The following is a 115,343-nucleotide window of genomic DNA, read 5'->3' on the forward strand; positions in this document are numbered from 1 at the left end:
TTATAGTCTGTGGTGATGGGCTCCACCCACATGGGCTGGTAATTTCTGAAGTCATCCTCACAGAAATACCCCCCAGTTTCCCGGCTGAAGGCCACAATCTTCTCCATCAGAGGACCACGGTAATAGCTGTCACAGTCAGTGGCGGCCAGCTCCTCCATCGTCTGGGCATACTCCTCCCAGCGGAACAGTTCACCGGCCCGGTAGTGGGTGCCGTCCTCCTTCATAAAGGTATTCCACCAATAGGAGTGAGGCGCAGGTTCCTTGGACCGGGCAGCGGCAATACGCTGGGAGTCCTTCTCCCACTGGGGCTCCAGATTGACCGGGACAGGATATCCCTCCCGGGCATAGGAGATGGCTGGAGCAAACAGTTCGGACAGGGGCTTGGCGCCAAATTTTTTATTGATCGCCGCCCAGCCCGCGGGGGCCCCCGGCACCATGGTCGGCAGCCAGCCCGTCTTGGGCATCTCACTGTGCCCCATGGCTCTCACCATCTTCGCATCCAGCGCCATGGGAGCCACGCCACTGGCGTTGAGTCCGTACAGCTTCTTCTCCTTCTCTACCCAGATCAGGGCAAAGCAGTCTGAGCCCAGGCCGTTTCCGGTGGGCTCCAGGATGGGCATGGCTGCGGCCATGGCGACAGCCGCGTCCATAGCGTTTCCTCCGGCCTTCATCACATCCAGGCCGATCTGGGCCCCCAGAGGCACAGAGGTGCAGGCCATTGCGCGGCGGGCATAGACTACATTCCGGCGGGAAGGATAGGAATATTTTTGTGGGTCGAATTGGGGCATAGGTTCTCTCTCCTTTTCTTTCCTTTGCAGCCCCCATTATACAGGAATCTGGCCCTTTTGAACAGAAGAAAGCAAAAGAAATTTTTATTTGCCTCTTCCTTATGCTTCGGGCATATTTCTCTCCCCTTCGGACAAGCTATGGTCATCTTCATTCTCTATTGGGAGGCGTTTCCCTTGACGACAAAAAAAACAGGCAGCCAGACAGTCACCCTGGCCTGTCCCCCTTCCTTCGCCGGTCACGCCAACGTGGTAGGAAAGAAGGAGGGTGAGGGCCCTCTGGCCAGCTCCTTCGACTATATCGGGACTGACGACACCTTCGGCGAGTCCACCTGGGAGAAATCGGAGAGCGCCATGCAGAAGCAGGCCCTGGCTCTGGCCTTAAATAAGGCGGGCCAACCTGCCTCTAATATAGACTGGCTCTTTGCCGGCGACCTGCTGAATCAGTGTATCGGTTCTTCCTTCGCCGCACGCGGCCAGGAGATTCCCTTTTTCGGCCTCTATGGGGCCTGCTCCACCATGGGGGAGGGGCTGGCTCTGGCCTCTATGACCTTGGATGGCGGCTTCGGGGAGTGGGCCGGAGTGGTAGTCTCCTCCCACTTCTGCACTGCCGAGCGCCAGTACCGCACCCCTCTGGAGTACGGCGGCCAGCGAACTCCCACCGCCCAGTGGACCACTACCGCCGCCGGAGCTGCTATTCTGGCACGGGAGGGCCCCGGCCCCTATATCACCCATGTGACGGTAGGCAAGATTGTGGACAAGGGCATCACCGACACCAACAACATGGGGGCAGCCATGGCCCCGGCCGCCTATGACACCATCTCCACCCACCTGAAGGACACCGGCCGGGCGCCGAGCTACTATGACCTGATCGTCACAGGCGACCTGGGTAATCTGGGCAGCGAGCTGCTGTTGGAGTTGCTCCGGCAGGACGGGCTGGAACTGTCCAACCACACCGACTGCGGGATGCTTATTTTCGACCCGCAGAGTCAGGATGTCCACTGCGGAGGTTCCGGCTGCGGCTGCGCAGCCTCGGTGCTGACGGGCTACCTGCTCAATGGAATGCGGGAGGGCAAATGGAACAACATTCTTTTCTGCCCCACCGGCGCTCTCCACTCTCCTACCTCCGCGTTCCAGGGGGAGAGCGTACCCGGCATCTGCCACGCCATCGCCATTTCTACTCAGCGATCCCCCCAGGCGTGACCGCCGGCTGTCTTCGGGCATCACGCCCATACCTGGGACCTCTATCTTGTTTGAAAGGTGCGTAATCATGGAATATCTTAACGCCTTCCTCTGCGGCGGCATCCTATGTATTATCGGCCAGCTTTTGATTGATAAGACTCCCCTTACCCCCGCCAAGATCCTGGTGTCCTATGTGACCGCCGGGGTGATCCTCAGCGGCCTGGGGTTCTACCAGCATCTAGTGGACTGGGGAGGAGCCGGCGCCACAGTACCCCTCACGGGCTTTGGCCACCTGCTGGCCAAGGGGGTCAAAAAGGCGGTGGCGGAGGACGGATTTCTGGGCGCCCTCACTGGCGGGTCCACCGCCGCGGCCGGCGGTATCACCGCCGCTATCTTCTTCGGCTTTGTAGTGGCCCTTCTCTTTAAGCCGAAGCCCAAAAGTTAGATCAAAACACAAGCGGGCCCCATCCAATGGATGGGGCCCGCTTGTTACCCGCCTTCTTTCGGACTGTTCTCCAGCAGCTTGAGATTTCCCTGGAGCCGCTCGTTGTCTGGCTCCAGCTCCACAGCCTTCCTCGCCTCTTCACGGGCCTCTTTCAGCCTCCCAGTGTGGAAGAGGGCAATGGAGCGCAAGTCGTGGGGCAGAGAGCCCCAGGAGGCAGCCTCACAGATATAAGACCTGGGCCGGTAGGTGATGGCCAGGGCGCAGCCAGTAAAGTAGAGCACCCCGTCCCACTCTCCCTGCTCATACAGGGCAAGCGCCAGGTCCATATAGGGCTCCCGCAGATGGGGTGCCTCAGCGATGGCCCTCAGGTACCAGTCCCGGGCCTGTGCCCGCTCCCCCTTGTTCAGATAGGACTTGGCGATGTACCGCATGGAGGCCGCCCTCTCATCCCGCCAGGTGGCGCTCGACATGGTAAGATGCCTTTTCAGGGTACGGATGCAGTCGTCCCAGCGCCCCCTGTACATATATTCCCGGCCTAAATAGTGGACATTCCGGTCATCCTCAGGGTCCTCCTGTACCGACAGCTCCAGCAGCGGAAGATACTGCCCTCTAGACTTTGAAGGGTCGGGGTGGTGGTCCAGCTGGACTCCCTCCGCCACCACTGTGGGGCCTGGCCTTCCAGTCCCCATCCACTTCAGCACCTCATGCACCGGATGAACCCACTGATAGCCGTGGCGTGCATGGGCCTTTTCATACCAGAAGGTAACCCCCTCGCTGCCGTCCGGGTTAAAGGACCAGGTATAGCGGTATGTAGCCTGGCCCGCCTCTGGCAGCCACGCCTCCTCCAACCGGGCCCGCCAGCCAGGATGAAATACCTCATCCAGATCTGTACATACGCAGATATCCGCGTCTTCCGGCACCAGCTCCATGGACCGGTTGCGGGCCACATCGAACCTCCAGGGGGAGATGACCTCTACCTCAGCCAGAGCCCCCCTGGCTCGCAGCCGCTCCACAGTGTCGTCCTCGGAGCCGGTGTCCAGCACCACTACCTGGTCCGCCTCTCCCATAGAGTCCATCCAGCGGTCTACGAATTGAGCCTCATTTTTACAGATGGCATATACCACCACTTTCACGGCGCTCGCCCTCCTCTTTCAGATAAGGAACAGGGCGGGCGGCACGGTGTGCCGCCCGCCCTGTTTAGGCCCCATTGGGGTCTTTCGGTCAGTTCAGCTTCTGGATTACGATCCCGGCCTCGGTCAGAGTCACGTTGTTCTCTGTGGAGGTCAGGGTAATGGTAGCCGTCCCGGTGACGTTCACCAGGACACTGGCCGCCAGAGTGGCCAGATCATTGGTAGTGGAAATGGTGGCCTGGCTCTCGCTCCCAGGGACAGGGGTAGAGTTGTTCTCCAGCTCCACGCCCACAGTACCAGTAGAGCTTGTATTGGTCGCCACCACCGAGTAAGAGACCCGGTAGATACCGGTTTCTCCCAGGGTGAAGGTGGCCGTGCTCGTGGTATGGGTGATGGCGGTTCCCTCCTCCACCTGATTGGTGTCGAAGCTGGCGTCATCGCCGGTGGTTGCCAGGGTCTGGGACCCCACATTGGTGGCGTAGAGCGCGTTCAGCGCGGGGGCTGCTCCAGCCGGTCCAGTGGGCCCGGTAGGACCTTCCGCGCCTGTGGCTCCGGCGGCACCAGTTGCGCCGGCAGGGCCGGCAGGACCAGTCGGGCCAGTCGGCCCGGTGGGGCCTTCCGCTCCGGTAGCTCCGGTAGCGCCAGCAGCACCAGCAGCGCCAGTTGGACCAGTCGGGCCGGTCGGGCCCGCAGGACCAGCGGCACCCGCAGGGCCGGCAGGGCCAGTTGGGCCAGTAGCGCCGGCCGCTCCGGCAGCGCCAGTGGCCCCGGTGGCTCCAGTCGCCCCTACAGGACCCGTGGGGCCGGTAGGGCCTTGGACAGACACCAACTCAAAGTCAGCGGATGTGCCGGGAGTACCGCTGGGATTGGCGATCCGGGCCCGGTACAGGCTGCCGTTATAGGTCACAAAGTCCCCCTGGGCATAGGGTGTGCCTAGCGCGAATGTGGTCACAGTTTCCAGCCCCTCGCCAGCGGGGCCGGTGGGACCGATGGGGCCGGCGGGACCCTGAGCGCCAGTAGCACCAGTGGCACCGGTTGCGCCGGCAGGGCCAGCAGGACCAGTGGGACCGGTCGGGCCGGTCGGGCCGGCGGGGCCCTGGGCGCCGGTAGCTCCGGTGGCACCAGTTGCACCCGTAGCGCCAGTCGCGCCAGCAGGGCCAGCAGGACCAGCGGGGCCAGTAACGCCGGCTGGGCCGGGGATTCCCTGAGGTCCGGTGGGGCCAGTGGGACCAACGGGACCAGGATAGCCCTGGGGTCCGGTCGGCCCGGTGGGGCCTACCATGGACGGGAAGGGAGGAGGACAGGGGCAGGGAGGCGGGCAAGGGGGAGGACAAGGAGTGGGGCAGCAGGAAGTAGAGCCGGACTGACCGCAGCCACAGCCGCAGCTGGAGCTGGTGCCGCCGTTCAGATAGGCGACCACGCCGTCCCGGCGATTCTGCTCCCACTCAGAAGCACAGTATCTTCTCATAAGACGCTCCTTTGCACGGTAAAAAATGGGTGTGGCGATGCCACATTCCATCCTATGCTGAATCAACGCACCTGTGCGCGGCCTGTCAAATGGGCAGGCCCTCCTCTTCCGCTCCGGTCTTTACAGCCCTCTGTTTTTCTGTCATAATAAGAGCATATTCAAGGGGAGGGACGCCCATGAAACGATATGTCATCGCCCTGGACCAGGGCACCACCAGCAGCCGCTGCATTCTCTTCGATCAGGATCAGAATATCGCGGGGGTGGCGCAGCGGGAATTTTCACAGATATACCCCCAGCCCGGCTGGGTGGAGCATGACCCCATGGAGATCTGGTCCAGTCAATACTCCGTCCTCACCGAAGTGCTGGCCCAGGCCGGCGTTTCTCCTGATGAGGTGGCTGCTATCGGCATCACAAACCAGCGGGAAACGGCCATCGTGTGGGATAGACATACCGGGCGACCGGTTTACAACGCCATCGTGTGGCAGTGCCGCCGCACCGCCCCTCTGTGTGAGAAGCTGAAAAAGGACAAGGAACTCACCCAGTATATTCAGGACCGCACGGGACTGCTCATTGACGCCTACTTCTCCGCCACCAAGGTCAAATGGATACTGGAGCATGTAGAGGGAGCCTGGGAACGGGCCCAGGCGGGCGATCTGCTCTTCGGTACGGTGGACAGTTGGCTGGTGTGGAAGCTGACGGGTGGAAAGGTCCATGTCACCGACCGGACCAACGCAAGCCGTACCATGCTCTATGACATCCAAAACCTCTGCTGGGACACCCGTATCTGCCGCACCCTGGACATCCCCATCTCCATGCTGCCCCAGGTCCGAGACTCCAGTGAAGTGTACGGCACTGTCAATCTCCAGGGGGTGGAGGTACCCATCTCTGGCATCGCCGGCGACCAACAGGCCGCCCTCTTCGGTCAGACCTGCTTCTCCTCCGGTCAGGCGAAAAACACCTACGGCACCGGCTGTTTTCTTCTGATGAACACCGGTGACCAGTTGTGCCGAAGCCGGAACGGGCTGTTGTCTACCATCGCCATCGGCTTGGGCGGAAAGGTCCAGTACGCTCTGGAGGGCTCCGTATTCGTAGGCGGCGCCGTCATCCAGTGGATCCGGGACGAGCTGCGCTTCATCTCGGAGGCCCGAGACGCGGAGTATTACGCCTCCAAGGTTCCGGATACCGGCGGGGTCTATCTCGTCCCGGCCTTCACCGGCCTAGGTGCTCCCCACTGGGATATGTACGCACGGGGTGCCCTGGTGGGACTGACCCGGGGCACCACCCGTGACCATATCATCCGGGCGGCACAGGAGTCTATCGCCTATCAGGTGGCGGACTTGGTGGATGCCATGGAAAAGGACACTGGGATTGCCCTTCGGGAGCTGAATGCTGATGGCGGGGCCAGCAGGGACCGTTTTCTAATGCAGTTCCAGGCTGATATTCTGAACAAATCCGTCTGCCGGCCGGCCATCCGGGAGACCACCGCTCTTGGCGCGGCCTATCTGGCCGGCCTGGCTGTGGGGGTATGGCGGGATCTAGACCAAATCCGTGCCCTGCGCACCCTGGATCAGCGGTACGACCCGCATATGGAGGCAGATACCAGGCAGCGGCTGCTGCGCGGCTGGCACAAGGCCGTAGGACGCAGCTTGGACTGGGAGGAACACGATTGACATGGGCTTAAATACGCCACGGCTGGAGACAGAGCGCCTAATCCTGAGGAAATTTACACAAAACGACCTGGATGCCCTTTTCTCTATTTTCCGTGATGAAGAAGCAAGCCGGTTTTTGCCCTGGTACCCGCTGCATACCATGGAGGAGGCCAGATCTTTTTTCCTGGAGCGGTATGCGGCCTCCTATGGACAGGAGCGGGGCTACCGGTATGCCGTTTGTTTCCGCTCCGACGACATACCTGTGGGATACGTCAACGTGGCTATGGACGACAGCCACGACCTAGGGTACGGCCTTCGTAATGAGTTTTGGCATCAGGGCATCATTACCGAAGCCTGCAAGGCCGTTATACAGCGGTTGAGAGCGGATGGCATTCCCTATATCACCGCCACCCACGACCGGAACAATCCCCGGAGCGGCGGCGTGATGCAAAATCTCGGCATGAAATATCAATACACCTATGAGGAGTTGTGGCAGCCTAAGAATATGCCGGTTGTCTTTCGAATGTATCAGTTGAACTTGGATGGGCAGACAGACCGGCAGTACAAAAAATATTGGGAAGCCCACGACCATCATTTCATTGAATCCGCCCTGTAAGAAGGGGCGGATACCACAGGCAGGAGTGATACCTATGTTACCCCCTATTGAAATCCCTACCCTGCTATTCTGGGAGAATGGCAATACCTGGTATGGCAGTAAAGGACAGGCCCGCTTTTTTATTCAGCCCGTGACCCACGAAGCTGCCCCAGATACCCCTGACGCACCCTCTCATACCACCCTGGACATAGAGTTCTGGAGGGGTCCGCTGACCAAAGCGTTGAGCCATATCTGTTCCACCGCCTCTTTCCCCCTTAGCGGGGAGGGGCTGGAGCAGACCGTCCAGTGGCTGGAGGAGCAGGCCGCGATAGTAAACGAAGAATAAGGAGAGCAACAATGGAAGCCTTTCAATTTTATTCCCCTACACAGATCATTTTCGGGCGTGGTACTGAGGAGCAGGTTGGAGAGCAGATCGCCCGCCGAGGGGGCTCCCGGGTGCTGGTGGTCTATGGCGGCCAGAGCGCTGTCAAAAGCGAGCTGCTGAGTCGGGTCCTGGCCTCTCTGGAGCAGAGCGGGCTGTCCTGCGACACGCTGGGTGGTGTAAAGCCAAATCCCAGACTCAGTCTGGTATTATCCGGCATCCAGCGGGCGGAGGCTTTTCAGGCCAACTTTCTGCTGGCCATTGGAGGTGGCAGCGTCATCGACACGGCTAAGGCCATCGCCGATGGAGTCGCCAACCCGGAGCTGGACCTGTGGGATGACCTGTGGATGAAAAAGGTCCCTCTGGAGCGGTCCCTGCCTGTGGGGGTGGTATTGACCATTCCCGCGGCCGGCAGCGAGAGCAGCGACTCCGCCGTTCTGACCAAGGATGACACCCTGGAAAAGCGAGGGCTTGGTTCCGATCTGCACCGTCCCCGGTTTGCCATCCTAAACCCCGATCTCACCGCCACCCTGCCCCGCTACCAGGTGGCCTGTGGCGTGGTGGACATCATGTCGCACACCATGGACCGCTACTTCAATCCCATCACCACCAACCAACTCACCGACGAGCTGGCGGAGGGGCTGCTTCGAGTGGTCATTTCCAGCGGCCGGCGAGCCATGGACCATCCCGGCGACTACCAGGCCATGAGTGAACTGATGTGGGCCGGTTCCCTGTCCCACAACGGCCTGACTGGTCTGGGCGGGAAGAAGGACTTTGCCCCCCATCAACTGGGCCATGAGCTTAGTGCCCGGTTCGATTCTGCCCACGGTGCCACCCTGTCTGCCGTTTGGGGCAGTTGGGCCCGCTACTGTCTGGATGCCGATGTGTCCCGCTTCGCCCGGTTCGGTGTCAAGGTCTGGGGATTGGACCCCACCGGCCGCACAGAGCGAGAGCTGGCTTTATCCGCCATCGATGCGACTGTGGATTTCTTTCACTCTTTGGATATGCCCACCTGCTTCTCTGAGTTGGGCTGCGGCCTCCAGTCTGAGAAGGAGCTGGAGGAGCTGACCCGCCGCTGTACCTTCTTCGGGACCCGGACCATCGGCACCTTCCGGGTGCTGGACCACGACGACATCCTGGCCATCTATCGAATGGCGAATCACTGAGCGGAAGCTGGGCCGGCCATCTCCTTGTGCCGCTGCCCCATTCTCCTTCGCTTCACAACAAGGCGGGACGCCTGGCTATCGCCAGGCGTCCCGCTTCTTCAACACATTTTCTTGGTCATATCCTCATAGCTGTCCACCACTTCGTCCGCCAGGGCCCGGAGTTTCTCCGGATGCTCCTTGCCTACCAGTACGACCTGGAAGCCAGCCTCCCTCACACAGCGGAGGACCTTCTCCCGAGCGGTAAACACCAGAGTAGCTGGGCGGGCGGTCCCCAGGCGCCGCACACATTTCTCATAGAGCTCCGGGTCCTCTATCCCTCTCCCCTGTTCCCCAGTATACAATACACCCCGGAAGTAGGCGGCCAGTCCCGCGGCTTCCAGCTTAGGCTGGAGCGTGCGCCGCTCCTCCTCAGAAACCAGATAGAGCAGCACCCCCTCCATCCGAAGCAGGGACAAAAAGGGCATTAGCCCGGTCAGCGGTCTCCCCTCTCGGTCCAGCAGAGTGTCTGGAACATCAAAAACAGCGCCTTGCAGACGCATGACCGATCCCTCCTCAGTTTGATTTGTCCGGTCCTATTTTAACCTCTTCCCCCTAAAATTACAATTCCCATTTCCTTTTTACTGAAACTGTTTTATACTGTCCCAAGGAGGGATATTATGAAGCTGATCATCTCCCCGGCAAAGAAAATGAACGTGGACACGGATACCATGGAGATCCGGGGCCTCCCCCGGTTCTTGAATCGGACCCGGCTGCTCTGTGACTGGCTGAAAACCATGTCCTACGACCAGCTAAAGGCCCTGTGGCGCTGTAATGACGCCATCGCCTCACTCAATTATGAGCGGCTCCAGCATATGGAGCTGGAGGAAAGACTCACTCCAGCAGTCCTGGCCTATGAGGGCATCCAGTACCGCTATATGGCCCCCCACCTGTTCTCCTGGGAGCAGTTCGACTATTTAGACCGGCATCTGCGCATCCTGTCCGGCTTTTATGGGGTGCTGCGCCCCTTCGACGGAGTCACCCCCTACCGGCTGGAGATGCAGGCCAGACTGGCCGGGTCGGGCTGTCAGTCTCTGTACCAGTTTTGGGGTCCCTCTTTAGCCCAGGCGCTGGCGGAGGAGGACGACCTTCTGGTCGATCTGGCCTCACGGGAATACAGCCGAGCGGTGACCGACCATCTGCCACAGGGAATGACCGTCATCTCCTGTACCTTCGGGGAACTGAGGGAGGGCCGGGTACTGGAAAAGGGCACCCAGTGCAAAATGGCTCGTGGTGAAATGGTCCGCTATCTCACCGAACACCTGTCAGAGAGCCCGGAGGCCATGCAAGCCTTTGACCGTCTGGGGTACTCCTTCTCCCAGGAGCGGTCCACCCCCACTCACTATGTATTTATCAAGAAGGCCAGGGCCAAAGAGGACTGAGCTTTCTGGAAAGCGGAGGACCTATGGAACATCTTTTGCTCATTGAGGACGACCAGGCACTTGGCCGGGGGATCACCCTGGCCCTGGCCGCTGGGGACCGGGAGCCCCATCTGGCCCGGACTCTGGCCGAGGGCCGCCGGCTGTTCGCCCAGCTACCCATCTCCCTGGTCATTCTGGATCTCAATCTGCCCGACGGGAACGGCCTGGAACTGCTGACTGAGATACGCTCTGTGAGTCAGGTACCCGTTCTCATCCTCACTGCCAACGACCTGGAGAGCGACCAGGTGACCGGGTTGGAGCTGGGGGCGGACGACTATGTGACAAAGCCCTTTTCCCTCGCTGTCCTCCGGGCCAGGGTAAACAATCTGCTCCGCCGGGGGGCCGTCCCCAGAGGCGAAGTGGTGGAGCTGCCCCCCTTCTCCTTTGACTTTGCGGGCATGGCCTTTTCCCGGAACGGAGAGGCGATCGAGCTGTCCAAGACGGAACAGCGGCTGCTCCGTCTGCTGGTGGAACACCGGGGCCAGACCTTGACCCGGGAGCAGCTCCTGGATCGAGTATGGGATGGGGGCGAGTTTGTGGACGAAAACGCTCTGTCGGTGGCGGTGCGCCGCCTGCGGGCCAAACTGGGGGACGCCCCCATTAAGACGGTATATGGCCTTGGCTACACTTGGGAGATCCAGTGATGGGAGCGGGCGGCTATGTCTGTTTAGCACTGGCCCTTCTGGGCCTGGGCTTCGGCCTGTACCACTGGTACAGAGGCCGCCGGACCCTCCGGCGGCTGGATGAAATCCTGTCCGCCGCTGTGGACGGAAGCTTTCGGGAAAACGCCTTTGACGAATCTGTTCCCTCCGCTCTGGAGGCCAAGCTGGCCCGGTTTCTCAATGGCTCCGCCGCCTCCACCCGAAATCTGGAGCGGGAGCGGGAGGTCGTCCAGACGCTGATCTCCGACATCTCCCACCAGACCAGGACTCCCATTGCCAATATCCTGCTCTACGCCTCCCTGCTGGCCGAGGGGGACCTGCCTCCGGAGCAGGCGGAGCAGGCCGCCGTACTGGCCCAGCAGGGGGAAAAGCTGTCCTTCCTCATTCAGACCTTAGTGAAGGCGTCCCGTCTGGAAACGGGCATCTTCGCCATGGACCCACAGGTCCATGGCGTCCAGCGGCTGCTGGACGCGGTTCTGATCCAGGGGCGGCATAAGGCCAGGGAAAGGGGGCTCTCCCTCACGGCGGAGCCCACCTCTGCCCAGGCCAGGTTTGATGAGAAGTGGACCGCGGAAGCCCTTTACAACCTCGTAGACAACGCCCTGAAATACACCCCGCAGGGAGGCAAGGTCGCCCTCTCCGTCCGGGAGTTCGAGCTGTTCTGCGCCATTCAGGTAGAGGACAATGGCCCCGGCATCCCGGAGAGAGAACAGGGGGCCATCTTTGGCCGCTTCTACCGGGGCGAAGCCGTCCGGGACCAGGAGGGCCTCGGGATCGGCCTCTATCTGGCTAGAGAGGTGGTAACTCGTGAGGGCGGATATATCCGCCTCAATTCCAGCCCCGGCCAGGGGAGTCGGTTTTCCTTGTATCTGCCCAAGGAATAAAATCTTCAAATCTTACAACAGTGAAAGATTTGAGAAAGATTGTGGAAAGATTGTCTTGGTATAGTGGGGAGCGTAGGCATACGCCCCCACTTTTCCATAAAGGAGATATCACAATGACAATTTTACAGACCAAGGATTTAAGAAAATACTACGGCTCTGGCGACACTCTGGTAAAAGCCTTGGACGGAGTGGACCTGAACGTGGAGGACGGGGAATTTGTAGCTATCGTGGGCACCTCAGGAAGCGGGAAATCCACCCTGCTCCATATGCTGGGCGGTCTGGACCGGCCCACCTCCGGTTCTGTGACCGTAGACGGGCAGAAAATTTTTGACCTGAAGGACGAAGCCCTGACCATCTTCCGGCGGCGGAAAATCGGCTTCGTCTTTCAGTCCTTCAATTTGGTGCCGGTACTCAGCGTGTACGAAAATATCGTCCTGCCCATCCAGTTGGACGGGGGCCGGGTTGACGAGTCGTATGTGGGGCAGGTCATCTCCGCTCTGGGCCTGGAGAGCAAGCTCCAAAATCTCCCTGGCCAGCTCTCCGGAGGCCAGCAGCAGCGGGTGGCCATCGCCCGGGCCCTGGCGACCAAACCGGCCATTGTCCTGGCAGACGAGCCTACGGGTAATCTGGACACCAGGACCAGTCAGGATGTGCTTTCCCTGATGAAGGTCACCGGTCAAAAATTTGCCCAGACCATCGTTATGATCACTCACAACGAGGAGATCGCCCAACTAGCCGACCGCATCGTTCGCATTGAGGACGGCAGGATCGTGACACGGTGAGGAGGTGGGCTCTATGAAGGTATCCAATGGCAAATGTATCCGGACCCTCTCTCACAGGAGTCTTCGGGCCAACCGCACCCGCAACATTGTGGCGGTGCTGGCCATCGCTTTGACCACGGTGCTATTCACCTCCCTGTTCACCATTGCCATGTCCATTAACGACGGCATCCAGCAGAACAACTTTCGCCAGGTGGGTGGCTTCTCCCATGGCGGCTTCAAGTACCTGACGGAGGAACAGTTTGACCAGTTGAAGGACGACCCTCTCATCGGTCAGTGGGGCCTGCGGCGCTTTCTGGGTATGCCCAGCGAGATGCCCTTCAACAAGTCACATGTGGAGATTGGCTGGTCCGATGCAAACGAGGCCCACTGGCAGTTCTGCGACCCAGTGGAGGGCCGTCTGCCCCAGGAGGGCACGAATGAGGCCGCCACTGATACCCATGTGTTGGAGCTGCTGGGAGTAGAACCTAAACTGGGGGAACAATTTACTGTCACCTTTGATGTGGACGGCCGCACGACCACCCAGACCTTTACCCTGTGCGGCTGGTGGGAGTACGACGAGGCCATCGTGGCCAACCACATTCTCATCCCGGAGAGCCGGGTGGACGCCGTCCTGGCAGAGACCGGCGTGGTGCCGGGCCAGACCACAGACGGCATGACCGGCTCCTGGAATCTGGACGTGATGCTGAAAAATGGGGGCCGGAACATCGCCGGCGACCTAGAGGAGATCCTGACCAACCACGGCTATCAGGGTCAGAGCTCTACCCAGCCGGGCTATATCCACACTGGTGTCAACTGGGGCTACACCGGCGCCCAGCTTTCCGGCAGCATGGACCCCACCCTCCTGCTGGCCATCGGCGCGATCCTGCTCCTCATTATCTTCACCGGCTATCTCATTATTTACAATGTGTTCCAGATCTCAGTGGCCAACGATATCCGCTTCTACGGCCTGCTCAAGACCATCGGCACCACCCCTCGGCAGCTCCGCCGGATCATCCGGCACCAGGCCCTGGCCCTGTCTCTGGTGGGCATCCCTCTGGGATTGCTGCTGGGCTGGCTGGTGGGGGGACAGCTCACTCCGGTGATCATCCGCCAACTAAACGCGGTGTCCAACGTGGTATCAGTAAACCCGGCTATCTTTGTGGCCTCCGCCCTGTTCGCTCTGGTCACGGTTCTGATCTCCTGCCGCAAGCCTGGGCGGATGGCCGCACGGGTGTCCCCCATCGAGGCGGTACGATACGCCGAGGGCGGAGCGGTGCGGCATGGAGGAAAGAGGAACGCCAAAGGCGTCTCCTTGCTCTCTATGGCCCAGGCCAACCTGGGCCGGAACCGGGTCAAGACCGCGGTCACCGTCCTCTCCCTATCCCTGGCCGTGGTGCTGCTCACTGTGACGGTCACCTTTACCAACGGCTTTGACATGGACAAATATGTATCCAACTTCACCGCCAGCGACTTTATCGTGGCCGACGCGGGCCAGTTCCAGACTGGCGGTGACGCTTACAACAGCGAGATGGATGTTACCGAGGACGTCATTTCCGCCATCGATGCCCAGGGCGGCATCACTGACGGCGGCCTGGTCTACGGCAAGACCTCTTCCGCTCTGGAATTCGTCACCGAGGAGTATTACCGCTCCGTCTGGAGCAAATGGAACACCCCGGAACAACTGGACAGCAAGGTCCACTTCATGGACCGGAACGAGGAGGGCCTGCTGGCCGACCGGGTGCAGCTCTACGGCATGGAGCAGTTCCCTCTGGACCACCTGACAGTGCTGGCGGGGGACCTGTCCAAGCTCAACGAGCCTGGCGGGCGGTATGTGGCCGCTGTGTATAGTGACGACGACTATGGTCAGCCCGAGATGGACTCCCACTGGGCCCGGCTGGGGGACACAGTCACCCTGCGCTATGTGGAAGAGTACGAGTATTATAACCCTGACACTGGCGAGATATATGGCCCCTGGGAGAATGTGCCCGAGGGCGCCAACTGGGTGGATCGGGCCGTAAAGTACCGAGATATCGAGTACGAGGTGGCCGCCTTGGTGACGGTGCCCATGGCCCTGAGCTACCGCTATTACGGGGCGGACGAGTTTATTATGAACGACCAGACCTTTATCCAGGACACGGGCACAGACAGCGTCATGTACTATGCCTTCGACACTACGGATGAGGCCAACCCCGCTATGGAGTCCTTCCTGGCGGACTACACGGAGAATGTGAATCCTCAGTTCGACTATGAGAGCAAGTCTACCTATGCCGCGGAGTTCGAGGGGATGCGCTCCATGTTCCTACTGCTAGGCGGGGCCCTCAGCGGCATCGTTGGACTGGTGGGGGTGCTGAACTTTTTCAATGCGATTCTCACCGGCATCATCACCCGAAAGCGGGAGTTGGCCGTCCTCCAGTCCATCGGCATGACAGGTGGACAGCTCAAGCGGATGCTGGTATGGGAGGGGCTGCTGTACGCCCTTGGTTCGGTGCTCCTGGCCTTGGTGCTGGCCCTGGTATTGGGCCCGATTGCCTTCTCCGCCTTGCAGAGCATGTTCTGGTTCTTCACCTACCGCTTCACCTTAGCCCCCATCCTGGCCACGGCCCCTGTATTCGCCCTGTTGGGCTCTCTTGTCCCTCTGGCGGTATACCGCTCAGTAGCCAAGCATACCATCGTGGAGCGTCTGCGGGATTCCGAATAGGGAATATGATTTCCTTCCCCGACCGCAGGAGCTGGAGATTGGAGTAAGCCAGCAAATATAAATACAGCCCCAGATGCGCAGCAGACATTTAGGGCTGTATTTTTTTGGAAGGGGCGTCTATTCTTCTTGCCAAGCTACCTGTATCAAAAATTCTACAGCAAAGGCCCCGCACTTCTTTGTGCGGGGCCTTTGCTTTCATGGAAAACCAAGTCGTGCCGGTCCTATTCCCATTCAAAGCTGATTGATCTCCCTAACTCGGTGGCAGGACACATAGTGTCCGGGCAGGACCTCTTCCAGCCCAGGGGACTGGGTCCGGCACAGCTCTGTGGCATAGGGGCATCGGCTGGCAAAGCGGCAGCCAGGTTTAGGGTCGATGGGAGAAGAAATTTCCCCCTTCAGCAGCTTGCGAGGCTGCTTCTCCCGCAGGGCCGGAATGGGTACCGCTGCCAGCAGGGCCTTGGTATAGGGATGGAGACGGTTCCGGAACATCTCCTGTGCGTCAGCAAGCTCTACTACAGTACCCAGATACATGACCAGGATGCGGTCGGAGATATGCTTCACCACTGACATATTGTGAGTGATAAAGAGATAGGTCAGGTTCCGTTCCTCCTGCAGGTCCTGCATCAGATTCAGGATCTGGGCTTGAATGGACACGTCCAGGGCGGAAACCGGCTCATCACAGACGATGAACTTAGGGTCCAGGGACAGGGCTCTGGCGACACCGATACGCTGGCGGCGGCCTCCGTCCAATTCATGGGGATATGTGTTGACCAGGCGGCGGGCCAGTCCCACGGTGTCCATCAGCTCCTCCACCTTTTGAATCAGCGCAGCTCTGGAGGAGCACTTTTTATAGATGATCAGCGGCTCCGCAATCAGCTGGCTGACGGACATACGGGGATCCAGAGAGGAGAAGGGGTCCTGGAATATCATCTGCATATCCTGCCTGAGCTGCTTCAGTTCTCGGCGGTTCACCTGGGTAATATCCCGTCCCTGATAGAGCACCTGACCCTCTGTGGCGTCATGTAGACGGAGAATGGTGCGGCCCAGGGTAGACTTACCACACCCCGATTCGCCTACCACACCTAGGGTCTTGCCCTCCTCGACGGAAAAAGAAACATCGTCCACCGCATGAAGGGTGCCCCTGGCGGTACGGAAATATTTTTTCAGATTTTTGACTTCCAGCAGCGCACTCATGCTCCAGCCACCCCCTGCTGTTCAAATAGGACGCACTCCACCAGGTGTCCAGGCTCCACCTCCACCACTGGAATAGGAGCCTGGCGGCACCGATCAGTGGCATGGGGGCAGCGGGGTGCGAAGGCACAGCCTTCAGGTAGCCGGGTGGGGTCCGGCATCAGTCCCGGAATAGGCTTGAGCCGACGGACATTCTCATCAAAGTTTGGGATAGATCCGAAGAGACCTACGGTGTAGGGATGTTTAGTATTGTTGTAAATATGCTCCAGATTGCCATACTCCACGATGCGTCCGGCGTACATGATCGCAGCCTTGTCGCATACCTCGGCCACAATGCCAAGATCGTGGGTAATCAGAAGCAGCGAGGTGTTAAAGTCGGCCTTCAGCTTCTCAATCAGGTCCAGCACCTGGGCCTGGATGGTTACATCCAAGGCAGTGGTGGGCTCGTCGGCCACCAGCAGCTCCGGGTTACAGGCAAGGGCGATAGCAATCACAATACGTTGTTTCATACCGCCGGAAAATTGGTGAGGATAGTCGTTGTAGCGGCTCCCTTCGATACCAACCAACTCCATCATCTGGACCGCCCTCTGAGTTGCCTCTGTCCGGGGGATATTCTGATGAAGGTGGATGACCTCGCAGATCTGCTCACCCACAGTAAGGACCGGGTTCAAAGCGGTCATGGGGTCCTGAAAGATCATGGATATCTTGGCGCCCCGGATCTTACGCATATCAGCCTGGCTGGTTTGGAGCAGGTCTTCCCCTTCAAAAAGGATCTCACCGTTGACCACCTTTCCTGGAGGATTGGGCACCAGACCCATGATGCCAGGGCGGTGGTGGTCTTACCGGCCCCGGTTTCACCCACCAGTCCCAAAGACTCTCCCTTTTCCAGACCGAAGCTAATACCGTTGACGGCCTTGACCGTATCCTTACCGGAGGCATAATGAACGGCCAGATCTTTAATATCTAACAGTTTTTCACTCATCATGCTCACCTCAAGTCTTCAGTCTGGGGTCTAAAGCGTCCCGTAGGCCATCTCCGAACAGGTTAAAGGCAAAGACAGCTAGCATAATGGCCAGGCCTGGGAATGTTTCCACAAACCAGTGGTCTCGGAAGAAGCTGCGGCCTGCGGACAGCATTGCGCCCCACTCGGGGTTGGGAGGCGCGATACCCAGTCCGATAAAGCTCATACCGGCAGCACCTAAAATAGAGGAACCCACACTGATGCTAATCTGCACAATGATAGGCGCCAGACAGTTGGGCAGGATATGGCAAAAAATAATGCGAAAGTCACTAGCTCCGATGGCGCGTGCCACCTCGATGTACTCCTGTTCCTTGACGGTAAGGATCTGTCCACGGACCACGCGGGCAAAACCGCCGGTGGCGCCAATTCCAAGAGCCAGGATCAGGTTGGTCTGGCTGCGGCCCAGGGCGGCCACGATGGAGATGGCCAACATCAAGTTGGGGATAGCCAGCAGAATATCCACGGCCCGCATAATCAGATTATCGGTCAGGTTTCCATAATAGCCTGAGATACAGCCCAAAATGGTACCCAGGACACAGGCAATAAGAACGGACAGCAGCCCGATGGCCAGGGAGGTACGGGTCCCGTAGATGACGCGGCTAAAGATATCACGGCCGAACTCGTCGGTGCCAAACAGGTGCTCCGCACTGGGGTTGGCAAAGCTCGGACCCGTACTCATGGTTTCATAGGAATAGGGTGCAATAAGTGAGGGGAAAAGGGCGCAAAAAACGAGGAGCAGAATAATGAAAAATCCAGCTACAGCCACTTTATTTTTCATGAATCGGCTGATAATCTCCCGCGTCTGGCTGTTCTTTGCCCTGCCTCTCAGCCGTGTCTCAGGCACAGCGGTAGCGGCATTGCTCATTTACTCTCCCCTCCTTCCACGGCGGCCATTTTCTTGGGCGCCTTGCGCCGGACATACTGCGAGCGGATCCGGGGATCCACATATGCGTAGAGCACATCGGTAATCAGATTAATGATAGACATGGCAAAGGCAATAAACAGAATACCACCCTGGACCAGCGGCGTGTTCTTGATGGGAATGGCATCCACGATCAGCTTGCCCACGCCAGGGACGGCGAAGACGGCCTCGCAGATAGCAATACCGCCCAGCAGACGGCCAAAGTTCAGTCCAATGACCGTCATCACGGGAATGAGGGCGTTTCTCAGGGCGTGCTTCCAGATGACCACCCGCTCGCTCTGCCCCTTAGCCCTTGCCGTCCGGACATAGTCCTGGCGAATCGCCTCCAGCATACTGGAGCGTGTCATCCGCATGATAGTCGCGCAGGGCACCGTAGAAATGGTAACAGCGGGTAAAATCCAGCATTTCCAGGAAGTAAAGCCGGAAGGAGGCAGCCACCCCAGCCCCACCGAGAACAGCAAGATGAGCATCATGCCCTCCCAGAAGCTCGGCATGGATATGCCCACGATAGACCCGACTCGGGCTAGGTTATCCCACAGGGTATACTGTTTTGTCGCTGATATAATGCCCAAAGTGACCCCCACCACCGTAGCGATGACCATACTGACAAAGCAGAGCATCAGAGTGTTGGGGAAGCGGGCCAGGATCTCGTCCAGCACCGGGCGCTTGTTGCTGTATGAAGTTCCCAGGTCTCCATGGAGCACATCCCATACATAGTCCACATACTGGACCAGGAAAGGCCGGTTCAGGCCATTCTGCTCCTCAAAGGCCAGCTTGTCCTCCTCTGTGGCCATGTCGCCCAACATATAGTCGGCGGCCCGGCCGGGAGAAAAGTACATCATGCTGAATACCACCAGCACCACGCCCAGCAGCACTGGAATCATCATCAGCAGACGCTTTCCAATATATTTGATCAAAGGTCTATACCCCCCTACATACGTTCATTCCGCTTGGCTGCGAATCAGAAAAGCCGCTCCGGTCAGCGGTCTCCCTTTCAGGTAGACCGCCGTCCCAGAGCGGCATTTCTCACATTTCGCTCTGTCCGCAACGAGCTTATCAGACGCCCACGCGGAAGGTGGCCAGGAAGGGAGCGCCAAAGATATCGAATTCAAAGCCCTCTGCCTTGTCGTTCATAGCATACACCATGGGCGCGTTGGCAATGGCCATCTGATATCGCTGGTCATAAACATACTCCTGGATCTCCTGGACCATCTCCAGCCGCTTGGCGGGGTCGGTCTGCTGGTCAGACGCCTCGACCAGATCGTTCAGATACTGGTCATTCACCTGCAGGGTGCGGCCGAAGGAGGTCTTGTAGATGACCAGAGCGCTGGTCAGGTTGGTGGCGGCGCCAGTGCGGACCGCAGCCTGGTACTTATTGCCGGCAGCCTCGAAGTTGACGTAGTCCATCTGGATGATCTCAGCCCGGACGTTCAGATACTGCAGCCACATGCTCTGAATCGCCTCACAGACCCGCTTCTCAGCCTCGCCCACCACATGGAGGGTGATATCAAAGCCATCGGGATAGCCGGCCTGCACCATCAGCTCCTTCGCCTTGTCAGGATCAAAGGGGACAGTGCCCACTTCCTCGGCACCAAAGAGCATCTTGGGATAAATAGTGTCCATGATGGTATAATAGCCGCCATAGCAGGTGTCGATCAGGAACTGCTTATCAATGGCATAGCACAAGGCGTAGCGCACGTCCTTGTTCTCAAACAGAGGCTCCTGCATACTGAAGGTCAAGGAGGTAAACAGAGAGGAGTCACCCTCTACCAGAGTCAGGCCCTCAGTCTCCTTCACGCGGTCATAATCAGAGGTAGAGATGGAGTAAGCAAAGTCCACGCCACCGGTCTCCAGCTCGATCATGCGGCTGGACGCCTCAGGGATGACACGGAACAGCAGCTTCGGGGTAGCGGCGGGGCCGTTCCAGTATTCGTCAAAACGGTCCAGTTCAATCTCACTTGCGGTGTCCCAGCGGGTCATCTTATAGGGGCCCGTACCCACAGGAGCAGTGGCAAACTTGTCCGCGCCCATACTCTCGAAGGCGGCAGAGGAGGGGATATACATACGGGTCATCAGGTAGACGCCCTCAGCATAAGGGTACTTCAGAGCCACAACCATGTTGTAGTCGTCGATAATCTCAGTATTCGCTGTGTCATAACACACAAAGCGAGAAGCCGCGGACGCGTTGCTTTCAATGTTGTCCAGGAAGAACTTGACGTCCTTTGTGGTCAGCTCGTTGCCGTCGTGGAACTTGACGCCCTTGCGCAGGGTCAGTTTGATATGGGTATCATCCACCATCTCATAGCCTTCGGCCAGCCAGGGCTCTACTTCACCGTTCTCTCCTTCCCGGAAGAGGGGATCATAGATTTGGCGGCCTACATTCAAGTCATAGGCCATACCGGTCAGCCACGGGTCCAGGTTGGGATCCGTAGAAATGGCTAGCTTCACGGCGTCCTTGTACCCGTCGCCATCCGCGTCCACCTGGCTGGCGTTCCCGCCGTCGGCAGTTCCGTTCCCGCTGGTGTCACCACCGTTTCCACAGCTCACCAGGGCCAGAGACATGGCGGCCGCCAGCAGAAGGCTGAACAGTCTTCTTTTCTTCATATTGAGTTCCTCCCTTTCAATTCACTTCTTTGATATAAAGTAATGCGCTGTTTTAGGCGTTTTGGGCCAGCCAATTTACCGCCACTGTCGCATGGATAGCCGCGCCCAGGGGCAGGACTGATTCAGAAAACTTGGTACGTGGGCTGTGCACCTTCTCTGGATAGCCTTCACTGGGGGTTCCGGCCCCCATCCAGACATACACTGTGGGAATGATCTCACTGATAGGACCAAAATCCTCACTGCCGTTGACCGGAGCAATCTGCTGGACCATCTCCTCCCCCGCCAGAGCACAGAGCGTGGGCTTCAACTGGTCGAAGAGGTCGGGGTCAGTGATACAAAAACCGGTTTCCAGAGGATATTCCACGATGGCCTGTCCCCGGAAGGTGGCAGCAGTCTGCTCTACGATCTCTTTGAAGCGGGTCTTGAGCAGGGTCCTCGCCTCCTTGGACAAGGTGCGGATGGTGCCGTCCAGCACCGCCTCTGAGGGGATAATATTGGATGCCTCGCCGGAGTGGAATTTTCCGAAGGTGATGACAGCCTCCTCCGTAGCGGGCAGTTCCATAGATACCAGCTCCTGAGTTGCAGTGACAATACGGCTTCCGATGTTAATAGGATCAATGCCCCGACAGGGATAGGCTCCGTGACACTCCTTCCCTTTCACGGTGATACGGAACATATCGCAAGCCCCAAAGGCAACCCCACGGACATATTGGATACTACCAGTGGGGAAATTCTCGTGCCCCGTAGTCACATGCATGGCAAAGGCAGCGTCCACCTTAGGGTTCTCCAGCACACCAGCCTCCATCATGGCGGTGGCTCCTTTTAAGGCCTCCTCCGCTGGCTGAAACATTAGCTTGACGGTGCCCTTCAGCTCGTCCTGGGTCTCAGACAGCATTTTAGCCGCGGCCAGGAGCATAGCCGTATGCATGTCATGTCCGCAGGCGTGGGCCGTGCCGTTTTGACAGGCGAAGGGTAAGCCAGTGTCCTCCTGGATTGGCAGGGCATCCATGTCCGCCCGCAGCAGGATGGTCTTCCCTCCTGAGCCGATGGTACACACGATACCAGTGCCGCACATCCGCTGAGGATGCAGGCCATAGCTCTGTAACTTTTCAAATACGAAATCCGAAGTCTCCTGAATATCGAACCCAATTCCACCAAACTGATGGATCTTCCGGCGGTTCTCTACGATCTCCGACTCTAACTCCTTTGCGCGCTTTAGGTACCGCTGCATGGCAATTCACCCCACTGATACTTCTTTAGGCAGTCTATTTTTATTCAAAAGTACCATAATCCTGATTTCTTGTAAAATATCGAAAATGTATGGCATCAGCCGCTAATTGCATAGAAAGTATCCCTTTCTCCCCTTCCTTGTCTATCATAGCACCACCAAGCTACTGAGCCAAGATCAAGAGAATATTGCAATCTCCCCGGTTTTACAGTATAATATTCAAATATTCTAAAACATTTCTGATCTATGCGACCCAACGAACAGGAAGGAGCGTTTTGGCTGTGGACACACAAAAACTTATCTATTTTATCGCGGCGGTCAAGCATTTAAATTTTACCAAGGCCGCCAATGAGTGCCATATTGCTCAGACGGCCATGAGCCGCTATATCTCCTCCCTAGAACGTGAACTGGGCTTCCAACTGTTTTACCGTGACAACCGAAACGTATCCCTGACCGCAGCCGGCGAATCCTTCTACCAAGAGGCTGTCCTCCTGACCGAGGGGCTAGAGCGGGCCGCCGCGCAAGCCCGTCTAATCGCCAATGGATATGAAGGGGTGCTACGCATCGGCTTCGGTCCCTCCGCCGAGCGTGAGCTTGTCGTCTCCTCCATGGAGCAGTTTGTTCAGCGTTACCCAAAAGTGGAGCTCATTTGCCTGGAGTATAACTACAGCCTTCTTGTGGACCATCTAGCCCATGGCTTTCTCGACGTCATCTTCTCCCTGTCCTGTTGCCCCGGCACTGTAGAGGGCACCATCTATAAGGAAATCAAGCGGTCTGATATCTATGTGATGATGAGCAAGCGCCATCCCCTGGCTAGCAAGGACAAGCTGGACCCCCAGGATCTCAATGGGATGGATTTTGTCATTCATCAGGAGTCCGGCGGTCCAAAATCTCCCAAAAACTTTATTGAAAGCTGCTCTCTCCTGGGATTCCGCCCCAACAGCACCCTTGTGGTCAACACCTACGAGGCCAAAAAACTCACGGTTCAGGTCAGCCGCAAAGTGGCGTTGATCACCGCCGGGCAGAAGAAGCTGCTCGACTCCAATTTCCGAGTGTTTCCTCTCACTGGCAGCTCTCTCCAGGCTATGTTTTATATCACCATGCTCCAGTATAACACTAACCCGGCGGCTAAAGCCTTTTATGACCTGCTTCCCGCCCTGCCTCCAAGAAAGAAGGCCTCTATTTCAGGCACATGAGTTGGTCATCGTGTTTTTATGGCATCGGCAGCCCCCAATAAGGGGCTGCCGATACGTTTTTGTTCTGATGTCACACATTTTTAGCATTTTACACCGGAGCGTTCTTGTGCTATTTTTTAGAAAAAGGTTTGAAAGGAGTCCTGAAATATGGCTATTGTGACAGCAATGATTCCCGCCGGCTTTGGTCCGGAGAAAAAGGCCCGTTTTATCAGCGAAACCAAGAACGCCCTGTGTGAAGCTTTTGACCTGATTCCCATGGCGATCTCCCTCTGGGTCCAGGAGTATGAGCCGGAAAATATGTGCCCCGATGCCGCTAAGAAACGTGTCCTCATCGTATACACCACCGAAGGCAAGCCCGACGAACAGAAAAACAAGGTGGGACAGCTCTTCGACCAGGTTTGCGGCGACGTCTTTGGCGAGCAGAAGGGGGATACCTTTGTTATCTTCAAGGAGCATCCCAATTCCAATGTGTGCGCCCGTGGTGTACTGAAGACCATGGACCCAAAGCCCCCCATCAATCCCTATCGCAGCCAACAATAATACGCCCCTCGCCCGGTCCTGATCCTTTCATCGGCACCGGGCGAGCTCCTATCCCATCTGAACGGGGCCCGTGCCCCTCTTTCTAGGAGGATATCACTATGACAGATGTGCTGAAAGAAGCTCTTGCCCTGAAGGAATACTGCACTGGCTGCCGCCAGACCGTCCATCAGAATCCTGAGCTCTCCTTCCAGGAGTTTCAGACCACCGCCTTTATTCGTCGGCAACTAGAAGAAATGGGGGTAGAGATCCTGCCTCTGGAGCTGGAGACCGGCCTAGTCGCCATCATCCGGGGCGGTCTGGGCGATGGTCCCGTCACCGGCCTTCGGGCTGATATCGATGCCCTTCCTCTCACCGAAGAGAGCGGTGTCCCCTATTCCTCCCAAAATCCTGGCGCAGCCCACTCCTGCGGACATGATGGTCATGTGGCCGTCCTGCTGGGCGTAGCCAAGCTGCTCCACCAGTGGCGGGATCGGTTTTCCGGCGTGGTAAAGCTGATTTTCCAGCCCGGGGAGGAGGGACTGTATGGCGCCCTCAAGATCGTTCAGTCCGGCGCCCTGAAAGATCCTGACGTGGAGGAGGTGGTATGCCTCCACGGGTGGCCCTATCTAAAGGTAGGTGAAGTGGGAGTATGGCCCGGAGAATATATGGCCTCCGCCGATATGTTCCAGGTCCGGGTCATTGGCCAGGGTGGACACGGTGCCCGGCCCTATAAAGCCATGAACCCCATCCCCGCCGCCGCCCTAGCGGTTAGCGCTCTACAAAACATCGTATCCAGCGAAATCGTCACCGCCAAGCAGGCGGTGGTTAGTGTGTGCTCCATCCATGCCGGCGACGCCTTCAATGTCATCCCTGGCGAAGTCAAATTCGGCGGTACGGTCCGCTGCCTGGACCCCGGCGTTCGGGATGAACTGGAGTCCAAAATCCGACGTACTGTCGAGGGGGCCGCCCAGGCACTAGGCTGTCGGGCTGAGATTGAGTATACCCGCGGCGTTCCCGCCCTATACAACGATCCCGGCGTGACTCAGAATCTAGAGAAGGCTATGGTCAAAGCCCTGGGTCAGTCCCACGTCAAGCCCTTGGATGGCCCAGTCATGGGGTCTGAGGACTTCTCCAATTTAGTAAGCGCAGTGGGTAAGGGCGCTTTCTTCCGGCTGGGGATCGGCTGGCCCGATGGCACTGAGTACACAGCTTTGCACAATGGGGCCTTTAACTTTAACGATGAGGCCATCCCCTACGGTATTGCCGTTATGGTCCAGTATATCCTGGACCGTCACAGTAAGGACGCCCGATAATATCAGGTGTATAGCGTGTCGTCACCGCGACGCCATAAACACTTAAAAACTCCTCCCCTGCAAGACATCTTTGACAAGGGAGCTTCGAGCTGCCCAGCCCCCGTCAGATACTGCAGAAGCAGTATCTGACGGGGGCTTTTTCATCTATGAAGTTCTACCCTACTCCATGTTTTCTTCAATTGTGCCAATGAACCCAATTATCCTTATCAGGATCTCCCCTGTCTGTCGAGAATACTTCCCTCACCTCATGTTCTAATTATGAACCACGACCTTCCGTATGAACATCCGCACCTCTGAAAACCACCTTCCGCTGATGTATGCCTGGATCCAGGAGACGATACACGCCTCACTTCCAAGCCGATAGGTAAGTGGTTATTAGGTGACTGCCGCAGTATTTGCTCGGTGTAGTGCCGTGGCATACCATATTCAACGTATACACCAGTTCGGAATATTGTCTTTGTAACCAACCGTCGTTTATCCGCCGTACCAACTGAAACGATCTCCCTGGTCTATGAAAAGTTCATGACTGCCCTTGCTTACGAGACATTCTTTTCCACTCTATATTGAAGAATAATAGAAAACCCAGACAGCCTTTGTCCGGGTTAAAATATTTTATAGTTAAAAGAGTTCTAAAGTTATTTCAGAAAAGTTGTAACCGGCATTATTAGTTACATTATTTAAGAAATTCTTCATCTTCATTTCCTTCAGCCGCATAAGCCTTGTCCATGAACGCCAGATACTTGGGATACGAAGGACTCTATTTAGATATTCCTCGTAGATCAGAAGGTTTCTCTTGCCAATCTTATCGCAGTTATTTTAGTAAAAATTGCCCCCCAATATTATATGGGAAACATATGACTATCTTTTATCAGTCCGGGCAATAGGACGAAACATCTGTACAACAAGGCCCTCTCAAAACGGGACAACAACACCGCATGAGAGGGCCTTTTCATAAAGTATTATATAATCTTGTAAGTAGGTTCCCTGCCGGAAAATACTTCGTCGATCCCTTTTGCAGCATCAAGCACCATACGGACCATAGCCTCATGCGTTGTGCCTGCACAATGAGGAGTCATAATTACCTCATCCATATGGAAAAGCGGATTATCAGGCACAGCTGGCTCCGGGTCACTCACATCCAAACCGGCGCCTGCAATTTCCTTATTTCGAATAGCCCTTTCCAGTGCCGTTTCATCTACGATTTTTCCACGGGCGGCATTAATTAAAACTGCCGTAGGCTTCATGATCTGGAATTCATGATTACTGATACTCTTAATATTTTCCGGCGTCGCCGGGATGTGGACACTGACATAGTCCGCCTGTGCCAGCAATTCATCCCGATTATGTACCAGCTTTACCTCACCAATGTCTCTATTTTCAGCTAAAAATGGGTCATATGCAATAACACGCATACCAAAGCCATGTATCGCCATATTGGCCACTGCCATTCCAATTCTACCAAGACCAAGTAACCCTAGGCACTTGCCATGAATCTCATCATTCGGATAAAGATCACGTACCTGAGGATTTCCATTCGCATATTCACGAGAAAAATAAGGGATTTTTTTTGCACAGGCAAGGAGAAGCGCCATGGTATGTTCAGCGACAGATAGGGAATTGGCATTTGGCGCAAAAACAACTCGAACTCCTTGCTTTTCCGCGGCTCCGACATCAATATTATCGTAGCCCGCGCCATGTTTTGCGATCACTTTCAGTTGAGGATTTTTTTCTATAATCTCCTGGTCAATGATAGCTACTCGGACAAGTACAGCATCACAATCCTGAATATCCTCTAACAATGATAAGTGATCAATTCCATGTCCACGCTTAACCTGATACCCATGTTCCTCTAGATATTCAATTCCTTCCTGAGCGACAGTTTCAGAAATTAAAACCCGATGTGTCATATGATTATTTGCCTGCCTTTCTTTTAAGGGTTGTGGTTATAGGCAAGAACGCAGAAAGTAGTATATACTACAAACTTGATTATAGGCACTACACACACAACATTCAATGGCAGACTTTTTCTAAAATTTCTCTATACTTTTTGGATAACTTGTCGTTTAGTCCGCTATACAAGGCAAAAAAAGTGACAAAAAAGAATAGATTTTGTAGTGGATGACAAGATCGTCATTACAAGAAGGGGGCAGTAAATTTTTCACGCTCCTCCATATGCATTTGATATTTCTGAGGCTCTCTCCAACAAAGCATAGCCAATAAATATTCTAAAACACTAATTGACCCAGCAGCGGAATTTAGGAAACTCATATGTTTTGTTTCTACTAATAGGACAACGTCGGCAACCTGAGCCAAGGGAGATGCGGTACTATCAGTAAGGGTAATCAAAGAAATCCCCTGACTTTTGATTAAATTAGCCAATATAAAATCACTTTTATAGTATCGGGCAAAACTGATCGCAAGCGCTACATCATTTTGACACAAGTTTTGAAGCAATGCAGCATCATCACTGGAACCAGCAGTTATAGTCCGTACATCGTCCATCAAAAAACTAAGCGCCCGTGCAAAATAGAGTGCAATCCCCTGGCACCCATGTAGTCCAAGCACCAGATGCCTTCGAGCACTAGACAAAAGATTTACCGCCCGCTCATATTGTTGAAAGTCATTTTGTCGAAGGGACTGTTCCACATTATTTAGCAAAAGATGGAGCAGTTCAGCGGGACGATTTAAATATTCATACTTTTTCACTTGCACATCCAGGCGCTTGTCTGGCGGATATTTACCTAGATTTATCTGCGAAAGCTCTTGTGTCAAATTGCTATGCAAATCATTTTTTAAATCCGCAAAACCTTTGTAGCCAATTGCTCGTGAGAAACGAATAATAGAGGCGTCGCTTACTCCTACTTCACGTGCAACCGCCAAGCTGCTCATTGTGCAAATTCGATTTTGATGTTTTAAAAAATAATCCGCAATTTTTAACTGTCCATGAGTAAGTCGGGCTTGTTGAATGCGCCGAACAAAAGAAGTGTTCACCCGAAGATCCCCCTATTACAATCAAGGTGGTTTTACAGGATTGAGCTACGGCCGTTATCCGTTCCTTTTTCACATCTGATACCAAAGCTGTTAGAATGAGAAAATCCCGGCCTGGTGTTATCCCCTAAAGGCCATTGTGCCCCTCTTAGGAACTCCGCTAACCAGTCTCTCATTCGCAGCGTTAGAGCTATGACTGATCGATTACTTCCAGACAGTTTAATCCTGACTGCCACTTGAGTGGTTGTGGTTTTGCGCTTTTTCGCCTCTTTTATCGCCTATAATTAATTTCATACTGTATTACACTCCTTAATCGATCAAGCTGGATAGCTATATAATTCTTTGATTGTATCTATAAATAATCTCATAGTACGTGTAATATGTGAGTTTTTAGGATAGACAATGGCAATTTCCCACTCAAGAGGAGGCGTTCCGAACTCAAAGAGGACGACATTTTCAGGCAAATGCTCCATCTTGGTACATAGCGCAGGGATAGATGTAAAATATTCTGTACAATTAACTAGATTCAGTGCGGTCACGATATTTTCTGTACTCCAGATCTCTCTAGGATGCACATCATGTTGATTAAAAAATCGCTGGTTTAAACGGCAGAGCAGCTGACCTGGCTTTAGATTAATAAATTGTTCGCCATTCAGTAAAGAAACGTCAAAATTGTGTATACCATCAGGGCCTGCCGGCTGCTGCAACGCATGTTGGACAAGTAAGTGCCGTCGATTTCCGGCCAGATAGATCTTCTCCATCCCAAGACTTTCATAAGTAGCAGGGAAACTAAAGTTAGATGGTACACTCATCAGGCAAAAATCCACCTGGTTGTTCAGCATAGCGCTTTCAAATGTGTAGCTTTTGCCCTCCACAACATTAATTTTTATATGTGGATACCGACTCCGAAACAGCGGCAGAAGAGTGGGGAGCATAATACTGCTCCTCCAGCTTGTAATACCAAATGTAAATTCTCCCTTCTCATCATTGCGTATTTTATCAAAATCATCCTGAAGCTGACGATTCAGGTCGGCCATTTTATTGACATAGTCAAGATATAATTTCCCGGCATAGGTCAATGAAAGCGGGGAGGAAGATCGATCAAATAGTTGAATATTGAGGCTTTCTTCAAGGCGACTTAAATATTTGCTAAGAGATGGTTGAGTAACATATAGTGCTTCAGCAGCCTTTGTTAAACTGCCAAGCTTCGCAATAGTCAGAAAATAATCGTAATTTTTATACAACATATCTCTTACCTTCAGATTCTCCCGGAGTCTATATGACATAAAAGGAATGTTGATTATATTATATATTGAATTGTACTTCTCGTCAATGATATGCTATCATTAAGCCAAATCAAATTGTGCAATATACATAAACCAAAGCATAAAGTCAAAATCATTTGGGTCAAAAGGAAGGGAGATATATGGAAAGAGCAGTAGTCGTAGATAAAGACTATGGCAGTGTATCGTCCGAAGAATTGGAGAAAGTACGAGCAGCTTATGCCCAGGCAGGTTTAAAACTGGATACACAACACTTTATTACAGAAGAAGAAATTATCAGTGGCTGTCAAGGAGCAATTGCAATTTTAGCGACCGGAAATCCCCCTATTACACGCAAAGTTATGGAAGCGTTACCACAACTAAAATATGTACAACGTTTTGGTGTAGGCGTCAATTCCATTGATTTGAACGCAGCTGCAGAACTGGGTATCGTCGTTTTAAATCTGCCTGGTTTTTGTGCTAAAGAGCTTGCAGATTTAGCCACGGCTATGATTATGGGATTAATCCGTAATACCAATTACTATGACCGCGAAATTCGCAAGGGTGGTTGGCCTAAGTGTCAATACTTACTCCCTGGGGATGTTCGAGAGATGACCTTAGGGCTTTTCGGGTTTGGTGGGGCCGCCCGCCACTTGCATGATATCTTCTACAATGGATTTGGTACAAAAATTATTACATGTGACCCCTATATTACAGACGAAGTTAAGCGCCAGTATCCACATGTGAAGTTTGTATCTTTTGATGAGCTGCTCACGGACAGTGATATCATATCGATACATGTTAATCTTACTCCTGAAACAACCCATATTTTTAGCGAAGACGCATTCCGCAAAATGAAAAATACAGCTATGATTATCAATACGTCTCGCGGCCCAGTGATTGATCAGAAAGCACTTGCATGGGCCTTACAAAACGGTGAAATCCTTTATGCCGGCTTGGATACCGTGGAAAAAGAGCCGATAGAAGCAAATGATCCGTTGCTTAAAATGGACAATGTAATTTTGAGTCCCCATAGCGGATCATATGGTGTGGGAGCAAAAAAGACGCAAATTACCATGGTATGCCAACTGTTGCCTGACGCCCTCACGGTGGGAAAGCTGCCTCGTCGCTATGTAGCCAATCGCGCAGTTTTAGACAAAGATTTAGGACTTAAGTTTATTTGAAACGAACCGAAGGCTAATTGGTACAAATAGGGTAAAGGAGAGCAAAATGAGTATAGGAAACAAAATTGTATATGAAATCAACCGGCCTGATAAAAAACTGGTAGAACTGTTCCGAGAGATGCCAGTGGCCAACATCGATGATAATATGGGACGAATTGCAGCGGTAGACGCGGCAATTCGTCCCATGAACCGGAGCCCTTTACTGGGCACAGCCTTTACAATCCGTATGCCGCAGGGAGACAACCTCATGTTCCACAAAGCTATGGATATGGCTTTGCCTGGGGATGTCATCATGATCGACGCTGGCGGTAGTGTAGACCGTGCCATTTTCGGTGAACTAATGGTCAGCTATTGCCGAGTTCGGGGGATCGCCGGTATTGTCTGTGATGGGGCGATCCGCGATCTTGATGGGATTAGCACACTGACAGATTTTGCTGTCTATGCAAAAGGTGTAACCCCCAATGGGCCTTACAAGAATGGACCTGGAGAAATCAATGTTCCTATTGTTATTGGAGGGAAAACAGTAAAACCAGGAGATATTATTGTCGGAGATGGAGATGGTATTGTTATTATCGATCCTGTAGACGCCGAAGCACTGGCCGCCGCTACCTGCAAGACGATGGAAAAGGAAGCAAAAATTATGGAAAATATTATCCATAAAGGCGAATATATTCGCCCTTGGGTAGATGAAAAGTTAAAAGAAATCGGGTGTGATTTTTAAGTTTTTTTCTATTCAATGCATCTAGAAACAAATCCAACCGAGAATTAGAACACTTAGCGCGGATATCGTTTAAATTGTTCCAACTCATGAACAACTCGAAACCTTCTCTGTAATCTATCACGAATGTGTCTTTATGAAAATCTTTTGTTTCACAGGGGTAACAGTCACTTCATTCACTACATTAAATTACCTTATAAATGAAGAAATTTTTCATTCCCCCTTTAAGAATCGGAAAAATAGATAAAAACGACCCTTCTTTTCTATAAATATTTTCCGATTGAATGAAGTAAATGTAGAGGCTATACTTCAAATTGTAGTGATAGTTTCCTGGTATTTAGTCTCCAGTGTAAGGTATTGTCGATTTGTTCGGGAACCCACCCCCGTACAAATAAAAATTAGGATGAAAAGGAGAATAGATTATGAAAAAGAAACTTGCATCCATTACCGCGTTGTCCTTGGCTCTGGTAATGACCTTAAGCGCTTGCGGAAACAACAACACCAAGACGCCCTCTACATCCGCTGACGGTGGTACGTCTACATCAGCACAGGCCCCTTCTCAAACCGGAACCTACCCAGGAAATAAAAATATTACACTGTACTGTGGCTATTCTGCCGGCGGCAGCTCCGACACCCTGTGCCGTCTGATGGCGGTTAAGGTCGGTGAGATTCTCGGTACTACCTGTACCGTCGAAAATGTTACGGGCGCCTCTGGTTGGGTGCTATGGAATCAAATGCTGGAGAGTACCGACCCCGATGGATATAGCTTTTTCCTCATCAACAGCCCCAATGTAACTGCCGGTAAATACGATGTGAATAACACGATGAAGTATGATCATAATGACTTCGAGTTAATTTGCAACCAGGTTACCGACTCAAGCTGTATGGCCATCCGAGTAGATGATGATCGTTACTCTGACTGGGAGAGCTTTGCAAACTACTGGAAACAGGAAGGTGTAATGATTACCTCCGCATCCGGTATGGGTATTACCTCTGACGATTCTACTACTGATATGCTGGTGGCGAATGACCTTGGTGTTGAAGTAGACATTATTGCTTCTGAAGGCTCTGGTGACAATATTACCTTCTTGCTGAACGGTACCACCGACTTTGTAATGGGTAATGTTTCCGAAATGGCCGCCGGTCATCTGGATGGTCAGTATAAAGTTCTGTGCGTATTTGCTGACGAGCGCGACCCCAATTTGCCCGACGTTCCTACTTACAAGGAGCTGACTGGAACCGACATTACTGGCTGCTCCAGCCGCGGATATGCTATGTTGAAGGATGTGCCCGAGGATATTAAAGTCGTTCTAGCTGACGCAGTTAAGCAGGCGGTTCAGGATCCTGATATGATTAAGCAGCTGTCTGATATTTACACCACCACTGATTTCAAGGAAGGCGAGGAGTATCTAAACTACCTGACCGAAATGCAGAACACTGCCCGAGAGATCTGGGGTGCCTAATCCGCGCTTCATAACATGACAGATATCACATAATAATAGGCGGCGTCCCCCCAGGCGCATCCGCCTGGGGGACGCTGGCTTTGTGTCTTATATCCGCAAAGGGGAGGAGATCCTTGGTGAACAGAAAGGCAAAGCAGGACATTTTTGCCTGTATTTTGATTTACGCATTCATGTTGTTTTGTTTCATGCAGACCTTTACTATGAAAAGCGGCGCCGAAACTATGCCGCGGCTGATTTTGTCAGTGGCTCTGATATGTAATACAGCTCTTTTAGTCCGCACGGTAAGGCAATTAAAAAAGAATCCTTCCAACGAGGGATATACATCTATCTCTGAAATCAAAGTCCCAATTCTGATGTTTTTGGGTGTCGTATTATATTGCGTCCTATTTAGCTTTACGAACTATTTTATTGCAACGGCGATTTTGATCCTCGTATTTATGCTAATTGAGAAAGTCAAGCCGCTTTGGTTGATTTTAACAATAGACGCCGTTTATTTAGTTTTTATTTACGTTTTGTTTGTAGTGGTACTGAAAGTACCTCTGTTGAAGTAAGGGGGCAAGCATATGTTTAACTTAATGGCGCAAGGTGCCGCTATGCTCACACAGCCCGACGTAATCGTTGCAATTATCGCCGGCACATTAGGCGGTATGTTTATTGGCGCTATGCCTGGATTGTCTGCCTCTATGGCAGTGGCGTTGTTGATTCCCGTAACCTTCGGTATGAGTGGTGAGGCAGGCATCACTTTGTTGGTTGCGGTTTATACCTCCGCAATTTATGGCGGTTCTATTACCGCATGTCTGCTCCACACCCCTGGCACTCCTGCATCAGCAGCCACCGCAGCAGATGGATTCGCGCTTACCCGCCAGGGCAAAGGACTCAAGGCAATTGGCACCTCCACCATCTGTTCGATGATTGGAGGAACAATTTCCGCAATTGCATTGCTGTTCATTGCGCCGGCTCTTTCCCAAGTCGCCTTGAAATTCAGCAGCCTGGAGTACTTTCTGATTGGGGTATTCGGTCTTACCATTATTGGGTCTTTGGCCGGCGATAACATGATGAAAGGGTTGCTCTCCGGTTGCCTCGGATTGATTATTGGCTGCGTGGGCCTGGATATCCAAACATCGGCCCCCAGATATTGCTTCGGTTTTTTAGAGCTTCAAGCAGGTATTAACTTAGTCCCCGCTATGATAGGCCTGTTTTCCATCAGCCAAGTCATGTTTTCGATAGAAGATGTAGTAAAAGGAAAATCTACCGTTCTGGATGAGAATGCCAAGAATTTGTCTGGCAGCCCGCTATTACCTTGGCGCGAATTCAAGCCGTTACTTCCCACGATTGCACAAAGCTCTATTATTGGCATTCTTGTTGGAATTTTGCCTGGTGCTGGCGGCGATATCGGCTCTTGGATTTCTTACAACACCGCAAAGAACTCCTCGAAGAATCCTGAACAGTTTGGACATGGCTCGCTTGTCGGTATTGCAGCATCTGAAACCGCCAATAACGCAGTCACCGGAGGTGCCCTGATTCCTCTCTTGACCTTGGGAATCCCCGGTTCTGGCGTGGCAGCTATCATGCTGGGCGGATTGATGATTAAGGGATTGAATCCCGGCTATAAGCTTTTTACTGATGCCACTACCGGTCCTATCGTCTATTGTATTATCTTAGCATTTGCAATCGCAAATATTTTAATGGGCGTTGCCGGATTGCTAGTATGTAAACAGGTAGTTAAAATTTCTACTGTAAAGATGACGATATTGGCGCCGCTGATTATCGCATTGTCCACTGTGGGCTCCTACGCTGTCCAACAGAGCATTTTTGATGTGTGGATTATGTTGATTTTTGGTTTTATCGGCTATTTCATGCGCAAGTACGGATTTGCTACGGCACCTGTAGTTCTGGCTATGATCCTAGGGCCAATAGCTGAAAGCAATTGGAGACAGACATTGGTCATCACGAAGCGTACAGGGCTATTCCAATACTTTTTGACAAGACCAATTTCCATGGTTTTGGTCGTGTTGATTCTTGTAGCATTGTTCAGCCCTGTATTGATGAAAATTATCAATAAGAAGGCCGCCCCTTCTGATCCAGACGTTTTAGCTGACACCGCTCATGAAGATTGATTCTCTGCGATAACCAGATACAGGATAGCAGAAGCATTCGCAACAATATTTTTCTTATAGAACATCGGCTTTTACATGTCAACCTCTGAATATATATAACTATATACCAAGAAGGTATAAGCATATAGGGCTGACGAAAGCAAAGAGTGTGCCGCCTGTGAAAACAGGCGGCACACTTCTTTTACGCATCAGGGTTTTGTTCCATCCATCTCCAATTATTAATCAGGATATGTCGCGGAGCTGTAGCGCTTCAGTCTCTACTATCGCCAAAAAACTTCCAGAGGATCCCTGGCCACAAGCCGTCTGAACTTCACATCAGGGTATCCGAAGATCATGCATCCACAGATTCGTTTTCCTTCCGGCAGTCCTATCAGCGCTCCAAACCGCTTCATATACTCCATTTGAGCGGTCAGCAGGCCCATCTGCCCACACCAGCAGGTGCCCAACCCAAGCGAGGGTGCCATGAGCGACAAAAATGTAAGAGAAAACTGGCTGTTCTCCTTCCATCGCTCGTGGTCCATATCTGCCAGAGTAAATATCAGCTGAGGTGCGCCGTAAAAAAGCGCGTCTGTCTTTTTCTCCTCCTGGACCAGTACAGGGCGCATGACACGGCTTCGCAGTGGAAAGTCCTCCGGCAAAGTTCTTGCGATCTCACAGTATAGTTGATTGATCTGTACCACTTTTTCCCGTCCGCTCACCACCAAATAGCTGATCCCCTGCGCATTCTTCGCGGTCTGAGGATAGCGTCCGGCATTGAGAAGTCTCTCTATGACATCTTTAGGGACCAGATCAGACCGATATCGGCGCACTGACCTGGGTGTCCGAAGGAAGGCCAGAGCCTCTTCCGGGGGCAGGACCAGAGGCTGTTCCGTCTGGAGGGGCGCATATGGATGTTCCATACAGCCGGTGGGACAGACCGCTGCACAATGACCGCAGCGGCTGCATCTGTCCAAATCAATCTTTACCCCATATTCTGTTTGCGTGATGGCATCCGCTTGTAGTACGCATTCTCTATAACACATTCCGCAGGAGGGGCACTGTATTTCGTATGTTCTATCAGCTGCTCTGTTTCCCATTGTTTTCCTCTTTTCAGTCATTTCTGCACAGCGGATCTCAATCCAGGCGCATCACTTGGAATACGACGCTTTCGCCGCAGTCGGGACACTGAACCGGCGTCGGCTTTACACTTCCGCCCCGGCGGGCGGCATATACAAACGGATAAACGGCGTTTAAAGCCACAGCGCACAGTTCCGCGCTCTTTTCCTTTTCAATAAATGCGCCGCTGAAATAGATCTCATCCCCCGCCTGATAGTGGGGGCAGCCGCTCTCCAATACCACAATCTTTGTTTTATGGTCTTCCATGGCGATCCTCCTTTTGTGTTCTGGCCCTGAGCCGGGAAAATGGGCATGGGCCGTCCTGAGGCTAAGTAAAGCCGATAGGTCCTTTATACGATAGACAGCACCTCTTGGATCCTCTCTATCGACGCTTGCAGGGCGCGGCGCATCTGTTCACGGCCCTTATTGGTCATGCGATGCTCCTCCCCTACGATGCCTAAAGAGTAAATGATGCGTCCGTCCCGCCCAAACAGCGGCATGGAAATAGAGGAAACTCCCTCGTCCCGCTCGGAAGTAGATACACAGTATCCGGTTTCCCTAATCTTCTCCAATGTCTTAAAGAGTGCCTCCCGGCCTTCCTCTGTGATGTCAGGGCTGTCCAACTGAATTGCCTTTTCCTGCATCTCCTTAGGGAGATAGGCCAGCAGGACTTTCCCGGTGGAACCTTTGGTCATTCCGATGGCATACCCTACGTTGGAAGATATCTGGAGCGCATTGTTGGATTTTATTTTTGTGATACAGACCGCCTGATAGCCGTCTACCAGGCCGGTCAGGACAATATCCTCGTTAAACCGCTGCCCCAGCAGCTGCATCTCACGATAGATCATGTCGTCAATAGAAAACTGCTGACGGGAAACAGCCGAGAGGACGATCAGCTTCGCGCCAATCCGATATTTCCCATTTGGCGCGTCTTGGACTAGCCACCCTGTATGTTCCAGCGTTTTGACGATACGAAACACCGAGGTCTTATGCAGTCCTAACTCCTGGCTGATGTCGGTCACACCAAGATATTTGACATCTTTGACCCGATATAGATTCAAAATTTCTGTCGCCCGGACAATGGAATTGATATACTCACTTTCCTTCAGACTTTCCTTCATTTCCGCCCCTCTTTTTCATTTCATGTGAATATCCATTGATAGGATACCGCTTTGGATTATATCCTGTTTCTCTCCGGATTTCAACATGAACCGGCAGGATGCAGAGAGCCCCCGAGCAGTAGCCGGGGGCTCTTTGAGCAGGAAAGAGAGAATAAGTTATTTCTGGGGAGTAACCAACTGACCGTATCCGGCGCAATCTGGATCCACGACGCCGTCCTCCATCAGAACGCGGCCCCGCACCACCGTATAGTTCAGCTTGCAGCCCAACTCCCAGCCGTCAAAGATGCGGGCGGTCTCACGGGCTTTGCTGTAACTCTTGTTCCGGTCCACCACGGTAGTGTCGTTCATGTCAAATACCACCAAGTCAGCATCCGCGCCGGCACTAATGGTCCCCTTCTGGGGATAGATATTAAAGCACCGAGCGGGATTGACGCACAGCAGCTCCACCACACGCTCGATGGTGGTCTTTCCACGGGCGGCGGCATCCAGCATCAGCGGCAGACGCAGGTCCACGCCGGGGGCACCGCAGAATGCCTTAAAGATGTCCTCGTTCCCCTGCTCTTTCTCCGAGAGCAGGAAGGGGCCGTGGTCACTGCCAATAAAGTCGATGGTGCCATCGTTTACATAGTCCCACAGCTTCTCCACGGTCTCCTTGGGACGCAGCGGGGGGTTGCAGCGGGCAAAGGGACCATACTTCTCCAACGCGGTCTCATCCAACAGCAGGTAGTGGGGGCAGGTCTCCACAAAGACCTTCTGTCCCTCAAAGCGAGCCTTTCTGGCCAGCTCCATGGACTCCACTGTGGACATATGGGCCAGCTCCAGCGTGCATCCTGTCTCCTTGGCAAACATGATGAGCTTTGCTACGGTGGAATACTCCGTGATGGGAGGACGGGACTTACAGTGGTCAAGAGGCTTGGTGTGCCCTTCGGCCCGCATCTTGGCGATGTTATAGGTAATCAGGTCATTATTCTCCGCATGGGAGGCCATCATGAGTCCGGTCTTTGCGATTTCACGCATACCCACCAGAATCTCAGCGTCGTTGGCCATCGTCAGGCCCACGAATTCTTTCTCACGGCCCTCAGGCGCCTGGTGGAGGAAGGATTTATAGGCCACGATGCCCTCCTTGGCGATCTCGGTGATCTCCTCGGGGAACTCTCCGCCGGCCGCGCCGTAAAAGGCGTAGTCCACCACACATTTGTCTCGGGCGATATTCTTGCGGTTATCCAGGATCTCCTTGTTGTACTGAGGAGGCGTGGAAATGGGGTGCTCCAGGATGGTGGTGCAGCCGCCCTGTGCCGCGCTCATGGTGCCGGTGTAAAAGTCTTCCCGGTCATCATGTCCTGGGCTGCGGATGTGTACATGGGTGTCGATGCCACCGGGGATCACATACTTCCCCTCCGCTTCAATGACGCGCTTCGCCTCACCCAGGATGCCGCACTCAGCCACACAGGCAATCTTACCATCCTTGACGCCTACGTCGCACTTTTTGAATACTCCATCTACATAGGTGAGGCCATTTTTGACCAAAAGATCCAGCATAGTTATCCTTCCTTTCCAATTTCTCAAAGATCTGTTTTATCCAGAGCTAACACGGTTTCATACAGGACATCCGCGCCCAGATCGATGTGCTTCGGATCCGTCCATTCGTCTCCATGGTGGCTAATCCCCTTTACACTGGGCACGAACACCATCCCAATGGGGACCCCTTCGTGCGCCATGGGATTTGCGTCATGGCCGGCGCCGCTGGGCATGATGATATGGCTGATATTCAAGCGGGTACAAACATGGTCGATCGTATCAATCAGGGCCGGGTCACAGGGAGTGGAGTACTTTGCCACAGTGTTCACAAAAGTAAACTCACAGTTGGATATCTCCTTGGCCATCGCCTGGATATCTGCATAGAACTGATCTGTGACCGCCTTGTCCATGTGCCGCATCTCAAAGGTTGCGACTACCTCGTTTGGAATAACATTCTCCTGCCCTGGGGCAACAGAGAGCTTTCCTACGGTGAACACCAGGGTATCATCCAGCTCTCTGGCGCGGGCATCGGCCCCCACAATGAGCTTGGACATCCCTACCAGCGCATCCTTGCGGCTGGGCATCATCGTCGTGCCGGCATGGTTACTGATCCCGTGGGCGGTCACCTCATAGCGGACAACGCTGACGATCCCGCTCACGACGCCAATATCCAGCCCGGCGCTGTCCAGCTTGTCGCCCTGCTCAATGTGGTACTCCAAATAACACCCATATTTATCCAAGTCCTTTTTGGCAGCTCGGACATTTTCCGGTTTCATTCCATACTTGGCCAGCCGTTCAGCATAGCCGGGAGCCTCCGCATCCACCATACCAGCCACACAGCGGCTTCCAAAAGTGCCCCCCAGAGGGCTGGATTCCTCCAGGTTAAAGCCCCAGATCTCCAGCGGATGCTTCAATGCCCGGCCCTGCTCCTTCAAGCGGTAAACCACCTCCAGCGCGCCAGTAACGCCCAGCATACCGTCAAAGACGCCGCCCTTGATCACCGTATCCAGATGAGATCCGAGTACAATGGACTTGGCCTCCGGGTCAGTGCCAGGGAGGATGCCATGCAGATTTCCAACCGGATCCTGCTCCGCTTTCATCCCCAGGGCCTCCATCCTCATTTTGACCTGCTCCAGGGCCTGGAAATACCCCTCTGACGCGCCAAGCCTCGTGATAGAACCGTCCTCATTCCGGCCGATCCCCCCAATCTCCTGGAGCATATCGTTTAACCGACTCATGATCACTGTCACCTCGTCTAACATATATCCTCCATCCCAGGTCCAGTTCCCCTAAGATGGTTTCTCTCAGCACCGGGATATCTCTGGAGATATCCCGGTGTCTGATTTCAAAAATTACTGTTTGCCAAACAGGTTCTCCATCACTTCCTTGTCGGCTGTATCATTTGCGCTGGCAGGCGTAATCCAGGAGGCGACCATGATGACCACGAAGCAGACGGCGCAAGCCGGCAGAGCGGGCATGATGCCAAAGGGCTGGTTCAGCGCGTACCAGATAACCGCGGTGACAAAGCCACAAACCGCGGCGATCATGGCGCTGATCTTGTTCGCCTTCTTATAGGCGACGCCCACCATAGTGGTGACTGCCAGGGCGGAACCCATCAGGGTAACGGCCTTCGCCTGGAAGGTCTGGATGGTATCATTGATGAAGAAGGTCAATACCACGCTGCCCACACCGAACACGATGGTGGACACACGGGACACCAGCAGCTCCTCCTTATCCGTCACGTTGCTCTTAACCTTGCAGTAGAAGTCGTGGGTAAAGGTGGTAGCTACTAGCAGCAACAGAGAGTCAGCGGTAGAAATGATGGCGGCGACCACAGCAGCCAACATCACAGCGCCCATCAGAGGAGTGACCTCGGACATAATCAGGGTGGTGAACACCGCGTCCTGCTTCTCAATGCCGGGATGGATCAGGATGCCGCACAGACCGATGATAGCCAGAGGCACATAGAACAGCAGCAGGCCGATGCCGGTGATGCCCTGGGACTTAGAGGCAACCTCAGGAGACTCAGCCGACATGAAGCGGGCCACGAACTGGGGAGCGCCAAAGTTGCAGATACCCCAGGTAATGACCCAAGACAGGGCGGTCATGGGCGGGATAGAGACACTGAAGCCCTGGACAAACTCCGGGTCAACGGCAGCAATGCCCTCGTTCATGGCGGTAAAGCCGCCCACACGGAACAGGAATTCTCCCGCGATGATCCACACGCCCACGATGATGACCAGCGCGCAGACCGTATCCGTCCAAGCCACAGCCTTCATACCGCCGATACAGGTAAAGACGATAAAGACCAGCAGCAGAATAACGCAGCAGGTAATGGTGCTCCAATCAACAAAGGACTGGAGCAGGATGACAGCGCCAGTGACCTGATTGGCCAACAGGGCAGTACAACACAGCACGACCAGCAGGGAGGCCGGAATAGAAAAGGCCCGGCTGTACCGCTTCTCAATAAACTCAGGCAGAGTATTGCATTCACTCTGACGGACCTTTCTGGCAAAGTAAATACAGGCCAGGAAGGAGGTCATCAGGGTTCCGGCGGCATTCCACCAGCCGGGCCAGCCATTCAAGTAATAATAGCCCATATAGGACATAATGGAGGTGGCCGAAACAATGGTGGCGAAATAAGTGCCGGCCATGGGGATCTTACCAAGGGACTTACCAGCTACCATCCAGTCCTCGGAGCTTTTTACGCCCCTGGAGATCATGATACCAATGATGGCCAAGCCAATCATGAACGCAACTGTGACCGCTAAGTAAATCGTGTTGTTATTCATCCCTTCTTACCCCCTTTCTTATCCTTTATGGAAACATAGACCAAGGGGAAAATCCCAAAAAAGAGATAAACAGCCCAGAGGAATATGCAGCTTCCAGAAACTCCCATGTTTCTTCATCCTTTCTGTTTGATACTGATTACAGGCTAAAATACCGGGAAATGGGCTTTTGCGTTATCTTATGTCCTCCTTTCTCAAGCAAACCGGGGTGCTCATTCCTTTGAACTCTATGCCCTCCTCTCCAAACGAGCTGCCCCACTCGGCCTATCCCAGAGTCTTTCTCTGATACTCCTTGTTATGAACCGCTCCATCCGCAAGGATCAGGGCCCATATCAGACCGTCAAAAACTGGTACATTCAGCTCTTGCTCCAGGGCGCTGTCCAGGCCGCTATAATTGGCACAGCCCAGCACGATGGCGTTAACTCCTGGGACCTGCAGAGCTTTTCTCCCTGCATCCAGCAGGTGCTCCTTCTCGTTCCCTCCGCTGACCACCACAGTCCTCAGTTCTTCTTCACAGTGGTATTTTCGGGCGAGGGCGAATTTTTTGGGAATGATCTTCTCAGACGGAGTAATCACCGCATATCCGCCATGCAGCATAGCCGCCATCCTCATCGATGCTTCGGCAATGCCAAAGACGGGCTTGCCACCGGCTACTTCCCGTACCAGGTCCAGATTTGGGTCGGCATGGCAGGCCAGGATAAAGGCATCATATCGCTCTCTCCCCGCCCGTACCGTGGCGATCAGTTCCATGGCAGAGGCCGCCTGGTCCTCATAGGTGACCACCAATTTGGGGGCTGTTCTCATGGACACCACGTCGAACTCTCCCCGGTCCTCCAAAAACGACTGTGCCGTTTTGGATAACACATCTGCCGTTTCCTGGTCGCTATTTGGATTGATGATCAACACTCTCATCGCTTTCACCTTTCCAATCCAATTTACACAATATTGAAACATATTTCTTTAAGTTGACGGCATAATCCACTCTGGGACCCATAGACGTTCCGTCATTGTTCCAAATGTATCTTGATGATAAATATGTCTTGTCCTACTGCCTCATGACAGATATCGCAGGATATTGTGCTCTATTGAAAATAGAGCACAAGTCAGGGGCCCCTGACTTGTTTTGCGGTTGTTTTACCGGTTCCTCCTAAACACAGGATCGTTTCCTCGTAGCAGTCAATTCCGGCTGTTGAAGTGATAAAATGGATCTAGCTCCACATTCTCCAGCCAGCTGTTGTACCAAGCCTGGTAATAGGGCCTAATACGCTCCAAAAAGGCCTCCCGGTCCAACTGGGCCTGAGTGCGTCCATGGCTCACCTGCTCCCGCACCTCCTGATAGAGGGCCTCCAAATCAATCTTCAGCAGCTTGCGGTGCTCCATAATCTTCTCTCCGCCTACGATCACCGTATCCGTATAGCGCCCCAGTCCGCGGCGCAGCACTACCTCTCCCATATCGAAGCCAGGCAGCATACAGGGCGCATTCAGAATCTCCTGAGTATTCACAAGAATCATATCGGCCTTCATACCTGGACGCAGGGCCCCGATCTCTCCGGCAAAGCCAGTGGGCCTAGCCCCGTTCACCGTGGCCAGCCGCAGGACCTCATAAGGGCTCAATGCCGGACACTCTGTGAGGGAAATACCAGCGTGTCGGTGGAGGAAATAGATCATCCTCATCTCCATGAAGGGGTCTTCGTCATCGTTGATCCCCTTCTCATCCATCCCCATGGCCACATTCATCCCGGCCTTCAGCATATAATAGACCGGCGCGATTCCATCCCGCATGATCAAATTACAGCTGGCGTGGTGGGTGACAAAGGCGTCTTTTTCCGCCAACAGAGCAATATCCTCTTCACTCAGGTAGACAGCGTGGCCCAGCACCAGGTTGGAGTCCACCAGTCCCAGATCATCTAGATGCCCTACCAGTGATTTTCCATATTTGCGCAGGCCAAAGGCCTTTTGGACCGGGGTCTGCAAACAGTGGAGGTGGATGGGTATCTTATGAAGCTGGTCTGCCCGCTCCTTTACACGCCTTAAGAACTCATCCGTAGACCCCTGGACCCAATTTGGCCCAAAAAAGATCCGGGTCTTTGCGCTATTATACTTCGAATATAGATCCTCAAAGGCCTCCATATACTCATCGACCGCCCGCTCCTGATCGATATATACCATGGGCTCGGCCTCTTGCCGCAGGTCGGGCGGCAGTGTCTTTAGAAATTCCCGGTCGTCGTAGGCTAGCACGTTCTTATTTCGCACACCGGGGGAAAAACCCAGTCGGATACCAGTCGTCTGATACCCTTCTATCTTTCTGGCACACGTCTCTTTCAGATGAGGGTCCAGCGCCGCCCCACTCTCGTTATGGTGCAGGGTTGTGCAGCCATTTTGGATATGACGCACCGCGTTGAGCATAGCCGTGGTTTCAGGCTGGAGCTGAAAGGCTGTGGCAAATTTCAAAAGGGCGTTCTCCAGGTAGTCCAGCGTGACGCCCCTCTGTACATAGGACAGGCCGGCGCCATGGGTATGGGCGTCAATCAGACCCGGCATGAGGATCTGGGTGCCGTCCCCAGCTACATCCTCCTGAGGATACCTCCGGTGCAGGTCTTCATAAGGGCCGATCTCCCGAATCGTATCCTGGCAAATTAGGACAGCGGCATCCTCTTGAAATACAGATTTGCCGTTTGCTCCATCCGTAAGGACATATTTTCCTCTTACCAGCATAACAGCTCCTCCTGCCTCCTAAAGAATTCACAATAACGAAATATATTTTATGTATATGTCTATAATAGCCATTTTTTATAAATCTGTCAATGAATTTTAAGTTAATTTTTCTTTTAAACACCAATAATTTCCATTTAGAGCGCTTTAAGTTCCAAAATTGTGAACAGGAGTGAAGTGCAAATTAGAGATATAGCAGCTTGGGCACCAGGATATCTAAAAATAAAAACAGGGCCCACAGCTATCTCTGCTGTGGGCCCATATCGATTCATTTGTTCAGATGGTCTTCAGGAATCTTAAGAAAGCCTCTCTGCCCTCGTTGGACCGCTTATACACTCCGGCATGCTCCAGTACCTGGGCAAAGACCAGTCCGGTCTCCCTCTGGACAATGTCCAGGGCGTTTTCCCGTGTGATAGTATATTTTGTCTGGAATCTCTCCGCCCAATCCGCGTGCTTTTCTGTCAGCACGCTGGCCCGCAGATCCGAGCCGGAGACCAGGCTGTCGGCTACGGCCGCAAGCTCCTCCTTCAGCCGGGCGGGAAGGACTGCCAGCCCCATTACCTCGATCAGGCCGATATTCTCCTTCTTGATGTGGTGGAGCTCGGCGTGGGGGTGATACAGCCCCAGGGGATGTTCCTCTGTAGTCAGATTGTTCCGCAGCACCAGATCCAGCTCATATTTCCCGTCCCGCATCCTGGCGATAGGCGTAATCGTATTGTGGGGAACACCCTCCGTCTCGGCCAAAATAGCGGCCGCCTCGTCGGTATATCCCCGCCAAGCTGTGAGTATCCTGTCCGCCAGCTCCACCAGACGTCCGCTGTCCTGACAGGCAAGACGAACCACGGACATGGGCCATTTGACGATGCCGGCCTTCACATCCTCAAAACCCGGGAAGGCGAAGGGCGTTTCCACGGGGGCCTTCTCCATAGCAAAGGTATAGCGCCCACCCTGGAAGTGGTCATGCGCCAGGATAGAGCCGCCCACAATGGGCAGGTCGGCGTTGGAGCCCACGAAGTAGTGGGGGAACTGCCGGACGAAGTCCAGCAGCTTTCCAAAGCAGGCCCTGTCGATCTTCATGGGTGTGTGGACGCTGTTCAGGCAGATGCAGTGCTCATTGTAGTACACATAGGGGGAGTACTGCAAAAACCAAGGAGAATCATTAATGGTGATGGGAATGATGCGGTGATTCTGCCGGGCCGGATGGTTCACCCGGCCAGCATAGCCCTCGTTTTCGGCGCATAGCTGACAGCGGGGATAGTTGGAAGCGGGCAGATCCCGGGCAGCCGCGATGGCCTTGGGGTCCTTCTCCGGCTTGGACAGGTTAATGGTGATGTCCAGCTGGCCGTACTCCGTGTCCGTTTTCCACTGCATATCCTTCGCGATGCGGTCCCGCCGGATATAGTTGGTGTCCTGACTCAGCTCGTAATACCAGTCAGTGGCCTTTTGGGGAGCCTCACAGTACAGCGCCTGGAACTTGCTGATGACCTGAGCAGGCCGGGGGGTGAGCCGCCCCATAAGCTCAGTGTCAAACAGGTCCCGGTAGACAACAGAGTTCTCTGTCAGTACGCCCCTGGCGTAGGCGTCGTCCAGCAGCTCCTCCAGCACGGGAGCCAGCTCGATTTCTCCCCACTCCTGTCCAGGGTCGGTGTAGCTGTCCAGCTTGAGCGTATCCAAAATCGTGTTTACCGCCCAGAGGTACTCGCTCTCTTCGATCAGCCCAGTGCGCAGGGCATAGACAGCCAGTTTGGAAACAGCGGCGTCGATCATGTTCCTCACCTCATACTCTATTTTCTGTGGTGCTCCTCAGCCCTGATAGCCGTTGGGATGATTTTTATGCCAAGTCCAGGCGGAGGACACGATGGTGTCCAGCTCCGCGTACTGGGGCTTCCAGCCCAGGACAGTCTTGGCCTTCTCCGAAGACGCCACAAGCTGGGCCGGGTCGCCCGCCCGCCGGGGGCAGATCTCGGCTGGGATGGGGTGGCCGGTCACTTTACGGGTCACATCGATGACCTCCTTGACGGTAAAGCCCACTCCGTTTCCCAGGTTGAACACGTTGTTCTCTCCACCGGCCAGCAGATAATCCAGCGCCAGGATATGTGCCTGGGCAAGATCAGTGACATGGATATAGTCCCGTACGCAGGTCCCGTCCCGGGTGGGGTAGTCATCGCCAAAGACAGAAATCTTCTCCCGCTCCCCGTTGGGCACCTGGAGGATCAGGGGGATGAGGTGTGTCTCAGGGTCGTGGGCTTCGCCGATGGCTCCGGAGGGATGGGCACCGCAGGCGTTGAAGTACCGCAGGGCCACATACCTCAGGCCGTGGGCCCGGCTGGTCCAGGACATCATGCGCTCCATGGCCAGCTTGGTCTCACCGTAGCAGTTGGTGGGTTCGGTCCGGTCGCTCTCCAGGATGGGCACCCGCTCCGGCTCACCATAGGTGGCGGCGGTGGAGGAAAAGACGATCTTATCCACCCCATGGGCCACCATGGACTGGAGCAGGACGGTGGTGCCCCAGAGGTTGTTGTCATAATACTTCAGCGGGTCCACCATGGACTCCCCAACCTGGGAGGAGGCGGCGAAGTGAATAACTCCCTCAATGGTCTCCTTCTCAAAAAGAGCGTCCACGGCCTTCCGGTCCCGGATGTCCAGCTCATAGAACCGGGCCTTGGGGTGTACGGCGGCCCGGAAGCCGGTGAGCAGGTTGTCCGCCACCACCACGTCCCGGCCAGCGTCGATCAGCTCATACACAGTGTGGGAGCCGATATAGCCAGCTCCACCCAGTACTAAAATCGCCATAATATAAAGACCTGCCTTTCTTAAATTCAACCAATCACCACAGTTCCGCCCTGGGGACGGATGTGGAGGATGTGACACTTGCCGCGGCCCAGCAGGGCCTCCATACCGGACCGGAAGGCCTCCAGCCTGTCGTTGGGGACGAAGGCCTGGATGGTGCCGGCAAAGCCTCCGCCATGGACCCGGATGGCTCCAGTGCCCTCCAGCAGTTCTTGACCGGCGGCCAGGGCCAGAGGGATGGCCTGCTGACTCGGATCTGATATAGACCAGGTATTCTGCAGATGGACTGCCGAGGAGAGGCCGGAGGCGTTGACCAGCTCCAGGAACCTGGCGAAATCTCCCCGCTCCAGGGCCTCGCCCTCCTGGACTGCCCTACGGTCATCCTCGTAGTAATGGATGGCCCGGAGGACTGCCCGGTCTCCACAGCGGACCCGCAGGGAGGGGATGGCGGCGCGGAAGTCGGCCTCAGGAACATCCCGCAGGAACCGCTTGTTGAAGTGGGCCGCCACGGCGCCCATCTCCCGCGTAATGTCAGCGTAGTCATCGGTCAGGTCGCCATGACTGGAGCCGGTGTCCACGATGCACAGGGCGTGGCCGGACCGGGTAAAGTCATATTTCACCTTCTTGACTAACGGAGCGGACGGATCGGCAAAGTCGATGGCCACGGCCCCGCCCACCGAGGAGCCCATCTGGTCCATCAGGCCGCAGGGCTTGCCAAAATACACGTTCTCCGCGTACTGGCCAATCTTGGCGATCTGAATGGGGTCCAGCGCCCCACCGCAGCAAAAGTGGTTCAGGATATTGCCCACCAGCACCTCATAGGCGGCGGAGGAGGACAGTCCAGATCCGGACAGCACATTTGAGGTCACATAGGCGTCAAAGCCGGACAGCGGGTAACCCAACTCCGCAGCCTTGGCAGCCACCCCTCGGACCAGGGCCGCGGAGGTATTCCGTTCCCGCTCCCTGGGCAGCAGGCTGCTCAACTCCACCTCCAGGGTGGGATAGCCCTGGGAGTGAATACGGATGACCTCCTTCCCGTTGGGGGCGGCACAGGCCAACATATCCAAGTCCACACTGCCGCACAGCACATGGCCGTGCTGGTGGTCGGTATGGTTGCCGCCGATCTCGGTGCGGCCGGGGCCGCTGAACAGAGCCACCGAAGCATGTTCCTCAGGGGTAAAAATCTCCGCAAAGGAACGGACCACCTGGGCGGCCCGTTCCTGGGCCCTGTCCAGACTTGCCTGTGTCCCATCCAGGGCGTAGAGGGCGGCCAGCACCTCGTCGTGGGTGCCGGCGGTCAGTTCTTGGAGCAGCTTGGCACAGCTGTTCATCGAGAGGTCACCTCATTCTCTTTTTTGATAGGTCAAGTATATTAAATTTTTACTAAAAATTCAACCACAATTTTTTCCATTAAAAAACTTTGGAACAGTATACAGAAATAAGGGCCTTTTTCTAGTGGTTTTCACAGTCGTCTGACTGGTCCGGTGCTCTCCCGCACAGTTAGAGTGGGCGGCACAACCAGCTTCAGCGGCAGGGTGCGGATGGGCTCCCGCCCTCCGATGGACGCCCTCTCCCCCAGCAGGCGCAGGGCCGCTCGTGCCATCTCCTCTACATGGGTGGACACAGAGGTGAGGGGCGGGTCCACAAGGGCAGAACGGGGCGTATCATTGAAGGACACAACCGACAGGTCGCCTGGAACAGACAGACCTGCCTCCCGCAAAGCCAGGAGGGCGCCCACAGCGCCCTCCTCGTTGGCGCACAAGAAAGCGGTAGGGAGGGCCGCTCCAGAGGATAAAAGCTCCCCCACCGCCCTGGCGGCGGCCTGGGCCTCCATGGGGCAGTCCAGCATCAGGCCCAGATCCAGCAGCCCTCTCTGTTCTGCCTGCCTCTCAAACAGCTGGCGACGGACCTCCAGCGCCCGCTGGCGGCGGTCATCCAATTTATATACCGGTCCGATAAAGCCGATCCTAGTGTGGCCCAGCTCAGTCAGGTGGTCCAGGGCCAGGGATATCCCTAGCTCATAGCCCAGCACTACCGAATCAAACCGGCTCTCAAAGGGAGATGAGTCCAAAAAAACCAGATTGGGGGACAGGGCCGCCAGAGAGTCGATCTGTGCTGGGGTAAACAGGCCGATGGCCACAACACCGTCCAGTTTCTCCTCCGGAGCCAAAAATCCCTCTCCCCTGCTCTCCAACGGAATGCAGGTATATTTCCTATCCAGGCAATTCTGGCGGAGGAAATTACTAAGATAGAGGTAATAAGGGTCGTCCAGCTGCTGGACCGGGGTGAGCATCTCCGCCACTCCAACCCGGAGCAACCCCTTCGGGCTCCTTCCCCGGCGGCTTCGGGTCGCGGTGTAGTTTAGCCGTCCCGCCTCCTCCAGCACCTTTCTCCTGGCCTCAGCTGTAACGGACAAGGAGGGGTCCCCCGACAGGATCCGGGAGATGGTAGCCGGAGAATAGCCCGTCCGGTCGGCAAGTTCTTTCAGGGTCGCCATAGCAGTCCTCCACAAAATTTTACTAAAAATAAAATAGCACATTCGGAAAATTTTATCAAGACTCACAGCCCCTTTTCTTTGCCTTTTTCCTAAAACTCTGCTACACTGGTGTCACATCTAACCTATAAAGGTCACAGTATCAAAAGGGGGCCTATCTATGACCACTGCCAGCCGTCAGCCCTTTGGCACCACCCACCACGGACAGCCGGTGGAGTTGCTCACGCTGGACAACGGCACTCTGTCCTGTCAAATCATTACCTTTGGCGCCGCCTTACGTGCCCTCTGGGTACCGGACCGGACCGGAAGGCCTGTGGACGTGGTCCTGGGGTACGAGACTCTCAAGGAGTATCAGGACCAGGACGGCTATCTGGGGGCGGTCGTGGGCCGCTTTGCCAACCGCATCGCTGGAGGCAGGTTTTCCCTGAATGGCCGGGAATATACCCTGGCAGTCAACAATGGCCCCAACCACCTGCATGGTGGTCTCCAGGGTTTCTCCTATAAGGTATGGACTGTGGAGGAGCTGACCGGAAGCCGTGCGGTTCTGTCCCTGTCCAGCCCGGACGGCGAGGAGGGCTATCCCGGTTCTCTGGAAGTCCGGGTCACCTACCAACTGGACCGCTCTACCCTATCCATCCACTATCAGGCCTGCAGTGACCAAGACACCCCCTGTAATCTGACCAACCACAGCTATTTCAACCTGGATGGCCAGGGCTCTGGCCCGGTATTGAACCAGGAGATCCGACTCTACGCCGGGTCCTATACTCCCGCTGACCAGACCAGTATCCCCTTTGGCTCTATTCAGCCGGTGGAGGGCACCCCGATGGACCTACGCTCCCCTACCCCCATTGGAGCCCACATTGAGGACCCCTTCCAGCAGTTGGAGTGGGGCAGTGGCTATGACCATAACTATGTGGTGGATGGACCTTTCGGGCTGCTCCGCCCCGCTGCCTGGGCCCGTTCGGCGGCCAGCGGCATCGCCCTCCAAGTGGATACCACCCTGCCGGGTCTCCAGTTCTACACCGCTAATTTCCTGGAAGCGGGCCGCCGTGGGAAAGAGGGGGCGGTGTACGCCCCCCGTCACGCCTTTTGTCTGGAGACCCAGTTTTTCCCCGACTCCCCCAACCAGCCCGCCTTTCCCTCCGCCATTTTGCGGGCCGGAGAGCACTATGACCATATCACCCGCTTCTGCTTCTCCACAGAAGATTGATAGGATTAGAAAGCCGCCTACGCTCACTGCATAGGCGGCTTTTTCTTCTTTTTGATTGAAATCTCAGGTTCGGAAACCGTTTTCCAAAATTCGGATCGGGTCTCCCTCTCCTTCCTAGTCAAAATAGTCCAGGAATCTGGCCAGTTCCTCCGTCACTGACTCAAAAAAGGCTTTGCCCTTCTGGGCTGTAGCCAACTGAGGCTGGCCAATATGCCCCTCTCGGTTGTCTTCATCAAAACGATGGAATCTCTGATATGCCTTGCTGCCCAAGAGGTCCTTTTGAAACCAGGGGCGCTCGGCCACAGGTCCACAGGGGACGATTTTCTCCTCCTGGACCAGGTCAGGGCGAAGATACATCATCATAGACGTCTCAAATTCGCCCGCATGGCCCATGCCCCCCAGCTCCGATTCCCGAATGGCGCTGATTCGCTCGCGCGCCACATCCCAATACTGCAGTTCCCGTAGCTGAAACTCCGTCCCGTGCTTCTCACCTATCTCATTGACAGCGGCGGACAGATAGACCTGATTTCCCCCGTGGGAGTTCACTAAGAACATCTGGGAAAAACCATTCGCTATCACGTTCTCACAGATAGAAACCGCATACTCCTTCAGCAGATGCTGAGGCATTGTCACATAGCCGGGGGCAAAGCGGTGGTGCGGGGAGTATCCAAAGCATACTTGGGGCAGGAGCAGGACCGGTCTATGGCACAGCTCCGCAGCCCGTTCGGTCACAGCTGCCCCCAGAAAGGCATCTGTCCCCACGGGCAGATGGAGCGAGTGCTGCTCTGTAGACGCGAAGTTTATCATTACTGCCGCCTGATCCCGATAAGCCCCCAGATCCGGGTAGGAGAGTTCAGTCCATCGAATCAACATAGTATCCCTCCTTTCTCTATCTGGCAAGGCCTTCCCGGCTCACCTTTCCCACAGCGACTCGGGGTAAAGCCCCTCGGCCGTCATCCTGGCGACCGCAGCTACCACAGCCGGCTTATCCGCCTGGTAGGTCACGCCATACCACCTGTCCTCAGAGCGCAGTACCTTCACCCTGGCTTTACCCTCCTCCAGCAGTTGGGTAACTACACTGGGCAAGAAATACTCCCCCTTTTGGGGCTCCTCCGCCAGTGCCCGGTCTAGAAAGGCAGGGAAGCGGGCCTCGGCCTCCCGAAGGAAGCTCTGGCTGAAGCCCCAGAGGTTCATGGACACGATGGCGTCTCCAGGCAGATGGGTCCAGGTCTGTCCTCCATCCTCGGTAAAGCGGGCGTCTGTCCCCTCTTTTTCGATATGGGTGCGCTCCGTGACGCTGATCAGATAGTTGTCCTGGTCCTCCTCACACACCCCACGGGCCACATGGCCGTGCTCCGTGACTGTGTTGCCCAAGCGGTAGCCCACCATAGCGTATTCATAGCGGCCGGGCTGGTCCGGATTGCGCTCCAGATAGTCGTAGATGGCCTGAAAGCCCTCTGGGCCGTAGTAGTCATCGGCGTTAACCACCGCGAAAGGGCCGTCAATCAGGTTGCGTGCCGCCAGAATGGCGTGGGCAGTGCCCCAGGGCTTTATCCGGCCTTCCGGAACAGAGTAGCCCTTTGGTATGTCATCCAGCTGCTGATAGGCGTATTTCACATCGATGACCCTGGACAGCCGGTTGCCGATGGCTGTTTTAAAGGTGTCCTCGATTTCGTGCTTGATCACAAAAATAACTGTCTCAAAGCCTGCCCGCCGGGCATCATAGATGGAGTAGTCGATGATGAGCTGGCCATGGCTTCCAACAGGATCCACCTGCTTCAGGCCGCCGTATCGGCTGCCCATACCGGCGGCCATGACCACCAAAACGGGTCTGTTCATTTTATATGCCTCCTGTGTCTTTCATAGATCGGATCGGGGCCCTATGTAAAGTTGCCCCACCCCTAGACTTTTACAGTCAAAAGAGGATCATCACTTACTTTACACGATAGAATTTTTAAGTCAAGCCTTTTCCCGTAAAAATCAGAGAATATAGGCAGGCACAGAGCGAACTCGGCCAGCACGAATATGGCGGTGTCCGAACAAATAAGCCTCCATCTGACCATCTGTAGTCCTCATTGGCCGCTCTTGGAAGCAGGTGTTGACTGTACGCTTTTGTAGAAATAGCGGGCAACGATCCCAGATGAAATATCGAGCCGCGTTGGTAGGCATCTGGAGCGGGTGTTCCAATGAAACAGAACTGTTTGTCAGGGAAAGTTCCCTATAAAACAAAAATCCATTTCCTTTCGGAAACGGATTTTTGAAAGCAGCTCTCCTTGAGATGGTGGAGATAAGCGGGATTGAACCGCTGACCTCTTGAATGCCATTCAAGCGCTCTCCCAGCTGAGCTATACCCCCGTATAGGAGAACTGCTTGTCTACCAATATTGAGTTGTAAGTGGTGGAGATAAGCGGGATCGAACCGCTGACCTCTTGAATGCCATTCAAGCGCTCTCCCAGCTGAGCTATACCCCCAAATAAAAGCCTTACAGGTCAGGTGTCCCTGTTCAGCGCAAGTGATATCTTACCAGAAAGGCGTTGGTTTGTCAACGCAAAATTCAAACTTTTTTCAACTTTTTTGTCTGTCCTAGTCCAGATGTCCTGTCCCACGTCAGATGGAGAGAGTCACATACCCTTCCATATTCCCACACCGCTCTGAATCATGATTCCCCCGGCACAGACGGGAGTTTTCGGGCTGCAATAAAAACCGCCACAGTAAATACTGCGGCGGTTTAACTGCTTAATAGAACTTCTTGCGATTCTTACGGGCGGCCTCAGACTTCTTGCGGCGCTTGACGCTGGGGCTCTCGTAGTGCTCGCGCTTACGAACCTCGGCCAGCACGCCAGACTTGGCGCAGCTACGCTTAAAGCGCTTCAGGGCGCTCTCCAGAGATTCATTCTCTCTCACACGGACTTCCGACATTTATATTTCCCTCCCTCCGGCGCGGCGGGGCGTCCCCTGCTCGCGTAAGGGCCATTTTTATGGCTTTAACAGTAGTATTATATTCGTTCCACGGCCAGATGTCAAGGGCCAATTATGAACGGGCTGTAAACCTTTTGACCATAGCAGGATGGTCAAGCCTGGGGCTTAAAAATCAAACTAACCAATTTGCCCTTGACCACAATACTCTTTACCAAAGTCATACCCTCGGCCAGCTTGACAATCTTAGGTTCAGCCAGGGCGGCCGCCACAATGTCCTCGTCAGAGGCGTCGGCGGACACTACGATGTTGGCCTTCACCTTTCCGCTGACCTGGACGGCCATTTGAACGGTGGCGGTGACGGTCTTGCTCTCGTCATACACGGGCCAGGGCTGGAGACATACCTGGCCCCCGTAGCCCGCCATCTCCCACAGCTCCTCGCACATATGTGGGGCGAAGGGGGACAGCATCAGCAGCAGTGCCTTCATGTCGCCCCGGCTGGCACCGTTGGCGTAAAAGTCGTTGACCAGGGACATGAGAGCCGCGATAGCGGTATTGAACTTCATGGCCTCGATGTCCTCGGACACCTTCTTGATCGCCTTGTGGACCGCCAGCTCGTTGGCCTGGGAATACGCATCTCCCACATGCTCCTGCTCGGTAGCCAGGTTCCACACCCGGTCCAGGAAACGCTTGCACCCCTTCACCGCATTGGCGGACCAAGCGGCGGCCTTCTCGAAGTCGCCGATGAACATGATATAGGTACGCATGGTGTCAGCGCCGTACATATCAATGATGTCGTTGGGATTGACCACGTTGCCCCGGGACTTGGACATTTTCTCGCCCCCCTCGCCCAAAATCATGCCGTGGGAGGTGCGCTTCTGATAGGGCTCCTTGGTGGGCACAACGCCGATGTCATAGAGGAACTTGTGCCAAAAGCGGCTGTACAGCAGGTGGAGAGTGGTGTGCTCCATACCGCCGTTGTACCAGTCCACCGGGGACCAGTAGTCCAGTGCCTCCTTGGAGGCTAATGCCTTATCGTTGTGGGGGTCCATATACCGCAGGAAGTACCAACTGGAACCCGCCCACTGGGGCATGGTGTCGGTCTCCCGCTTGGCGGGGCCGCCGCAGCAGGGACAGGTAGTGTTCACCCAGTCGGTCATCTTGCTGATGGGGCTTTCGCCGTCGTCGGTAGGCTCATAGCTCTCCACTTCGGGCAGGAGCAGAGGCAGCTGGTCTTCGGGGATGGGCTGCCAGCCGCACTTGTCACACCAAACCATGGGGATGGGCTCGCCCCAGTACCGCTGGCGGGAGAACACCCAGTCCCGCAGCTTGTAGTTCACCTGGGCATGGCCGATGCCCTTGTCCTCCAGCCACTTGGTGATAACAGGGATGGCGTCCTTCACAGTCAGGCCGTTGAGGAAGTCGGAGTTGACCAAGATGCCGGTCTCATCCTTGGCGGTAAAGGCGGCCTTCTGCACGTCCTCGCCGCCGGACACCACCTCGATGATCTCACAGCCGAACTTCTTGGCAAACTCCCAGTCCCGGTCGTCGTGGGCAGGAACGGCCATGATGGCGCCGGTGCCGTAGGTGGCCAGGACGTAGTCGGAGATGAAAATGGGGATCTCCCTGCCGTTGACCGGGTTTACGCCCCGCACGCCGTCCAGCTTGACGCCAGTCTTCTCCTTGTTCAGCTCGGTGCGCTCCAGGTCGGACTTGGAAGCGGCGGCCTTCTGATAGTCCTGGACCTCCTGGGCGTTGGCCAGCAGGGGCATCCACTTCTTCACCAGCTCGTGCTCCGGCGAGAGGACCATGTAGGTGGCTCCAAACAGGGTATCCGGGCGGGTGGTATACACTACGATGTCGTCCCCGGTGGTAGCCTTAAAGGTAACCTCGGCGCCGGTGGAGCGGCCGATCCAGTTCTTCTGCTGGATCTTCACCCGCTCGATGAAGTCCAGATCGTCCAGGTCGTCGATGAGCCGCTGGGCGTAGGCGGTGATCTTCAGCATCCACTGGCTCTTCTCCTTGCGGATGACAGGCGAACCGCACCGCTCACAGACGCCTTCCACCACCTCCTCGTTAGCCAGCACGCACTTGCAGGAGGTGCACCAGTTTACCGGCATAGTGGTTTTATAGGCCAGGCCGTGCTTGTAGAGCTGGAGAAAGATCCACTGGGTCCACTTATAGTAGCTGGGGTCGGTGGTGTCCACCACCCGGTCCCAATCAAAGGAGTAGCCCAACATATGCAGCTGCTTGGTGAAGTTGGCGATATTGTCCTTCGTCACCTTAGCGGGGTGAATGTGGTTCTTAATGGCGTAGTTCTCAGTCGGCAAGCCGAAGGCGTCAAAGCCGATGGGGAACAGCACGTTGTAGCCGTCCATCCGCTTTTTCCGGGCTATTACGTCCATGGCGGTGTAGGGTCGGGCATGTCCCACATGCAGCCCGTTGCCAGAGGGATAGGGGAACTCAACCAGGCCGTAGAACTTAGGCTTGGTGGTATCGCCAGTCTGGCAGGCAAAGGTCTTTTCGTCCTTCCACTTGGTCTGCCACTTTTTCTCGATCTCGGTAAAATCGTACTTCAAAGTTATCACGCTCTCCTGTATTTCTTAGCCGGGTTTTGGCCTAAAGTTAAAACGATTCCGTAATATTATATATGATAGCGCCTCTGTTTGCAAGGGTCGCGGAGAAAAAGAGCATTCATTTTTATAATTATTTTTTGATTGATTCTTTCGCTTATCATGGTATAATTTATTTTAGATAGCTGTTTGCTTTTTTCTATCGTTTGTTGCGAAAATTCACTATTTGAAAGGAGATTTAAAAATGAAAAAACTGTTTCGTCCCTTACTCTGCGCCGCGTTTTTGGCGCTAGCAGTAAGCGCCCCCGCTTTTGCCGCTGAACCTGACATTCTCCAGACGTTCCCCGACACCGTTTCCACCCGCCAGGGCGACTTCTATGTTCTGGTCAACGGGGAGTCCCTTACCTTCCCTGACGCGGTACCCAAGTTGAAGAGTGACCGCTCCTTCCTGCCCTTCGCGGCCACCTTTGAGGCGCTGGGCTATACCGGCATCACATGGGACGGCTCTACTGGCACCGTCACCGCCAGCAGGGATGGACAGCGCATCAGCCTGACCATCGGAGAACCCTCCATCACCTTGTATACAGAGGAAGCGCCGGATGGGCAGAATATCCCTATGGATGTAGCCCCCTATGTGGATCCCGCCACGGACCGCACTTATGTTCCTGTCGGGCTGATCGCTGACGCCTTGGGCTACAATGTAGGCTGGGACGGCTCCAACGGTACCGTCATCATTGACGACGTGGACGCCATCCTGGCGGCCAACACAGAAACCTATGAGCTGATGGACAAATACCTAGATTACAGCCGGACCTTTGCCCAGAAGAACCAGAAGGTCGGCGGCGAATACGCCATGGACATCTCTGTTTCCACCTCCGACGGCGAGCAGGATATGGATATCCAGTTCCTTGCCGACGGAGATTATGACATGATTATCGCCGGGTCCACCGCCTTCCAGTTCGATACTCAGATGGTACTGGATTACGCCGCCTCTCTCAATGGGGTAGACGCCACGGAGCTGTTGGACAGCACCGGTGAGCTCCCCTTCCCCCTTACCATTGACTTCGCTATGCGGGGTGATATGGAACAGGGGGCCCTCTATCTCAACTGCGCCGCCCTGAACCAATTTATCCTTGGGGAGGGTGCCTCGGACGATACCTGGTACAAGCTGGATATGAAGTCCTTTTACGACCAGAGCGCCGCTCTCACCGGCTTCACTTATGCTGACCTGCTGGCTCTGTCCAACGCCAGCCTGGACGCCAGCTTTACTGAGCAGTTGGAAACCGTCCTGCGGACCGCTCCTTTGACCAGCTATCTTACCACCTCTGACTATCTGGACCTGTATAACTCCATCTGTGGCGACAGCCATTTTAAGCGGTCCGGTTCCTCCTATGTGAACCAATTTTTAACGGAGGACGGTGTCACTGGCACCTTCACTCTGTATACCACTGGCTCCAGAGTCAACGGATACGCAATGGAGTTGACTGCCGTTGACCCCTCCTTCGGCGAGATGGAGATCGGCGTCTCCATGCGGAACAGTAAAATGGAGATGTCCATTGACCTGACTCAGTCCTCCTCTCTCCCCACTGGGGAAGATCCTTCTATCTCTACGCTGCCCGGAATTCTCTCTAGCGAGGTTTCTATGCACATGGAAATGGACGGCGCTTATCAGTCCACAAGCGCCAAGCCCAGCACCCAGCCCCCCGCAGACGCCACCGTCCTGGATATGTTCCAGCTGATGTCCCCTGACGACCAGGTGGAAGTTCCTGATGGCACTGCCGCTTAATCACTGCCCACACGCTCAACAAACAGCCCCCGGAAACCATAAGGTTTCCGGGGGCTGTTCCTCTTTGCCTTCTCTCACATAGCCAGTAGATGGATGGTGTCATCCTCCACCAGGGCTTTCATCTGGGAAACGGGGTGCTGATATCCCTCGATCAAGCGGACCGCGATGGCATCCTCCAGCTCCTTCTGGATGACCCGGCGAAGGTTCCGGGCTCCATAGACGGCGGAATAGGACTTCTTAACCAGATAGTCCAGCAGGGACTCCTCCCAGGAGAAAGAGATGCCCTTCTCCGCCATCGCAGTTGCCAGCTCCTTGAGCATCAGGACGGCGATGGACCTGAAGTTCTCCTCCGTGAGCTGATTGAAGTAGACGATCTCGTCGATCCGGTTGATAAACTCAGGGCGCAGGAAGTCCTGGAGGGCCTTCATGGCCCGCTCCCTCCCCTGCTCATTGGCGGTGCGGCCAAAGCCCACGGAGCCCACCTTGGTATTGCTCCCGGCATTGGAGGTCATGACGATCACCGTGTTCTCAAAGTTCACCGTCCGGCCGTGGGCGTCAGTGATACGGCCATCGTCCAAAATCTGAAGCAGGATGTTGAGCACATCTGGGTGTGCCTTCTCGATCTCGTCGAAGAGGACCACAGAGTAGGGCTTGCGGCGGATCTTCTCTGTCAGCTGGCCCGCCTCGTCATAACCTACATAGCCCGGAGGGGATCCAATGATGCGGGACACGGCGTGCTTCTCCATAAACTCGGACATATCCAGCCGGATCAGGGATTCAGGGGTATCGAACAGGTCCGCGGCCAGCTGCTTGACCAGCTCGGTCTTGCCCACGCCGGTGGAACCTACAAAGATAAAGGATACCGGCTTGTGCTTGGGGCTGATGCCCACCCGGCCCCGGCGGATGGCTGCGGCCACCGCCTTCACCGCCTCGTCCTGTCCGATAATGTGGCTCTCCAGCCGCTCCTCCAGCTTGGCCAGGCGCTGGTACTCCTGCTCCTGGATGCGGCTGGCAGGGATGTTGGTCCACAGCTCAATGACGTTGGCCAAGTGCTCTTGGTCTAGGGCGGGATGGGCCTTCTCCTCCAGCCCCCGCTTCTCTTCCTCCAGGCGCAGCTCCATGCTTTTGATGGTTGCCAGCCGCTCATAGGCCTCCTCCGTGGCGGCGGCCATCATAACCTCCCGCTCCTTGGACAGATCGGCCAGTTCTTTCTCCACATCGGCCAGACGGGCCAGGGCCTTATTCTCCAGATTCACGTTGGAACAGGCCTCGTCGATCAGGTCGATGGCCTTGTCAGGGAGATAGCGGTCAGTGATATACCGCTCGCTCATCAGCACAGCCTGGCGGCACATCTCCTTGGAGACCGTGACCTGGTGGAATGCCTCGTAGTAGGGGGCGATACCCTCAATGATCTTCACGCTGTCCTCGATGGATGGCTCCTCCACAACGACGGGTTGGAAACGCCGCTCCAGGGCGGTATCTTTCTCGATGTGTTTGCGGTACTCATTGAGGGTGGTGGCACCGATGACCTGGAGCTCCCCACGGGAGAGGGCGGGCTTCAGAATGTTTGCGGCATTCATGGACCCCTCGGCATCCCCGGCCCCCACGATAGTATGAACCTCGTCGATGACCAGGATGATGTTGCCCAGCTTGCGGATCTCCTCGATGAGTCCCTTCATCCGGCTCTCAAACTGGCCTCGGAACTGGGTGCCCGCCACCAGGGCGGTCAGGTCCAGGAGGTAGACCTCCTTATCCGCCAGCTTGTAGGGGACCTCCTTCTTATATATCCTCTGGGCCAGCCCTTCAGCGATAGCGGTCTTGCCCACGCCTGGCTCACCGATGAGACAGGGATTGTTCTTTTGCCGGCGGTTCAGGATCTGAATGACCCGCTGGAGCTCCCGGTCCCGGCCGATCAGCTTATCCAGCTTGCCCTCCTTGGCCTTTTGGGTTAGGGAGATGCAGTAGCTGTCCAAAAATTTTCGCTTAGGCTGCTTGGGGGCGCCGTTCTTCTCCGGCCGGGGGGATGCGCCGCCCCCCTCACTGGGCTGCTGGGGCGCTGGGGTGGCCCCACCTCCAAAGAGCTGATTCAGGAAGGGGAAGGTGGCGGTACGTCCGTCGTCCTCCTCGTCCCCCTCCTCCTTGGGCTGGTTCATCAGGCCCTCCATTCCCTCAGCTCCGCCGAAAGCGGACATCATTTCGGAGGTCAGGTTTTCCAGGTCCTCGTCGCTGATGCCCATCCGCTTTATGATGTCGTCAATGGGTTTTATGCCCAGCTCCCTGGCACATTTGAGACACAGCCCCTCGTTCTTCGAGGTACCGCCCTCCAGTTTGGTGATAAAGATGACCGCCACGTTCTTGCCGCAGCGGCTGCACATTGTAGGCTGCATAGTGTCAAAACTCCTTTCAGGAGATAAAATCAGATCAGCGCTCCGGGTCTCCGCCCGGCCTTTTGGGTGGTCATAACCACACAGGGCATATCATACAGCAGAAATATGAACTTGTCATGAACTGCTTCCTGAGAAATTCAGGCAAGTAGGGATAGGGGGTCGAAGGTGCAAAAAAAGTTCAGCAGATAGGTATTCTGTATCGCCTCAGGGGGGATCAGGCTGTTTCGGAGCAGCCAGCAGGCGATGAAAATCAACGCCCCGCCCTTGAGCAGCCCCAGGGCCGCCCCGCTCCAATGGTTTAAGGCGGACAGAACGGGCAGCCGGAAGGCCAGGTCCAGGGCATGGCTCAACAGGAACCAGGCGATGAGAACAGCTACAAACGCCAGCAGGAAGAGAACCATTCTGGCCAGCTGGACGGCGGCGTATTCCGCCAGTGCCTTAGCCGCGCTGGTGGTCACCTGAGCCACTCCGTTGTCCACGGCCTCCTGGAAGGCCTGTGCCAGGCCGCGGTAGAGCGCGGACTCCTGAAGCGCTTCCAGCACCTCTGAGATGGGCAGCTCCTCCAGTGCCGGCGCTTCTCCCCCAGTAGAGGCGAGGGAGTCCTCCACTTGAAGGGACTGCTCCAGCGCCCCCTGGATCTGGCGCTCGATGGCGGGCCGTATGGCGTCTGCCACCGGCCTGGCCAAGTTGTCCGAGATAACTGTAGCTCCGATAAAGGCCACAAAGATAGCCAAAAAGCCGCACAATGTCAGGATAAAACCCCGGCTGTACCCCCGCCACAGGGCAAAAAGGAGAATCAAGGCGATGATAACGTCAAAAATCAGATAATTCATAAGAACCTCCATGGGAAAACGGGCAGAGAGATCAACTTGGGATATAGAGCCAGGCCAGCTGGTCGTCGGCCAGCAGGGCAGAGCCGTTGGAGGACAGGGCGGTATATCGTGCCCCCTGGGTGTCTCCCAGTCGGGCGTATTCCACCAGCTCCGGCGTGTAAATGGTCAGTCGGCTGCCGGTGAGCAGGGAACAGTAACCGCCAGCGCTGTCAAAGTCCAATACCTGGCTCCGCAGCTCCATGCTGCTCCTCACTTCTCCCTCCGGATCGATGGTCATGACCTGGTTCGCGCTGCCTGCCCGGTATCGGCCCAGCAGGAGCAACGCGAAGCCCTCCCCTCCAAAGTCGCAGCCCTTCAGATAAGACCGCCCAAAGGGATAACTGTTGGCAGATTTTCCATCGTCAGACAGTGTCATGACTCTGTCCTCCCCCAGCACCCAGAGAAGGCCGTCCTCATAGTCCAGATCCAGCACTGTCACACTGCCCAGGCTGACCTGGGCAGTGGGCTCCTTCTGGTCCACGGGGAAAAAGAGCACCTGACTAAGGAAGGTGCCGCCCTCCTGGTCCATTGTGACCACCGCCACGGTCTTACAGTCGGGAGACAGGGCAGCGTCCACCACAAAGGTGGAGGACAGGCTGATCTGGATCACTTCGCTTCCAGAGGCGTCGTAGACTGTGACCGCCCCCTTGTACCCGCTCCGCTGGGCGGTGACCGCCAGCCAGCCGCTGTCGTTGGCCCGGGCGGACAGCAGGTCGCCGTCCCCCTCTAGGGACAGGTCAAAGACCTCCTCCGTCCCCCGGAAGAGGAACAGGGACTGCCCCCCGGCGTCATACACTACCCCCGCCTTGGAGGAGGCGGACAGCACCGGGTTGTCCATCGACAGCACTTCCTCGGCGTACTGGCGGCCGGAGAAGGAGTAGTAGTGGGCCCCGGCGGCTGAGGACATTAGAATACCATTTTCCAGATACGCCAGTGACATCTTGTCCCCGCCGGCGTGGGTGAAGGGGACCGCCTCGCCGGTATCGCTGGTTTGAATAGAGCGGTAGGCCAGCCACCGCTTCACCGCGTCCAGGTTGAAGCGGTCCCGGTACACGACCAGAGCCAGGGCGCCCAGCACCAGGGCCGCCGTCACCAACAGGGCCAGCAGCCGAAACAGGATATTCGGTTTTTTCGCCTTCTTGGCCGGCTGTTTTCCTTCCATTCTATTCGTCCTTGCTTCTCTTTAGTAGGGGTGCTCCCCTAGTCACAGCACATCTTCCTCATACCACAGCCTGGTCATATACAGCCCCCCCGGCGGGACCGTGGGGCCAGCCAAGGTGCGGTTGCCCGAATCCAAAATGGCCGGGATGTCCTCTGGAGCCAGCTTGCCCTCGGCAGCATAGACGATGGTGCCTACCATCGCCCGGACCATGTTGTATAGAAAGCCGTTGGCGCACACCTTACACTCTATCAGTTCCCCCTGGCGGGAAACGTCGAAATAGTACACCGTCCGCACAGTGGTCCTGGTTTCGGTGCCCACGGACCGGACCGCCCGGAAGTCGTGAGTGCCCACGAACTGGCTGGCCGCCCTCCTCATCACGGACTCATCCAAGCGCTTTGGATAAAACCAGGCCCGGTCCACATAGAAGGGGTTGCCCAGCCGGGAGTTATACAGGCGGTAGGTATACTCCTTTTTCTGGCAGGAACCGATGGCGTTGAAAGAATCGGGCACCTGAGTGGCCTTGACCACCACAATATCGTTGGGCAGCCGGGTGTTGACCGCCAGAGGGATCCGGTCGCAGGGTATCGTGGATGTGGTGCGGAAGTTGGCCACATAGACCTCAGCGTGGACGCCCGCGTCGGTACGGCCCGCCCCGGTGCATTTCACCGGATGGCAGACCACAGTGGACAGGGCTTTTTCCAGGGTTTCGGCCACGGACACAGCGTTTTTCTGAACCTGCCAGCCGTGATAGGCCGTACCGTTATACATCAGCTTTAAGGCAATATTGCGTTCCATGTAACACCTCGGTTCGGGTTGGTAAGAAGCGGGGTCGGCCCCTATTGGTTGATCTCCCGCCGCTCCGTCCGGCCCATCAGGTAGTCCAGGCTGACGTTGAAGTAGTCGGCCAGAAACACCAGACCAAGGGCGGTAGGGTGGCACTTTCCATACTCATAATCCTGATAGGTTCGGTATTTGACCCCGCAAATATCAGCAAGCTGGTTTTGAGTCAGATGCTGCTCGTTCCGTAGTTCCTTGATACGTTCTGCAAATGTTGCCATAATACGTCCTTTTCTCTTGATACACGGAATTTTCGCGCCATACTATATAATACACGGAAAAACCGTGATATTCGGAGGGGTAATCAATTATGAACATGATACTGTATAAACTCTTTCAAGACAACCCTGGGCTTGCCGGGGAAGTGGCAAAGTTCTGCCGAACCGTCCCTGGTTACCAGACGGCAGAGGCAGATTTTTCCAGCCAGGCTGACCAAATCAGCCGGCTGGTAGGGCCGGAATGTTATCTCCCCTTTGAGGCGGCTATGAACGTCCAACTGGCCTATGAGGCGCGGGCCTACTACCTGTTCGGTCTGGGCCTGCGGCGGGAGCTGCTCTCCGCCCTGGAGCCGGATGATCAAAGCCCAATATGCGCCAGCACGCCCACTCCCACGGCCACGGCCAGGAAAAAGGCCAGCACCATATAGTCCCTGGCCTGATACTTCAGCTGGCGCAGGCGGGTGCGCCCCTCTCCCCCGTGGTAGCAGCGGCACTCCATCGCCACCGCCAGCTCATCCGCCCGGCGGAAGGCGGAGATAAACAGGGGGACCAGCAGCGGGATCAGGGCCTTGGCCCGCTGGATCAGGTTCCCGCTCTCAAAATCGGCTCCCCTGGCCCGCTGGGCGGACATGATCTTGTCCGTTTCCTCGATCAGAGTTGGGATAAACCGCAGGGCAATAGACATCATCATGGACAGCTCATGGACGGGGACCCGGATCTTCTTCAAGGGATTCATCAGGGACTCCAACCCGTCCGTGAGCAGGATGGGCGAGGTGGTGTAGGTCAACAGAAAGGTGCCAGCAATAAGCATCATGATGCGGACCACCATAAAGAAGGCCTGGAACACCCCCTCCATGGTGATGGTCAGTACCCATATCTTTACCAGCACATGGGTGCCGGGGGTGTAGAATAGGTTGAGGATGGCCGTAAAAATGGCAATGAACAGCACTGGCTTCATCCCCCGAAGGATGGAGCGCACTGGGACCTTGGATACGGCGATGGACAAAGCCAGCAGGCAGAACATGATGGCATAGGTGACAAACCACTTAGCCAGAAACAGGGCCACGATATAGATCACCACAGCAATCAGCTTGGTACGGGGGTCCAGCCTGTGGACCAGGGAGTTACCTGGAAAATACTGTCCCAGGGTGATATCCTTCAGCGCCATTCAGCCCACCCCCTTCTCATTGCGGCCCAGCTTGGCCAAAATGGCGGCCTTGGCCTGCTCCACCGTGAACACCGAGGGGTCGATGTCCACCCCCAGGGCCCGAAGCCGGTGGAACACCCTGGTCATCTGGGGGACGCCCAGCCCCATCTGTTCCAGCTCGTCCCCGTGCTGAAACACCTCACGGGGGGTACCCTGGAAGGGGATGGTCCCGTCGTCGATGACCACCAGCCGGTCCACAGTGCGGGCCATGTCCTCCATGGAGTGGGACACCAGGATAATGGTGGCGTTGTGGGCCTGGTGGTAGTCCCGGATATTTTGCAGGATGGATTCCACTCCCTCCGGGTCTAGTCCGGCGGTGGGCTCGTCTAAAATGAGCACCTTGGGCTCCATGGCGATAACTCCGGCGATGGCTACCCGGCGCTTCTGGCCGCCGGACAGTTCAAAGGGAGATTTCTCCAGCTGGTCGTCCCGCAGGCCCACAAAATAGGCGGCGGACCGCACCCGGCGGTCGATCTCCTCCTCGTCCAGCCCCATATTTTTCGGACCGAAGGAGATGTCCTTATAGACTGTTTCCTCAAAGAGCTGGTACTCCGGGTACTGAAAGACCAGCCCTACCTGGAACCGGCTTTTTCGGGTGGTCTGGGGGTCGGTCCAGATGTCAGTGCCCTGGAGGAGTACCTGGCCCGATGTGGGCTTGAGCAGGCCGTTCAGATGCTGGATCAGGGTTGACTTCCCCGAGCCTGTGTGGCCAATAATGCCCAGATACTCTCCGGGATAAGCCTGAAAATCCACCTTCTCCAGTGCGGTGCGCTCAAAGGGTGTGCCGGCGGAGTAGGTGTGCGTCAGTTGTTTCGTTTCAATGATAGGGTCCATGAGAGGTTCCATCCTTGTATCAGTGGTACACGCCCCAGTGATGGAGTCGCGTCCAAAAAACTCTCCCCCAAGGGAAGGCACATGGGAGCGCGGCAGAGCCCGTCCCCAACAATAACATATCAGTTCCCGCTTACGACAGCACGGACCACAGGGCCGCGGCACACTCCTCGTCTGAGAGGGCGTCCAGAGGGACGCTGATTCCCTCCTGCCTCAGCTCCCAGAGAAGCTGGGTGGTCTGGGGGACCGTGAGCCCTACCGCCTTCAGCTCCTCCACATGGGAAAAAACCTCCTTGGGCACTCCGTCGGCCACCACACGGCCCTTAGACATAACCACCAATCGGTCAGCCTGTGCGGCCTCGTCCATGTGGTGGGTGATAAGGACCACCGTAACTCCCCGCTCCTGGTTCAGCGCCTTGATGGTGCGGAGCACATCGGCCCGTCCGGTGGGGTCCAACATGGCGGTGGGCTCGTCCAGCACGACGCACCGCGGCTCCATGGCGATGACTCCGGCGATGGCGATCCGCTGCTTCTGCCCTCCGGACAGCAAATGGGGAGCGTGCTCCCGGAACTCATACATATTTACCGCCTTCAGGGCCTCATCCACCCGCTTGCGGATCTCTTCCGGGGGGACGCCCAGATTTTCAGGTGCGAAGGCCACATCCTCCTCCACCACATTAGCGACGATCTGGTTGTCCGGGTTCTGAAACACCATACCCACCGCGCGGCGGACGTCCAGCAGCCTGTCCTCATCCGTAGTGTCAATGCCGTCCACGTACACCTTGCCTCCGCTGGGCAGCAGGATAGCGTTCATATGCTTGGCCAAGGTGGATTTTCCGCTCCCGTTGTGCCCCAGGACGGCTACAAAGGAGCCTTCCTTGATGGCCAGATCTACGCCGTCCAGCACCACTGGGGACACCCCCTCGGCCGCCGGGTAGGAGAAACGGAGGTCTTCAGTTTTGATGATGGTGTTGCTCATAAGATAGCCCTTTCTGGATAGAGTTGAGAGCAGAGAGCAAAGAGTGGGGATATAGACGCATATCCGTGCGGTTTCACTCCGCCTTTCGTCCTATTGTTGTTCCACCACACGGCCGGGACTCGCCCTGATCTCTTCCCTCTCAACACTTCACGCCTCATGCTTGACCCAACGCCCCGTGGCCCCACAGGGGAGGACCAGCCCGCTTTCGGTGACGGGCAGCCCCAGCTCGTCACTGGTAGTGTGGCCGCCGAAGCGTTTGGAGAGGATGGTCTCCAGGATATAGGTCACCACGCTGGGCGCCAGCCCGGTGGTGTAGGAGTTCAAAATAACGAACAGCGGGTCGTCGGACAGCACTCCAGACACCAGCTCCACGAATGGAAACAGGTTTTCCTCCAGCTTCCACACCTCTCCGGTGGGGCCCCGACCATAGCTGGGCGGGTCCATGATGATGGCGTCGTACCTCCGTCCCCGGCGTATCTCCCGTTCCACGAACTTGGCACAGTCATCCACAATCCAGCGGATGGGCGCTTCCTCCAAGCCGGAGGCCCTGGCGTTCTCCCGTGCCCACTGGACCATACCCTTGGCTGCGTCTACATGACAGACGCTGGCTCCGGCCGCGGCGCAGGCCACGGTGGCCCCTCCGGTATAGGCAAACAGGTTAAGCACCGAAATAGGCCGGCCGGCCTTTTGAATCTGTTCCCGGGCAAAGTCCCAGTTGACCGCCTGCTCTGGAAACAGGCCGGTGTGCTTGAAGTTCATGGGCTTGATGTTAAAGGTCAGGTCCCCATAGGATACCGTCCACCGCTCCGGCATGGACTTATTCTGCCACTGTCCTCCCCCCGTGGAGGAGCGGGCATATCGGCCGGCATTCACTTTCCAACCCCGGTGGGTCCGGGGTGTATTCCAGATGGCCTGGGGGTCAGGGCGGACCAACAGCTGGTCCCCCCACCGCTCCAGCTTTTCTCCCCGGCCACAGTCGATCAGCTCATAATCCTTCCAGTTGTCGGACGCCCACATATATGGCACACCTCACCTGTTTGATCCTCCTGATATACAGGGGCAAAACGATTGGAAAACTAAGTTAGTATATCATTCCAGACCGTTCCAGTCAATGAATTATGACTGATTCCCTGTCGAAAGGGCAGAAAAACCTTCCTTTCCCCTGCTGGGGCCAGAGAAAGGATTGTAATTATTCCCGACCTGTGGTAAGATATCTGGGAAAATGACAAAAACCGCGGTTTGTTCCGCGTTTCAGAGAGGTGCTATCCATGGACCATCCCTTTCGAGGTGCTGCCTTCGGCGGCTTTAACCGCCAGGACGTCCTGACCTATTTAGAAAATACCGCCAGGGAAGCCGCTCAACAGCGCGAGGCCCTGGAGCAGCAGTTGGAACAGCAGCGTCAGGCCGCCGAGTCTGCCCTTCGCCAGATTGAGGAACAAAGCCAACAGATCCTCCAGCTCCAGCAGGCCAACCAGCGGCTCCAGGAGGAGAAGGACGCCCTCTCCGGTCAACTGGAGCAGACCAATGTGGCCCTGTCCACCAGCCGTACCGAGCGCAGCCAGTTAAGCGACCGGCTGGCCCAGTTAGAGAACTCACTGGCCCAGGCCCAAACCAGGATCGCCGCCTTGGAACCGGACGCCGAAGCTTACGCCGCCCTGAAGGAGCGGACCGCCGGCGTAGAGCTGGAGGCCCACCGACGGGCCCAGACCGTCCAGGAGCAGGCGGAGGAGCAGGCCCGTCAGCTCCGCCGTCAGATGGAGCGTTGGATGCAGCGAGTGGAGCAGGAATACGATGTTCTTCGTACCCAGGTGGAGTCCACTGTTTCTCATGCTGCCGACCAGCTGGACAAGGCTGGCGCCGCTTTGAAAGAGGTGGGCGTCCTCCTGGAAGCCCAGGATGTGGCCTTGGATTCTCTGGCCCAGGCTTATGCGGACAGCGACCTCACCAAGGTGAAGGCTCCCATGCCCATCCCCGAAAGCTGACTGAAAAAAGCAGGACCGCCGGTGGCGGTCCTGCTTTTTCTGTTTCCATCAATAGTTTTCAGCCTTCAGCTGGAAATAATCCCTGGGATGGGCGCAGACGGGGCACACCTCGGGGGCCTGCTTGCCCACATGGATGTGGCCACAGTTGGAGCACTGCCAAATCATGTCGCCATCGCGGGAGAAGACAATGCCGCCCTCTACGTTGGCCAGCAGCTTCAGGTAGCGTTCCTCGTGCTCCTTCTCGATCTTGGCGACCTCCTCAAACAAGAAAGCGATATGGTCGAAGCCTTCCTCCTTAGCCTCCTTGGCCATGGTGGCGTACATATCGGTCCACTCGTAATTCTCACCCTCGGCGGCAGCCTTTAGGTTCTCCGCGGTAGTTCCAATGCCCTCCAGCAGCTTAAACCAGATCTCGGCGTGCTCCTTCTCGTTGGCGGCGGTCTCTTCAAAGATCTTGGAGATCTGGACATAGCCGTCCTTCTTGGCCTTGGAGGCGAAATAAGTATACTTGTTGCGGGCCTGGGACTCGCCGGCAAACGCGGTCCACAGATTGGCTTCGGTCTTGCTTCCCTTCAGCTCAGGCATGATAATTACCTCACTTTCCTGTATTTGTTAAATGAGAATTATTCTCAATAACTTAGTTTTAATATAGCAAACCGGCGCGAAAATGTCAATGGGAAAAGCAAAAATTTTCCTCAATTTTTTCTCACGCTCCCCTGGAAAAAAGGCGTGGAACCTGTACCATAAAACAGGCAGAAATCGATCAGCCGGGGGCGGCCATTCCTTTGCAGGATGGCCGCCCCCGGCATCTCCCTGTTATACCCGCTTCCAGGACGCGCCTCCGGGCACGTCGGTGACCTCGATGCCCATCGCCTTCAGTTCATCCCGGATGCGGTCGGCTTCGGCAAAATTCTTTGCCTTTTTGGCCTCGCCCCGTGCCAGCACCAGAGCATCGACGGCCGGGTCCCCTTCGCCGGTGACGGTATAGCCGCCGGCAGACTGGGACTTCTGAGCCGCCTGCTCCTTCCGCACCTTCTCCGCCTTTTCCAGCAACGACAGGGACAAAACCTGGTCAAAGCTGTTCAGGATGGCCAGCTTGGTGGCCCCGTTGGTCTTGGCCTTCAGGGCGTCATACAGGGCGGTGACTCCCATGGATGTGTTCAGGTCATTGCCCACCTGCTGACGGAATTTCATCTGATACTCACCCAAGAGGTCCTCGTCCACCACACCGTCCTTGGGGTCGATGGCCGCGATCTTGGCAATCAGCTTTTGGTAAGCCCCAGCGGCGTTATCCAGATTTTCCCAGGAAAAGACCAAGCCCTTGCGGTAATGGGACTGGAGGCAGAAGAACCGATAGGCCAGAGGGTCATAGCCCTTCTCCTCCAGTAAGGACACAGTGAGGAACTCCCCCTTGGACTTGGACATTTTTCCGCTGTTTGTATTTAAATGGTGGACATGGAACCACTGCTTACACCAGGGGTGACCCAGGTAGCTCTCCGACTGGGCAATCTCGTTGGTGTGGTGGGGGAAGGCATTGTCGATCCCGCCACAGTGCAGGTCCAAATACTCTCCGTTGTGCTTGAGGGAGATACCGGTACATTCGATATGCCATCCGGGATAGCCCACCCCCCAGGGGGAATCCCACTTCAGGGCCTGGTCCTCGAATTTGCTCTTGGTGAACCAGAGGACGAAGTCGTTTTTATTCCGCTTGTTGGAGTCCTCCTCCACGCCCTCCCGGACGCCTACCGCCAGGTCCTCCTCATCGTGGTCGTTGAACACATAATAGCGGTCCAGCTTGGAGGAGTCAAAATAAACGTTTCCTCCAGCCAGGTAGGCGTACCCCTTTTCGATCAGGCCGGATACGATCCGGATATAGTCCTCAATGCAGTTGGTGGCGGGCTCCACCACGTCGGGCCGCTTGATATTCAGCTTTTCACAGTCGTTGAAAAAGGCGTCAGTATAGAACTTGGCAATCTCCATGACTGACTTGTGCTCCCGTTTGGCGCCCTTGAGCATCTTATCCTCGCCGGTGTCAGCGTCAGAGGCCAGATGGCCCACATCGGTGATGTTCATGACCCGATTGACCTCGTACCCATCGTAGCGCAGGAATTTTTCCAGCACATCCTCCATGATATAGGAGCGCAGGTTGCCAATGTGGGCAAAGTGGTATACTGTGGGACCGCAGGTATACATCTCTACATGTCCGGGAGTATGAGTTTGAAATTCCTCTTTGTTATGGGTCGCGGAATTATACAGATACATGGTACCTCTCCTTTTTATCTAGTCTCTTTCTCTTGTCCTCAGAGCGCAGGCGGCCGGTCAGACCGTCTCCCGCTCTCCCTGTTCCCTAATAATCTCGTATCGCTCATCCAGCAGCTTTTCGATAAATTCCAGTCTGGAGGACAGGGCCTCCAGGCGCTCCAGCGTGGGATTTTCCACGCTGGTCTGGTCCACTTCATCCGCGTATCGGGTGGTGCGTCCGGCGATGCGGACGATCTGGGCCGGGATACCCACGGCAGTAGCGTCCTCCGGCACCTCGGACAGGACCACGGCGTTAGCCGCGATCCGGGAGTTGTCGCCCACCTTGATGGGGCCCAGCACCTTGGCCCCGCAGCTGACTAGGACATTATTGCCAATGGTGGGGTGGCGCTTGCCCTGATCCTTACCGGTCCCCCCCAGAGTGACTCCATGGTAGAGCAGGCAGTCGTCCCCCACCTCGGCGGTTTCTCCGATGACGATGCCCATACCATGGTCCATGACCAGACGGCGGCCGATCTTGGCCCCAGGATGGATCTCAATACCGGTCCAGAACCGGCTCCACTGGGAGACTGCCCTGGCCAAAAATTTCAGATTATGACAGTATAACCAATGGGCAAGCCGGTGATACAACAGGGCATGCACCCCTTGATAGAGCAAAAATATCTCCAATTTGGAGTGCGCGGCCGGGTCACGGCGCTGATACGCCTCCAAGGTTTCCATGAGGGATCTGAACATAGGCTCCTCCTTCCTTGTTTTGCGGTAATCCTGCCCCTCGCTGGGCAGGGCAAAAAGAAAACCTCTTATGCCCATTTTGGCATAAGAGGCGATAACTCGCGGTTCCACTCTCATTTCTCACTTGACCGGCCGCTATCGGGGCCGAACCGGAGGCCATTACGCCCCGCGCTCCCGGACGCACTTCACGTCTGCCGCTGTGGGCCCCCTTTCAGCCGGTGAAGGGCCCTCTCTGTCCGTTGGCCGGGACGCTACTCTTTCCGTTCCTCGCGCTTGTTACAAATCATTATATTAGCATCCTTCCTGGGAGGTGTCAAGTATAGCCCCGCCTTTTTCTCTGTTTTTCCCCCTCCAGCCGCCTGTCAACTTCAGGTTGACAAATTTCCAGCTTATTTTTCTTGTCATATCGTGGGATTTGGGGTATCTTGGATGCAGGATCAGAAAGGTGGGAGGACCATGATGGAACTGTATGAACGGATCGCCCTGGCCCGGAAGCAGGCCGGATTATCCCAGGAGCAGTTGGGAGAAAAGCTAGGCGTCTCCCGGCAGGCGGTAAGCAAATGGGAGAGCGGACAGACAAACCCAGATGTGGCCTATTTGGCAGAGATGTGCCGTCTGTTTGGCGTGTCCTCCGACTGGCTGCTTCTTGGAGAGGAGAGCGCCCTGGAGAGGACCCCCGCGCGCTGCCCCGGTTGTCAGGCCATTGTCACCGGTCTGGACCGGTTCTGTCCCAACTGTGGCCGGTCTCTTGCAGAACGTCTGGAAGATGGGACGTACACCCTTGTCATCAATCATATCACGGATCCTAAAATGGTCCGGGACCGTTTAGCCCAGTTTTATCGGGAGGTGCTGCAAGATGAGACCTATTCCGCTGTCCTACCGGACGCCATCTTGCGAGATGCGGAGGCGGGCGTTCTTTCCTCCCACTCTGTCGAGAATATGCTCCTGTTCCCGCCGGTCATATTGATTACAAACGCCAGTTATACCACGGTCCAGCGGGCCCTGAAGCTGCTGGACCACTTTGCGGACCTCCGCTCCTATCCCTCCGACGCGGGCAGCGACCTGGAGCAGTTGAGCAAGAGATCCCCTGTGGATGACCTTTCCAGCCGTGAGGAGCCCCGCCGGGAGCCCCTGTCTTTCGGTGCCGCAGTGGGTGCCGTTATCTTAGGCTTAATAGTAACCGTGCTGCTCCTCAGCTTCCTCTGACCTTGGATATTCGGACATTTGACCTGCGGGTGTGCGGCGGGGCCCTGGTATTTTATATCGTCAACCGCTGCCTTCTTATTCCCAACTCAGACGGACACTTAGGATGGTTCCTGTCCTGCTATGCCAACGACCTGTTTGCCGGGGGAGCCATATGCGCCTGGGCTGACTACCTTTTGCGCTGGGGCAGGCTAGCCCCCCTTCGCTCGGTAAAGCACGCGGTCCCCCTGCTTTTGGCCTGCGGGCTGGTGTGGGAGGTTCTCGCCCCACTTTGGAAAGCGGGGGCAGTCTTCGACCCCTGGGACTTCGTCGCCTATCAGGCGGGCGGACTGCTCTACTTAACCGCCAGAGAACGGGCCTGTCGATAGCGGTCCTCCGGGCTTATTCTGAAGAAAGGGTCGTCTAAGCACCTGTGAAAGTTCAAAAAACCGGCTGACCACGCCCGGTCGAAAAAACGGCTGTGGGAGATGGTCTCTCGATCATCTCCCACAGCCGTTTTCTATGCCAATAGACCGTCAGCTTTTCGGGCGGTAGCAATACCACAGCAGGCCGCCCAGCCCCGCGCCGCCAAGGACGTTCCCAATCGTGACGGGGAGCAGGTTTCCCAGCAGGAATCCCCCCACCGTCAATCCAGACAGGTCCAGCCCCGCCTCCGCCGCCAGTTGGGCATAGGCCGGGACCATCTTGGCCATAAGGCCAGCGGCAATATAGTACATATTGGCAACGCAGTGCTCAAAGCCGCACAGGACAAAGTAACATACCGGAAGAAATGCCCCCATCAGGCGGCTGGCTGTGTCCCTGCCCGACATGGCCATGACCACGCCCAGGCAGACCAGAAGGTTACAGAAGAAGCCCAGCACCACCCCATTCTGGAAGGGGATGGCACACTTGGCGGCCGCCATTCTCATTGTGAACAGGGCCAACTGCCCGCCGGAGTAGTCGAACTGACCGAACCAAGCGCAGCCCGCCGCCACCAGCAGGGCTCCGGCAAAATTAGACAGGTAGACGATGCTCCAATTCCGCAACATCCCCCGCCAGGAGCAGCGCCCATCCAGCAGAGAAATGGTGATCAGGCAGTTGCCGGTAAAGAGCTCCGCCCCGGTGGCTATCACCATTCCCAGCCCGAAGGGGAACAGCAGGCCACACACCGTCCGGGCGGTCCAGGTGCCCTGGATGCCATAGGAGGCCGTGTTAGTGGCGGCGCTGCCCATGGCGATCAAGGCCCCAGCCAGGATGCCCAGCAGAATCAGGACAGAGGCTGGCTTTCCGGCCTTCTCCGCCCCAGCGGCGGCGTAGAGCGCCGTCACCTGGGCGGGGGAATTGAAATGGTTATCCATGTGCCCCCCTCAGAACAGGCCGGAGATTACTCCGTTCTCATCCACGTCGATCTTTTCCGCGGAGGGTACCTTGGGCAGGCCGGGCATAGTCATAATATCCCCAGTCTGGACCACCACAAAGCCGGCGCCCGCGGACACCTTCACCTTGGACACCGTAATGGTAAAGCCCTCGGGGCGGCCCAGCCTGGTCTGGTCATCGGTGAGGGAATACTGGGTCTTGGCCATGCACACGGGCAGGCCGCCCATGCCCATCCTCTCCAGCCGCTCCAGCTCCTTGGATGCGGCATCGGAATAGCTCACGCCCACGCCCCCATATATCTTTTTCACCACAGCCTCGATCTTGCTCTTTAAAGGCTGATCTAACTCATAGGCGTAGGTAAACTTCTTGGGCTGCTCACACAGGCGGAGCACCTCCTGGGCCAGTTGGATACCGCCCTCGCCCCCTCTGCCCCACACTTCGGACAAGGCCACATTGACCCCCAGTTCTTTACACTTGGAGCGGATCAGGTCCAGTTCTCTGTCGGTGTCGTTGACAAAGCGGTTGATGGCCACCACACAGGGCAAACCGAAGACCTGGGTGATATTCTCCACATGCTTGAGCAGGTTGGGCAGGCCCCGCTCCAACGCCTCCAGGTTTTCCTCTCCCAACTGGGCCTTGGGCACACCGCCGTTGTACTTCAGCGCCTTGACCGTGGCCACGATGACCACCGCGTCCGGGGTCAGTCCGGCGGCCCGGCATTTGATGTCCAGAAACTTCTCCGCACCCAGGTCAGCTCCGAAGCCCGCCTCGGTGACCACATAGTCGGCCAGCTTCAGGGCGGTGTCAGTGGCGGAGACGGAGTTGCAGCCGTGGGCGATGTTGGCAAAGGGGCCGCCGTGGACAAAGGCGGGAGTGTTCTCCAGCGTCTGGACCAGATTGGGCTTGATGGCGTCCTTCAGCAGGGCGGCCATGGCTCCCTGGGCCTTCAGGTCGGCGGCGGTCACCGGCCGGTCGTCATAGGTGTAGCCCACGATGATACGAGCCAGCCGCTCCTTCAAATCCTTCAGGCCGGTGGCCAGACACAGGACCGCCATGATCTCGCTGGCCACCGTGATATCAAAGCCGTCCTCTCGCGGGACGCCCTGCATCCGGCCGCCCAGACCGTCCACGATATTTCGCAACTGCCGGTCGTTCATATCCACACAGCGGCGCCAGGTGATCTTCTTCACGTCGATGCCCAGTTCGTTACCCTGCTGGATATGGTTGTCCAACATGGCGGCCAGAAGGTTATTGGCCGCTCCGATAGCGTGGAAGTCGCCGGTGAAGTGGAGGTTGATATCCTCCATAGGCACCACCTGGGCGTAACCACCACCGGCGGCGCCGCCCTTGACGCCGAACACAGGGCCAAGGGAGGGCTCCCGCAGGGCCAGGATTACGTTCTTGTCCAGCTTTTTCAGCGCGTCAGCCAGCCCAACGGAGGTGGTGGTCTTGCCCTCTCCGGCGGGGGTCGGATTGATAGCGGTGACCAGGATCAGCTTGCCCTTCCGGGCCTTGTCCCGCAGGGGGGTGATGTCGATTTTAGCCTTATAGCGCCCATAGTATTCCAGCAGTTCCTCGCTGACCCCCGCCTTGTGGGCCACCTGGCCAATTGGAAGCATCTCCGCGGCCTGGGCGATCTCGATGTCAGTCTTCATCTTCCATAACTCCTTCCTGTTGCGCCCGCAAAAATAAAAGGGCGCACTAAGCAATAGTGCGCCCAGACGGTCGGCAATATGGCGTTTCACACGCCGGGCCCTGTTCCACGTGGTCACTCCACTTCCGTCAGTCGCAGGGCTTGGATTCAGTTTAGCATAGGCCTCCTCCCTCGTCAAGGGGGGCGGTGTGGTTTCTCTCCGTCCCTTTTGCTGAAAATCAGGCCCGATATTTGTTCAAAGGTTGGCGGGACGGTCAAAGCGGCTGTAATACTCCTTGATCAGGTCGATAAACGTTCTGGCCGCCGGTGACAGGAATCCATTTTTCTTGTAGACCACCGCCATGGGGCAGGTCAGTGGCGGCTCTCCGATGGTAAAGCAGGCCAGCCGGTCCAGATATGGGGTGCGAGAGATGCCGCTCTCCTGTAAAAAGGCGAAGCCCATGTTTTCCGCCACCAGATTGATGGCTGTGGTGTTGTTGGTGGTCACCAAAATATTCTGGGGCTCCACGTTATGGACGGAGAAGGTATTGTGGAGCAGCTTGGACAGCCGCCAGTCCGGGGGCAGCATCACGATACGCTCCCGCTCCAGCTGCCGCAGGTCGGGGAAGGGTATGGGGTCGTCGTAGGTACTGGTGAGCCCCCGGACCAGGGGGTGGTCCCGGTGGGCCAAAAGGAAGATATGCTCCCGCATGACCAGTTCATAGGTCAGCTCCGTCAGATCCCCAGGGATGTGCATGATGCAGAAGTCCGTGACACTGCCCGCTGCCAGATCCCCCAGTTCGGGCACCGGCGCCTCATGGAGGACCACCTGGACGTCGGAGTATTGCTTGGTGAACAGGGGCAGCACATCGGGCAGAAGGGTGGAGCCGCGCCAAGGGGATACGCCGATGTGGAGGACAGGCCGCTTCTCGTTCTGCAGATCCCGCAGGTCGCTGACCAGCTGCCGGTCCAAATAACTCTGGCGCTCCAGATAGGCATGGAACACCTCCCCTGCCGGCGTCAGCTTCAGGGGCGAGTGGGAACGGTCCAGCAACACGGCCCCCAGATTGGACTCCAGCTTGGCCAGATACTGGCTGAGATAGGGTTGGGAGAGATAGAGCCGCTCCGCCGCTTTGGAGATGCTCCGCTCCTTGACGATGGCCATAAAATATTCCGGATTCTTGACGAACATAAACAGCACACCCCATAACTAAAAAGCTATGAGGATTATATCACAGTTCACCCAGTATGGAAAGGGGTATCTTCCTTTTTCTGATACAGAAAGAAAAACCGGAGCCGTGGAATGATCCACGGCCCCGGTCTGCCCGGCGGTATTGCCTGCCCCGCCCAAGCGTCTGGTGGTCAGAGCGCGCCCTCAGTCAGGAAAAGTGAAAGTAGGGAGGTGTAAGGAGGATGAGAGTTAGCTCTCTCTAACCACGTATAGGTTAGCACATCCTAACTCTCTTGTCAACCCTTTTTTCCGACCTCCTCTATCAAAGGAATTGGTTGCGCTCTCTATGGTAGGTGTAGCCTATGGCAGCCAGCTTATCCTCCACCCCGCTCTGCTCTACATCCAGCTGCGCGCACAGCTCCTCCAGGGTGCAGCCGTCATCCCTAAGCCGGGTATTCAGGAAGCTGAGGAGGATGGCGGGATCATTCGGTACCATCCCCTTCTTCCTCAGCCTGGAGGCCAGGTCATATCCCGGCCAGACAGAACATGGAAATGGAGATGGGGGACAGACTGGCCCGCCTGCTCCCCAATATTGGACACCACACGGTAGCTGTCCAGGCCCAGCTCCTTGGTCACTTTGGAGATGACTGCGAAAATATGGGCCACTACGGCGGCGTTGTCCTCTGTCACCTCGGCCACAGATCCGATATGGGCCTTGGGGATAACCAAAAAGTGGGTGGGCGCCTGGGGATCGATGTCATGGAAGGCAAAGCATACCTCGTCCTCGTAGACTTTGTTGGACGGGATCTGCCCCTCCGCGATCTTACAAAACAGACAGTCAGACATTGGGAAACCTCCTTTGTTTGTTAGTAAGACCATTGTACCCCCTTTTGCCAGAATTGCCAAGGTTTTTATTCCTCCACCGGGAGCAGCCCTCCCAGAGAGAAGGTCTGGCCTAAGATGGTAAGGGATGTCACCTCATCCGGGTCCACAATCTGATTCAGTTGGAACACAAATTCTCCCATCCCAGTATCTGGATTATAGCTCTGGCTCACTGCGCGGCCCACAGATGCGGTTTGGCCGTCCAACAGATTCAGAACGGTAGTACTTTGTATTTCGGAAAACGCCGCTGGCCCCCACATACGGAAATCGTTTTCCTCTCCTTGAATCATAAAGGCAACACTGATGGGCGAAACATACAGCGACTGCAGGACCATATTGTCTTCTCCCACCTGAATGGGAAGCCCGGCCTCATATTGTCGTCCGCTGTCCTGGTCAGGCAGTTTCACACAAAAGTCATGCCGCTCCTGAGAAAAGTCAGCCAAGTTCTCAAAGGTGGTCTTTTCAACCAAGCGCAACGGAGTAATCGTAAATTCCCCACCCAGAAATGTCTGAGCATCTGCCTGAAGATAGGTGGTCGGTCCCCGATACCACAAAATCGAGATGTGATGGTCACCCGGATCATCATCTGGTAAAACAATGGAGCCGGACACCCAGCCGCCCACGCCATTCTCTTCCGACTCAGGCTCAATATCGGAAGTTGCCAGAATAGAATAATCCTCTCCCCATAAGGCAGTCTCCTCTGGGGCGATCACGTCCAGTAGGACCGCCAAGGTATACCGGTCCACCAGCATTTGTTCCACTTCAACCGTCCATCCATTTTCATAGGTGTGTCTTTGATCCACCTGCACCACACCGTCTTTGATCAGCCTTGCCTCCTGCTCCCCTGCCCCAAACAGCGCCGCAAATTTCTGATCCAACCCCGTAGCCACTGTAAAGGCACAGGCCAGCAGGAGCACGGCAGCGGCCACCAGTACAGCGGGCATCTTCTTCATTCGACTCACAGGTTTGACCTCCTTCTGCCCTGTCAGGAGGCGGTCCAGCATAACCCGTTCCTGCTCTTGAGTGGGTTTTATCTGGTCAAACACCCGCTTGAGCTTATCCTCGTCCATACTCTTCCACCTCCAAAATTTCTTTCAGTTTCCATCTCGCCTGAACCAGCCAGGTACGAATGGTGGATGGGTTCTTCCCCAAGATCTCCGCTGTTTCCAGCGCGGTGTAACCCTGGTAGTAGTGGAGATACAGCACCATCCGGTATTTCTCCGGTAGGGTAAGGATCAGATCCCACAGCTCCCCGTCCGACGGCTGCTCCCAGGTCAGGTTCTGAAGTATCTCTTCTCCCGCCCTCTTTGTCCTCCACCAGTGCTTGAGCTGGTTTTTGCACTCGTTCCGGGCGGTAACGATAAGCCAGGCCTTTTCATGCTCCGGATCACGGAAGAGGCCCTCATGCTCCATCGCTTTTCGAAAGACCGTCTGGGTGGCGTCCTCTGCGTCGGGTACATTTTTCATCAGCATCAGACAGATCTGATAGACCATGGTCACATATCGGCGGTAGAGGGCGGCCATCTTCTCCCCGCTCTGGCTATGTTCCAAACAAGACACCTCCCTTTTTGTCTCTCTGCTTATCACACAATCTGGCTGGGGAAAATGTTGAGAATCTCCCAAAAAATTTTAAGGGACGGCCCAAGGGCCGTCCCTTTTGAAGATGGGGTCCGTTTACCGTTTTTGCTTCAAGTACACAGGGCCTCCCCGTCCCAGCCGCGGTTTTCATCTATTCCACTCAGAGCCGGGGCGCCGCCTTTTCCAGCCTACTAAAAAAACAGTCAAAATTAGATTTAAATCAAAGTGAAAGATAAAAGAGCCGTGCGGCAACGGTCCAGTTAACCGTGCCGCACGGTATCTGTTAGCATAAAAAGTCAAAATCAGGAAGGCAGATAGAACTTCGATGCTGGAAGATCTTGTCCCTGCAAAGCCCGTTTCCTTATCCCTGTCCTGTCACTCTGGATACTCCAGTCCCAGCACATCATAGTATTCGTTGGAAAATTTCATAATCGTGGGATCAAAGGCGGCCTGAAGGGCCTTGACCTGCTGATACGGAGCAGCGGGAGCCAGGTCAAAGGCCCTTGCTATCCTCTCCAGGGCTGTCTGTTTCCCAGCAAAAAATGTCTCACACCCAGGCCAGACAGCCCTCTTGTCCTCCTCCAACAGTTCCCGGAACCGTTCTTCCGTCAGCCACCAGATCTGGGAGAGGGGGTTGGCATCCCGGCAGTAGAGGACAAAGGACAAAAATTCCCGAAAATCTGTCGCTACTGGCAGGACATAGGTCCCCGGCTCCCCCATAGCGGGGTCCACGCAAAACACCCGCTCATCCCCGGGCAGAAGGACAAAATGGATACCGTCGCAGCCCAGCCTCCCTACCGGCTCGGCATTCATCGGAGTACAGAAATAAGGCTCCAAGGAAAGTCCAGGCTCCATCAAGCCAATACTTTCAAAGTCAATATCCAGAGCGCAAAAGCGCTTGAGATCCTCGCGGGTCATGGCTCACAGCCCCAGCTTCATGGATACCACGTTATCCACCATAGCGAGGGCGTTGTCCACCATCAGCGGGTCTTTGCCGCCGCCCATTGCGGAGTCAGGCTTGCCGCCGCCGGAGCCGCCGGCGATGGCGGACACCTGCTTGACGATCTCTCCGGCCTTGACTCCCTTCTGGACGGCCTCCTTGCCACAGGCGGCCAAGAAGGTAATCTTCTCCCCATTGATGGCGGCCAGGACGGCCACAACGTTGGGCTCCTTGTCCTTCAAAAAGTCCCCCATTTTGCGCAGACGGTCGGCATCCGCGTCCGGCACCGTGGCGGTAAGCACCTTCAGGCCCCCTACCTCATGGGCAGCGAAAAGGAATCGCTCGGCCTCGCTGACCGCTTCACGGGCCTTGAACTTCTCCACTGCCTGGTGGAGCTGGCGGATCTCGCCCATGGCAGCCTCCGCCTTCTCCCGCAACTCACCGGGTTTAGCCTTCAGGGCTGCAGCAGCCTGGAAGAGCAGCTCCTGATTGCGGTTCATTACCTCTAAAGAAGCCATACCGGTAGTAGCCTCGATGCGGCGGACGCCGGAGGCCACAGAGAACTCGCTGGAGATGTGGAACACCCCCACCTTGGCGGTGTTATCCAGGTGAGTACCGCCGCAGAACTCCACGGAGTAGCCTTGACCCATGTCCACGACTCGGACCACGTCACCATATTTCTCTCCAAAGAGGGCGATAGCCCCCTTCTGCTTGGCCTGTTCAATGGGCAGCTCTTCGGTCACAATGTCATAGCCGGCCAGCACAGCCTCATTCACCATGGCGCTGACCTTGGCCAACTCCTCTGCCGTCATGGCGGAGAAGTGGGTGAAGTCAAAACGCAGCCGGTCGGCCTCCACTAGAGAGCCTGCCTGGTGGACGTGATCGCCCAGAACAGCGCGCAGGGCCTTATCCAGCAAGTGGGTGGCGGAGTGGGCCCGCATGACGGCCCGACGGCGGTCCAGATCGATCTGGGCCCGAACCGTGTCGCCCACCTTCAGGGTTCCCTCCATCAGCCGGCCATAGTGCATATACTTGCCGCCCTTGTTCTTCTGCACGTCATGGACCTCAAACAACATCCCACGCCCACTCTCACAGGCGATCACTCCATGGTCGGCCACCTGGCCGCCCATCTCGGCGTAGAAGGGCGTTTTGTCCAGCACCACAATGGCCTCGCCGCCGCCGATGATCTCATCCCGCTGCTGGCCCTCGGCCACAATGGCCACCACCTTGGCATCCAGCACGGTATCACACCCGTAGCCCACAAACTGGGTCTCTGGCACATCCTTACCAAATTCCACGCCGGCCCAGCCCAAATCGCCCAGAGCCTCCCGGGCCTTCCGGGCCCGCTGGCGCTGCTCCTCCATGAGCTGGTGGAAGGCGTCCTGGTCCAAGGTCATGCCCTGCTCCTCCACCATCTCCAGCGTCAGGTCGATAGGGAAGCCGTAGGTATCATATAACTTGAAAGCGTCGGCGCCGGAAAAGGTCTTTTCCCGCTTCTCCTGGTGCCCCTTGAGCATCTCGTTAAAAATCTTCAGGCCGCCGTCGATGGTCTTGGCGAAGTTCTCCTCCTCCACCCGGATGACCTTTGTGATATAGTCCTGCCGCTCCCGCAGTTCGGGGTAATGGCCCTCGTTCTCGTGGATGACGGTGTCGCACACCTTGTAAAGGAAGGGCTCGTTGACACCCAGCAGCTTGCCGTGGCGGGCAGCCCGGCGGAGCAGGCGGCGCAGGACATAGCCCCGACCCTCGTTGGAGGGAAGCACGCCGTCACAGATCATGAAGGTAGCGGAGCGGATGTGGTCGGTGATGACCCGCAGGGAGACATCCTTGGCAGGGGTCTCGCCATAGTGGGCGCCGGTGATTTCGGATACCTTGTGGGTGATGTTCATGACGGTGTCCACATCGAAGAGGGAGGGCACTTTCTGGCAGACGCAGGCCAGCCGCTCCAGGCCCATGCCGGTATCGATGTTTTTTTGCTTCAGCTCAGTATAGTGACCCTCACCGTCGTTGTCAAACTGGGAAAAGACGATATTCCAAACCTCAATATAGCGGTCACAGTCACAGCCCACAGTGCAGCCGGGCTTGCCACAGCCCCACTCTGGGCCCCGATCGTAGTAGATCTCCGAGCAGGGACCACAGGGGCCGGAGCCATGCTCCCAGAAGTTGTCCGCTTTGCCGAATTTGAAGATGCGGTCGGCGGGAATGCCGATCTCTTCGTTCCAGATACGGAATGCCTCGTCATCGGCGGGGGTGGTCTCGTTCCCCTCAAAGACAGAGGGGTACAGCCGGTCCGGGTCCAGGCCCACCCACTCCGGGCTGGTCAAAAACTCCCAGCCCCAGTGGATGGCGTCCTTTTTGAAGTAGTCCCCAAAGGAGAAATTGCCCAGCATCTCAAAGTAGGTGCCGTGGCGGGCAGTTTTGCCGATATTCTCAATGTCTCCGGTGCGGATGCACTTCTGGCAGGTGCAGACACGATGGCGAGGGGGCTCCTGCTCCCCAGTGAACCAGGGCTTCATGGGGGCCATGCCGCTGTTAATCAGCAGCAGGGACGCATCATTCTGAGGGATCAGGGAAAAGCTGGGCAGACGCAGATGGCCCTTGCTCTCAAAAAAGGACAGGAACATCTCGCGCAGCTCGTTCAGTCCGAAAGGCTTTGGATCATGCATAGGAATTACCTCCGTATATCATCTTATTTCTTTTTCACTTCCGCATATATGCCGATCAAGTTCAGATCGGTGTCAAAGGAGAGCTGATAGGCGATGTTTTTCTCCTCATGCTCACAGTAGATCACCGCCACCGCATAGTCCTCTCCATAGTCTTTGTTCTTTCCGCCCACCGCCATCCGCTTTATGGTTTCCACATAGGGTCCGGCTTCCGAAACCTTGTCCATCTCGGACTGGATTGTATCCGCGGTGACGCCCAGCTCCTCGGCTATGTCCGGCCGGAAGGCGTCAACCACTCCTTGATAGTCCCGTGCGACCAGCATCTCCACAATCTCCTGGCCCGCCTGTCCCACCGCTTCCTCCTCCATGCCGCTGGGCAGGGGGCGGGTGCCGCAGCCGGCCAGCAGCAGGACGGCTAGCAGCGCCGCGGCCAGCAGGCCTGTCGTTCTTCTTTTCATCAGCAGTCCTCCAACATCAGTTCACACCTGGCATAGAGAGCTGCCCGGCCGGCCAGGATAACCCGGTCCCCCTCCAAGCGGCAGTAGAGGGTTCCGCCTCGCGGAGACGCCTGGCGGGCGGTAAACTCCCTCCGTCCCGTCCGGGCAGCCCAGTAGGGGATGATGTGGCAGTGGCCAGAGCCGCACACCGGGTCCTCTGGCACCCCCATTTTGGGGGCGAAGGACCGTGACACACAGTCAAACTCCCCGCTCCCCGGAGCGGTAACCTGCATCAGAGCCCCCTTCAGCTCCTTCAGCTTCTCCTGGTCTGGCTCAAGGCGGATGACGGTCTCCGGGTCCTCAAAGACACACAACAGGTCACGGGCCCTCCAGACCTCGCTGGGTCTGGCCCCCAACGCCTCGGTGATCTGGTCGGTCACCTCCAGGCGCTTGAGCTGATAGGCCGGGAAATCCATCTCCAGCAGCTCGCCCCGCTTTCTTACCGTCAGCCGCCCGCTGAGGGTGTCAAAGAGGACGACATCCAGACCCGGAGAGATAAATTCCGTGATCACGAAGGCCGCAGCCAGAGTGGCGTGGCCGCACAGGTCAATTTCCCCGCTGGGGGTAAACCAGCGCAGCCGGTATCCCTCCCCTTCCGGGACGGCAAAGGCAGTTTCAGAGAGATTGTTTTCCCGGGTAATCCGCATCATCCGGTCCTCTTCCGGCCAGCGGTCCAGCACACATACTGCTGCCGGATTGCCCTCAAAAACCCGATCCGCAAAGGCATCTACAATATATTGCCGCATTTTATACCCCTTTCGAAATAAAAAACGCCCCTGACAGCAGTCAGGGGCGGAAAGCATCCTTCCACGGTACCACCCTGATTATCCGGCGCGGCACGTCAGCCGGACATCTCAGTCATCCGCTCACGGGGATGGGCCGTCCCGCTCCTCACGGGCTGCTCAGAAGTGGCTCGTACAGCTTTCAGCCGAGGGCTTTCACTGTCCCCTCTCGCTAAAGACACCCCGCTGTACTTGGCTTCATCAACACATTTCCGGGACTATTCTACCATGTTTTTTCCCATTGTCAAGGTGTTTGGCCTACTTTTTCATCTGTCCTTCCCCTTTTTCTACCTCCTTTCCTCCCGCGTTCTCTGAACAGGCTTCCTCCATCTGGCATAGCATGGGGTGCCCCCTGCTTACGTTTGGGGCTGTCCAGACAAAATAACTCAGAAAGGAGAAAGGCCAGGCTCTCCCTGACCTGCCTTATCCATATGGAACGAATTAACGACAACACCCCGGTGATCCCTTTGCCCAATCCGGGTGAGGGTGGACCAGTCTATGATGGTAATTCTGGAAATACCCCGGTCATTCCTCTGCCCAATCCGGGAGAAGGTGGACCGGTCTATGATGGCAGCACCGGGAATATCCCGGTCATTCCCCTCCCAAATCCGGGAGAAGGCGGGCCAGTCAACGGCGGCTCCTCCGTCCGCCCCCCTATCTGGCTCCCATTATCCAGAGTCCGTTTTCTCAATGCCGCCTTCGGCTACACCCCTATCCGCATCCAGATCAACCGCGTCCGGGTGGTCACCCGGTTGGGTTACGCCTCGGTATCCTCCTATGTCCAAGCCCCTGGTGGCTATCAGACTATCACTGTATCCGGTCTCGACGGCTACACCTATCTCCGCAAGACCATGCCGCTTCCCCCAGGCAGTCTGTCCACCATCGCTGTCATCAATACCCCTAGTGGGCTGGACCTGCTCCAGATCTCTGACCAATGCTGCCTTCAGGGCAACTGCGCTTCCAATTTCCGGGTAAGCAATCTGGCTCTGAACAGCCCCCCGATTGATGTGCTGTTGAAGGACGGCCGGGTGGTCTATGCTGATGTCCGTTTCAAGGAGACCACCATTTTCAAGCGCGTCCGGCCAGGGACTTATCAGTTCCTTTTTGCCGAGACTGACCGTTCCCCCATGCCCTCCTGGATGGACATTGAGACTCTAGACAGTGCCTTTCTGGGTACTCCCGACCTGCCCGACACCATCGTTTCCCTGAACCTGGAGGTGGAGAAAAATACCAACTATACCGTGTTCCTGTTGAGCAGCGGCACTGGGGAGCGGGATATCCAGACTATGGTAGTCACCGACCGCTAGTGCCGTCCCGCAGTTGATTTTACTCCCCCTCCGTGTTAAAATGGCCGCACTATCATAAGGAGGCCAGCTATATGATCAACAGGGACCGTCTTTTGGATACCTTTTTGGACTATGTACGCATCGACAGCGAGAGCACTCATGAGGGCGCTATTGCCGCCCGCGTGGCAGAGGACCTTCAGGCCATCGGCTGTCAAGTGGATCTGGATGATACCCAGGCCCAGACCGGAAGCGACACCGGCAATCTGTACTGCACCCTGCCTGGGACCGCTCCCGGTCAGCCCATCCTTCTGTCCGCCCACCTGGACACAGTAATTCCTGGCACGGGAGTGGAGCCGGTGCTGGAGAACGGGGTGATCCGCTCCAAAGGAGACACAGTGCTGGGCAGCGACGACAAGGCGGGCGTGGCCGCTATCGTAGAGGCCCTGCGCTCCCTGGTAGAACAGCGGCTCCCCCACCCTCCAGTCCAGGCGGTCTTTACCGTGTGTGAGGAGATCGGCCTGCGTGGCTCTCGCCATCTGGATGATAGCCGCATCCTGGCCAAACAAGCGGTGGTACTGGATAGCGATGGGGACGCCGGACGTATCATTACCAGTGCCCCCGGCCAGTACCAGATCACCGCGCGGATCACCGGCCGCCGCGCCCATGCGGGCGTCGCCCCGGAGGAAGGGATCAGTGCCATTCAGGTGGCGGCGGAGGCCATCTCCCAAATGCGTCTGCTGCGGGTGGACCAGGAGACCACGGCTAACATCGGCTCTGTTTCTTCCCAGTATGCCACCAACATCGTCCCAGAGGTGCTGGACCTGGCGGCGGAGGCCCGCAGCCGTGACGCGGAAAAGTTGGAACGGCAGGCGGAGCACATGGCTCAGTGTCTCCGTCATGCCTGTGAAAAATACGGGGCGGCGTTGGATCTTCAGATGAGCAAGGCCTACTCCCCCTTCTCCATCCCCAGCGAGGACTCCTTCCTCCGGGCAGTGATGGCCGCCTGTGAGCGGGTGGGGTTAACTCCCTCCCTGTCCGCCACCGGAGGCGGCAGCGATGCCAACAATATGAACGCCCACGGTATCAAAGCTCTGGTACTGGGGGTAGGGATGTCTAAGGTCCACACTACTCAGGAGGAAATCAGCGTCCAAAACCTGGTAGATACCGCTTCCCTGGTACTCTCCCTCATCACAGATGAAGCGCCTTAAAAACTGTCGATTTTTGGCGGTTCCATCCCAATGTTCACAAAAAATTCACAGCAAAGTCACGGTTTTGCCTTAATTGTATTGTATGATGAGGCCGTGATCAGATAAGAGATCAAGTTACTCCCATTTCTCCCTCTCCTTACACAACACACAGCAAGAAGCCCCGGCCTAAAGGCCGGGGCTTCTTGTATGTACGGCACATTTCTACCAGGTCTGGTGGCCCAGGGCAGCGCCTCTTTCCCAGTTGAGCGGCGGCATTTCTCAACCATCCTCCTATTGTGCTCCATGTTCCAAATGTGGTTTCCCAAGAAGATGAAATTCTCTTGCATTTCCTGAAATGGTAAAATATTATATACCTATTGGTGCTTTTACTTCCTTTCATTTGGGAAATATAATTTTACCGAATGGAGGAATCAGTATGGATGATGCCACCTTAGCTGTAGTGATCGGAGATAATATCCGGAAATACCGGGAGAGAGCTAACCTGACACAGGGTCAGTTGGCAGAACAGGCCGGGGTCGGGACTGCGTTTATCTCCCGGGTCGAACGCGGCGAAAAGATGATGAAATTAAAAACTCTGTACGCCATCGCGGACGCGCTCCAGGTTGGGTTTGACGCCCTGGTGTACCAGGAGCACCACAACGTTTCTTCTCAAAACATCATAAAGATGCTTTCTAATAAATCCCCCGAATTTATCAGTGGAGTAGAGCAGCTGGTGCGGGTATGTATCGATCAGTTTGACAAAGAGGATCTATAAACAGGGATGGGAGTGCACGCGCATGGGCCACAGAGACGCATCAAGTCAAGAAGCGTTTTTCAACTGCCTATACGAGGAACGGTTTAGCAAGATGAAGCGATACGCCCTGATCCTCCTGTCAAATCCAGAACTGGCGGAAGAAGTTGTGCAGGATGCCTTCTTGGAGCTGTATCTGCACATCGATGAGGTGATGGCCCATGAAAAGCCGGAGTTCTGGCTGCAAAAGGCAGTAAAATATAAATCGCTCCATAAATTGAGGGAGAGGGCCAGGGATCTGAAGCAATATGTGTCCCTGGATTCGGACGCGATTCCGCCCATTTCCGCTCCAGACGAGTTTGAAAAGATAGAGGAAGATCCAGACAGTCTGGAGAAACTCAATCGAAAAATCTCGGAGGCGCTGCCGGCAAAAGATTTACATATATTCAAGCGGGTAGCGTTAGACGGCGTTCCATATAAGAAAATATCTGAGGAAAGCGGCTTAACCATTGGCGTCTGTCAAAAACGGGTTCAACGGACCAGGCAGAAATTAAAGAAACGCCTGCTGGAGCAGCGGGACTAAAAATTTTTGAAAATTTTTTGGAAATTCCTGTCCGTTTTTCCATTTTCCTGGAATTATATTTTGGAAGGGGGTTCAGAGCATGGCAAATAAGAAGTATGCCAAACTGGACCAGTTGACCACCGCAGAGCTTGAATCCATTTTGCGGGCAGACCTCTCTGACGTTGAGAGCGATCCCGAGCTGATAGACCATGTGCTGGAGGTGATTTTAGAGAGAGAACAAGAAGAAAGTGACAGCAGCTCCTCCGACCGGGCGAGAGCCAGGGCGGATTTTGAGAAGCTATATAAAGGTTTGAACGAGCCTCTTTACCCTATCCCAGAGCGGACAACTGGTCCCGGCCACGAGCTCCCCTTCCACATCAAGAGCCGTCGTCGGAAGGTCCGTCGTACTTTACTCGCTGCCGCCGTGGTGGCTGTGCTGGTCGCGCTGACCTGCATCCCTGTATTGGGAGATGCCAACCTGTTCCAACTGGTCGCCCATTGGACCACCGAGCAGTTTTCGTTCCGGGTCATGGAGGACGGATCATCCTCCGTGGCATCCGCGGACCCAGATCCAGTACCGGAGGAATTTGCCGTGTTCCAGGAACTGGTCGGAGAAAAGGGTTTAACACCTGTCATCCCTGTAATTCCGGATGGGTTTGTGGCGACAGAGTCACAACTTTTTACATCTACGGTCACCCAGTCATCAAAGCTTATCATTCTATACGAAAAAGGTAACAACTTTATTGTGTTTGAAATTATAGAAATGAATGGGAAACCAAAATCTAATTACGAAAAGGATACAGAATTAGTTAACACCCTTATATATAATGGCATCAAATATTATTTCTTTCAGAATAATTCTAGTAATTCAGTTGCCTGGAATCTAGATGGCTTAGAGTATTGTATTTCTACTAACCAGCCGACCTCCACTCTTGAAAAAATCATAGCTTCAATTTAGAAGGAGTGGTATTTTTGGCACGCAAGTACTTTCGTATCATGGTTACTACAATCTGCTGCTTGAGCGTCCTATACACCTCGATTTTTGCAATTGACTTTTCAAACAGTAGAGCTAGCGACCAAATCATTTCTTACTATATCGAGGTTTCTACTGATCCAGGAAGAATCAATGTTGAATTTTCTGTAACTGGAAAAGGCAGAGTTGATAAAATCGGATGTGAGAGCATCTATGTCTATGCCAATCAAAATTCCAAATGGAGGCTCGTGGAGGCCTGGGTGGAAGACGACGAGGGAATGAGTAATAGCAATACAGTAGGCCATTCAAATGTGATTTTTTGCAATGGCACTGCTGGTGTCGAATATAAAGTTGTCGCCACCATCTTTTCTGAAAACAGCCTCGGCCGGGATACAAGATCGGAAACCACTTACGTGACAGGGGAATAAAGGCCATCTCATAAAAGACCAGGGCGGGTTCTATCCGTCCTGGTCTTTTCTTGTGCAGCCACAGGGTCGGGGTCCCTTTCTCCCGCCCATCTGGCCCCGGCCTCCCTTGATTTTCCCCTTGCAATACTTTTGAAAGGAAGATGAGTATGAAGATTTATTTTTTGGTCCCTGAGGACGAGCTGCCTCAGGATCAATTCGACAGAAAAGCTCTGGATATAGAGGCGCTCTTGAGACGGTTAGGTGTTACCAGAAAGTTGACCGGCTTTCAGTATGTGTGCTACATGGTGAACCAAGTCGTAGAGGACCCCAGCCGGCTCAGTTTGATCACAAAGCGTCTGTATCCAGAAACCGCCCGCCACTTCCATACCACCCGTGATAGCATCGAGTTGGCCACACGCAACGTAATTCGGGCCGTATGGGGTCAGGCGGATCACCGTCTATTGGATCACATTGCGGGAATCCATCTGGAAAAGCGGCCCAGCAACTGTGAATTTATCGATATTTTATCCAGCTTTTTAAGCCGCCCCCAAGAAGATAAGGAGATTTCATCTGAGGGCAAGTAAGGATTAAAAAGCGGTATAGGATCACACGGGTACGACTGCATCGCCCACAGGTGTTTTCAGGCTCTACGGTTCTTATAAAAATAGCCACCCCAATAAGGTGTGGCTATTTTTATAAGGTATCGCAACGGCCACTTCGGGTTTCCATCTCCATGCTCAGTACCAAATTCAAGCCCGGCACAGTGGTCTCATTCATTAAAACACCAAGAGTAAGCGGCCAACGGGAAAAAATCGAAGTCAAAACACACCGGTTCCAATTTTTCGATTTAAGTGAATCCATGCTTATACCTTTTCTGTTTAAAAATCTTGATTGAACCTGTTTGAATGAACATCAACAGCAGTTCGAAGTTTGAAGAACAGCACGCCTTACACTAAATTTTGTTTTTTGTACTCAGCTAATGTCATAGGCTGGTCTATATCAGGAAGCCTGGATTCCGTACTACAAAAAGGCTCCTACTCGATTGAAACAATGTCAAATAATTTACTTAAATTTGGTTACATCTTTAAAAACGAAGAGAAGCGGGCGGGATGCATTGCATTCCGTCCGCTTCTCTTCGTTTGAGGGGCCGCAATTATTTGCGGTCCGTCTTATCCAGAGTAAGCACAGTTTTGAAGAGGACCTCGGCACCCAAGTCGACGTGATGGGGCTCAGTCCATTCCTTACCGTGATGGCTAATGCCATTAACACTAGGGACAAAAATCATTCCAATAGGCACGCCCTCGTGAGCCATTGGATTGGCGTCATGTCCAGCTCCGCTAGGCATAATCATATGGCTGATGTTCAGCTCAGAGCAAACTTGATCAATGATTCGGACCAGCTTAGGATCGCAAGGAGTGGAGTACTTAGCCACAGTGTTCTTGAAGGTAAAGGTGCAGTTCGGTATCTCCTTGGCCGCGGCTTGAATGTCGGCGAAGAACTGGTCGGTAACAGATTTATCCATATGTCGCATCTCAAAGGTAGCCACTACCTCATTTGGGATGACATTCTCCTGACCAGGAGCCACAGACATCTTGCCTACGGTAAAGACCAGGGTATCATCTAACTCCCGGGCGCGAGCATCCGCTGCCACAATCAGTTTGGACATACCCACCAGGGCATCCTTGCGATTGGGCATCATGGTGGTCCCCGCATGGTTGCTCACACCGTTAGCCGTAACTTGGTAGCGGATAACGCTGACAATGCCGTTGACCACGCCAACGTCTATATCAGCGCTGTCCAGTTTGTCGCCCTGCTCAATGTGATACTCGAGATAGCAGTCATATTTGCTGATGTCCTTTTTGGCAGCGCGGACGTCGTCCGGAGTACGGTCAAAAGTGGCGAGCTTTTCGGCATAGCCAGGCTGATCCGGATCCAACATCCCGGTAATAGCGCGGCTGCCAAAGGTACCACCCAGGATACTTGACTCTTCCATGTTGAAGCCCCAAATCTCCAGAGTATGGTCCAGGATAATATCCTGTTCCTTTAAGCGATAGACACACTCTACTGCGCCAGCGACGCCCAGCATTCCGTCGAACACGCCGCCTTTGATGACAGTATCTAGGTGTGAGCCCAAGACGATAGACTTTAGGGATGGATCCTTACCAGGCAGAATACCATGGAGGTTGCCCACTGGATCCACCTCAGTTTTCATGCCAAGGGACTCCATATGCTTCTTGATAAGCTCCAGGGCCTGGAAATAATCTTCGGAGAAACCTAGGCGGGTAATGGAACCGTCCTCATTGCGACCAATCCCACCAGCCTCCATAAGTATGTTGTTGAGTCGGCCCATTACAAGCTCATCCTTTCTTGTTAGGAGTTACCATTTGGCCCCAGCCAGCGGCACTTTCGTCCACCACGCCATTCTCCACCACTACACGTCCGCGAACCACGGTATAATCCACAGAGCAGCCTAGCCTCCAGCCCTCGAACACCTTCATAGTGTCCCGCGCCTGAGAGTAGCTGTCCTTGGCCTGGAAAGTATGCTCATGCCCCATATCTACAATAACCAAGTCAGCATCGGCTCCAGCGGAGATAGTACCTTTCTGAGGATAGATGTTGAAGCACTTAGCGGGGTTGACACACAGCAGCTCCACCACCCGTTCCATGGACACGCGGCCCTTCTTGGCCTCGGTGAGCATCAGAGGCAGGCGCAGGTCGATGCCCGGGAAACCGGCAGGGGAAAGAAAGATGTCCTTGTTACCGTTCTTATCCAGCTTATCTTTCTCAGAAACCAGATAGGGGCTGTGATCGCTGCCAATGAAGTCTACAGTGCCGTCTAGGACGTAGTCCCACAACTTCTCTACTTCTTCCTTCTTACGCAGGGCAGGGTTGCATTTAGCGTAGGCACCGAACTTTTCCACATAGCTCTCGTCCAATAGCAAGTAGTGGGGGCAGGTCTCTACAAATACCTTTTGACCCTCGGCCTTGGCCTGCTTAGCCAGCTCCATAGCCTCCCAAGAAGATACATGGACCAGTTCGATGGGGCAGCCCACATCCTTGGCAAACTTTAGCATCTTGGATATGGCCTCAATCTCCACAATGGGAGGCCGGGACAAGCAGTGAGCAATATTCTCGCCCTGGCGTCCCTCTTCGCGCAGGTGCTTGATAAATCCAGTGACCAACTCGTTGTCCTCGGCATGAGCAGCCAGGGGCAGACCGGTCTTCTTAACCTCCTGGAGCACCCGGTAGAGCTGATCATTATTCGCGCTGGTCAGGCCCTCAAACTCCTGCTCACGGCCTTCGGGGGCGTCGTGCAGAAAGGTCTTATAGGCGACGATACCGGCATGGGACAAAGGTTCAATAGCTTCGGGGTGCTGACCACCTGCGGCACCATAGAAACAGAAGTCTACGCATACACCCTTTTCATGGCGATCATTAGCTGGAGAGTCCTTACCAGTACAAATATCCAGACGATTCTGAAGAATCTCAGCCTTCCACTGGGGGGGCATAGAAATAGGGTGCTCAAAGAAGGTGGTACAGCCGCCAGCCGCAGCCGCCCGAGATCCAACCTCAAAGGTTTCACGCTCCCAGTGCCCGGGGTCACGGTAATGGACATGGGTATCGATACCGCCGGGAATTACATACTTGCCCGTCGCATCAATGGTGCGTTGTGCCTCTGGCAGGGTGCCGGACATACCAACGAGAACAAACTTCCCGTCCTTGATGCCCACATCACACTCCCGGAAGCTACCATCCACATACACCTTACCATTCTTAACTACTAAATCCAGCATAACTCTTTCCTCCTCATAAAAATTGAGTCACAATAGGATGTTTCGAAATCTTCAAAATTTGCGCTTGCACTTTTGATAGCTAACTAGCCCGGCCGCCAGAAATAGGGCACACGCTACACCGTCCAATACGGGGCAACCCAGCTCACGCTCGATATAGCCATCAGCTGTGGTGTAATTGGCACAGCCCAACACAATCACGTCTACACCAAACTCCTTGCGGGCCTCCTGTGCAGCCTTCAGTAGATCCTCTTTGTCATCGCTACGAGAAACCTTAATAGTGCGCAATAAATCGTCGCAGTGGTACTTGCGAGCCAAGGCAATCTTCTTAGAGATGGACTTGGGTCCGGGCGAAATGACGGCGTAGCCGTTGCCCATGGCGGCACCGATCTTGATGGACGCCTCGGCAATACCAACTACCGGTTTATCAGTAATTTCCCGGACCAAATCTAAATTGGGGTCGGAATGACAGGCTACTACGAAAGCGTCATAGTCCTGGCCACGGCCGCGGACGATCTCCATCATCTCCTCGCCAGAAATGGCCTGGTCCTCATAGGAAGCGACTAACTTGGGCGCCCGGGTGACATGAGTAACGTCTACTTCTACTCCGGGAAGCGCCAGGTTCTTTGCTTTCTCCGCCATCAGACGGTCAGTATTCTCATCGCTGTTCGGGTTGATGATTAGAATGCGCATGACATAATCCCTTCCTTTCCATTTTTGAAATGCGGGGCCTGATTTCCGGTGGTCCGCAAATCAGGCCCTGCATCGGTAATCATATGGGGCGAGACTCAGGCAAGATAAGCCTCATAAACGGCGGGGTCAACAGTTGCCTTAATAGCATCCCACTGGGGTTGGATGCGATCAACAAAAGCTTGGCGCTGCTCGTCGGTTAGTTCCACGATAGTACAGCCGTAATCCTGAATCTCCTGTGTCCACTCAGCCTCCTGGGACAGGGCATACTCAGTAGCGGCATCACAGCCAGCCTGGATACCTTCATCCAACAGAGTACGGTCTTCCTCGGACAAGCTCTGATAAAGGGCGTCGTTCACCAGCCACTGCTGGACCTGCTGCTGATGGTTAGTCAGCGTAATATAGGACTGCTGCTCATAGAACTTCTGGGAGTAGATCAGCTCGATTGGATTCTCCTGAGCGTCCACGGTACCTTGCTGCAAAGCGGTGTACAGCTCATTGAAGGCAAAGGGGGTGGGGGTGGCCCCTAAGGACTCCCAGCCCAAGATGTGGTACTCATTTTGCTGCACGCGGAAGGTCAGTCCGGCCAGATCCTCCGGAGAAGTAATAGCCTTGTTAGCGGTAACATCACGGAAGCCATGGATACTAAAGCCTGCCAGGTGAATACCTACGTCAGTATACTTCTCACCAATGGTCTTAATAAACTCGCCGTTGTTGGAATACTTATCCTTTACTGCATCAATATCGTCGAAGGTGAAGTACATATCATAAACAGCAGTATCAGGAACATAGTTAACGATAACGGAGTTGGCCAGACACATCTCAATAGAACCATTCTGCACCATCTGACACAGCTCGTCGTCGCTGCCCATGGAGTTATTGGGATACACGTTGACAGTGAAGCGACCCGTGTTCTCAAGATACTCTTCCATCGCTAGGCATCCTACCTGCTGGGCAGTAGACTCGGCACCACCATGGCCGATATTAATAGTAATCTTTTCACCATTGCCACCGGCATTTCCGCTGACGTTGCCTCCAGAATTGGATGAGTTGTTGTCGTTACCTCCACAGGCGGCCAGGGATAAGGTAACACCAAACGCAAGAGACAGAGCCAATAATTTCTTTCGCATATATATTCTCCTTTCAATTTCTATTCACCGCAAAATACTGCGGGGAATCACTTAGTTGAGAGCAGAGCGGGCAGAAATTCGCTGATTTGCGGGATATAGGTAATCAACATCAGTGCAATCAGGAACATTCCTATAAAGGGCATCGCATTTTTGGCAATGCGGGCGATTGGGGTCCCGGTCAGGGACTGGGCCACAAACAGATTCGTGCCGATAGGGGGTGTGACAAAGCCGATGGCCAGGTTGACAGACATGATAATACCAAAGTGGACAGCACCTACGCCGTAGGACTGCACAATGGGCCAGAAAATGGGGGCCAGGATCAGAATGGCAGGCACCGTATCCATGACCATGCCGGTAAACAATAGGAATATATTAATGGCCAGCAAAACTAGGATCTTGGAGTCGATATTGCTGGTGACAATCTCAGCCAGGGTTTGGGGCACGTTCAGGATATTCAGGATGCGGCCAAACACGGTGCAACAACACAGAATCAACATAACAGGAGTAGCGGTCTTGGCGGTGTCAATTAGGCAGCTTACCAGCTCCTTGAAGCGGATGGTGCGGTAAGCAAACACACCGACCAACAATGCGTATACCACGGAAATGCAGGCAGCCTCGGTGGGAGAGCAGATACCAGTATAGATGCCGCCCAGGATGATAACGGGGGCAAACAGAGCGAAGAAGCCCCGGCGAAATACTTTGCCAAAGCCCATGGCTTTCAGCGCATCAGCCTCCTCCTTAATACGCAGGCCGGAGGTGTCGTGGTGGCGAATGTAATACATCACGTACGCAATCAGGCATATGGCAATGAGGATGCCGGGGGCAAAACCAGCAATAAACAGGTCGCCCACTGAGGCCCCCGTAGCTAAGCCATAGGTGATGTATGGAATACTGGGAGGAATGATGACGCCCAGTCCGCCTGATACTGCGGTCATGGCTGTGACAAAGTCTTTGTCATAGCCCAGACGGACAAGCAGAGGGATACACATGGTGCCAATAGCGGCCACGGTGGCGGGGCCTGAACCGCAAATAGCGCCGTAAAACAGGCAGGTAATCACCACAGCGATGGGCATTCCGGCGGGACGCTCCCCAAAGAAGTAGGCGAAAAAGTTGAATAGACGGTCAGACATACCGCTGGCGGCCATGATACTAGATGAAAGCATAAACAGGGGGATGGCCAGCAACACATAGGAGTCTAAGCCGTTGACCATGGTCCGGAACACGAATTCTGAATCCGCGGTAAAACCGGAGTCCATCAGATATGGGACAAGGGAGGTCCAGCCCACGCTGAAAGCGATGGGTACGCCTAGAGCCAGAAATACTACAAAGACAAGAAAAATAATACCAATCACGTCGCATCAGCCTCCTTATCAGTGATATCGCGCTTCGTCACCCGGAGGATAATCCGCTGGATCATTCGAATTACACCCATAATCAGGCCGAAGAATAGGGAAAAATACAAAATCCAAGAAGGCATCCGCATACCAGGGGAAGTGATCCCATTGGAGTAGAAGTAATCCAGCGCACCCAGACCAGCGGGGATCATATACACCAAGAAACTCAGCGTAACTATATCCTGAATCCAGACGAACACTCGGGTTACTTGGGGCCAGAAGCTTTCGATAATGTTGACGCGAATGTGGGAAGCATTTTTGATGCCGTAGCCTATGCCGCTGAAGGTAAACCAGATAAATAGATACCGGGTACACTCTTCTGTCCACGACAAAGGGCTTTTTAACACATACCGGAAAAAAACGTGGACCGCCATAAAGACCACGACTCCGATGAGGGTGACAGACATAAGCACTTCCTCAAAGTGCTTGTCCATCCAACGCAGGACTCTCATTTACAGTTCCTCCCTTTGATATAATAGACACAATAAAGAAATGCAATTCTTTATTGTAAATAAATTATACTACAAGGTAATAAGAGCAGTCAAGAGAATTTACACGCATACGCCGCCAAAAAATCTTATCATTTAGTATAAATCAACTAATATTAACTCAATCAACATTATGTAAATTAGGGAAATCAAAATAATTCTTTCATAAAATAGTGAACAAAAATAGCAAAATTTAAAAAAAGAGCCAGGATTGGAAGAAAAATCTGGCAGGAGCAAGGTTATAGTCATAAGAGCGAAAAAACAAGTTTATATTTGCTAATTGTTTTTTGCATGATATAATAATAGTACTTCATAAATGGATGGAATGAGGAAGGAGTAAAACTATGTCGGAGAACGGCGTCGGATATATCAACTCTATTATTCGGGCTACCAACATCCTGGAGCTATATAATAAGCTAGACGTTGAATATCTTGGCTTAGCTGAAATTAGCAAGGAGCTTGACCTGCATAAAACCACAGTGTTTCGAGTGGTAAAAACGCTGGAGCATCAAGGCTGGCTACGCCAGGAAGCCCCTAATGGAAAATATAGGCTTAGCTCCAAGTTGATCACACTGGCATCCGCCATGACGCACAGCACCTCGGTTGACGATCTGATTCTTCAAGAGATGCGAGATCTACGGGATGAATACAATGAGGATGTGGTTCTCACAGGTTTGATCGATGATGTAGCAGTGTGCATGGAAAAGGTGCAATCTAACAATATGCTCAGGGTCCACTCTCGAGTTGGGCGGGCCTCAAATCTGTTCAAAGGCTCCACTGGAAAGACGTTGTTAGCCTTTTTCCCAGAGGAGAAAGCACGCAGGATACTGGATCACCATTTTTCCGACTCGGTGGAGGACCAGGAGGAGCGTAAGCACCTGGAGCAGACACTCCAACAAATCCGAGAAGATGGGTTCTGTTCCACCACCTCGGAACAGGACCCAGGCATTACATCTGTCGCAGTACCAATTTTTGACCGCGAAGGGCAAGTCCGCTACTCCCTTGCCCTTCTAGGTGAGGAAAACCGCATGTCGCAGAAGGGACTATCCAAAATGCTTGAAAGTTTGCGGCAGTCCACCCACAGGCTCGCAGAAGAGATAGACTTCTCATAATTGAGTCGATGACTGCCATATAAAATCGGGTATATAAGCAAGGGCAGGAGCCTTCACTCCTGCCCTTATTTGATAGAGTATATCTTTACAAGAAATAACAATTCTTTAAGATATACTACTGACTGACACTTATTTGAAACACATCTTTGCTTTTAACTTGTAATGTGGTAACAAAAAAGATGCAGTGGCTTTCACCAAAACCCAAATCGAGGCCCAGCCTTGGTCAGCCCACTTTTTGTCATATTCATTATGTTCCTTTCATAAATGTAAGGTTTCGTATAAACAAGTATCTCTGGAGTGATAACAAGAACTCTACATGACATGCGGCCCAGATAAGTTTGCCATCTCAGGCGGAGTTACGGAGCCAACCTGTGGATTGGAGATTCTCTCTCCTGGTATTTGCGGGAGGAGGGGCCGCTTGTACAGACAGCCATCAACAACGCCGATCTTTTTCGCTTATCTGATTGAGGTGAAGCCCGCGAGTTAGGTGATGAAAGCTCCGACCTGGAGCTCCCAAAGGATGCGGGCCAGTTCTAAGCTGAGAACACCCTCCAGTTCGATTTAGCGGCAGGAAAAGAAATTTTGCCCAAATTTTCTGTCCACTTTGAGAAATGCAAAAATCGGCAGAGAAAATTCCGGAAAAATTCGAATGCCGTCTAAATCTCCCCCCATATTTTGATGGAGAAAATCTTGGCAAACAGTCGAACAAAAAAAGAGGCAGGAAATCCCTGCTGGGACCCCCCGCTTCTATTTTGAATTCTGCAGGTGCCTCGTTACACCAAATTTGACCAATAACACTTGACTGTTGTCCGTATAATCTTATATTTTTCACTATATTCTTGACGGGTAGTAGTTCCCACTATTATCTGAATCTAGTTCATTACTGCAACACTACAAACGGGAGCCAATACAATACTAATTAAATGTTCATTGCTTATTCAACTTTTCCAATGCCGATAGCTTTAAGCAAACACACAGTACTGAAACTGCTTTCTTCAACTCATTTACCGAGGGGAAGGAGGGGGCAATACGGATGTTGCTATCCTGGGGGTCTTTTCCATAGGGGAAGGTGGCACCCGCATTAGTCATGGTAACACCTGCCTCTTTGCACAGTACTAATGTCCTTTTTGCAGTACCAGGCATGGCATTCAGCGACACGAAGTAACCACCTTTAGGGTGCCGCCAGGATGCGATGTTCAAGGGAGCAATCTCCTGATCCAAGGCATCCAATACACACTGAAACTTCGGCCGCAATATCTCTGCATGTTTGCGCATCAGTTCTATCATGTGCGCTTTGTCCTTCAAATACAGCACATGGCGTTGCTGATTCACTTTATCATAGCTGATGACCTGGGCATCAAGCAGTTTCTTCATATAGGTCATATTATCTTCCGAGCAGGCAAAGCAAGAGATTCCCGCACCCGGCAGAGTGATCTTGGAGGTAGAGGCAAACTCGAATACCATGTCGGGATTGCCATACGAGGCGCATAGAGTCAATATATCCGGCAATGTCTCACAACCATCTTCCAGGTCATGGATGCAGTAAGCATTGTCCCACATCAGCAGGAAGTCGGGCGCCGCAGGCTTCAGAGATGCGATACACCGAATGGTCTCTTCGGAGTAGACTATGCCATCCGGGTTTGAATATTTAGGCACCGTCCACATGCCTTTGACTGCTGGGTCCTTTACAGCGTTTTCCACCATGTCCATATCCGGTCCATTGTCAGTCATAGGAACAGTAATCAGTTCAAATCCAAAGGACTCTGTAATTTTGAAATGACGGTCGTAACCGGGAGCAGGACATAACCATTTCAATTTCTCCTCTTTGCACCATGGGCGGGAGGAGTGGAGCAGGCCGTGGGTATAGCCTTTGGCTACAGTATCATACATAAGCTGCAGACTGGCATTTCCGCCTACAAAGACTTGATCTTCTCTGCAACCCAGCACTTCGGCAAAAAGCCGCTTTGCGGCAGGTAGGCCGGTCATTTCACCGTAGTTACGCACCTCAATGCCGTCGGACAGATAGTCCTCCGGGCTTCTCATTATATCAAAAATGCCCCGGGTCAGATTCAACTGGTCTTCGCCCGGCTTCCCACGGGCCATATTTAGCTTTAAGTTCTGAGCCTTCAGATCCTCAAATTGAGCCAAAAGGTGCTGGTATTCCGCCTCGCGTTCCTCACTGGACATCTGGGGATAGGGAATCATAAAGACACATCCTCTCTTAAAATATGTTTGATATAATCTTGGTAAAGAGGGTGGATATTGAGTGGTCATATCCACCCTCTTAAGCACCATTGCCGTGATGTAAAGATACAACTAGTCAGGACACACCGCTCATCACATAGTTCGCTAAAGAGACTATACTATAGACCGGAAGATGAGTCGCCATCTCTATGGCCTTGGCAAAGGGTGGCATATTAGTACATTCTAAAACGATTGCACCAATCTCCGGATGGGCGGTCTGAAAACCGACCGCAGCGTTCACCATGATCTGTTCTAACGCATCATAGTCGAAAGGGACCGCATCAGGGGAGTCGGTAAAAACTTTTCCGAAGTCGGTTTCAGAAACGCCCCATATGACTTTTGGGATATGGTCGATCCCGACTCCATTTAGGTGCTTTTCTGTTAAATTCTTCTCATTGATAGTAATAATGCCGACCTTCTGATTGTAATTCAACATAGGATATATGAACGATGCGTTCATCAGGCTTGAGGTAAACAGAGGGATTGAAACGCTCGCAGCCAATTCCTTTTGAAAGATGGCAAGAAAACCACAACTTGTAGTGATAGCCCGGACACCCTCACGCTCTAACTCTTGAGCTGCCTGGATAAAAGGGGTCAACAGGCTAAGGTCAGTGGATAGGCAGATATTAGCAGGAGTAGCTCCGCATACAATCTTTTTCCGAATTGGAAAGGAAAAGGTAGCAGGGTTGCCAATATCTCCGTTGATTCTCGGGAAATGGGTGTCCAGCATTAAAATACCAAGTTCCTGCGACATAGTCCGCCTCCAATTACAAAAAGATAATAGGTCTGGGGTGTCACCGCTACCGTCCCTGGGAGATCCAGGTATTTAGAGGTACAGGCAAGCAAAGCCGACTGCCGCAAAATAAAGATTCTGCGGAAGTGCGTAACACATGGCCCGAATAGGATCGGCCTTCTTCTTGGTAATTCCTTCGGCCAGACCGCACTGGACAAAGATGGCCAAGTCAGCAGGAGGCATACCCTGTCCAGCCATAGCCAAGTGGGCTCCCGCTAACGCCAGCATAACTGGAGAGGTGCCAGAGGCCAATAGTACAGGGGCCATCAGTACAAAGATAGTGTTTTGAGCCGTGGTCTGGGATCCTGTTAGCATACCGACCAACATCAAGGCAAGGCCACCACCGATCTTAATGATGTGACTGTTTAGACCAGAGGCAAAATCAGTCAGGATGGCAATCTGTCCTGCATTGTAGAAAGCGCCAATCATCAAAGCGGCCGCCATTTGAACGGCGATATTGGGTAGAACAATCTTGAATGCTTTTTTGGCAACATCGGGCAAGTTCTTATGGACGGGCTTATAGAACAGTCCTACAATGGCCGCCATTAGGATATTTAGCACCATCAGGTTTGAAAGGCCACAGACCACAGGAAGCTGGCTGAGCCAAGGCAGTATGGGACCCAGAATCATGGTGGCGATGTCGATCTTAAAGCCGGTACGAAGCACAACCAGTGTAATCAAGACCATCAGGGGAATCAGTGTCTTCCATCGCTTTTTCAGAATTTCGCTGGCTTTCTCCTTTGGAATTAGATGTTCGGGAAGCACCTTGATCTTCACAAAGGTAGAGAAGTAGATACACATCAGGATTACACCGAAACCGACCGTGAAGTATGCATACTTGGAAACCTCAACAGGATCGGCGCCGACATGAGAGGACGCCAAGAAGATAGACTGGGTAACCGGGGGCATAATGGAACCCAAGCAGGCACCGCAAACCACGATACATACCGTCTGCTCAATCTTTAGGCCCAGGTCGTCCAGAGATGCGATAATCATAATACCTATCACTGTGCCGGCAGCGGTAGCGTCACCGATAAGGGAGCCAGCAAAGGTAAGGACTATAATAATACATACAACTAGTCCTTTGGGCCGTTTGCCAAACGCAGAACGGCAGACGTCCAAGACGGTGTCCAGAGTACCGATACGCATGGACATCTCTGCGTAGAAACCGCCAATCAGAATAATAAAGATGACCCAAGATTGGCGGTTCAAACCATCAACAAAATAATTGAGCCAATCTATGGGGTTAAATATACCAGCAATGAGCATTGCAACCATGCCTGTGACGGCCAGTCCGATTGGAATACTACCGCCGATGACTGGAATTTTTTTGATAAAGATGATGCCGAACAGGATTATAATAGGAATAATTACGGTATACACAGTTTCCTCCTCCAAATCAATAATAGTCTATTGGTATTATAATGGTGTTTTGTGTTCGGGGTTGGTTGCCTTGTTTTTCTCTGCTGGATTATCTGCTATCCTACAATGAAAGCGCAAAAGAAAGGCATCTATGATTTCTGGGCAATAGACAAAGGAGAACTGTTAAAATGTAAAAAGTACTGTTGCTATTTGGGCCTTATGGTTGCAGACTACTCTGACATGAACGCCTGCTCTATCTCAACGACATAAGCAGTGTGAAAATCGTGGTTAGCATACCATCTTTTGAGGATATCACTATCCAAAAAACATTTGGGATCCATCTCCTGAGCATATAGTTTTCTACAGAACAGTATAAGCTTTCCTTGTGCAAAATAGGGTGTCCCATCTTTCCAGAGTAACTCTAAGCCAGTGTTGGCAATCTTATCTTCTTGTCTACCGGAGACGCTTCCGATGTAGGAGAGTTCTTTTTTCCATGAATCATTCAAAAATGTCAATGAAAGAGTTTCGGAAGCATCAATAAACTCTTTTGTATATCTCTGGGGCCGAATGAAGAGAAAAGCAACTTTTTTCCCAAAGAGCACACCGAGACCGCCCCAGGATGCAGTCATCGTGTTCGCTACGCCGTCCCTGGCGGCGCTCACCAGCATCCAAGTATCGCCAATTAAACCAAAGACGTTTTGTGTCAGTTCTTCAGGACGAATTTTTCTCATGTTTAGACTCCTTTTGCTTGGTTAAGATTAAATAAAATTTCTATCCGCGCATTAAGATCAAACGGGGATAGGAATTTTGCTGTTCTGGCTACACCTGAAGTTCCATTTGCAACACTTACTTGTGGACCCACAGGTCCCATAAGAACTTAAAGCCGACGGATAGAGATAACCTGCTCATAGTACTCCTTAGGAAATACAGCAGTCACAACAGCGGTGCTGTGATTGGCAGGTGCATTGTTCACCCGAAGGATGATTCCGTCGCACACGACCTGGCCCTGACGGTCCACCATCTTAACCGCCTGCCCCTTTTCTGGGATAGGCAGATACTCATAGGGGAAAGAAATGGTGGCCTCGCTGCTACTGTAGGTATAGTCTCTGACACAAATAGCAAGCCCAGGGCAGCATGCGATACATATCCCGCATCCAATGCACTTATCATAGTCGATAGCAGGCAAATTTGTAATGGGATTGCCTACATGGATCGCGTCTTGAGGACAAGCAGATTCACAGGGATTACAGGGAATTTCTTCAATACACTCGATTACAGCCAAAGGTCCCTTCATGCGCTCCTCCTCAGAGGGAAACCGCCCTGCAACTTTCAATTCCTCCAGAGAAGGTGCCCCGGTCAGTTTCAGGCCACACTTTTTACAACCATTGCAATTCATCCAATCACCTCAGTTCCCTTTTTCAACATGTAGTCTTTGGAATCTTTGCGGCGCTGGCCAAAATAGCCGCATCGGAGCGCATCCAGGCTGTTCCAAACGGCATCAGACCGCTTCACCGCCTCATCAGCACTGAGATATCCCAATGCGGCGGCTGCATTAATACCCGCTAGTTTTCCTTCCTCCATAGCAGTACTGGCCTCCTCTACGCCAGCGATATCGCCCGCCACATAGATATTTTCCATTGTAGTACGCATTTCTTTGTTATGGATAGGAAGATTTCCGCCCAGCGCAGGCACAAAATCAAATTGGCACCCCGCAATCCATGCCAACTCTGTCAAGGGGGTCAGCCCAGTGGCCAGACATACTGTGTCCGCTTCCAGCATTCTTTCAGTCCCAGGAATCTGCTGGAAATGGTCATCCAAATCCACCAGCTCAACGCGCTCAACGCGTTTATCACCGAAGGCCTCTTTAATTGTAGTGGAAGTGTAGAAGGGGACGCCTGCACGGCAGACCTTGGCAGTATGAACGCCATACCCCCCCAGCTTTGGCGCAGCTTCAACAATAGCGACCACATCAGCCCCAGCCTGGAGTAGCTGATAGGAAACAATAACGCCCACATTGCCCGATCCTACCATAATGATCTTCTCACCGGGCAGCACTCGATTTACATTGATCATCGTTTGAGCGGCTCCTGCTCCCATTACACCAGGAATATCCCAGCCAGGGAAGGTAACAGCGTTTTCTGTCGCACCAGTAGCAATAATGATTTTTTCTGCCCGAACGCGCACATTTTTTTTCTTATCCCGGACGATCCAGATCTCATTGCCGTTTTCGATGCCGCACACCTCACTGTTCAGCCAGACTTCGATGCCCAGCTTCTGGGTTTCTTCCAACAGTTCGGTGCCGATGTAGTAGCCACGGGTCCCAGCATGGTGAGCCCGAGAGCCAAAGAACTTATGGATCTGCTTGAAAAGCTGACCGCCGGGACGCGCATTTTCGTCGATTAGCAAAACCTGGCAACCTGTTTTAGCTGCTTCGATTGCCGCAGAGAGTCCAGCAGGGCCGGCACCGATCACAACAAGTCTCCTATCAATCATTGCTGTTCCCCTCCTGCCACTTTCCGTTCCCAATCTGTGTTTGGATATGCATACCATCATGAACCGGGGTAATACAGGTTCGGACGTTAGGGACACCATCTACTGTCATAATACAGTCGGTGCATCTGCCAATTCCGCAGTAAATGCCCCGTGGCTTGTGGTTATGCTCGGTATAACGGAACGTAGAGATCCCCAATGCCAGTAAAGCAGCGGCAATCATTTCTCCTTCCTGAGCCTCATAAGGCGTTCCATCAACATAGATATGAACTGTTTTTCGTTCTGGCGCATTTCCCAGAATTGGATGCTCTGTAACCCTCTTCATTGGACATACCTCCTTACAGAACGCCCAGGTTCTTCATATCCTTCTTCATTGTGGCGATTACTTCGCTGGAAGCGGCGGTCAAGGGGAGACGAAGCTGGGAGCTACCAAACCCGCGAAGGTTCAAAGCGGCTTTTACGGGAATCGGGTTAGCAGTCATAAATAGGTCGTTAAACAGAGGATACAGCTTCTGATGTAGGGCAGCAGCTTTTTCCACATCGCCCTTCAGATAGCTTTTAATCATCTCATCCATCTGGGGACCGGCTATCTGAGAGGCCACACTCACGACACCGTACGCGCCAATGCTCAGGGAGGCGAGCGTCTGGGCATCTTCTCCGGTATAAACGCGGAACTCCGGATCCACGCCGCACAGAATCTCTGTCATCTGGCTAAGGTTTCCAGACGCCTCTTTGACCGCGGTGATCTTCGGGAGCTTGGAAAGTCTGATTGTGGTCTCGGCGCTCATGTTGGTACCAGTACGTCCAGGGACATTGTAGAGCATAATGGGGCTGTGTACGGTCTGCTCCACCGCCTGAAAATGAGCATACAGGGACGCCTGATTTGGCTTATTGTAGAAGGGTACGACGACCAGAAGGCCATCTACACCGCAAGCCTCCGCGGCAAGGCAGTTCTCGATTGTTGTCGTAGTATTATTGGTCCCTACGCCAGCAATAACAGGAACATTGGTTTCCTTCTTGACCAGACGAAACAGCTCCATCTTTTCATCAGCAGTGACAGTGGGACCCTCCCCGGTAGTTCCAGCGACCAAAATAGCAGTAGTACCCTCTTTTACCAACTGACGGGCCAATCTGGCAGTCGCATCAAAATCGATCTTATGGTCCTCCTTCATCGGAGTCGCCATTGCAGTAATCAATCTTCCCCAATCATTCATTCTCAATTACACTCCTTTATTATTCTTAGCTGTACCTTATTTAGAGGGCGCACTGTCATCGGTGGTAAAGATTTCCGATTTTACCGGACGGACTGGCGAGCGGTAGGTAGACGGCTCGATCTCAGAGAGCGGCTTTCCTGTTTTTTCTGCCAAGATTCTCTCTACCAGCCTCCGGCAAGTACGTCCTTGGCACAGTCCCATACCCGCATGGGTGAACCGCTTCAACTCGTTCATGGTGGTAGCACCCATCTCAATGGCCCTCTCGATCTCACCACGGGTGACCTCTTGGCACCGACAGACGATCTCGTCTTTGCTATCCATTATTGTATCCTCCTTTAGCTTTCTTTGCCAAACCGCCGCAGATTTAGCTGGTCAAAACGAGCATCCTGATTTCGACCAAGCACCATATCAGCCATGGTCTTACCCATAATCGGAGTCAGAGCCACACCGTCGCCCTCATGGCCAGCGACAATAAAGAATCCTGGTAGGCCGTCGACTGGGCCAACAATGGAATTGCCGTCTGCGCTATAAGGCCGGAAGCCAGCTATGGTCCGAATAATATTTACGTTATTTAGCACAGGGAAGTACTCTTTTGCCTGTTGGATAATGGTTGCGATTGCCCGGACAGAGGTTGTTTTGTCGTATCCAGCATCCTCACGGGTGCTGCCAATGAGGTAGTTGCCTTCATGTGTCTGGGTAAAGGAGAAACCAAGACCGATTTCTTTGGCATAGGGGCCGCGGTCTGGCATCAGGGACTTATCAATCTTGGAGGCAATGTAAGACGAAGTCCAGACGTTGGTCTTGCCAAGGGCAGGAATTTGTTCTGTAATAGCAAGCTGGCCTTTCCGGGGACGGATAGGGACATTGATTCCTACAAGGGCACCGATCTGACTGGCCCAGGCCCCCGCGGCATTTACCACAGCGTCACACTCAACTGTTTCGCCCGCTCCTGTAGAGACAAACCAGTGGCCGCCCTTATTATCCAAGGCAGTGACCTCCTGGCCTCTCAAAATCTCTACCCCTCGTCGGCCAGCCTGATAGACCAGCGCCCGCATCATACGAAGCGGATCTACCTGCGAGTCCTCCGCACTATATGTAGAGGCAACAATATCAGCACGTACATGGGGCTGGTAGGTCTTTAGTGTCTTTTTGTCAATGATATCGACCTTCAGACCATAGCTCTGCTGCTGCTTTACGTAGTCCTCCATAACCCGCAACTGACAATCATCCTCAATCAAAACTGTTCCGCCCCGGCTCTGAAATCCCAGGTCATATTCCAACTCATCGGACAAACCACGGTACATTTCCAGACTCTCCATAGCCAAAGTAAGCGCGATGCCAGGCTTCTTTGACTGAAGAAGGATCATATCGTCGCAGGCGCCCGATGCGCCTGCTCCAATCTCCTTTTTCTCAAGGACAACAACAGATCTCCCGGCTTTTGACAGGTAATAGGCTGTACTTAAGCCCATCAACCCGCCTCCAATCACGCAGACATCTTTTTTAATGTTCACTGTATCTCCTCCTACTCCAAATCATATCAAGTATAATTTTGATAGATTGCACGGATTACATCCTGGGCCCTAGCTTCATCTGTACTAAACTGCACTAAACGGCCACCATCTGCTGTCTCTTTCTCTGAAATAAATGTACAGTGCTCCGGTATGATGCAGGAAACTTCTACGCCGCGTGAGAGATAACTAATGATCCTTTCGCCATCGCCGCAATCAGCACCTGCGATCCCGATGAGGCCAGTAATCGGCTTTTGAACAGGCCCAATGCGGGTTCCCGCCTGATTATTGAATGTGGACTTCACCCAAAGTGTGATTCTCTTTTCCTTAGCAACCCGGACCGCTCGGGGATGGACCACCTTAGATCCGCACTCAGCTAGCAGGAGGCAGTCCTCATAACTGATTTCCGGCAAATACCGAACATCGTTAATTATTCTGGGATCCGTCACAGCCACACCAGGAACATCTGTATAAATCTGGACCTCCCTAGCCTTTAAAAAGCCCCCAATCGCTACAGCAGAGGTATCGCTTCCCCCGCGTCCTAATGTGGTAATCTCATTGCCTGGGGAAACGCCTTGGAAGCCGGTAATAACCGGAACGCGGCCTTTTTGCAGAATATCCATGACTTTTCTGGTATCCATACCTGAAATTTCGGCAGATCCATACTCACTACCACTCCAAATATTCGCAGTAAAGGCGTTCATTGGCCATGCAGGGATCTCAAGTTCTTCTAATGTTTGGGCGAATATGCAGGCGGAAATGGTCTCTCCACAGCTTGCCAGCATATCCTGGGTATGTACAGGGGCACGCTGTCGGTCCATTAGATCCAACAGAGTATCCGTAGCATAGGGATCTCCGCGGCGTCCCATAGCAGAAACGACGACTACTGTATCGCAGCCCTGGCGGCGCAGTTCACCGATATGTCTGGCCGCGGCACGCCGACCTGCTTCCGCGGCCACGGAGGTACCTCCAAATTTTAAGACGACTATGGGTTTCATCAAATCAACTCCATTTTGATCATGGTCTCAGCGATTTGGACGGCATTCAAGGCGGCGCCTTTTCTCACTTGATCTCCGCAGCACCAGAAGGTAAGACCATTCCCCGTACTGGAGATATCCTCACGGATGCGTCCTACAAAAATCAGGTCCTGATTAGCGGTATCTACCGGCATGGGGTATTCGTTATTCTCTGGGCGGTCCACTACTTTCAGACCAGGTGCCTTATTCAGAACTTCGCGGGCCTGATCCGGAGTAATAGGACGCTCAGTTTCGATAGTGATAGACTCAGAGTGGCTACGGACCACAGGGACACGCGCACAGGTGCAGTTTACCATCAGTTCAGGAAGCCCCAGGATCTTTCGGCCTTCTCGAAACATCTTCATTTCTTCGTGAGTATATGCATTCTCCTCAAAATAGTCGATATGAGGAATGAGATTAAAGGCAATCTGGTGTGCAAAGACCTTGGGTGCGATTGGCTTGTTGTCCAGAACGTTACGGCTCTGGTCCTTCAACTCGCCAATGCCCGCAATTCCGGCGCCGGAAACAGCTTGATAAGTAGAAGCGATGATCCGCTTTAGTCCCGCAAACTCATGCAACGGCTTCAGAGGTACCATCGCAATAATCGTGGAGCAATTCGGGTTGGCAATGATCCCCTTATGCTGGCGGAGTACCTCCGGGTTGACCTCAGGAACAACCAGAGGAACTTCTGAATCCATTCGCCAAGTAGAGGAATTATCGATCACGATAGCGCCGTTTTTCACAGCCTCAGGGGCCAGTTTTTTGCTGACGTTGTCGGAGACGGCAAACAGTGCGATATCCACTTCTTTAAATGCATTGGGTTCTGAAAGTTCGACAGAAACCTCTTTTCCGCAGAACTTAACGGTCTTTCCGACATTCTCTGCAATATCCAGAAGTTTGAGCTTCTTGATGGGGAACTGTCTGCTCTCCAGGATGCTCAGCATCTCCTGACCGACTGCACCCAGTGCGCCAGTAACCGCTACACAGTATTCTTTCATAATTGGTTGCACTCCTTTTAGTCAAATTCTATTAACTTTTTATTTGCTTTCCAATAAACTACTCATCTTATGATTAGTGATTATATATGATTTAATCTATTTTATCAATAGCTCCGAAAAATTTTTTAGATTCCCCGATAAGATTAAGCATAACAAACAAAAAAAGCCAACAAAATTCTCTCTTTTGCCAAAAGTCTTTCTAAATAAAAACATAGAAAAACCGCATTTTCTATGTTATACTTTTAAATCAATACGCATATGCAGTTTTCGTGATGGGCTCCAAAGCAAGAAATACAAAGTACAATGTAGATACCAGGCTCATTATATTTAATCAGTAAGAAGATTGAGAGGAGATACTAGTTTGGATTACGCTTTGAACGATAAGATGGTTGCCATCTTAGAAATCATAGATAAATCCCCTGGTCCTATCGGTTCCTGGGCACTATCAGAGCGTTTGAAAGAAAAGGGGATCTATACCAGCTCAGCTACAGTTGGCCGTCTACTCAATTCATTGGAATGTGCTGGATATCTTGAAAAGGTCACCAATACCGGACGTTCAATTACGGATGCAGGCAGAAAAAAACTCAGCTCTTTTTATTTTTCGGACCATATGAATAACCAAAAACAGGTCCTAGAATCTGTGGTTATGAAACAGGATTTAGCCAATTTCATATCTGTTCTTCAGGCCCGTCGGGCAATTGAACGGGAAACAGCCCGGCTCGCAGCAAAAAATATCACGGATATAGAACTTAACCGGCTGCAATCCATCTTGGATAATGTTGCACACCACAGCGAGAACCTGGAGTATATCGCGCAGGGCGATGTAGAATTCCACACAGGAATCGCCTATGCTTCCCGCAATGAGATTCTGGCCAGCCTATACTCCATGCTTTTTCCCTATGGGCAGCAAACATCTACTTTTGCCAATATTCGAAAAAAATTTGATTATTCCACCACACACCAAGACATTTTGAATGCACTCAAAGCCCACGACTCCGTACGTGCGGAAAATGTAATGGTACAGCACATTGAGAGTATGATTGAGGGATTAAATACATATTGGGATCATTTTTCAACAGATCAGAAAGATAGTGAACTGGGGGATACTCCAACGTTGATCAATACACTTTCTACTCCTCATATTGACTAAGTAAAACACGGATGTTAGATAGATCACCATGACGTCGGCAGTTTCTGCTCCGCTTGTAACAATTGCGGCCATGCAATCATCATCTAAAAATGATGAGAAAATTGTGATGCTCGTATGAATCAGAATCCAGGCCATGAGGCTTAAATCTAAATCTTGTACGATACGCTCTATCCGCTTGTTTACAGATAAAGAAGGTTTGCTATATAGAAACAATCAACATTTACACCTTTGGATTTAATAACATAATGTATAATTTTTTTAGCCCAGTTTTCTTGTGTTTCTGGCGATGCCTTTGAAAATTTCGGACACCCGTCCCGTTTAAAACAGGTCCCACTGATTTTGTGAAGTTCAGCACAAGGTGCTAGGTATCAAATCTGTTTACTTCCAACATATTTGGATTCTTTCTTAGGGCTTATATTTCTCCAGGCGAATACCGCTTGGAACAAATTTAGCAGTTATTTTCCACCCATCCCCATGGCCTCCGTCCTATTTTGTACGATGATTTCGACCTTTGTCAAGGCAGTGTCTACAGTATTTGCTCTTTTGTCAGAGTGCCGTCCTTTTTATGGGTACCATTTTTAAGTTTTTCTCTGTCTTAGTCTCCCCTTAGAGTTGGACGTTCTGGCAGGTTCACCATGAACCCGCCCTCGGTCCACCGCCAGGGCGAAGTCCCCCCCTGGTGGTGGACTTTTTTCTGTTCACAGTAGCCGATATAGATTGGAGCTGAGGCTCCCATTCTCCCGCCAGCGCAGCTCTCTGGCAATCAATCCAGCTCTTGTAGAGATCGTCCAGTGTCCGCTTGACCGTGGAGCGGGAAAGACCCAGTTCAGCGTCTATGGTCCGGATCCCCCGGTCAGCGCCGGTCCTCACTGTCGGCGTGATCTTTGAGATACATATAGACCGCTCTGGCCCTGTGGTTCAGGTCGGAATGGTAGATGTTCTGAAAATAAGCCATACGGACATAGGCTTTTCTGCCTATTTAGGTGTCTCCTGGCTGTGATGGTCTGCTAAAGAATCGGCCTGATGTCCTCGTGTGGCAGCCGCTTTGCTGGCTCCCAGCGCCGCATCGCCTGCCTTAGGCATCCGCACATGATGTCGGCGCATGATGGCAAGCTCCAGCTCCTTCTTGTTGGCATAAGCAACGGGACGGGCTACTTCTCAGGGATGCTGTATAGCTTCCCCCATTCCAGGGGCAGACGCAGACGGGTCCTCATGAGGTGAGTGCTGGCTTTCATGACGATGAAGCGGCCCTTGGGGATGGACTTCATTTCATCAGGAGTCATAAGGGGACGCTCCATCATCTGGATCATCTGCCTCGGGTCACTTTTCCCCTTTCTAATGTACCCGCTCATAACGGTGCGGCTGCCCAGCGCCTTGGACAGTACCTCGGCTTGTCTGGAAGTTGGGGACGAAACCGCCGAAAATCGTATCCTGCACGTTGTCCTGAATGATCTCTGTCCCTTCACGACCATAGTTTTTTCCATCTGTGCGAGGGACTGGATGATGGGGACAAGAGTCAGCTTCCAGAATCGTCCCGCGCAGAACAGGGGCAGAATGTCAAAGGTGGGCATAGTACCCAGCTCATCGCAGAAGAGGACCACCCGGTTTTTCAGCTTCCTGCTATTTTCGTCCTCCACAGAGAACGGCTCACGGGAGAGCGTCTGGATCATGAGGTCCGTCATAAAATTTTTGCTGGGATTTTCTTCCGGAAGAATCAAAAAGATGGCAGACTTCTTCGAGGCGAAATCTTCGGTGTTGATGACGCTGCCAAAACAGAGGACCTGCTCCAGCTCCAAGTCCAGGAAGGCGTTGAGACGGGAGAGGACGGTAGACATGACGCAATTCATGGACCGCTCCGCAGTGGTCGGGGCCGCTCCGGCAAACTACCTGGCTTTGTGGGTGTCCGGCAGTTTATCCATGAGGATGTTTTCCCCTTGGTCTTGCTGGGGGACAGTAGATCCCGCACCAGCTTGAACACGCTGACGATGTGCCTCCTCCCCCGCAGGTCTTTTTCTGTTGGCGGCAGATACTCCGCTAGCAGAAGGATGACAGTGGTAAGCAACCCCTCCACCGCATCGTAAAAGCAGGCATTCTACCCATAGTTGGAGGCGTCCCCTCTGGGTTGATGATGACCTTTTCTAGAATCTTGGCGTACTTCTCCGCCTTGGCGTATGTAGCCAAGTTTTTCCCTCCTTACGGCAGACGTCCATATAGTGGTTAATGAGGGTCAGCAGATTGCAGCCGCCCGATCGTGTGGGATTACGCAGATTGATAACCGCCACCTGATAGCCGTAGCATTGGGGGGCAATGGTCCCATAATTGCGGGCCAAATCCCCCTTAGTATCCAGCGCCAGAAAGCTCATACCGCTAGTGCAGTTGTATTCGCGATTGGGATATAGGAAGAAGGCGGTCTTACCCACGCCACTGGCGCCGATCATGAGGCAATGGATGTCGTCAGTATCCACGATGGCCTGGAGTGGTTTGCTTGTCCGTTTCCGCTTTGGCTTCTTCCTCGGCAGAGCTTCTGTTCCTTTCCGAAGGGAGTGTTCCTTTTCTACCCGTTTTCCGTGTCTCTTCAAATCTCTGCCGCCCACACATCCCAGAACCAGCCCCTGAGCAGTGGGCAGGTCTTTGCCCTGGCGCCAGTGAACCGGCTGAAACAGGATATGCCGGTAGGTCTTGCGGAGTTCCTGCCTGGTAGCCCAGCGGGCACCGTCGCCCCGATGAGCTGGGACGCTTCACCGCCCAGCAGGATCAGCGGGATCAATTGTGTTGTCATAGATTCACCCCATTTCCATTTGCGGAGCCTTTTGTGGTTCTTACTGTTTCAGTTGCTGTGCTTCAATATTGAACGGGGACCTTGGCAAAGGACGTCGCCAGATTCAGCCATCTGTCAACCAGCGTTTCCGTACCTCCTGTGTACGAATCCCCGTTGCTTCCGCCATGTCGAGAACACTCCAGACTTGGACTGCAAGCTCTCTATGACGGTTTTGCAGCGCACCGCAGTTCTGATGGGGGCGGGGATGCGCCCGCACAGTTCTATGTCCAAATTATATACTTCCACTGCTCGACCCATCTGCCCCAGTTCCCTGCTACATACCGCAAGAGCCAGCGCAGACGCCCGTTCCATGCAGCCTATAGCCTAATCAAACCGCCCCATCCGCAGGCGGGAACGGTACTGTTCAAGCAAGCTTGGAACTTCAAGCTTCAGGCGGTCCAGCTTCACCTCCTGCCCGAGTGTGCATATCCGTTCGTAGGTCTCCAGCACCACTATCAGCTGGGGATGTTCCTCCGCACCCTGGGCCTCCAAATCATGTCCGGCTTTGAGATCCTCATTTCAATCCTTGCATGCCCGCTGAAGGACGGCCGCCTGATACCCCCGACCGGCAGGATCTCCGTCAGGCACCCCTCGGCCTCAATGCCAGCCGCATCATGATCCAGTCAAAGGATAGGACGCCGTATTTCCGGCGCCTGCTCCAGCATTCAGAGCATCGCCTGTTCTCCCACACCACACAGGGCCACATGGCTGTGTTGCTACCAGTCGTTTGGATACAGGGTCAAAAAGGAGAGCGGATCGATGGGTGTCTCAAACACATAAATCCGGTCTCTGGTCCCGTTCCAGAGGAAGCCGTATCGGGAATCGCTACCCTTCACATTGATGTGAAAGGTCTTGCCGTTGTCGTTAGTACTCCGCTTTTGGGTACGACGGCCAACGCCGTATTCGTCCTTTCCGGTGAACACGGCGTTGTGATATTTTTCGTCCTCATTGACCAGTCCGACCCAGGCAAAGATTTGAGTACCTCCCGGTCAATGAGGCGCTTTTTCAGGAAATAGGCGTACAGACGCCGCATCTTCCGACCAGCTGGCGGTTGGATGAATTCCTTTTTTGGTTCTTCTCTCTTCCTGGGTGCCGGTTCATAGGCTTGGCCTTGCCGCCGCAGAAACTCCCCCAGGTCCACAGAACTGGCACGATACTTTTGTTCTTCGGTAAAACGGATATAGGTCATACAGTTGGTCACCTCCCAAGATTTTCAAGGTTGGGATAAGGAGGCATCACCTTATGCTGATCTCAGCGTCCTCATGGTCATCGGGCTTGTGCCCCATGGTCATTTTGTTTTCCCGGATTTGCTGCCTGAGCTTGCAGTCCGTAAGCGTGGGTGCCCTGACGGGCCCTCTTGAGTCTGTTCCTAGAATATTCCGCTCAGGTGGTGCAGGAACCGGGTGGCGCAGGAGAGTATGGATGGCCCGTCATCCATGTGTCCAGGAAATATTGGGCATATTCGTTTCCCTGAGCTACAGAAAGAGCAAACCAGCAGGCGGCGGCCTTCGCCGAGTCACCTCCTTTCCCATCAGATAGAGCTTGCCGAGGGCATACTGTGCGTATTGGTTCCCCTGCTCCGCAGAGGCGGTCAGCCAGCGGACTGGTTCTGCGTTCTCTCTGGGGACATTCTCACCCTGAAGCGAAGCCTGCCCAGCCGGTATTGGGCAAGCTGGTTCCCGGCCTCTGTCGACCGTTTCAACCATCTCGCCGCGTCAGAAGCGTCTTTCGCCAGCACACAGGCGGCAGGATTGTCGTCCTGTTCCGCTGCCTTTTTGTAGCGCAGGCATACTGTCTGATTTTTCTGTTCCACT

At 54.3% G+C, this 115,343-nt stretch carries 110 protein-coding genes, 2 tRNA genes, 2 pseudogenes and 1 riboswitch (1 of these 115 only partly in view); of the genes and pseudogenes, 35 read left to right on the forward strand and 79 right to left on the reverse strand.

Translation table 11 applies throughout. The features are described from left to right. On the reverse strand, positions 1-788 hold the 5' portion of the coding sequence (locus WKS99_RS00555; protein WP_147572124.1) for a gamma-glutamyltransferase family protein. It extends 841 nt beyond the left edge of the window; only the first 788 of its 1,629 coding nucleotides appear in the window; its start codon is at positions 786-788; its stop codon lies beyond the left edge, outside the window. A gap of 174 nt (positions 789-962) precedes the next feature. On the opposite strand from WKS99_RS00555, the gene spoVAD reads away from it, so the two are divergent. Both spoVAD and spoVAE read left to right on the forward strand, forming a co-directional pair. Next, positions 963-1,988, forward strand: coding sequence for a stage V sporulation protein AD (gene spoVAD, locus WKS99_RS00560; protein ID WP_147572123.1), 1,026 nt, complete (start codon positions 963-965; stop codon positions 1,986-1,988). A gap of 67 nt (positions 1,989-2,055) precedes the next feature. Beyond that, positions 2,056-2,412 (forward strand): stage V sporulation protein AE, encoded by a 357-nt coding sequence (gene spoVAE / locus WKS99_RS00565; RefSeq protein WP_340405152.1) that lies wholly within the window; start codon positions 2,056-2,058, stop codon positions 2,410-2,412. 44 nt (positions 2,413-2,456) lie between these two features. On the opposite strand, the gene WKS99_RS00570 is transcribed toward spoVAE, so the two are convergent. After that, on the reverse strand, positions 2,457-3,545 hold the full coding sequence (locus tag WKS99_RS00570) for a tetratricopeptide repeat-containing glycosyltransferase (RefSeq protein ID WP_240287327.1): 1,089 nt from the start codon (positions 3,543-3,545) through the stop codon (positions 2,457-2,459). Positions 3,546-3,633: 88 nt separating this feature from the next. Continuing rightward, on the reverse strand, positions 3,634-5,010 hold the full coding sequence (locus WKS99_RS00575) for a BclA C-terminal domain-containing protein (RefSeq protein ID WP_186852071.1): 1,377 nt from the start codon (positions 5,008-5,010) through the stop codon (positions 3,634-3,636). A 176-nt stretch (positions 5,011-5,186) separates the two neighbouring features. On the opposite strand from WKS99_RS00575, the gene glpK reads away from it, so the two are divergent. Genes glpK through WKS99_RS00595 form a run of 4 tightly spaced genes read left to right on the forward strand, consistent with a single transcriptional unit; the run spans position 5,187 to position 8,802 of the window. After that, a complete protein-coding gene (glpK, locus tag WKS99_RS00580; protein ID WP_147572122.1) occupies positions 5,187-6,680 on the forward strand; it encodes a glycerol kinase GlpK in 1,494 nt (497 codons plus the stop codon). Position 6,681: 1 nt separating this feature from the next. Then, positions 6,682-7,275, forward strand: a complete 594-nt coding sequence (locus WKS99_RS00585) for a GNAT family N-acetyltransferase (RefSeq protein ID WP_340405153.1) — start codon at positions 6,682-6,684, stop codon at positions 7,273-7,275. A gap of 34 nt (positions 7,276-7,309) precedes the next feature. Next, positions 7,310-7,600 carry a hypothetical protein gene (locus WKS99_RS00590; protein ID WP_186852068.1) on the forward strand — a complete coding sequence of 97 codons (291 nt, stop codon included), beginning with the start codon at positions 7,310-7,312 and terminating at the stop codon, positions 7,598-7,600. Between the two features lie 11 nt (positions 7,601-7,611). Beyond that, entirely contained in the window at positions 7,612-8,802 is a 1,191-nt protein-coding gene (locus tag WKS99_RS00595; RefSeq protein ID WP_340405154.1) for an iron-containing alcohol dehydrogenase, read from the forward strand. 98 nt (positions 8,803-8,900) lie between these two features. Here the strand turns inward: WKS99_RS00595 and WKS99_RS00600 are convergent, their stop codons facing one another. Beyond that, entirely contained in the window at positions 8,901-9,341 is a 441-nt protein-coding gene (locus tag WKS99_RS00600; RefSeq protein WP_340405155.1) for an HAD family hydrolase, read from the reverse strand. Positions 9,342-9,458: 117 nt separating this feature from the next. Between WKS99_RS00600 and yaaA the strand changes: the two genes are divergently transcribed. The 5 genes from yaaA to WKS99_RS00625 all read left to right on the forward strand — a co-directional run bounded on the left by yaaA (position 9,459) and on the right by WKS99_RS00625 (position 15,264). Further along, positions 9,459-10,220, forward strand: coding sequence for a peroxide stress protein YaaA (gene yaaA / locus WKS99_RS00605; protein WP_340405156.1), 762 nt, complete (start codon positions 9,459-9,461; stop codon positions 10,218-10,220). A 23-nt stretch (positions 10,221-10,243) separates the two neighbouring features. Next, on the forward strand, positions 10,244-10,903 hold the full coding sequence (locus WKS99_RS00610; RefSeq protein WP_147572116.1) for a response regulator transcription factor: 660 nt from the start codon (positions 10,244-10,246) through the stop codon (positions 10,901-10,903). Beyond that, entirely contained in the window at positions 10,903-11,805 is a 903-nt protein-coding gene (locus WKS99_RS00615) for a sensor histidine kinase (RefSeq protein ID WP_340405157.1), read from the forward strand. The genes WKS99_RS00610 and WKS99_RS00615 overlap by 1 nt, the downstream gene beginning before the upstream one ends. Positions 11,806-11,918: 113 nt before the next feature. Further along, entirely contained in the window at positions 11,919-12,587 is a 669-nt protein-coding gene (locus WKS99_RS00620) for an ABC transporter ATP-binding protein (RefSeq protein ID WP_340405158.1), read from the forward strand. A gap of 13 nt (positions 12,588-12,600) precedes the next feature. After that, positions 12,601-15,264 (forward strand): ABC transporter permease, encoded by a 2,664-nt coding sequence (locus tag WKS99_RS00625; protein ID WP_340405159.1) that lies wholly within the window; start codon positions 12,601-12,603, stop codon positions 15,262-15,264. A 231-nt stretch (positions 15,265-15,495) separates the two neighbouring features. On the opposite strand, the gene WKS99_RS00630 is transcribed toward WKS99_RS00625, so the two are convergent. The 6 genes and pseudogenes from WKS99_RS00630 to WKS99_RS00655 form a co-directional block, all read right to left on the reverse strand. Beyond that, positions 15,496-16,458, reverse strand: coding sequence for an ABC transporter ATP-binding protein (locus WKS99_RS00630; RefSeq protein WP_147572113.1), 963 nt, complete (start codon positions 16,456-16,458; stop codon positions 15,496-15,498). Further along, positions 16,455-17,437 (reverse strand): annotated as a pseudogene (locus WKS99_RS00635) (ABC transporter ATP-binding protein). The gene WKS99_RS00630 and the pseudogene WKS99_RS00635 overlap by 4 nt, the downstream one beginning before the upstream one ends. Positions 17,438-17,447: 10 nt before the next feature. Continuing rightward, positions 17,448-18,341 (reverse strand): ABC transporter permease, encoded by an 894-nt coding sequence (locus tag WKS99_RS00640; RefSeq protein WP_147572111.1) that lies wholly within the window; start codon positions 18,339-18,341, stop codon positions 17,448-17,450. After that, on the reverse strand, positions 18,338-19,315 hold the full coding sequence (locus tag WKS99_RS00645) for an ABC transporter permease (protein ID WP_147572110.1): 978 nt from the start codon (positions 19,313-19,315) through the stop codon (positions 18,338-18,340). The genes WKS99_RS00640 and WKS99_RS00645 overlap by 4 nt, the downstream gene beginning before the upstream one ends. Before the next feature lie 139 nt (positions 19,316-19,454). Beyond that, on the reverse strand, positions 19,455-21,002 hold the full coding sequence (locus WKS99_RS00650) for an ABC transporter substrate-binding protein (RefSeq protein WP_262670358.1): 1,548 nt from the start codon (positions 21,000-21,002) through the stop codon (positions 19,455-19,457). Positions 21,003-21,054: 52 nt separating this feature from the next. Continuing rightward, a complete protein-coding gene (locus WKS99_RS00655) occupies positions 21,055-22,233 on the reverse strand; it encodes a M20 metallopeptidase family protein (protein WP_340405160.1) in 1,179 nt (392 codons plus the stop codon). 278 nt (positions 22,234-22,511) lie between these two features. Between WKS99_RS00655 and WKS99_RS00660 the strand changes: the two genes are divergently transcribed. The 3 genes from WKS99_RS00660 (at position 22,512) to WKS99_RS00670 (ending at position 25,258) form a co-directional block, all read left to right on the forward strand. Then, on the forward strand, positions 22,512-23,426 hold the full coding sequence (locus tag WKS99_RS00660; RefSeq protein WP_186852059.1) for a LysR family transcriptional regulator: 915 nt from the start codon (positions 22,512-22,514) through the stop codon (positions 23,424-23,426). 147 nt (positions 23,427-23,573) lie between these two features. After that, positions 23,574-23,966: a tautomerase family protein gene (locus tag WKS99_RS00665; RefSeq protein ID WP_147572106.1), complete on the forward strand. Its 393-nt coding sequence runs from the start codon at positions 23,574-23,576 to the stop codon at positions 23,964-23,966. A gap of 98 nt (positions 23,967-24,064) precedes the next feature. Then, positions 24,065-25,258: a M20 metallopeptidase family protein gene (locus WKS99_RS00670; protein ID WP_340405161.1), complete on the forward strand. Its 1,194-nt coding sequence runs from the start codon at positions 24,065-24,067 to the stop codon at positions 25,256-25,258. A gap of 959 nt (positions 25,259-26,217) precedes the next feature. Here the strand turns inward: WKS99_RS00670 and WKS99_RS00675 are convergent. The 3 genes from WKS99_RS00675 to WKS99_RS00685 form a co-directional block, all read right to left on the reverse strand. Beyond that, the gene (locus tag WKS99_RS00675; protein WP_262670363.1) at positions 26,218-27,165 is read right to left on the reverse strand and encodes a hydroxyacid dehydrogenase; all 948 of its coding nucleotides are present in this window, start codon (positions 27,163-27,165) and stop codon (positions 26,218-26,220) included. Positions 27,166-27,391: 226 nt separating this feature from the next. Then, positions 27,392-28,249 carry a MurR/RpiR family transcriptional regulator gene (locus tag WKS99_RS00680; RefSeq protein ID WP_186852056.1) on the reverse strand — a complete coding sequence of 286 codons (858 nt, stop codon included), beginning with the start codon at positions 28,247-28,249 and terminating at the stop codon, positions 27,392-27,394. 314 nt (positions 28,250-28,563) lie between these two features. After that, positions 28,564-29,493: a LysR family transcriptional regulator gene (locus WKS99_RS00685; RefSeq protein ID WP_186852055.1), complete on the reverse strand. Its 930-nt coding sequence runs from the start codon at positions 29,491-29,493 to the stop codon at positions 28,564-28,566. 179 nt (positions 29,494-29,672) lie between these two features. Between WKS99_RS00685 and WKS99_RS00690 the strand changes: the two genes are divergently transcribed. The 6 genes from WKS99_RS00690 (at position 29,673) to WKS99_RS00710 (ending at position 34,990) form a co-directional block, all read left to right on the forward strand. Next, entirely contained in the window at positions 29,673-30,692 is a 1,020-nt protein-coding gene (locus WKS99_RS00690) for a C-terminal binding protein (protein ID WP_186852054.1), read from the forward strand. Between the two features lie 46 nt (positions 30,693-30,738). Beyond that, the gene (locus WKS99_RS00695) at positions 30,739-31,413 is read left to right on the forward strand and encodes an RraA family protein (protein ID WP_186852053.1); all 675 of its coding nucleotides are present in this window, start codon (positions 30,739-30,741) and stop codon (positions 31,411-31,413) included. Positions 31,414-31,832: 419 nt separating this feature from the next. After that, a complete protein-coding gene (locus WKS99_RS00700) occupies positions 31,833-32,873 on the forward strand; it encodes a tripartite tricarboxylate transporter substrate binding protein (RefSeq protein ID WP_186852052.1) in 1,041 nt (346 codons plus the stop codon). Positions 32,874-32,955: 82 nt separating this feature from the next. Continuing rightward, on the forward strand, positions 32,956-33,132 hold the full coding sequence (locus WKS99_RS00705) for a hypothetical protein (RefSeq protein ID WP_240287249.1): 177 nt from the start codon (positions 32,956-32,958) through the stop codon (positions 33,130-33,132). Further along, a complete protein-coding gene (locus tag WKS99_RS13400) occupies positions 33,074-33,424 on the forward strand; it encodes a tripartite tricarboxylate transporter TctB family protein (protein ID WP_243200916.1) in 351 nt (116 codons plus the stop codon). Before WKS99_RS00705 ends, WKS99_RS13400 begins: the two co-directional genes overlap by 59 nt. Before the next feature lie 12 nt (positions 33,425-33,436). Next, positions 33,437-34,990: a tripartite tricarboxylate transporter permease gene (locus tag WKS99_RS00710; protein ID WP_240287247.1), complete on the forward strand. Its 1,554-nt coding sequence runs from the start codon at positions 33,437-33,439 to the stop codon at positions 34,988-34,990. A 260-nt stretch (positions 34,991-35,250) separates the two neighbouring features. Here the strand turns inward: WKS99_RS00710 and WKS99_RS00715 are convergent, their stop codons facing one another. The 12 genes from WKS99_RS00715 to WKS99_RS00770 all read right to left on the reverse strand — a co-directional run bounded on the left by WKS99_RS00715 (position 35,251) and on the right by WKS99_RS00770 (position 49,512). After that, on the reverse strand, positions 35,251-36,087 hold the full coding sequence (locus tag WKS99_RS00715) for a nitroreductase family protein (protein WP_374739753.1): 837 nt from the start codon (positions 36,085-36,087) through the stop codon (positions 35,251-35,253). A gap of 16 nt (positions 36,088-36,103) precedes the next feature. Next, on the reverse strand, positions 36,104-36,352 hold the full coding sequence (locus tag WKS99_RS00720; protein WP_147572103.1) for a TIGR04076 family protein: 249 nt from the start codon (positions 36,350-36,352) through the stop codon (positions 36,104-36,106). An 83-nt stretch (positions 36,353-36,435) separates the two neighbouring features. After that, the gene (locus WKS99_RS00725; protein ID WP_147572102.1) at positions 36,436-37,206 is read right to left on the reverse strand and encodes an IclR family transcriptional regulator; all 771 of its coding nucleotides are present in this window, start codon (positions 37,204-37,206) and stop codon (positions 36,436-36,438) included. Between the two features lie 156 nt (positions 37,207-37,362). Then, positions 37,363-38,745, reverse strand: coding sequence for an allantoinase AllB (gene allB / locus WKS99_RS00730; RefSeq protein WP_207721878.1), 1,383 nt, complete (start codon positions 38,743-38,745; stop codon positions 37,363-37,365). A 23-nt stretch (positions 38,746-38,768) separates the two neighbouring features. Then, the gene (locus WKS99_RS00735; RefSeq protein ID WP_186852049.1) at positions 38,769-39,962 is read right to left on the reverse strand and encodes a Zn-dependent hydrolase; all 1,194 of its coding nucleotides are present in this window, start codon (positions 39,960-39,962) and stop codon (positions 38,769-38,771) included. Positions 39,963-40,076: 114 nt separating this feature from the next. Next, positions 40,077-41,516, reverse strand: coding sequence for a sodium:solute symporter family protein (locus WKS99_RS00740; RefSeq protein WP_147572100.1), 1,440 nt, complete (start codon positions 41,514-41,516; stop codon positions 40,077-40,079). Between the two features lie 261 nt (positions 41,517-41,777). Further along, complete coding sequence (locus tag WKS99_RS00745; RefSeq protein WP_243200915.1) at positions 41,778-42,425, reverse strand: aspartate/glutamate racemase family protein; 648 nt, start codon at positions 42,423-42,425, stop codon at positions 41,778-41,780. A 264-nt stretch (positions 42,426-42,689) separates the two neighbouring features. Continuing rightward, positions 42,690-44,228, reverse strand: a complete 1,539-nt coding sequence (locus tag WKS99_RS00750; protein ID WP_147572098.1) for an amidohydrolase family protein — start codon at positions 44,226-44,228, stop codon at positions 42,690-42,692. Between the two features lie 273 nt (positions 44,229-44,501). Continuing rightward, complete coding sequence (gene galT / locus WKS99_RS00755; protein WP_340405162.1) at positions 44,502-45,992, reverse strand: UDP-glucose--hexose-1-phosphate uridylyltransferase; 1,491 nt, start codon at positions 45,990-45,992, stop codon at positions 44,502-44,504. A 36-nt stretch (positions 45,993-46,028) separates the two neighbouring features. Continuing rightward, positions 46,029-47,018: a UDP-glucose 4-epimerase GalE gene (gene galE, locus WKS99_RS00760; RefSeq protein ID WP_186852046.1), complete on the reverse strand. Its 990-nt coding sequence runs from the start codon at positions 47,016-47,018 to the stop codon at positions 46,029-46,031. Between the two features lie 26 nt (positions 47,019-47,044). Further along, positions 47,045-48,346, reverse strand: a complete 1,302-nt coding sequence (locus WKS99_RS00765; protein WP_186852045.1) for a galactokinase — start codon at positions 48,344-48,346, stop codon at positions 47,045-47,047. Positions 48,347-48,477: 131 nt separating this feature from the next. Then, positions 48,478-49,512 carry a LacI family DNA-binding transcriptional regulator gene (locus WKS99_RS00770; protein ID WP_186852044.1) on the reverse strand — a complete coding sequence of 345 codons (1,035 nt, stop codon included), beginning with the start codon at positions 49,510-49,512 and terminating at the stop codon, positions 48,478-48,480. A gap of 157 nt (positions 49,513-49,669) precedes the next feature. Here WKS99_RS00770 and WKS99_RS00775 point away from each other — a divergent pair, with 157 nt between their 5' ends. Beyond that, complete coding sequence (locus tag WKS99_RS00775; protein ID WP_186852043.1) at positions 49,670-50,719, forward strand: aldose epimerase family protein; 1,050 nt, start codon at positions 49,670-49,672, stop codon at positions 50,717-50,719. Between the two features lie 114 nt (positions 50,720-50,833). On the opposite strand, the gene WKS99_RS00780 is transcribed toward WKS99_RS00775, so the two are convergent. The 6 genes from WKS99_RS00780 to leuS all read right to left on the reverse strand — a co-directional run bounded on the left by WKS99_RS00780 (position 50,834) and on the right by leuS (position 56,214). Then, positions 50,834-51,592, reverse strand: coding sequence for a creatininase family protein (locus WKS99_RS00780; RefSeq protein WP_186852042.1), 759 nt, complete (start codon positions 51,590-51,592; stop codon positions 50,834-50,836). A gap of 39 nt (positions 51,593-51,631) precedes the next feature. Beyond that, on the reverse strand, positions 51,632-52,558 hold the full coding sequence (locus tag WKS99_RS00785) for a nucleotidyltransferase family protein (protein WP_340405163.1): 927 nt from the start codon (positions 52,556-52,558) through the stop codon (positions 51,632-51,634). Between the two features lie 440 nt (positions 52,559-52,998). Beyond that, positions 52,999-53,074, reverse strand: a tRNA-Ala gene (locus tag WKS99_RS00790). 40 nt (positions 53,075-53,114) lie between these two features. After that, positions 53,115-53,190: transfer RNA gene (locus tag WKS99_RS00795), tRNA-Ala, on the reverse strand. A gap of 265 nt (positions 53,191-53,455) precedes the next feature. Continuing rightward, positions 53,456-53,638: a 30S ribosomal protein S21 gene (rpsU, locus tag WKS99_RS00800; protein WP_023348912.1), complete on the reverse strand. Its 183-nt coding sequence runs from the start codon at positions 53,636-53,638 to the stop codon at positions 53,456-53,458. A 152-nt stretch (positions 53,639-53,790) separates the two neighbouring features. Further along, positions 53,791-56,214 (reverse strand): leucine--tRNA ligase, encoded by a 2,424-nt coding sequence (gene leuS, locus WKS99_RS00805; protein WP_186852040.1) that lies wholly within the window; start codon positions 56,212-56,214, stop codon positions 53,791-53,793. Positions 56,215-56,452: 238 nt separating this feature from the next. Between leuS and WKS99_RS00810 the strand changes: the two genes are divergently transcribed. Continuing rightward, a complete protein-coding gene (locus tag WKS99_RS00810) occupies positions 56,453-57,994 on the forward strand; it encodes a copper amine oxidase N-terminal domain-containing protein (RefSeq protein ID WP_340405164.1) in 1,542 nt (513 codons plus the stop codon). A gap of 74 nt (positions 57,995-58,068) precedes the next feature. Here WKS99_RS00810 and WKS99_RS00815 read toward each other — a convergent pair whose 3' ends face one another. The 5 genes from WKS99_RS00815 to WKS99_RS00835 form a co-directional block, all read right to left on the reverse strand. Continuing rightward, positions 58,069-60,381: an ATP-dependent Clp protease ATP-binding subunit gene (locus WKS99_RS00815; RefSeq protein WP_186852038.1), complete on the reverse strand. Its 2,313-nt coding sequence runs from the start codon at positions 60,379-60,381 to the stop codon at positions 58,069-58,071. A 137-nt stretch (positions 60,382-60,518) separates the two neighbouring features. Then, positions 60,519-61,214: a CvpA family protein gene (locus WKS99_RS00820; RefSeq protein WP_340405165.1), complete on the reverse strand. Its 696-nt coding sequence runs from the start codon at positions 61,212-61,214 to the stop codon at positions 60,519-60,521. Positions 61,215-61,245: 31 nt separating this feature from the next. After that, positions 61,246-62,415 (reverse strand): DUF5711 family protein, encoded by a 1,170-nt coding sequence (locus WKS99_RS00825; protein ID WP_340405166.1) that lies wholly within the window; start codon positions 62,413-62,415, stop codon positions 61,246-61,248. Between the two features lie 42 nt (positions 62,416-62,457). Next, entirely contained in the window at positions 62,458-63,210 is a 753-nt protein-coding gene (gene truA, locus WKS99_RS00830; RefSeq protein ID WP_147572081.1) for a tRNA pseudouridine(38-40) synthase TruA, read from the reverse strand. A gap of 41 nt (positions 63,211-63,251) precedes the next feature. Then, the gene (locus WKS99_RS00835) at positions 63,252-63,473 is read right to left on the reverse strand and encodes a helix-turn-helix domain-containing protein (protein ID WP_147572080.1); all 222 of its coding nucleotides are present in this window, start codon (positions 63,471-63,473) and stop codon (positions 63,252-63,254) included. An 89-nt stretch (positions 63,474-63,562) separates the two neighbouring features. On the opposite strand from WKS99_RS00835, the gene WKS99_RS00840 reads away from it, so the two are divergent. Further along, on the forward strand, positions 63,563-63,898 hold the full coding sequence (locus WKS99_RS00840; protein WP_340405167.1) for a hypothetical protein: 336 nt from the start codon (positions 63,563-63,565) through the stop codon (positions 63,896-63,898). Here WKS99_RS00840 and WKS99_RS00845 read toward each other — a convergent pair. The 4 genes from WKS99_RS00845 to WKS99_RS00860 all read right to left on the reverse strand — a co-directional run bounded on the left by WKS99_RS00845 (position 63,829) and on the right by WKS99_RS00860 (position 67,504). Continuing rightward, a complete protein-coding gene (locus WKS99_RS00845) occupies positions 63,829-64,638 on the reverse strand; it encodes an energy-coupling factor transporter transmembrane component T family protein (protein WP_240287225.1) in 810 nt (269 codons plus the stop codon). The two genes, WKS99_RS00840 and WKS99_RS00845, sit on opposite strands and share 70 nt — an antisense overlap. Further along, positions 64,639-65,511 carry an energy-coupling factor transporter ATPase gene (locus tag WKS99_RS00850; RefSeq protein WP_147572077.1) on the reverse strand — a complete coding sequence of 291 codons (873 nt, stop codon included), beginning with the start codon at positions 65,509-65,511 and terminating at the stop codon, positions 64,639-64,641. Between the two features lie 130 nt (positions 65,512-65,641). Next, positions 65,642-66,487 carry an energy-coupling factor transporter ATPase gene (locus WKS99_RS00855; RefSeq protein WP_147572076.1) on the reverse strand — a complete coding sequence of 282 codons (846 nt, stop codon included), beginning with the start codon at positions 66,485-66,487 and terminating at the stop codon, positions 65,642-65,644. A gap of 147 nt (positions 66,488-66,634) precedes the next feature. Then, positions 66,635-67,504, reverse strand: coding sequence for a class I SAM-dependent methyltransferase (locus WKS99_RS00860; RefSeq protein WP_147572075.1), 870 nt, complete (start codon positions 67,502-67,504; stop codon positions 66,635-66,637). A gap of 251 nt (positions 67,505-67,755) precedes the next feature. Between WKS99_RS00860 and WKS99_RS00865 the strand changes: the two genes are divergently transcribed. Beyond that, positions 67,756-68,469 (forward strand): hypothetical protein, encoded by a 714-nt coding sequence (locus WKS99_RS00865; protein ID WP_186852032.1) that lies wholly within the window; start codon positions 67,756-67,758, stop codon positions 68,467-68,469. A 48-nt stretch (positions 68,470-68,517) separates the two neighbouring features. Here the strand turns inward: WKS99_RS00865 and rbr are convergent, their stop codons facing one another. The 3 genes from rbr to epsC all read right to left on the reverse strand — a co-directional run bounded on the left by rbr (position 68,518) and on the right by epsC (position 71,463). Beyond that, positions 68,518-69,054: a rubrerythrin gene (gene rbr, locus WKS99_RS00870; protein ID WP_147572073.1), complete on the reverse strand. Its 537-nt coding sequence runs from the start codon at positions 69,052-69,054 to the stop codon at positions 68,518-68,520. A gap of 231 nt (positions 69,055-69,285) precedes the next feature. Beyond that, complete coding sequence (gene cysS / locus WKS99_RS00875; RefSeq protein WP_240287218.1) at positions 69,286-70,731, reverse strand: cysteine--tRNA ligase; 1,446 nt, start codon at positions 70,729-70,731, stop codon at positions 69,286-69,288. Between the two features lie 57 nt (positions 70,732-70,788). Continuing rightward, positions 70,789-71,463, reverse strand: a complete 675-nt coding sequence (gene epsC / locus WKS99_RS00880) for a serine O-acetyltransferase EpsC (protein ID WP_147572071.1) — start codon at positions 71,461-71,463, stop codon at positions 70,789-70,791. A gap of 453 nt (positions 71,464-71,916) precedes the next feature. Between epsC and WKS99_RS00885 the strand changes: the two genes are divergently transcribed. Both WKS99_RS00885 and WKS99_RS00890 read left to right on the forward strand, forming a co-directional pair. Continuing rightward, a complete protein-coding gene (locus tag WKS99_RS00885; RefSeq protein ID WP_340405168.1) occupies positions 71,917-72,666 on the forward strand; it encodes a helix-turn-helix domain-containing protein in 750 nt (249 codons plus the stop codon). A gap of 2 nt (positions 72,667-72,668) precedes the next feature. Then, the gene (locus tag WKS99_RS00890) at positions 72,669-73,031 is read left to right on the forward strand and encodes a hypothetical protein (protein ID WP_147572062.1); all 363 of its coding nucleotides are present in this window, start codon (positions 72,669-72,671) and stop codon (positions 73,029-73,031) included. A gap of 147 nt (positions 73,032-73,178) precedes the next feature. Here WKS99_RS00890 and WKS99_RS00895 read toward each other — a convergent pair whose 3' ends face one another. From WKS99_RS00895 to WKS99_RS00945, 11 genes are all read right to left on the reverse strand, one after another. Beyond that, positions 73,179-74,000, reverse strand: coding sequence for a formate/nitrite transporter family protein (locus WKS99_RS00895; RefSeq protein ID WP_340405169.1), 822 nt, complete (start codon positions 73,998-74,000; stop codon positions 73,179-73,181). A gap of 9 nt (positions 74,001-74,009) precedes the next feature. Further along, on the reverse strand, positions 74,010-75,674 hold the full coding sequence (locus tag WKS99_RS00900; protein WP_340405170.1) for a formate--tetrahydrofolate ligase: 1,665 nt from the start codon (positions 75,672-75,674) through the stop codon (positions 74,010-74,012). A gap of 53 nt (positions 75,675-75,727) precedes the next feature. Next, a riboswitch (ZMP/ZTP riboswitch) is annotated at positions 75,728-75,819 on the reverse strand. A gap of 89 nt (positions 75,820-75,908) precedes the next feature. After that, a complete protein-coding gene (locus tag WKS99_RS00905; RefSeq protein ID WP_147572059.1) occupies positions 75,909-76,844 on the reverse strand; it encodes a LysR family transcriptional regulator in 936 nt (311 codons plus the stop codon). 301 nt (positions 76,845-77,145) lie between these two features. Then, entirely contained in the window at positions 77,146-77,319 is a 174-nt protein-coding gene (locus tag WKS99_RS00910; protein ID WP_186852028.1) for a DUF4250 domain-containing protein, read from the reverse strand. An 11-nt stretch (positions 77,320-77,330) separates the two neighbouring features. Further along, the gene (locus tag WKS99_RS00915) at positions 77,331-77,669 is read right to left on the reverse strand and encodes a histidine triad nucleotide-binding protein (RefSeq protein WP_340405171.1); all 339 of its coding nucleotides are present in this window, start codon (positions 77,667-77,669) and stop codon (positions 77,331-77,333) included. 65 nt (positions 77,670-77,734) lie between these two features. Further along, positions 77,735-78,775, reverse strand: coding sequence for a hypothetical protein (locus tag WKS99_RS00920; RefSeq protein ID WP_340405172.1), 1,041 nt, complete (start codon positions 78,773-78,775; stop codon positions 77,735-77,737). Then, positions 78,762-79,265, reverse strand: a complete 504-nt coding sequence (locus WKS99_RS00925; protein ID WP_240287206.1) for an RNA polymerase sigma factor — start codon at positions 79,263-79,265, stop codon at positions 78,762-78,764. Before WKS99_RS00925 ends, WKS99_RS00920 begins: the two co-directional genes overlap by 14 nt. 393 nt (positions 79,266-79,658) lie before the next feature. Then, positions 79,659-80,201: a hypothetical protein gene (locus WKS99_RS00930; RefSeq protein ID WP_262670379.1), complete on the reverse strand. Its 543-nt coding sequence runs from the start codon at positions 80,199-80,201 to the stop codon at positions 79,659-79,661. Between the two features lie 3 nt (positions 80,202-80,204). Continuing rightward, positions 80,205-82,889, reverse strand: coding sequence for an alanine--tRNA ligase (gene alaS, locus WKS99_RS00935; RefSeq protein ID WP_147572052.1), 2,685 nt, complete (start codon positions 82,887-82,889; stop codon positions 80,205-80,207). Positions 82,890-82,912: 23 nt separating this feature from the next. After that, a complete protein-coding gene (locus WKS99_RS00940; protein ID WP_147572051.1) occupies positions 82,913-83,344 on the reverse strand; it encodes a DUF3887 domain-containing protein in 432 nt (143 codons plus the stop codon). Continuing rightward, a complete protein-coding gene (locus WKS99_RS00945; protein WP_147572050.1) occupies positions 83,344-84,129 on the reverse strand; it encodes a PhzF family phenazine biosynthesis protein in 786 nt (261 codons plus the stop codon). Before WKS99_RS00945 ends, WKS99_RS00940 begins: the two co-directional genes overlap by 1 nt. A gap of 467 nt (positions 84,130-84,596) precedes the next feature. Between WKS99_RS00945 and WKS99_RS00950 the strand changes: the two genes are divergently transcribed. The 7 genes from WKS99_RS00950 (at position 84,597) to WKS99_RS00980 (ending at position 89,915) form a co-directional block, all read left to right on the forward strand. Then, on the forward strand, positions 84,597-85,472 hold the full coding sequence (locus WKS99_RS00950; RefSeq protein ID WP_147572049.1) for a DUF4397 domain-containing protein: 876 nt from the start codon (positions 84,597-84,599) through the stop codon (positions 85,470-85,472). A 71-nt stretch (positions 85,473-85,543) separates the two neighbouring features. After that, on the forward strand, positions 85,544-86,659 hold the full coding sequence (locus WKS99_RS00955) for a M20/M25/M40 family metallo-hydrolase (RefSeq protein ID WP_147572048.1): 1,116 nt from the start codon (positions 85,544-85,546) through the stop codon (positions 86,657-86,659). Between the two features lie 415 nt (positions 86,660-87,074). Beyond that, positions 87,075-87,413 (forward strand): helix-turn-helix domain-containing protein, encoded by a 339-nt coding sequence (locus tag WKS99_RS00960; protein WP_240287195.1) that lies wholly within the window; start codon positions 87,075-87,077, stop codon positions 87,411-87,413. A 22-nt stretch (positions 87,414-87,435) separates the two neighbouring features. Then, positions 87,436-87,972 carry an RNA polymerase sigma factor gene (locus tag WKS99_RS00965; RefSeq protein WP_240287192.1) on the forward strand — a complete coding sequence of 179 codons (537 nt, stop codon included), beginning with the start codon at positions 87,436-87,438 and terminating at the stop codon, positions 87,970-87,972. Between the two features lie 79 nt (positions 87,973-88,051). Further along, positions 88,052-88,909 (forward strand): DUF4367 domain-containing protein, encoded by an 858-nt coding sequence (locus WKS99_RS00970; RefSeq protein WP_340405173.1) that lies wholly within the window; start codon positions 88,052-88,054, stop codon positions 88,907-88,909. 14 nt (positions 88,910-88,923) lie between these two features. Then, positions 88,924-89,352, forward strand: coding sequence for a hypothetical protein (locus WKS99_RS00975; RefSeq protein ID WP_340405174.1), 429 nt, complete (start codon positions 88,924-88,926; stop codon positions 89,350-89,352). Between the two features lie 146 nt (positions 89,353-89,498). Next, positions 89,499-89,915: a sporulation initiation factor Spo0A C-terminal domain-containing protein gene (locus tag WKS99_RS00980; protein ID WP_340405175.1), complete on the forward strand. Its 417-nt coding sequence runs from the start codon at positions 89,499-89,501 to the stop codon at positions 89,913-89,915. 569 nt (positions 89,916-90,484) lie between these two features. Here WKS99_RS00980 and WKS99_RS00985 read toward each other — a convergent pair. The 6 genes from WKS99_RS00985 to WKS99_RS01010 all read right to left on the reverse strand — a co-directional run bounded on the left by WKS99_RS00985 (position 90,485) and on the right by WKS99_RS01010 (position 96,788). After that, positions 90,485-91,681, reverse strand: a complete 1,197-nt coding sequence (locus tag WKS99_RS00985) for a Zn-dependent hydrolase (RefSeq protein ID WP_262670448.1) — start codon at positions 91,679-91,681, stop codon at positions 90,485-90,487. A gap of 7 nt (positions 91,682-91,688) precedes the next feature. Next, a complete protein-coding gene (locus WKS99_RS00990; RefSeq protein WP_340405176.1) occupies positions 91,689-93,125 on the reverse strand; it encodes a dihydroorotase in 1,437 nt (478 codons plus the stop codon). A gap of 51 nt (positions 93,126-93,176) precedes the next feature. After that, entirely contained in the window at positions 93,177-93,815 is a 639-nt protein-coding gene (locus WKS99_RS00995; protein ID WP_147572040.1) for an aspartate/glutamate racemase family protein, read from the reverse strand. Positions 93,816-93,910: 95 nt separating this feature from the next. Then, the gene (locus WKS99_RS01000; RefSeq protein WP_147572039.1) at positions 93,911-94,942 is read right to left on the reverse strand and encodes a TRAP transporter substrate-binding protein; all 1,032 of its coding nucleotides are present in this window, start codon (positions 94,940-94,942) and stop codon (positions 93,911-93,913) included. Between the two features lie 47 nt (positions 94,943-94,989). Next, positions 94,990-96,294 carry a TRAP transporter large permease gene (locus tag WKS99_RS01005; protein WP_340405177.1) on the reverse strand — a complete coding sequence of 435 codons (1,305 nt, stop codon included), beginning with the start codon at positions 96,292-96,294 and terminating at the stop codon, positions 94,990-94,992. Further along, on the reverse strand, positions 96,291-96,788 hold the full coding sequence (locus WKS99_RS01010; protein WP_147572037.1) for a TRAP transporter small permease: 498 nt from the start codon (positions 96,786-96,788) through the stop codon (positions 96,291-96,293). The genes WKS99_RS01005 and WKS99_RS01010 overlap by 4 nt, the downstream gene beginning before the upstream one ends. 380 nt (positions 96,789-97,168) lie before the next feature. Between WKS99_RS01010 and WKS99_RS01015 the strand changes: the two genes are divergently transcribed. After that, positions 97,169-97,936, forward strand: coding sequence for an IclR family transcriptional regulator (locus tag WKS99_RS01015; RefSeq protein WP_262670450.1), 768 nt, complete (start codon positions 97,169-97,171; stop codon positions 97,934-97,936). A 927-nt stretch (positions 97,937-98,863) separates the two neighbouring features. Here WKS99_RS01015 and WKS99_RS01020 read toward each other — a convergent pair. The 12 genes from WKS99_RS01020 to WKS99_RS01075 form a co-directional block, all read right to left on the reverse strand. Then, positions 98,864-100,141, reverse strand: coding sequence for an aminotransferase class I/II-fold pyridoxal phosphate-dependent enzyme (locus WKS99_RS01020; protein WP_262670451.1), 1,278 nt, complete (start codon positions 100,139-100,141; stop codon positions 98,864-98,866). Between the two features lie 115 nt (positions 100,142-100,256). Next, positions 100,257-100,934, reverse strand: coding sequence for an aspartate/glutamate racemase family protein (locus tag WKS99_RS01025; RefSeq protein ID WP_186852015.1), 678 nt, complete (start codon positions 100,932-100,934; stop codon positions 100,257-100,259). Between the two features lie 72 nt (positions 100,935-101,006). Then, the gene (locus WKS99_RS01030) at positions 101,007-102,356 is read right to left on the reverse strand and encodes a TRAP transporter large permease subunit (RefSeq protein WP_186852014.1); all 1,350 of its coding nucleotides are present in this window, start codon (positions 102,354-102,356) and stop codon (positions 101,007-101,009) included. Between the two features lie 209 nt (positions 102,357-102,565). Then, positions 102,566-103,066 (reverse strand): flavin reductase, encoded by a 501-nt coding sequence (locus WKS99_RS01035; protein WP_186852013.1) that lies wholly within the window; start codon positions 103,064-103,066, stop codon positions 102,566-102,568. A gap of 146 nt (positions 103,067-103,212) precedes the next feature. Beyond that, positions 103,213-103,629, reverse strand: coding sequence for an NADH-quinone oxidoreductase subunit I (locus WKS99_RS01040; protein WP_243200890.1), 417 nt, complete (start codon positions 103,627-103,629; stop codon positions 103,213-103,215). A gap of 98 nt (positions 103,630-103,727) precedes the next feature. Continuing rightward, on the reverse strand, positions 103,728-104,828 hold the full coding sequence (locus WKS99_RS01045; protein ID WP_262670452.1) for an NAD(P)/FAD-dependent oxidoreductase: 1,101 nt from the start codon (positions 104,826-104,828) through the stop codon (positions 103,728-103,730). Beyond that, on the reverse strand, positions 104,821-105,150 hold the full coding sequence (locus WKS99_RS01050; protein ID WP_186852010.1) for a (2Fe-2S)-binding protein: 330 nt from the start codon (positions 105,148-105,150) through the stop codon (positions 104,821-104,823). The genes WKS99_RS01045 and WKS99_RS01050 overlap by 8 nt, the downstream gene beginning before the upstream one ends. Positions 105,151-105,163: 13 nt before the next feature. Next, positions 105,164-106,039 (reverse strand): 4-hydroxy-tetrahydrodipicolinate synthase, encoded by an 876-nt coding sequence (gene dapA, locus WKS99_RS01055; protein ID WP_186852009.1) that lies wholly within the window; start codon positions 106,037-106,039, stop codon positions 105,164-105,166. A 36-nt stretch (positions 106,040-106,075) separates the two neighbouring features. Then, on the reverse strand, positions 106,076-106,360 hold the full coding sequence (locus WKS99_RS01060) for a (2Fe-2S)-binding protein (RefSeq protein ID WP_262670453.1): 285 nt from the start codon (positions 106,358-106,360) through the stop codon (positions 106,076-106,078). Positions 106,361-106,374: 14 nt separating this feature from the next. Then, entirely contained in the window at positions 106,375-107,550 is a 1,176-nt protein-coding gene (locus tag WKS99_RS01065; protein WP_340405178.1) for an NAD(P)/FAD-dependent oxidoreductase, read from the reverse strand. Positions 107,551-107,576: 26 nt separating this feature from the next. Continuing rightward, positions 107,577-108,545, reverse strand: a complete 969-nt coding sequence (locus WKS99_RS01070) for an amino acid kinase family protein (RefSeq protein ID WP_262670455.1) — start codon at positions 108,543-108,545, stop codon at positions 107,577-107,579. After that, a complete protein-coding gene (locus WKS99_RS01075) occupies positions 108,545-109,561 on the reverse strand; it encodes an aspartate-semialdehyde dehydrogenase (protein WP_340405179.1) in 1,017 nt (338 codons plus the stop codon). Before WKS99_RS01075 ends, WKS99_RS01070 begins: the two co-directional genes overlap by 1 nt. Before the next feature lie 361 nt (positions 109,562-109,922). On the opposite strand from WKS99_RS01075, the gene WKS99_RS01080 reads away from it, so the two are divergent. After that, a complete protein-coding gene (locus WKS99_RS01080; protein WP_340405180.1) occupies positions 109,923-110,711 on the forward strand; it encodes an FCD domain-containing protein in 789 nt (262 codons plus the stop codon). Between the two features lie 698 nt (positions 110,712-111,409). On the opposite strand, the pseudogene WKS99_RS01085 reads toward WKS99_RS01080, so the two are convergent. From WKS99_RS01085 to WKS99_RS01115, 7 genes and pseudogenes are all read right to left on the reverse strand, one after another. Further along, positions 111,410-111,666 (reverse strand): annotated as a pseudogene (locus WKS99_RS01085) (helix-turn-helix domain-containing protein). A gap of 196 nt (positions 111,667-111,862) precedes the next feature. Beyond that, on the reverse strand, positions 111,863-112,558 hold the full coding sequence (locus tag WKS99_RS01090) for a type IV secretory system conjugative DNA transfer family protein (RefSeq protein WP_262670458.1): 696 nt from the start codon (positions 112,556-112,558) through the stop codon (positions 111,863-111,865). A 291-nt stretch (positions 112,559-112,849) separates the two neighbouring features. Next, complete coding sequence (locus tag WKS99_RS01095) at positions 112,850-113,290, reverse strand: type IV secretory system conjugative DNA transfer family protein (RefSeq protein ID WP_340405181.1); 441 nt, start codon at positions 113,288-113,290, stop codon at positions 112,850-112,852. Further along, positions 113,287-113,490, reverse strand: a complete 204-nt coding sequence (locus WKS99_RS01100; RefSeq protein WP_186852002.1) for a hypothetical protein — start codon at positions 113,488-113,490, stop codon at positions 113,287-113,289. The genes WKS99_RS01095 and WKS99_RS01100 overlap by 4 nt, the downstream gene beginning before the upstream one ends. A 755-nt stretch (positions 113,491-114,245) precedes the next feature. Next, positions 114,246-114,452 (reverse strand): hypothetical protein, encoded by a 207-nt coding sequence (locus WKS99_RS01105; RefSeq protein WP_262670461.1) that lies wholly within the window; start codon positions 114,450-114,452, stop codon positions 114,246-114,248. Next, on the reverse strand, positions 114,362-114,718 hold the full coding sequence (locus WKS99_RS01110; protein ID WP_340405438.1) for a hypothetical protein: 357 nt from the start codon (positions 114,716-114,718) through the stop codon (positions 114,362-114,364). The genes WKS99_RS01105 and WKS99_RS01110 overlap by 91 nt, the downstream gene beginning before the upstream one ends. Positions 114,719-115,120: 402 nt before the next feature. Continuing rightward, positions 115,121-115,342 carry a hypothetical protein gene (locus WKS99_RS01115; RefSeq protein WP_262670462.1) on the reverse strand — a complete coding sequence of 74 codons (222 nt, stop codon included), beginning with the start codon at positions 115,340-115,342 and terminating at the stop codon, positions 115,121-115,123. Position 115,343 lies beyond the last annotated feature (1 nt).

Source organism: Flintibacter sp. HCN-6482, from assembly GCF_037892565.1.
Classification (GTDB): domain Bacteria; phylum Bacillota; class Clostridia; order Oscillospirales; family Oscillospiraceae; genus Lawsonibacter; species Lawsonibacter aceti.

Bases quoted from the DNA above. Each gene is read 5' to 3' on its own strand.
- WKS99_RS00590 (WP_186852068.1), top strand. From the start codon at position 7,310: ATGTTACCCCCTATTGAAATCCCTACCCTGCTATTCTGGGAGAATGGC.
- dapA (WP_186852009.1), bottom strand. From the start codon at position 106,039: ATGAATGATTGGGGAAGATTGATTACTGCAATGGCGACTCCGATGAAG.
- WKS99_RS00650 (WP_262670358.1), bottom strand. From the start codon at position 21,002: ATGAAGAAAAGAAGACTGTTCAGCCTTCTGCTGGCGGCCGCCATGTCT.
- WKS99_RS00815 (WP_186852038.1), bottom strand. From the start codon at position 60,381: ATGCAGCCTACAATGTGCAGCCGCTGCGGCAAGAACGTGGCGGTCATC.
- WKS99_RS01010 (WP_147572037.1), bottom strand. From the start codon at position 96,788: ATGAGAGTCCTGCGTTGGATGGACAAGCACTTTGAGGAAGTGCTTATG.
- yaaA (WP_340405156.1), top strand. From the start codon at position 9,459: ATGAAGCTGATCATCTCCCCGGCAAAGAAAATGAACGTGGACACGGAT.
- WKS99_RS01035 (WP_186852013.1), bottom strand. From the start codon at position 103,066: ATGAGAAAAATTCGTCCTGAAGAACTGACACAAAACGTCTTTGGTTTA.
- WKS99_RS01025 (WP_186852015.1), bottom strand. From the start codon at position 100,934: ATGTCGCAGGAACTTGGTATTTTAATGCTGGACACCCATTTCCCGAGA.
- WKS99_RS00820 (WP_340405165.1), bottom strand. From the start codon at position 61,214: ATGAATTATCTGATTTTTGACGTTATCATCGCCTTGATTCTCCTTTTT.
- galE (WP_186852046.1), bottom strand. From the start codon at position 47,018: ATGGCGATTTTAGTACTGGGTGGAGCTGGCTATATCGGCTCCCACACT.
- WKS99_RS00920 (WP_340405172.1), bottom strand. From the start codon at position 78,775: ATGGACGAGGATAAGCTCAAGCGGGTGTTTGACCAGATAAAACCCACT.
- WKS99_RS00710 (WP_240287247.1), top strand. From the start codon at position 33,437: ATGTTTAACTTAATGGCGCAAGGTGCCGCTATGCTCACACAGCCCGAC.
- WKS99_RS01110 (WP_340405438.1), bottom strand. From the start codon at position 114,718: ATGACCTATATCCGTTTTACCGAAGAACAAAAGTATCGTGCCAGTTCT.
- WKS99_RS00930 (WP_262670379.1), bottom strand. From the start codon at position 80,201: ATGACCCGCGAGGATCTCAAGCGCTTTTGCGCTCTGGATATTGACTTT.
- WKS99_RS00665 (WP_147572106.1), top strand. From the start codon at position 23,574: ATGGCTATTGTGACAGCAATGATTCCCGCCGGCTTTGGTCCGGAGAAA.
- WKS99_RS00655 (WP_340405160.1), bottom strand. From the start codon at position 22,233: ATGCAGCGGTACCTAAAGCGCGCAAAGGAGTTAGAGTCGGAGATCGTA.
- WKS99_RS00810 (WP_340405164.1), top strand. From the start codon at position 56,453: ATGAAAAAACTGTTTCGTCCCTTACTCTGCGCCGCGTTTTTGGCGCTA.
- allB (WP_207721878.1), bottom strand. From the start codon at position 38,745: ATGCTGGATCTTTTGGTCAAAAATGGCCTCACCTATGTAGATGGAGTA.
- WKS99_RS00685 (WP_186852055.1), bottom strand. From the start codon at position 29,493: ATGTTGTATAAAAATTACGATTATTTTCTGACTATTGCGAAGCTTGGC.
- WKS99_RS00940 (WP_147572051.1), bottom strand. From the start codon at position 83,344: ATGAAAAGAAGAACGACAGGCCTGCTGGCCGCGGCGCTGCTAGCCGTC.
- WKS99_RS00960 (WP_240287195.1), top strand. From the start codon at position 87,075: ATGGATGATGCCACCTTAGCTGTAGTGATCGGAGATAATATCCGGAAA.
- WKS99_RS00990 (WP_340405176.1), bottom strand. From the start codon at position 93,125: ATGCTGGATTTAGTAGTTAAGAATGGTAAGGTGTATGTGGATGGTAGC.
- WKS99_RS01090 (WP_262670458.1), bottom strand. From the start codon at position 112,558: ATGAATTGCGTCATGTCTACCGTCCTCTCCCGTCTCAACGCCTTCCTG.
- WKS99_RS01050 (WP_186852010.1), bottom strand. From the start codon at position 105,150: ATGAAGAGGGTTACAGAGCATCCAATTCTGGGAAATGCGCCAGAACGA.
- WKS99_RS00785 (WP_340405163.1), bottom strand. From the start codon at position 52,558: ATGAACAGACCCGTTTTGGTGGTCATGGCCGCCGGTATGGGCAGCCGA.
- WKS99_RS00985 (WP_262670448.1), bottom strand. From the start codon at position 91,681: ATGGGCCGACTCAACAACATACTTATGGAGGCTGGTGGGATTGGTCGC.
- WKS99_RS00625 (WP_340405159.1), top strand. From the start codon at position 12,601: ATGAAGGTATCCAATGGCAAATGTATCCGGACCCTCTCTCACAGGAGT.
- rpsU (WP_023348912.1), bottom strand. From the start codon at position 53,638: ATGTCGGAAGTCCGTGTGAGAGAGAATGAATCTCTGGAGAGCGCCCTG.
- WKS99_RS00945 (WP_147572050.1), bottom strand. From the start codon at position 84,129: ATGCGGCAATATATTGTAGATGCCTTTGCGGATCGGGTTTTTGAGGGC.
- WKS99_RS01075 (WP_340405179.1), bottom strand. From the start codon at position 109,561: ATGAAAGAATACTGTGTAGCGGTTACTGGCGCACTGGGTGCAGTCGGT.
- WKS99_RS00640 (WP_147572111.1), bottom strand. From the start codon at position 18,341: ATGAGCAATGCCGCTACCGCTGTGCCTGAGACACGGCTGAGAGGCAGG.
- WKS99_RS00965 (WP_240287192.1), top strand. From the start codon at position 87,436: ATGGGCCACAGAGACGCATCAAGTCAAGAAGCGTTTTTCAACTGCCTA.
- WKS99_RS00950 (WP_147572049.1), top strand. From the start codon at position 84,597: ATGGAACGAATTAACGACAACACCCCGGTGATCCCTTTGCCCAATCCG.
- WKS99_RS00610 (WP_147572116.1), top strand. From the start codon at position 10,244: ATGGAACATCTTTTGCTCATTGAGGACGACCAGGCACTTGGCCGGGGG.
- WKS99_RS00675 (WP_262670363.1), bottom strand. From the start codon at position 27,165: ATGACACATCGGGTTTTAATTTCTGAAACTGTCGCTCAGGAAGGAATT.
- WKS99_RS00780 (WP_186852042.1), bottom strand. From the start codon at position 51,592: ATGTTGATTCGATGGACTGAACTCTCCTACCCGGATCTGGGGGCTTAT.
- WKS99_RS00840 (WP_340405167.1), top strand. From the start codon at position 63,563: ATGAACATGATACTGTATAAACTCTTTCAAGACAACCCTGGGCTTGCC.
- WKS99_RS00955 (WP_147572048.1), top strand. From the start codon at position 85,544: ATGATCAACAGGGACCGTCTTTTGGATACCTTTTTGGACTATGTACGC.
- cysS (WP_240287218.1), bottom strand. From the start codon at position 70,731: ATGTATCTGTATAATTCCGCGACCCATAACAAAGAGGAATTTCAAACT.
- WKS99_RS00845 (WP_240287225.1), bottom strand. From the start codon at position 64,638: ATGGCGCTGAAGGATATCACCCTGGGACAGTATTTTCCAGGTAACTCC.
- WKS99_RS00850 (WP_147572077.1), bottom strand. From the start codon at position 65,511: ATGGACCCTATCATTGAAACGAAACAACTGACGCACACCTACTCCGCC.
- spoVAE (WP_340405152.1), top strand. From the start codon at position 2,056: ATGGAATATCTTAACGCCTTCCTCTGCGGCGGCATCCTATGTATTATC.
- galT (WP_340405162.1), bottom strand. From the start codon at position 45,992: ATGATCGACGCCGCTGTTTCCAAACTGGCTGTCTATGCCCTGCGCACT.
- WKS99_RS01000 (WP_147572039.1), bottom strand. From the start codon at position 94,942: ATGCGAAAGAAATTATTGGCTCTGTCTCTTGCGTTTGGTGTTACCTTA.
- epsC (WP_147572071.1), bottom strand. From the start codon at position 71,463: ATGTTCAGATCCCTCATGGAAACCTTGGAGGCGTATCAGCGCCGTGAC.
- WKS99_RS00775 (WP_186852043.1), top strand. From the start codon at position 49,670: ATGACCACTGCCAGCCGTCAGCCCTTTGGCACCACCCACCACGGACAG.
- WKS99_RS00895 (WP_340405169.1), bottom strand. From the start codon at position 74,000: ATGGATAACCATTTCAATTCCCCCGCCCAGGTGACGGCGCTCTACGCC.
- WKS99_RS00835 (WP_147572080.1), bottom strand. From the start codon at position 63,473: ATGGCAACATTTGCAGAACGTATCAAGGAACTACGGAACGAGCAGCAT.
- WKS99_RS01015 (WP_262670450.1), top strand. From the start codon at position 97,169: ATGTCGGAGAACGGCGTCGGATATATCAACTCTATTATTCGGGCTACC.
- WKS99_RS00900 (WP_340405170.1), bottom strand. From the start codon at position 75,674: ATGAAGACTGACATCGAGATCGCCCAGGCCGCGGAGATGCTTCCAATT.
- WKS99_RS01020 (WP_262670451.1), bottom strand. From the start codon at position 100,141: ATGATTCCCTATCCCCAGATGTCCAGTGAGGAACGCGAGGCGGAATAC.
- WKS99_RS00585 (WP_340405153.1), top strand. From the start codon at position 6,682: ATGGGCTTAAATACGCCACGGCTGGAGACAGAGCGCCTAATCCTGAGG.
- WKS99_RS00695 (WP_186852053.1), top strand. From the start codon at position 30,739: ATGAGTATAGGAAACAAAATTGTATATGAAATCAACCGGCCTGATAAA.
- WKS99_RS01045 (WP_262670452.1), bottom strand. From the start codon at position 104,828: ATGATTGATAGGAGACTTGTTGTGATCGGTGCCGGCCCTGCTGGACTC.
- WKS99_RS00715 (WP_374739753.1), bottom strand. From the start codon at position 36,087: ATGACTGAAAAGAGGAAAACAATGGGAAACAGAGCAGCTGATAGAACA.
- WKS99_RS00825 (WP_340405166.1), bottom strand. From the start codon at position 62,415: ATGGAAGGAAAACAGCCGGCCAAGAAGGCGAAAAAACCGAATATCCTG.
- WKS99_RS00750 (WP_147572098.1), bottom strand. From the start codon at position 44,228: ATGCTGGTAAGAGGAAAATATGTCCTTACGGATGGAGCAAACGGCAAA.
- WKS99_RS00765 (WP_186852045.1), bottom strand. From the start codon at position 48,346: ATGAACAGCTGTGCCAAGCTGCTCCAAGAACTGACCGCCGGCACCCAC.
- glpK (WP_147572122.1), top strand. From the start codon at position 5,187: ATGAAACGATATGTCATCGCCCTGGACCAGGGCACCACCAGCAGCCGC.
- WKS99_RS00905 (WP_147572059.1), bottom strand. From the start codon at position 76,844: ATGTTCGTCAAGAATCCGGAATATTTTATGGCCATCGTCAAGGAGCGG.
- WKS99_RS00575 (WP_186852071.1), bottom strand. From the start codon at position 5,010: ATGAGAAGATACTGTGCTTCTGAGTGGGAGCAGAATCGCCGGGACGGC.
- WKS99_RS00915 (WP_340405171.1), bottom strand. From the start codon at position 77,669: ATGTCTGACTGTCTGTTTTGTAAGATCGCGGAGGGGCAGATCCCGTCC.
- WKS99_RS00745 (WP_243200915.1), bottom strand. From the start codon at position 42,425: ATGAGAGTGTTGATCATCAATCCAAATAGCGACCAGGAAACGGCAGAT.
- rbr (WP_147572073.1), bottom strand. From the start codon at position 69,054: ATGCCTGAGCTGAAGGGAAGCAAGACCGAAGCCAATCTGTGGACCGCG.
- WKS99_RS00735 (WP_186852049.1), bottom strand. From the start codon at position 39,962: ATGAGTCGGTTAAACGATATGCTCCAGGAGATTGGGGGGATCGGCCGG.
- WKS99_RS00855 (WP_147572076.1), bottom strand. From the start codon at position 66,487: ATGAGCAACACCATCATCAAAACTGAAGACCTCCGTTTCTCCTACCCG.
- truA (WP_147572081.1), bottom strand. From the start codon at position 63,210: ATGGAACGCAATATTGCCTTAAAGCTGATGTATAACGGTACGGCCTAT.
- WKS99_RS00670 (WP_340405161.1), top strand. From the start codon at position 24,065: ATGACAGATGTGCTGAAAGAAGCTCTTGCCCTGAAGGAATACTGCACT.
- WKS99_RS00910 (WP_186852028.1), bottom strand. From the start codon at position 77,319: ATGGTACCGAATGATCCCGCCATCCTCCTCAGCTTCCTGAATACCCGG.
- WKS99_RS00700 (WP_186852052.1), top strand. From the start codon at position 31,833: ATGAAAAAGAAACTTGCATCCATTACCGCGTTGTCCTTGGCTCTGGTA.
- WKS99_RS00770 (WP_186852044.1), bottom strand. From the start codon at position 49,512: ATGGCGACCCTGAAAGAACTTGCCGACCGGACGGGCTATTCTCCGGCT.
- WKS99_RS00595 (WP_340405154.1), top strand. From the start codon at position 7,612: ATGGAAGCCTTTCAATTTTATTCCCCTACACAGATCATTTTCGGGCGT.
- WKS99_RS00865 (WP_186852032.1), top strand. From the start codon at position 67,756: ATGGACCATCCCTTTCGAGGTGCTGCCTTCGGCGGCTTTAACCGCCAG.
- WKS99_RS01070 (WP_262670455.1), bottom strand. From the start codon at position 108,545: ATGAAACCCATAGTCGTCTTAAAATTTGGAGGTACCTCCGTGGCCGCG.
- WKS99_RS00630 (WP_147572113.1), bottom strand. From the start codon at position 16,458: ATGAGTGCGCTGCTGGAAGTCAAAAATCTGAAAAAATATTTCCGTACC.
- WKS99_RS01100 (WP_186852002.1), bottom strand. From the start codon at position 113,490: ATGACAACACAATTGATCCCGCTGATCCTGCTGGGCGGTGAAGCGTCC.
- WKS99_RS00620 (WP_340405158.1), top strand. From the start codon at position 11,919: ATGACAATTTTACAGACCAAGGATTTAAGAAAATACTACGGCTCTGGC.
- alaS (WP_147572052.1), bottom strand. From the start codon at position 82,889: ATGCATGATCCAAAGCCTTTCGGACTGAACGAGCTGCGCGAGATGTTC.
- WKS99_RS00980 (WP_340405175.1), top strand. From the start codon at position 89,499: ATGAAGATTTATTTTTTGGTCCCTGAGGACGAGCTGCCTCAGGATCAA.
- WKS99_RS00885 (WP_340405168.1), top strand. From the start codon at position 71,917: ATGATGGAACTGTATGAACGGATCGCCCTGGCCCGGAAGCAGGCCGGA.
- WKS99_RS00615 (WP_340405157.1), top strand. From the start codon at position 10,903: ATGGGAGCGGGCGGCTATGTCTGTTTAGCACTGGCCCTTCTGGGCCTG.
- WKS99_RS00600 (WP_340405155.1), bottom strand. From the start codon at position 9,341: ATGCGTCTGCAAGGCGCTGTTTTTGATGTTCCAGACACTCTGCTGGAC.
- WKS99_RS13400 (WP_243200916.1), top strand. From the start codon at position 33,074: ATGAAAAGCGGCGCCGAAACTATGCCGCGGCTGATTTTGTCAGTGGCT.
- WKS99_RS00720 (WP_147572103.1), bottom strand. From the start codon at position 36,352: ATGGAAGACCATAAAACAAAGATTGTGGTATTGGAGAGCGGCTGCCCC.
- WKS99_RS00860 (WP_147572075.1), bottom strand. From the start codon at position 67,504: ATGTGGGCGTCCGACAACTGGAAGGATTATGAGCTGATCGACTGTGGC.
- WKS99_RS00995 (WP_147572040.1), bottom strand. From the start codon at position 93,815: ATGCGCATTCTAATCATCAACCCGAACAGCGATGAGAATACTGACCGT.
- WKS99_RS00725 (WP_147572102.1), bottom strand. From the start codon at position 37,206: ATGAAGGAAAGTCTGAAGGAAAGTGAGTATATCAATTCCATTGTCCGG.
- WKS99_RS00970 (WP_340405173.1), top strand. From the start codon at position 88,052: ATGGCAAATAAGAAGTATGCCAAACTGGACCAGTTGACCACCGCAGAG.
- WKS99_RS01060 (WP_262670453.1), bottom strand. From the start codon at position 106,360: ATGGATAGCAAAGACGAGATCGTCTGTCGGTGCCAAGAGGTCACCCGT.
- WKS99_RS00740 (WP_147572100.1), bottom strand. From the start codon at position 41,516: ATGAATAACAACACGATTTACTTAGCGGTCACAGTTGCGTTCATGATT.
- WKS99_RS01040 (WP_243200890.1), bottom strand. From the start codon at position 103,629: ATGAAGGGACCTTTGGCTGTAATCGAGTGTATTGAAGAAATTCCCTGT.
- WKS99_RS00690 (WP_186852054.1), top strand. From the start codon at position 29,673: ATGGAAAGAGCAGTAGTCGTAGATAAAGACTATGGCAGTGTATCGTCC.